This window comes from Campylobacter sp. LH-2024 (assembly GCF_048270605.1).
GTDB classification, from domain to species: domain Bacteria; phylum Campylobacterota; class Campylobacteria; order Campylobacterales; family Campylobacteraceae; genus Campylobacter_D; species Campylobacter_D molothri.
On record NZ_CP168139.1, the window covers coordinates 863,586 to 978,928 of the forward strand.

101 protein-coding genes, 3 tRNA genes, 1 other RNA gene and 1 pseudogene (2 of these 106 cut by a window edge) are annotated in these 115,343 nt (G+C 27.8%); 70 read left to right on the plus strand and 36 right to left on the minus strand.

The annotated features are described in order from the left end of the window. Both ccsA and ACD570_RS04455 read left to right on the plus strand, forming a co-directional pair. A protein-coding gene (gene ccsA, locus ACD570_RS04450) for a cytochrome c biogenesis protein (RefSeq protein WP_200283239.1) crosses the window boundary here: on the plus strand, positions 1 to 1,145 show its final stretch. It extends 2,095 nt beyond the left edge of the window; 1,145 of the gene's 3,240 nt are visible here — the last part of the coding sequence; the start codon falls outside the window, past its left edge; its stop codon occupies positions 1,143 to 1,145. Then, the gene (locus tag ACD570_RS04455) at positions 1,145 to 1,612 is read left to right on the plus strand and encodes a hypothetical protein (RefSeq protein WP_200283242.1); all 468 of its coding nucleotides are present in this window, start codon (positions 1,145 to 1,147) and stop codon (positions 1,610 to 1,612) included. Before ccsA ends, ACD570_RS04455 begins: the two co-directional genes overlap by 1 nt. Positions 1,613 to 2,455: 843 nt before the next feature. On the opposite strand, the gene ACD570_RS04460 is transcribed toward ACD570_RS04455, so the two are convergent. The 3 genes from ACD570_RS04460 to tgt all read right to left on the minus strand — a co-directional run bounded on the left by ACD570_RS04460 (position 2,456) and on the right by tgt (position 4,472). Further along, positions 2,456 to 2,532 (minus strand) — tRNA-Arg (locus ACD570_RS04460). Between the two features lie 43 nt (positions 2,533 to 2,575). Next, positions 2,576 to 3,352, minus strand: a complete 777-nt coding sequence (locus ACD570_RS04465) for a CorA family divalent cation transporter (RefSeq protein ID WP_417904160.1) — start codon at positions 3,350 to 3,352, stop codon at positions 2,576 to 2,578. Further along, positions 3,342 to 4,472 (minus strand): tRNA guanosine(34) transglycosylase Tgt, encoded by a 1,131-nt coding sequence (tgt, locus tag ACD570_RS04470; RefSeq protein WP_200283475.1) that lies wholly within the window; start codon positions 4,470 to 4,472, stop codon positions 3,342 to 3,344. The genes ACD570_RS04465 and tgt overlap by 11 nt, the downstream gene beginning before the upstream one ends. Before the next feature lie 33 nt (positions 4,473 to 4,505). Between tgt and ACD570_RS04475 the strand changes: the two genes are divergently transcribed. The 14 genes from ACD570_RS04475 (at position 4,506) to ACD570_RS04540 (ending at position 24,681) form a co-directional block, all read left to right on the plus strand. Continuing rightward, positions 4,506 to 5,894, plus strand: coding sequence for a COG3400 family protein (locus ACD570_RS04475; RefSeq protein WP_200283478.1), 1,389 nt, complete (start codon positions 4,506 to 4,508; stop codon positions 5,892 to 5,894). An 83-nt stretch (positions 5,895 to 5,977) separates the two neighbouring features. Next, a complete protein-coding gene (aroB, locus tag ACD570_RS04480; RefSeq protein ID WP_337196515.1) occupies positions 5,978 to 7,033 on the plus strand; it encodes a 3-dehydroquinate synthase in 1,056 nt (351 codons plus the stop codon). Continuing rightward, complete coding sequence (locus ACD570_RS04485) at positions 7,030 to 8,580, plus strand: mechanosensitive ion channel domain-containing protein (protein ID WP_417904161.1); 1,551 nt, start codon at positions 7,030 to 7,032, stop codon at positions 8,578 to 8,580. Before aroB ends, ACD570_RS04485 begins: the two co-directional genes overlap by 4 nt. A 3-nt stretch (positions 8,581 to 8,583) precedes the next feature. Next, positions 8,584 to 9,837, plus strand: coding sequence for a tRNA (N(6)-L-threonylcarbamoyladenosine(37)-C(2))-methylthiotransferase MtaB (mtaB, locus tag ACD570_RS04490; protein WP_417904162.1), 1,254 nt, complete (start codon positions 8,584 to 8,586; stop codon positions 9,835 to 9,837). Between the two features lie 3 nt (positions 9,838 to 9,840). Then, on the plus strand, positions 9,841 to 11,445 hold the full coding sequence (locus ACD570_RS04495) for an AAA family ATPase (RefSeq protein WP_200283490.1): 1,605 nt from the start codon (positions 9,841 to 9,843) through the stop codon (positions 11,443 to 11,445). Positions 11,446 to 11,668: 223 nt separating this feature from the next. Beyond that, positions 11,669 to 12,463 (plus strand): HrcA family transcriptional regulator, encoded by a 795-nt coding sequence (locus tag ACD570_RS04500; protein WP_337209880.1) that lies wholly within the window; start codon positions 11,669 to 11,671, stop codon positions 12,461 to 12,463. After that, a complete protein-coding gene (grpE, locus tag ACD570_RS04505) occupies positions 12,460 to 12,987 on the plus strand; it encodes a nucleotide exchange factor GrpE (RefSeq protein ID WP_200283495.1) in 528 nt (175 codons plus the stop codon). Before ACD570_RS04500 ends, grpE begins: the two co-directional genes overlap by 4 nt. 22 nt (positions 12,988 to 13,009) lie before the next feature. Further along, entirely contained in the window at positions 13,010 to 14,878 is a 1,869-nt protein-coding gene (gene dnaK / locus ACD570_RS04510; RefSeq protein WP_200283514.1) for a molecular chaperone DnaK, read from the plus strand. Positions 14,879 to 14,995: 117 nt separating this feature from the next. Next, positions 14,996 to 16,912, plus strand: a complete 1,917-nt coding sequence (locus tag ACD570_RS04515) for an N-6 DNA methylase (protein ID WP_417904163.1) — start codon at positions 14,996 to 14,998, stop codon at positions 16,910 to 16,912. Next, the gene (locus tag ACD570_RS04520; RefSeq protein WP_337210839.1) at positions 16,909 to 18,180 is read left to right on the plus strand and encodes a restriction endonuclease subunit S; all 1,272 of its coding nucleotides are present in this window, start codon (positions 16,909 to 16,911) and stop codon (positions 18,178 to 18,180) included. The genes ACD570_RS04515 and ACD570_RS04520 overlap by 4 nt, the downstream gene beginning before the upstream one ends. 2 nt (positions 18,181 to 18,182) lie before the next feature. After that, on the plus strand, positions 18,183 to 20,387 hold the full coding sequence (locus tag ACD570_RS04525; protein ID WP_417904164.1) for an AAA family ATPase: 2,205 nt from the start codon (positions 18,183 to 18,185) through the stop codon (positions 20,385 to 20,387). Next, positions 20,384 to 23,317, plus strand: coding sequence for a type I restriction endonuclease subunit R (locus ACD570_RS04530; protein WP_417904165.1), 2,934 nt, complete (start codon positions 20,384 to 20,386; stop codon positions 23,315 to 23,317). The genes ACD570_RS04525 and ACD570_RS04530 overlap by 4 nt, the downstream gene beginning before the upstream one ends. Continuing rightward, entirely contained in the window at positions 23,307 to 24,317 is a 1,011-nt protein-coding gene (locus ACD570_RS04535) for an MBL fold metallo-hydrolase (RefSeq protein ID WP_374269430.1), read from the plus strand. Before ACD570_RS04530 ends, ACD570_RS04535 begins: the two co-directional genes overlap by 11 nt. A 10-nt stretch (positions 24,318 to 24,327) precedes the next feature. Beyond that, complete coding sequence (locus tag ACD570_RS04540; protein ID WP_200281705.1) at positions 24,328 to 24,681, plus strand: cupin domain-containing protein; 354 nt, start codon at positions 24,328 to 24,330, stop codon at positions 24,679 to 24,681. A gap of 34 nt (positions 24,682 to 24,715) precedes the next feature. On the opposite strand, the gene ACD570_RS04545 is transcribed toward ACD570_RS04540, so the two are convergent. The 12 genes from ACD570_RS04545 to ACD570_RS04600 all read right to left on the minus strand — a co-directional run bounded on the left by ACD570_RS04545 (position 24,716) and on the right by ACD570_RS04600 (position 37,892). Next, positions 24,716 to 25,885 carry a pyridoxal phosphate-dependent aminotransferase gene (locus tag ACD570_RS04545; protein ID WP_200281703.1) on the minus strand — a complete coding sequence of 390 codons (1,170 nt, stop codon included), beginning with the start codon at positions 25,883 to 25,885 and terminating at the stop codon, positions 24,716 to 24,718. A gap of 133 nt (positions 25,886 to 26,018) precedes the next feature. Then, entirely contained in the window at positions 26,019 to 27,863 is a 1,845-nt protein-coding gene (gene speA, locus ACD570_RS04550; RefSeq protein WP_200281699.1) for a biosynthetic arginine decarboxylase, read from the minus strand. Then, positions 27,860 to 29,086, minus strand: a complete 1,227-nt coding sequence (hisS, locus tag ACD570_RS04555) for a histidine--tRNA ligase (RefSeq protein ID WP_200281696.1) — start codon at positions 29,084 to 29,086, stop codon at positions 27,860 to 27,862. The genes speA and hisS overlap by 4 nt, the downstream gene beginning before the upstream one ends. Continuing rightward, a complete protein-coding gene (gene tmk / locus ACD570_RS04560) occupies positions 29,079 to 29,660 on the minus strand; it encodes a dTMP kinase (protein ID WP_200281693.1) in 582 nt (193 codons plus the stop codon). Before tmk ends, hisS begins: the two co-directional genes overlap by 8 nt. Beyond that, on the minus strand, positions 29,651 to 30,127 hold the full coding sequence (coaD, locus tag ACD570_RS04565) for a pantetheine-phosphate adenylyltransferase (protein WP_337199700.1): 477 nt from the start codon (positions 30,125 to 30,127) through the stop codon (positions 29,651 to 29,653). The genes tmk and coaD overlap by 10 nt, the downstream gene beginning before the upstream one ends. Positions 30,128 to 30,200: 73 nt before the next feature. Continuing rightward, positions 30,201 to 30,758, minus strand: coding sequence for a UbiX family flavin prenyltransferase (locus ACD570_RS04570; RefSeq protein WP_337204750.1), 558 nt, complete (start codon positions 30,756 to 30,758; stop codon positions 30,201 to 30,203). Continuing rightward, positions 30,755 to 31,417 (minus strand): flagellar basal body P-ring formation chaperone FlgA, encoded by a 663-nt coding sequence (flgA, locus tag ACD570_RS04575; protein ID WP_200281682.1) that lies wholly within the window; start codon positions 31,415 to 31,417, stop codon positions 30,755 to 30,757. Before flgA ends, ACD570_RS04570 begins: the two co-directional genes overlap by 4 nt. A gap of 10 nt (positions 31,418 to 31,427) precedes the next feature. Then, positions 31,428 to 32,201 carry a MetQ/NlpA family ABC transporter substrate-binding protein gene (locus ACD570_RS04580; protein WP_417904166.1) on the minus strand — a complete coding sequence of 258 codons (774 nt, stop codon included), beginning with the start codon at positions 32,199 to 32,201 and terminating at the stop codon, positions 31,428 to 31,430. Between the two features lie 60 nt (positions 32,202 to 32,261). After that, complete coding sequence (locus ACD570_RS04585) at positions 32,262 to 33,188, minus strand: methionine ABC transporter permease (protein WP_417904440.1); 927 nt, start codon at positions 33,186 to 33,188, stop codon at positions 32,262 to 32,264. Next, the gene (locus ACD570_RS04590; RefSeq protein WP_417904167.1) at positions 33,185 to 34,195 is read right to left on the minus strand and encodes a methionine ABC transporter ATP-binding protein; all 1,011 of its coding nucleotides are present in this window, start codon (positions 34,193 to 34,195) and stop codon (positions 33,185 to 33,187) included. The genes ACD570_RS04585 and ACD570_RS04590 overlap by 4 nt, the downstream gene beginning before the upstream one ends. Before the next feature lie 2 nt (positions 34,196 to 34,197). Continuing rightward, a complete protein-coding gene (locus ACD570_RS04595; RefSeq protein WP_374262392.1) occupies positions 34,198 to 36,813 on the minus strand; it encodes a valine--tRNA ligase in 2,616 nt (871 codons plus the stop codon). Positions 36,814 to 36,851: 38 nt separating this feature from the next. After that, positions 36,852 to 37,892: a hypothetical protein gene (locus tag ACD570_RS04600; protein WP_374262340.1), complete on the minus strand. Its 1,041-nt coding sequence runs from the start codon at positions 37,890 to 37,892 to the stop codon at positions 36,852 to 36,854. Between the two features lie 129 nt (positions 37,893 to 38,021). Between ACD570_RS04600 and ACD570_RS04605 the strand changes: the two genes are divergently transcribed. The 12 genes from ACD570_RS04605 (at position 38,022) to ACD570_RS04660 (ending at position 49,122) form a co-directional block, all read left to right on the plus strand. Then, positions 38,022 to 40,046, plus strand: coding sequence for an ATP-dependent helicase (locus ACD570_RS04605; protein ID WP_337196524.1), 2,025 nt, complete (start codon positions 38,022 to 38,024; stop codon positions 40,044 to 40,046). Between the two features lie 87 nt (positions 40,047 to 40,133). Then, positions 40,134 to 40,658, plus strand: a complete 525-nt coding sequence (tpx, locus tag ACD570_RS04610; protein ID WP_239820693.1) for a thiol peroxidase — start codon at positions 40,134 to 40,136, stop codon at positions 40,656 to 40,658. Between the two features lie 257 nt (positions 40,659 to 40,915). Beyond that, on the plus strand, positions 40,916 to 43,690 hold the full coding sequence (gene napA, locus ACD570_RS04615; RefSeq protein WP_337198279.1) for a periplasmic nitrate reductase subunit alpha: 2,775 nt from the start codon (positions 40,916 to 40,918) through the stop codon (positions 43,688 to 43,690). An 18-nt stretch (positions 43,691 to 43,708) separates the two neighbouring features. Beyond that, positions 43,709 to 44,452: a ferredoxin-type protein NapG gene (napG, locus tag ACD570_RS04620; RefSeq protein ID WP_417904168.1), complete on the plus strand. Its 744-nt coding sequence runs from the start codon at positions 43,709 to 43,711 to the stop codon at positions 44,450 to 44,452. After that, positions 44,449 to 45,231, plus strand: a complete 783-nt coding sequence (gene napH, locus ACD570_RS04625) for a quinol dehydrogenase ferredoxin subunit NapH (RefSeq protein WP_239820690.1) — start codon at positions 44,449 to 44,451, stop codon at positions 45,229 to 45,231. Before napG ends, napH begins: the two co-directional genes overlap by 4 nt. After that, positions 45,228 to 45,752 carry a nitrate reductase cytochrome c-type subunit gene (locus tag ACD570_RS04630; protein WP_200281644.1) on the plus strand — a complete coding sequence of 175 codons (525 nt, stop codon included), beginning with the start codon at positions 45,228 to 45,230 and terminating at the stop codon, positions 45,750 to 45,752. Before napH ends, ACD570_RS04630 begins: the two co-directional genes overlap by 4 nt. 428 nt (positions 45,753 to 46,180) lie before the next feature. Next, positions 46,181 to 46,516, plus strand: a complete 336-nt coding sequence (locus ACD570_RS04635) for a chaperone NapD (protein ID WP_200281641.1) — start codon at positions 46,181 to 46,183, stop codon at positions 46,514 to 46,516. A gap of 11 nt (positions 46,517 to 46,527) precedes the next feature. After that, on the plus strand, positions 46,528 to 46,713 hold the full coding sequence (locus ACD570_RS04640) for a hypothetical protein (protein ID WP_200281638.1): 186 nt from the start codon (positions 46,528 to 46,530) through the stop codon (positions 46,711 to 46,713). Position 46,714: 1 nt separating this feature from the next. After that, the gene (locus ACD570_RS04645) at positions 46,715 to 47,293 is read left to right on the plus strand and encodes a LysE family translocator (RefSeq protein ID WP_275583349.1); all 579 of its coding nucleotides are present in this window, start codon (positions 46,715 to 46,717) and stop codon (positions 47,291 to 47,293) included. A 56-nt stretch (positions 47,294 to 47,349) separates the two neighbouring features. Then, on the plus strand, positions 47,350 to 47,595 hold the full coding sequence (locus tag ACD570_RS04650; RefSeq protein WP_337196526.1) for a hypothetical protein: 246 nt from the start codon (positions 47,350 to 47,352) through the stop codon (positions 47,593 to 47,595). Next, positions 47,592 to 48,035 (plus strand): effector protein CiaD, encoded by a 444-nt coding sequence (gene ciaD, locus ACD570_RS04655; RefSeq protein ID WP_337202570.1) that lies wholly within the window; start codon positions 47,592 to 47,594, stop codon positions 48,033 to 48,035. Before ACD570_RS04650 ends, ciaD begins: the two co-directional genes overlap by 4 nt. Beyond that, positions 48,004 to 49,122, plus strand: coding sequence for a CCA tRNA nucleotidyltransferase (locus ACD570_RS04660; RefSeq protein WP_200281626.1), 1,119 nt, complete (start codon positions 48,004 to 48,006; stop codon positions 49,120 to 49,122). Before ciaD ends, ACD570_RS04660 begins: the two co-directional genes overlap by 32 nt. A gap of 30 nt (positions 49,123 to 49,152) precedes the next feature. Here the strand turns inward: ACD570_RS04660 and ACD570_RS04665 are convergent, their stop codons facing one another. Next, positions 49,153 to 52,662 carry an acyl-[ACP]--phospholipid O-acyltransferase gene (locus ACD570_RS04665; protein ID WP_417904169.1) on the minus strand — a complete coding sequence of 1,170 codons (3,510 nt, stop codon included), beginning with the start codon at positions 52,660 to 52,662 and terminating at the stop codon, positions 49,153 to 49,155. A gap of 238 nt (positions 52,663 to 52,900) precedes the next feature. After that, positions 52,901 to 53,227: RNase P RNA component class A (rnpB, locus tag ACD570_RS04670), an RNA gene on the minus strand. A 95-nt stretch (positions 53,228 to 53,322) separates the two neighbouring features. On the opposite strand from rnpB, the gene efp reads away from it, so the two are divergent. The 5 genes from efp to ACD570_RS04695 all read left to right on the plus strand — a co-directional run bounded on the left by efp (position 53,323) and on the right by ACD570_RS04695 (position 60,374). Beyond that, the gene (efp, locus tag ACD570_RS04675; RefSeq protein WP_239820685.1) at positions 53,323 to 53,892 is read left to right on the plus strand and encodes an elongation factor P; all 570 of its coding nucleotides are present in this window, start codon (positions 53,323 to 53,325) and stop codon (positions 53,890 to 53,892) included. Positions 53,893 to 54,518: 626 nt separating this feature from the next. Beyond that, on the plus strand, positions 54,519 to 55,454 hold the full coding sequence (locus ACD570_RS04680) for an NAD(P)-binding domain-containing protein (RefSeq protein ID WP_239820684.1): 936 nt from the start codon (positions 54,519 to 54,521) through the stop codon (positions 55,452 to 55,454). A 188-nt stretch (positions 55,455 to 55,642) separates the two neighbouring features. After that, entirely contained in the window at positions 55,643 to 56,968 is a 1,326-nt protein-coding gene (locus ACD570_RS04685; RefSeq protein ID WP_417904170.1) for an MATE family efflux transporter, read from the plus strand. Positions 56,969 to 57,081: 113 nt separating this feature from the next. Continuing rightward, positions 57,082 to 58,398: a replicative DNA helicase gene (locus ACD570_RS04690; protein ID WP_417904441.1), complete on the plus strand. Its 1,317-nt coding sequence runs from the start codon at positions 57,082 to 57,084 to the stop codon at positions 58,396 to 58,398. 314 nt (positions 58,399 to 58,712) lie between these two features. Next, positions 58,713 to 60,374 carry a P-loop NTPase fold protein gene (locus tag ACD570_RS04695; protein ID WP_417904171.1) on the plus strand — a complete coding sequence of 554 codons (1,662 nt, stop codon included), beginning with the start codon at positions 58,713 to 58,715 and terminating at the stop codon, positions 60,372 to 60,374. Positions 60,375 to 60,576: 202 nt separating this feature from the next. Here ACD570_RS04695 and ACD570_RS04700 read toward each other — a convergent pair. Then, positions 60,577 to 60,663 (minus strand) — tRNA-Leu (locus ACD570_RS04700). 174 nt (positions 60,664 to 60,837) lie between these two features. Between ACD570_RS04700 and flgL the strand changes: the two genes are divergently transcribed. Both flgL and ACD570_RS04710 read left to right on the plus strand, forming a co-directional pair. After that, positions 60,838 to 63,093 carry a flagellar hook-associated protein FlgL gene (flgL, locus tag ACD570_RS04705; RefSeq protein ID WP_417904172.1) on the plus strand — a complete coding sequence of 752 codons (2,256 nt, stop codon included), beginning with the start codon at positions 60,838 to 60,840 and terminating at the stop codon, positions 63,091 to 63,093. 108 nt (positions 63,094 to 63,201) lie between these two features. Then, the gene (locus tag ACD570_RS04710) at positions 63,202 to 66,171 is read left to right on the plus strand and encodes a DNA translocase FtsK (RefSeq protein WP_417904173.1); all 2,970 of its coding nucleotides are present in this window, start codon (positions 63,202 to 63,204) and stop codon (positions 66,169 to 66,171) included. A gap of 30 nt (positions 66,172 to 66,201) precedes the next feature. Here ACD570_RS04710 and rpsO read toward each other — a convergent pair whose 3' ends face one another. Continuing rightward, positions 66,202 to 66,474: a 30S ribosomal protein S15 gene (gene rpsO, locus ACD570_RS04715; RefSeq protein ID WP_200281601.1), complete on the minus strand. Its 273-nt coding sequence runs from the start codon at positions 66,472 to 66,474 to the stop codon at positions 66,202 to 66,204. A 151-nt stretch (positions 66,475 to 66,625) separates the two neighbouring features. On the opposite strand from rpsO, the pseudogene ACD570_RS04720 reads away from it, so the two are divergent. From ACD570_RS04720 to ACD570_RS04740, 5 genes and pseudogenes are all read left to right on the plus strand, one after another. Then, positions 66,626 to 67,041: pseudogene (locus tag ACD570_RS04720) on the plus strand (Rrf2 family transcriptional regulator). Beyond that, entirely contained in the window at positions 67,025 to 69,199 is a 2,175-nt protein-coding gene (flhA, locus tag ACD570_RS04725; protein WP_417904174.1) for a flagellar biosynthesis protein FlhA, read from the plus strand. The pseudogene ACD570_RS04720 and the gene flhA overlap by 17 nt, the downstream one beginning before the upstream one ends. Before the next feature lie 8 nt (positions 69,200 to 69,207). Continuing rightward, on the plus strand, positions 69,208 to 70,266 hold the full coding sequence (locus tag ACD570_RS04730; protein WP_337214266.1) for a DHH family phosphoesterase: 1,059 nt from the start codon (positions 69,208 to 69,210) through the stop codon (positions 70,264 to 70,266). Beyond that, positions 70,241 to 70,477 carry a hypothetical protein gene (locus ACD570_RS04735; RefSeq protein ID WP_337207110.1) on the plus strand — a complete coding sequence of 79 codons (237 nt, stop codon included), beginning with the start codon at positions 70,241 to 70,243 and terminating at the stop codon, positions 70,475 to 70,477. The genes ACD570_RS04730 and ACD570_RS04735 overlap by 26 nt, the downstream gene beginning before the upstream one ends. Further along, positions 70,474 to 71,106, plus strand: coding sequence for a hypothetical protein (locus ACD570_RS04740; RefSeq protein WP_337199682.1), 633 nt, complete (start codon positions 70,474 to 70,476; stop codon positions 71,104 to 71,106). The genes ACD570_RS04735 and ACD570_RS04740 overlap by 4 nt, the downstream gene beginning before the upstream one ends. On the opposite strand, the gene ACD570_RS04745 is transcribed toward ACD570_RS04740, so the two are convergent. Continuing rightward, positions 71,094 to 71,234, minus strand: a complete 141-nt coding sequence (locus ACD570_RS04745; protein ID WP_200283618.1) for a hypothetical protein — start codon at positions 71,232 to 71,234, stop codon at positions 71,094 to 71,096. The genes ACD570_RS04740 and ACD570_RS04745 overlap by 13 nt on opposite strands. A gap of 171 nt (positions 71,235 to 71,405) precedes the next feature. Here ACD570_RS04745 and ACD570_RS04750 point away from each other — a divergent pair, with 171 nt between their 5' ends. The 8 genes from ACD570_RS04750 to ACD570_RS04785 all read left to right on the plus strand — a co-directional run bounded on the left by ACD570_RS04750 (position 71,406) and on the right by ACD570_RS04785 (position 79,449). Further along, positions 71,406 to 72,395, plus strand: coding sequence for a c-type cytochrome (locus tag ACD570_RS04750; protein ID WP_417904175.1), 990 nt, complete (start codon positions 71,406 to 71,408; stop codon positions 72,393 to 72,395). A 592-nt stretch (positions 72,396 to 72,987) separates the two neighbouring features. Further along, a complete protein-coding gene (locus tag ACD570_RS04755) occupies positions 72,988 to 74,052 on the plus strand; it encodes a tyrosine-type recombinase/integrase (RefSeq protein ID WP_337210826.1) in 1,065 nt (354 codons plus the stop codon). Next, positions 74,042 to 75,817: a bifunctional chorismate-binding protein/class IV aminotransferase gene (locus tag ACD570_RS04760; protein ID WP_417904176.1), complete on the plus strand. Its 1,776-nt coding sequence runs from the start codon at positions 74,042 to 74,044 to the stop codon at positions 75,815 to 75,817. Before ACD570_RS04755 ends, ACD570_RS04760 begins: the two co-directional genes overlap by 11 nt. Then, a complete protein-coding gene (locus tag ACD570_RS04765) occupies positions 75,814 to 76,383 on the plus strand; it encodes an anthranilate synthase component II (protein WP_200283611.1) in 570 nt (189 codons plus the stop codon). The genes ACD570_RS04760 and ACD570_RS04765 overlap by 4 nt, the downstream gene beginning before the upstream one ends. Positions 76,384 to 76,450: 67 nt before the next feature. Beyond that, positions 76,451 to 76,849, plus strand: a complete 399-nt coding sequence (gene fspA, locus ACD570_RS04770) for a flagellum-secreted nonflagellar protein FspA (protein WP_337198291.1) — start codon at positions 76,451 to 76,453, stop codon at positions 76,847 to 76,849. A gap of 60 nt (positions 76,850 to 76,909) precedes the next feature. Further along, positions 76,910 to 78,166: a UDP-N-acetylglucosamine 1-carboxyvinyltransferase gene (gene murA / locus ACD570_RS04775; protein WP_337207114.1), complete on the plus strand. Its 1,257-nt coding sequence runs from the start codon at positions 76,910 to 76,912 to the stop codon at positions 78,164 to 78,166. Further along, positions 78,163 to 79,329: a molybdopterin molybdotransferase MoeA gene (locus ACD570_RS04780; RefSeq protein WP_337207116.1), complete on the plus strand. Its 1,167-nt coding sequence runs from the start codon at positions 78,163 to 78,165 to the stop codon at positions 79,327 to 79,329. The genes murA and ACD570_RS04780 overlap by 4 nt, the downstream gene beginning before the upstream one ends. A 45-nt stretch (positions 79,330 to 79,374) precedes the next feature. Next, a tRNA-Gly gene (locus ACD570_RS04785) sits at positions 79,375 to 79,449 on the plus strand. Positions 79,450 to 80,010: 561 nt separating this feature from the next. On the opposite strand, the gene lepB is transcribed toward ACD570_RS04785, so the two are convergent. Both lepB and folD read right to left on the minus strand, forming a co-directional pair. Continuing rightward, positions 80,011 to 80,862, minus strand: a complete 852-nt coding sequence (gene lepB, locus ACD570_RS04790) for a signal peptidase I (RefSeq protein ID WP_337202010.1) — start codon at positions 80,860 to 80,862, stop codon at positions 80,011 to 80,013. An 8-nt stretch (positions 80,863 to 80,870) separates the two neighbouring features. After that, positions 80,871 to 81,719 (minus strand): bifunctional methylenetetrahydrofolate dehydrogenase/methenyltetrahydrofolate cyclohydrolase FolD, encoded by an 849-nt coding sequence (gene folD, locus ACD570_RS04795; protein ID WP_417904177.1) that lies wholly within the window; start codon positions 81,717 to 81,719, stop codon positions 80,871 to 80,873. An 80-nt stretch (positions 81,720 to 81,799) separates the two neighbouring features. Here folD and ACD570_RS04800 point away from each other — a divergent pair, with 80 nt between their 5' ends. From ACD570_RS04800 to ACD570_RS04830, 7 genes are read left to right on the plus strand one after another with little or no spacing between them, the layout of a single operon-like run. Continuing rightward, positions 81,800 to 82,186 (plus strand): c-type cytochrome, encoded by a 387-nt coding sequence (locus tag ACD570_RS04800; protein ID WP_337198294.1) that lies wholly within the window; start codon positions 81,800 to 81,802, stop codon positions 82,184 to 82,186. Continuing rightward, positions 82,176 to 83,450, plus strand: a complete 1,275-nt coding sequence (hemL, locus tag ACD570_RS04805; protein ID WP_337202581.1) for a glutamate-1-semialdehyde 2,1-aminomutase — start codon at positions 82,176 to 82,178, stop codon at positions 83,448 to 83,450. Before ACD570_RS04800 ends, hemL begins: the two co-directional genes overlap by 11 nt. Further along, positions 83,447 to 83,728 (plus strand): AtpZ/AtpI family protein, encoded by a 282-nt coding sequence (locus ACD570_RS04810; RefSeq protein WP_337202582.1) that lies wholly within the window; start codon positions 83,447 to 83,449, stop codon positions 83,726 to 83,728. Before hemL ends, ACD570_RS04810 begins: the two co-directional genes overlap by 4 nt. Then, positions 83,728 to 84,225: a hypothetical protein gene (locus ACD570_RS04815; protein ID WP_417904178.1), complete on the plus strand. Its 498-nt coding sequence runs from the start codon at positions 83,728 to 83,730 to the stop codon at positions 84,223 to 84,225. Before ACD570_RS04810 ends, ACD570_RS04815 begins: the two co-directional genes overlap by 1 nt. Next, complete coding sequence (locus ACD570_RS04820) at positions 84,203 to 85,390, plus strand: MFS transporter (RefSeq protein ID WP_417904179.1); 1,188 nt, start codon at positions 84,203 to 84,205, stop codon at positions 85,388 to 85,390. The genes ACD570_RS04815 and ACD570_RS04820 overlap by 23 nt, the downstream gene beginning before the upstream one ends. Further along, positions 85,383 to 87,431 (plus strand): flagellar hook-length control protein FliK, encoded by a 2,049-nt coding sequence (locus tag ACD570_RS04825; protein WP_417904180.1) that lies wholly within the window; start codon positions 85,383 to 85,385, stop codon positions 87,429 to 87,431. Before ACD570_RS04820 ends, ACD570_RS04825 begins: the two co-directional genes overlap by 8 nt. Continuing rightward, positions 87,428 to 87,709 (plus strand): FlhB-like flagellar biosynthesis protein, encoded by a 282-nt coding sequence (locus ACD570_RS04830; RefSeq protein ID WP_200282211.1) that lies wholly within the window; start codon positions 87,428 to 87,430, stop codon positions 87,707 to 87,709. Before ACD570_RS04825 ends, ACD570_RS04830 begins: the two co-directional genes overlap by 4 nt. Here the strand turns inward: ACD570_RS04830 and ACD570_RS04835 are convergent. Both ACD570_RS04835 and ACD570_RS04840 read right to left on the minus strand, forming a co-directional pair. Beyond that, positions 87,706 to 88,506 carry a phosphatidylserine decarboxylase gene (locus ACD570_RS04835; RefSeq protein WP_200282209.1) on the minus strand — a complete coding sequence of 267 codons (801 nt, stop codon included), beginning with the start codon at positions 88,504 to 88,506 and terminating at the stop codon, positions 87,706 to 87,708. The genes ACD570_RS04830 and ACD570_RS04835 overlap by 4 nt on opposite strands. Further along, positions 88,506 to 89,630 carry a metallophosphoesterase gene (locus ACD570_RS04840; protein WP_417904181.1) on the minus strand — a complete coding sequence of 375 codons (1,125 nt, stop codon included), beginning with the start codon at positions 89,628 to 89,630 and terminating at the stop codon, positions 88,506 to 88,508. Before ACD570_RS04840 ends, ACD570_RS04835 begins: the two co-directional genes overlap by 1 nt. Positions 89,631 to 89,722: 92 nt before the next feature. On the opposite strand from ACD570_RS04840, the gene gltX reads away from it, so the two are divergent. The 3 genes from gltX to ACD570_RS04855 are packed head-to-tail and all read left to right on the plus strand — an operon-like array spanning position 89,723 to position 92,928. Further along, the gene (gene gltX, locus ACD570_RS04845) at positions 89,723 to 91,018 is read left to right on the plus strand and encodes a glutamate--tRNA ligase (protein ID WP_239820664.1); all 1,296 of its coding nucleotides are present in this window, start codon (positions 89,723 to 89,725) and stop codon (positions 91,016 to 91,018) included. A gap of 3 nt (positions 91,019 to 91,021) precedes the next feature. Further along, a complete protein-coding gene (locus tag ACD570_RS04850; RefSeq protein WP_239820663.1) occupies positions 91,022 to 91,303 on the plus strand; it encodes a YggT family protein in 282 nt (93 codons plus the stop codon). Continuing rightward, a complete protein-coding gene (locus tag ACD570_RS04855) occupies positions 91,300 to 92,928 on the plus strand; it encodes a lytic transglycosylase domain-containing protein (protein ID WP_200282199.1) in 1,629 nt (542 codons plus the stop codon). Before ACD570_RS04850 ends, ACD570_RS04855 begins: the two co-directional genes overlap by 4 nt. Here ACD570_RS04855 and ACD570_RS04860 read toward each other — a convergent pair. Beyond that, a complete protein-coding gene (locus ACD570_RS04860) occupies positions 92,825 to 93,310 on the minus strand; it encodes a hypothetical protein (RefSeq protein WP_417904182.1) in 486 nt (161 codons plus the stop codon). The two genes, ACD570_RS04855 and ACD570_RS04860, sit on opposite strands and share 104 nt — an antisense overlap. Before the next feature lie 104 nt (positions 93,311 to 93,414). Here ACD570_RS04860 and mobB point away from each other — a divergent pair, with 104 nt between their 5' ends. From mobB to ACD570_RS04885, 5 genes are read left to right on the plus strand one after another with little or no spacing between them, the layout of a single operon-like run. Further along, positions 93,415 to 93,894: a molybdopterin-guanine dinucleotide biosynthesis protein B gene (mobB, locus tag ACD570_RS04865; protein ID WP_200282193.1), complete on the plus strand. Its 480-nt coding sequence runs from the start codon at positions 93,415 to 93,417 to the stop codon at positions 93,892 to 93,894. Positions 93,895 to 93,906: 12 nt separating this feature from the next. Continuing rightward, positions 93,907 to 94,749 (plus strand): class 1 fructose-bisphosphatase, encoded by an 843-nt coding sequence (locus tag ACD570_RS04870; protein ID WP_337205349.1) that lies wholly within the window; start codon positions 93,907 to 93,909, stop codon positions 94,747 to 94,749. Then, on the plus strand, positions 94,742 to 94,939 hold the full coding sequence (locus ACD570_RS04875) for a hypothetical protein (protein ID WP_200282187.1): 198 nt from the start codon (positions 94,742 to 94,744) through the stop codon (positions 94,937 to 94,939). The genes ACD570_RS04870 and ACD570_RS04875 overlap by 8 nt, the downstream gene beginning before the upstream one ends. A 20-nt stretch (positions 94,940 to 94,959) precedes the next feature. Next, positions 94,960 to 96,828 carry a methionine--tRNA ligase gene (gene metG / locus ACD570_RS04880; protein WP_417904183.1) on the plus strand — a complete coding sequence of 623 codons (1,869 nt, stop codon included), beginning with the start codon at positions 94,960 to 94,962 and terminating at the stop codon, positions 96,826 to 96,828. Further along, positions 96,828 to 97,769: a hypothetical protein gene (locus ACD570_RS04885; protein WP_200282181.1), complete on the plus strand. Its 942-nt coding sequence runs from the start codon at positions 96,828 to 96,830 to the stop codon at positions 97,767 to 97,769. Before metG ends, ACD570_RS04885 begins: the two co-directional genes overlap by 1 nt. Here ACD570_RS04885 and ACD570_RS04890 read toward each other — a convergent pair. Continuing rightward, positions 97,766 to 98,218, minus strand: a complete 453-nt coding sequence (locus ACD570_RS04890) for a methylated-DNA--[protein]-cysteine S-methyltransferase (RefSeq protein ID WP_417903976.1) — start codon at positions 98,216 to 98,218, stop codon at positions 97,766 to 97,768. The genes ACD570_RS04885 and ACD570_RS04890 overlap by 4 nt on opposite strands. Before the next feature lie 102 nt (positions 98,219 to 98,320). Here ACD570_RS04890 and ACD570_RS04895 point away from each other — a divergent pair, with 102 nt between their 5' ends. The 5 genes from ACD570_RS04895 to ACD570_RS04915 are packed head-to-tail and all read left to right on the plus strand — an operon-like array spanning position 98,321 to position 103,505. Next, a complete protein-coding gene (locus tag ACD570_RS04895; protein WP_417904184.1) occupies positions 98,321 to 99,562 on the plus strand; it encodes an ankyrin repeat domain-containing protein in 1,242 nt (413 codons plus the stop codon). Then, positions 99,559 to 100,308: an SDR family NAD(P)-dependent oxidoreductase gene (locus ACD570_RS04900; RefSeq protein ID WP_239820659.1), complete on the plus strand. Its 750-nt coding sequence runs from the start codon at positions 99,559 to 99,561 to the stop codon at positions 100,306 to 100,308. Before ACD570_RS04895 ends, ACD570_RS04900 begins: the two co-directional genes overlap by 4 nt. Continuing rightward, positions 100,305 to 102,026, plus strand: coding sequence for a Na+/H+ antiporter NhaC family protein (locus ACD570_RS04905; RefSeq protein WP_337198304.1), 1,722 nt, complete (start codon positions 100,305 to 100,307; stop codon positions 102,024 to 102,026). The genes ACD570_RS04900 and ACD570_RS04905 overlap by 4 nt, the downstream gene beginning before the upstream one ends. Further along, positions 102,023 to 103,096, plus strand: coding sequence for a tRNA (uridine(54)-C5)-methyltransferase TrmA (gene trmA, locus ACD570_RS04910; RefSeq protein WP_200282172.1), 1,074 nt, complete (start codon positions 102,023 to 102,025; stop codon positions 103,094 to 103,096). The genes ACD570_RS04905 and trmA overlap by 4 nt, the downstream gene beginning before the upstream one ends. A gap of 10 nt (positions 103,097 to 103,106) precedes the next feature. Continuing rightward, positions 103,107 to 103,505, plus strand: coding sequence for a CoA-binding protein (locus tag ACD570_RS04915; RefSeq protein ID WP_200282170.1), 399 nt, complete (start codon positions 103,107 to 103,109; stop codon positions 103,503 to 103,505). 159 nt (positions 103,506 to 103,664) lie between these two features. On the opposite strand, the gene ACD570_RS04920 is transcribed toward ACD570_RS04915, so the two are convergent. Continuing rightward, positions 103,665 to 106,346, minus strand: a complete 2,682-nt coding sequence (locus ACD570_RS04920) for a hypothetical protein (protein ID WP_417904185.1) — start codon at positions 106,344 to 106,346, stop codon at positions 103,665 to 103,667. A 229-nt stretch (positions 106,347 to 106,575) separates the two neighbouring features. Here ACD570_RS04920 and ACD570_RS04925 point away from each other — a divergent pair, with 229 nt between their 5' ends. Continuing rightward, positions 106,576 to 106,764: a hypothetical protein gene (locus tag ACD570_RS04925; protein ID WP_417904186.1), complete on the plus strand. Its 189-nt coding sequence runs from the start codon at positions 106,576 to 106,578 to the stop codon at positions 106,762 to 106,764. A gap of 281 nt (positions 106,765 to 107,045) precedes the next feature. On the opposite strand, the gene truA is transcribed toward ACD570_RS04925, so the two are convergent. The 7 genes from truA to glmU all read right to left on the minus strand — a co-directional run bounded on the left by truA (position 107,046) and on the right by glmU (position 113,297). After that, positions 107,046 to 107,768 carry a tRNA pseudouridine(38-40) synthase TruA gene (truA, locus tag ACD570_RS04930; RefSeq protein WP_417904187.1) on the minus strand — a complete coding sequence of 241 codons (723 nt, stop codon included), beginning with the start codon at positions 107,766 to 107,768 and terminating at the stop codon, positions 107,046 to 107,048. Further along, positions 107,768 to 108,793 carry an LptF/LptG family permease gene (locus ACD570_RS04935; RefSeq protein WP_200282163.1) on the minus strand — a complete coding sequence of 342 codons (1,026 nt, stop codon included), beginning with the start codon at positions 108,791 to 108,793 and terminating at the stop codon, positions 107,768 to 107,770. The genes truA and ACD570_RS04935 overlap by 1 nt, the downstream gene beginning before the upstream one ends. After that, positions 108,790 to 109,506, minus strand: a complete 717-nt coding sequence (locus tag ACD570_RS04940) for a prepilin peptidase (RefSeq protein ID WP_417904442.1) — start codon at positions 109,504 to 109,506, stop codon at positions 108,790 to 108,792. The genes ACD570_RS04935 and ACD570_RS04940 overlap by 4 nt, the downstream gene beginning before the upstream one ends. A 70-nt stretch (positions 109,507 to 109,576) precedes the next feature. Then, positions 109,577 to 110,245: a polyprenyl diphosphate synthase gene (uppS, locus tag ACD570_RS04945; protein ID WP_200282157.1), complete on the minus strand. Its 669-nt coding sequence runs from the start codon at positions 110,243 to 110,245 to the stop codon at positions 109,577 to 109,579. Between the two features lie 3 nt (positions 110,246 to 110,248). After that, positions 110,249 to 110,860 (minus strand): hypothetical protein, encoded by a 612-nt coding sequence (locus ACD570_RS04950; protein WP_200282155.1) that lies wholly within the window; start codon positions 110,858 to 110,860, stop codon positions 110,249 to 110,251. Beyond that, entirely contained in the window at positions 110,857 to 112,011 is a 1,155-nt protein-coding gene (coaBC, locus tag ACD570_RS04955) for a bifunctional phosphopantothenoylcysteine decarboxylase/phosphopantothenate--cysteine ligase CoaBC (RefSeq protein ID WP_337211143.1), read from the minus strand. Before coaBC ends, ACD570_RS04950 begins: the two co-directional genes overlap by 4 nt. Next, entirely contained in the window at positions 112,008 to 113,297 is a 1,290-nt protein-coding gene (glmU, locus tag ACD570_RS04960; protein ID WP_337206474.1) for a bifunctional UDP-N-acetylglucosamine diphosphorylase/glucosamine-1-phosphate N-acetyltransferase GlmU, read from the minus strand. Before glmU ends, coaBC begins: the two co-directional genes overlap by 4 nt. Before the next feature lie 157 nt (positions 113,298 to 113,454). Here glmU and fliP point away from each other — a divergent pair, with 157 nt between their 5' ends. Next, positions 113,455 to 114,201 (plus strand): flagellar type III secretion system pore protein FliP, encoded by a 747-nt coding sequence (gene fliP, locus ACD570_RS04965; protein ID WP_417904188.1) that lies wholly within the window; start codon positions 113,455 to 113,457, stop codon positions 114,199 to 114,201. A gap of 35 nt (positions 114,202 to 114,236) precedes the next feature. Here the strand turns inward: fliP and ACD570_RS04970 are convergent, their stop codons facing one another. Both ACD570_RS04970 and kdsB read right to left on the minus strand, forming a co-directional pair. Next, entirely contained in the window at positions 114,237 to 115,007 is a 771-nt protein-coding gene (locus tag ACD570_RS04970; RefSeq protein WP_239820652.1) for a transporter substrate-binding domain-containing protein, read from the minus strand. A 63-nt stretch (positions 115,008 to 115,070) separates the two neighbouring features. Then, positions 115,071 to 115,343, minus strand: partial view of a 3-deoxy-manno-octulosonate cytidylyltransferase gene (kdsB, locus tag ACD570_RS04975; protein WP_337206475.1) — the final stretch only. Its footprint extends 459 nt past the window's final position; 273 of the gene's 732 nt are visible here — the last part of the coding sequence; the start codon falls outside the window, past its right edge — the gene reads right to left on this strand; it ends in the stop codon at positions 115,071 to 115,073.

Genomic DNA, 115,343 nt, shown 5'->3' on the forward strand with positions numbered 1-115,343 from the left:
CTGCAATCACAACTTTAAAAGGGGAAGAAGGAGAGATTGTTTTAGCTTTAGTGAGAAATTACTTTGGAGCTGTTGATCAAGCTTTTAAAAACAATGATTGGACTAAGGCAGATAAAGCTTTGGAATTGATTAAAGAATATCAAAGCAAAGTTGGATATAGAGTTATGCCAAGTGAAAATAAAATCAAGACTGAAATTTTTTCAAATAAGATTAAAATTTTCTCAAAATTAATTCCTGTTTATCTGATCGCAGGAATTTTACTTTTGGTAATTGTTTTTGCTAAAATGATTACTCCAAATTTAAAAATAACAAAGATATTTAAAATTGTTTATACTTTAAATATTTTAGCCTTTGTTATTCATACCATAGGATTAATCCTTCGCGCATATTTATCTGAACATGCACCTTGGAGCGATGCTTATGAGAGTATGATTTATATTGCATGGGCTTTATCGTTATCTGGGATATTTTTCTCTAAAAAAAGTCCTATAGCCTTATCTCTTACTTCAATTTTATCGGGCATAGTATTAATGGTGGCTTACTTAAATGAGATAAATCCTCAAATTACAAATCTTAGACCTGTTCTTAATTCTTATTGGCTAAGTATACATGTATCTGTCATAACTGCTAGTTATGGATTTTTAGGTTTATGTGCTTTATTGGGTATTTTCGTTTTATTATTAATGTGCTTTCTTAAAAAAGATGGAAAATATAATCCTAATATTCTAAGAAATATTACAGAAGCTACTAGAATCAATGAAATGGCTATGATTTTAGGACTTTGTTTGCTTACAGCTGGAAATTTTTTAGGTGCAATTTGGGCAAATGAAAGCTGGGGAAGATATTGGAGTTGGGATTCTAAAGAAACTTGGGCTCTAATAACTATTTTAGTTTATGCTGCAATTTTACATCTTAGAATGATTCCTAAGTATTGTAATCAATTTATCTTTGCCTTATGGAGTATGTTTGCTTACTGGGTTGTCGCTATGACTTATTTTGGTGTGAATCATTTTTTAACCGGTATGCACTCTTATGCAGCTGGAGAAGCAGTTCAAATTCCTAATTATGTTTATTGGATTTTTATTGCTATGCTTGTTTTAGCGTATTTTTCAAGAAGAAAACGTCATTTTGTAGGTAGGCTTTAATGAATTATATTTTTATGGTAATTTTTTGCGTCGCTTTAGCACTCTTTTTATTTTTAAGCTTGATTGCTTATCTTATTACGAGTGGCAGTAGTAAAAAAATATCTAAAAAAGATAAAAATATTCCTACTGCTAAGCCAAAAAAAGCTAAAAAAGTATTTGATACTAATTTAGACAATATGATTGCAGCAGCAGCTGATCCGAATTTAAGCGATTCTGATTTACAGGAGTTAGTTAAAATATATGTTGCTACACATAAATTAGGTTCTAAAACCTCTAAAGAATTAGATGAAGCTACAAAGAAAAAATTAGAATTTGTGGCATCTCTGGCTTCAAATATAAATGCAAGTCCTCAAACTGTAAGTTTTTTAAATAAAGAACTTAAGAAAATTTCTGCCTCTTATAAAAAAGAAATTGATGCTTATGAGCAGATGGGACTAGCAAAGAGAAAAATTAAAGAAGAACAATAGGTAAAAATTTTTAAAATAAAATAGCTTGATTTTATGTAGATATTTTATAATTAATATTTACATAAACAATGCTTAAAAGATAAAGTTATAAATTTAAGCCATTTGTTTTTAATTAGTCTTTATAAGGTAAATATTAAAAATTTTTATAATAACTTGTGAGATATTTTAAATCGATATTTGGTTGCTAAATGATTTATAAGCCTTTTTGTGTAAAAAATTTACTAAAGATATTACCATTTTTAAGATATCTCACAATAAGTTCCAGCTGTTATCTCATCAAAATCTAAAAAAGGCATATTTATTTTAAGTAGTAAAATCTTTAAATTTTTTGTATTTTTGTATATGTTAAAATTAAAAATTTAAATTATTGTAAAATATTAAAAATTATATATTATGTTTTTTATTGTAACTATTTTAATATAAAGATTTAGCTAATCAACAATCGAGAATTAATAATAATGCTTATAAAAAAGTATTTAAGGTTATAAAATACTCAGTAATTTTCATGCTATCAAAGATGATATTTAAGCAATTAATTTGCATATTATATAAAATCAATAAATTTAATACTTTTCTTTTTAGATAGAATTGTCTGAAAAAATAAAGCTAAGATAAAAGGCGTTAAGCCTTTTAAAACTTATAAAATACAAATGATAAATGCAGCCTATAAGCAACTAAAATATAATCTCCTAGCACTGTTATAATTGAACCTTAATTTTAAATTTATATATTTTATAAAAATACATAAACTAAAATGATTTTATTTTTTATAGTGATTTTAAAAGATGAAAAGCTTAATTTTTAGCATTTTGATAAATTTAAATAAATATTTTTGAAGTTTAATGGTGCGCTCAAGAGGATTCGAACCTCTGGCCTTTTGAACCGCAATCAAATGCTCTATCCAGCTGAGCTATGAGCGCATTTTTAAAGACGCTATTATATAATATTTTTCTTAAAAATAGGTTATTTGTTTGGTTTTTTAGTAATTTTGTCATCAAATTCCAATTCTTTTTTTCTTTTCTTATAATAAACAATAAGCCCAAATGCTAAAATCAAACACATAAGTGTAAAAATATACCAAGTAGCATTTTTATCGCCACTTAAAAATAATCCATTTGTATTCATCCCAAAAAATCCTACGATTAAATTTAGAGGTAAAAATATCGCAGAAAGCACGCTTAAAAAATATAAACTTTGATTGATTCTCTCATTTTTAATTGCATTGATAAATAAGTGCAATTCGTTAAGTCTTGTTAGAATTTCTTTACTATTTTTTAAGGCTATATTGATACCAAAAAGCAAAGGCCTTAAGGCTTTTTTGTGCGGACTTGATTCGGCTAGTAAATTTAAAGCTTCATTAATTAGTGAAAGACTTTTTAAATTTTTATTGATTTTTTGCTTTAAAATAAAACTTTTTTTAAAAAAATTTTTAATCAAATTGCCCTTTAAAAGGATATTTTCTTTATGCTCTATAATATTTTCAAAATGCGTATTTATAGCTTTATATTCATCTAAATTAGCACGGATAATATTCAAAAAATCATTAAGATTAAAAATTTTAAATTCTGTATTTTCTAATTTAAATATATACTCATCCTCAAAACCAAAAACATGAACCTTTTCTTTATCTGTTTTAGTATTTAAAGAAGATAAAATTAAAATTTTTTGTCCTAAAAAATCCATATACAAGGTGTTAGAATTTTTGCTTAAAAATTTAGCCAAATTATCATCATATTGCATTGTTTAGCCTCTTAGAATAAAAATCTTTTCTAAATTTATTAAATTCATTTTTTTGAATAGCTTCTCTCATTTGTTTTACTAAATCAAGATAATAATGCAAATTATGCAAGCTTGCTAAGCGAAAAAAAGTTAATTCCTTAGCTTTAAAAAGATGATTTAAATAAGCACGTGAGAAATTGCGGCAAGTATAGCATTGACAAGTTTTATCTATGGGTTCATGATCATTAATAAATTCTGCTTTTTTGATATTAAATTTGCCAAAACTAGTAAAAAATGTTCCATTTCTAGCATTTCTTGTTGGCATAACGCAATCAAACATATCTACTCCACGTGCAACATTTTCTACCAGATCCTCAGGGGTGCCAACGCCCATTAAATATCTTGGTCTGTTTTCATCTAAAAAAGGATTTAAATTTTCTACAGTTTCATACATAAGAACATTTTCTTCTCCAACACTAAGCCCACCTATAGCTAGTCCGTCAAATTCCATTTCATTTAAAGATAAAGCACAACGTTTTCTTTCTTCATAGTCAGTTCCACCTTGGATAATTCCAAAAATATTTTGGTTTAAACCTATATTTTGTTTTTGCATTTTTTTATGATACTCTATAGCTTCTTTTGCCCATAAAATAGTTCTATCAACAGAAATTTTAATTCTTTCTTTGGTTGCAGGTAGGGCAACTAAATCATCTAAAATCATCATAATATCTGATTTAAAGGTATATTGGATATCTAAAACGCTTTTAGGTGTAAAAAGATGTTTGCTTCCATCGATATGACTTTTAAATTCTATACCTTCATTAAAATGTTTTGAATTTTTACTTAAAGAAAAAGCTTGAAAACCGCCACTATCTGTTAAAAAACTTCTATCAAATTGAGTAAAACCATGCAAACCATTAAAATTTCTAATTACCCCCAAACCAGGACGCAAATACATATGATAAGTATTAGCAAGAATAATTTTTGCATCCAATTCTTTTTTAAGATCGTTAGCATCAAGACTCTTAACCGCCCCTACTGTTCCAACAGGCATAAAAATAGGGGTTTGAAAAGTACTATGTGCTGTAGTTATTTCACAAACTCTAGCCATACCATCTTTATACTTTAATTTAAATTCCATTTGATATAATTCCTTTTTTTGGAGATAAATATAATGAATCGTATTTTAATTATAATTGATGGAATTTTAGCAAAGCATTTCTTAGAAAGGCTTTGTTTTGAAAAAGGTTTGGGATATTTTTTTACAATTGTTTGCCAAGAAGAACTTAATATTAAAAGTGATTATTTAGAGTTATATCGCTTTGATCCTACTAGTACAGCACGTCTTGAAACGATTATGAGTAAAGAATTTAAACAAGCTTTTATTTATATGCAAGATGAATTTGAGGCAAAAAAAACCTATGAAGCTTTACGTTTATTAGATATTAATTTAGAAATTGAAATTATGGATTTTTGGGGCTTAAGTATTAGCGATTCCCATGCAAATTTAGTTGATGCAAGAATGACTTTAAGCCGCAGATTGATGAATTTTTTTCCAGACATTGCTCTTACTGCTCAGCATATAGGACTTGGAGAGGGAGAAATAATGGAGGTTAAAATTCCTTCAGGATCTATTTTTGCCTATAGGCATATTAGATCTATTCAGCAAAAAAGATGGCGTATAGTATTAATTTATAGAAATTCAAAAATCTATTTTGTAAAGCCTAGTTTTGTTTTAGAGCCTAATGATAGTATTTTAATTGTAGGAGATCCAGTTGTTCTTCAAAGTATTTTTCATAATATTAGGGATAAAGCAGGACAATTTCCTATACCTTTTGGAAGCAATATTTTCACTCTCATTGATATGAAAAATATGAGTGAAAAAGCTCAAGAAAATTTGATCAATACAACTTTATATCTTGAAGAAAAAAGTAATGCAAAGAAAAGTTTTATAAGAGTAATAAATCCTAAAATCGGTCCTATATTTTATAGATTAAAAGAGTTATTTTACGAAAGAGAAGGAATATTTTTTGATTATTTTAATACAGATTTTACTCATTTAAATTCTTTTTTGCAAAATAATGATATAGGGATGCTTATTACAGATTATAAACATTTTCAAAAAGAGAAAAAGAGATTTTTTGATTTAAAAATTCCTATACTGAAAATAGGAAAATGCAGTTTTGAAAATTTAAAAGAATCAGTAATTTTAAGTGCTAATGAAAGTGAACTTGAAAATAATGCAAATGTAATTACTGATTTTAGCAAACAGCTTGATTTTAATTTAACGCTTTATTATTATAATCCTAATTCTCAAAATATTAGCAATATGAAAGAATATTTTAGCAGTTTGTCTAAGCTTTATGATAAAAATATTCAAATTATTAATAAAAGAGACAATAATCCTCTTTTAAATTTGCAATACCGCAATGATTTATTGCAATTTGTAAGCTTTGAAAAAGAGCTTTTAGGTGGAAATTTTAGCAAAAGTTTAAGTACAAATTTAAATAGACATTATGCTAAGATGAAGGAAAATTACCAACTTTTTATACCGGTTGAATAAAGCAACTTTAAGCAAAATAAGAGAATAATTAGTCCTAATTTGATAAAATAAATTTATAAAGAATAAAACAAAAAAGTGAAAAAATGCAAATAAAAGTTAATTTAAAAGAAAATGCGTATAAAGTTTATATTGATGAGTTAGAAAATTTAGAATTTGATACTAAAGTTTTTATACTTTCAAATCCTAAAATTTCAGGACTTCATCTAAAAAAATTGTTAAATAAAATTAAAGCTAAAGAAATTTTTATTGCTACAATAAAAGATGGAGAAGAGTATAAAAATTTAAATACTGTAGAAGAAATTTTAAATCAAATGTTTAATTCTAAGCTCGATAGAAAAAGCATTCTAATAAGTTTTGGTGGCGGAGTAATTAGTGATATAGGAGGATTTGTATCAAGTATTTATAAAAGAGGTATTGATTTTATTAATATCCCAACGACGCTTTTAGCTTGTATTGATGCTGCTGTTGGTGGAAAAACTGGAATCAATAATTCTTTTGGAAAAAATCTTATAGGAACTTTTTATCAGCCAAAAGCTGTGTATTGTGAGAGTGAATTTTTAAAAACTTTAGGCGAAAAAGAATTATCTGCTGGTATAGCAGAATTTATTAAGATGGCAGTTATATTTGATAAAAATTTACTCGATTTTATAGAAAGTATAGATGAAAAATCTTTTTTAAATGCAAGATGTGAAAATGAAATTTTTTCTAAAATCATTGCTAAAAGCATAGAACTTAAAGCTAAAGTGGTAGAACAAGATGAAAAAGAAAATCATCTTAGGATGCTTTTAAATTATGGTCATACCTTTGCCCATGTGATAGAAAATTTAACTCAATATAGTGTATATTTACATGGTGAAGCTGTTGCTATGGGTATGAATATGGCAAATCGTTTAGCTTTAAATTTAGAACTTTTAAGCGAAAAAGAATGCCATAGAATCGAAAGAATTTTAAAAAAATTTAATCTACCGACACATTATAAAATCGATAATATCAATGCTTTTTATGAAGCTTTTTTTATGGATAAAAAAAATTCCAATCAAAAATTAAATTTCATTCTTCCTCACTCTTTAGGCAAGGGTTTGATTAAAGATAATATTGATTTAAAAATTATCATTAAAACTTTAAAAGAATTTTCATGAAAAAAATTATTATTTTGGCTTTATTTTTTATCACAGCCTTTGCGGATGCTAATCGCACTATTTCTAAGAGCATCCAAGAAAAAATTGATACTTTAAATACGATTATTAATGCAAGTATTTGGAATATAAGATATGAAAATTTTATGAAATATCAAAATATTAACGATGAAATTCTTGTCTTAAATTTGGATCTTAAAAAAACTACAGATATTCTTACACAAGAAGAGATAAAACGCAAAATCAATAATCTAAAAGAACAGCTTAATTTGTTAAAAGAATATAAAGATTTAAATTTTGCTCAAATTCTTAGTGCTCCAAATCATGTTGAAATTTTACCAAAGCTTACCAATCCTTTAGCTATAATTGGAGCTTTTTCTCATATTAAAAAAATAAGAGGAGAAAAAGAAGAATATCTATCTAAGTTCAATGAATTTAAAAATTTAGTTGATAGGATTAAAGAAAAGAATTTAGAACTTAAAGAATTGGTTGATTTTGATCCAAATCCTAAAAATATACAAGCTTTAAAACAATCTGATCAAAAATTAAAAGAATTTAAACAAATTTTAAATTTTATCAGTACTTCTTATTCTGTATATGAAAAAAAAATTGATGAAGAAATTTCAAGAGTTAGTTCTGAAATTAAACTTCAAACATTAAAAGCATTTAATATTCTTATTTTTATTGTTTTTGTTATTGCTGTTTCGTTTTTGCTTAAATATATTGCTAAAAAATACATCAAAGATAATGAAAGATATTATACAGCAACCAAAATTATTAATTTTATTAATATCAATATTATTTTGCTTATTGTACTTTTTGCTTACATAGAAAATATAAGCTATCTCGTAACGATATTAGGTTTTGCTTCTGCAGGTTTGGCAATTGCTATGAAAGATATGTTTATGTCTATGCTTGGATGGTGTGTAATCGTTTTTGGAGGTAGTTTTAGAGTAGGAGATCGTATTAAAGTTTTTCAAAATGATACTACTTATGTGGGTGATATCATAGATATTTCTTTTTTAAGAATCACTCTTTATGAAGAACTTACATTAGAAACTTACATGAAAAATCGTCGCAGTGGTCGTATTATCTTTATACCAAATAATTACGTTTTTACAAATTTATTGGCTAATTATACTCATCATGGCATGAAAACTATTCTTGATGGTATTGATATTAATATCAGTTTTGATAGCAATATTGAAAAAGCACAAGAAATAGTGGAAAAAATCGTAACTCATCACTCAAAAAAATACACAGAACTTGCAAGAAAAAACATGCATCGTTTGCAAGATGAATATAGTATTAAAAATCCTAAGGTAGATCCTAGGTTTTTTGTATTTTTTGAACATTGGGGGATGAGAATTTCTGCTTGGTATATGACGAGTTCTTATGCAGCCTTAGTGCTTAGAAGTACAATTAGTAAAGAAATTATTAAAGAATTTAAAAAACATAGAGATATAAAAATCGCTTATCCAGCACAAAATTTGTATTTAGATAAAATGGATTTAAATCATAAAATTAAAAATTTTCCCATAAAGGAATAAAGATTGAAAGAAAAAGTTTTTTTTAAAACCTTTGGCTGTAGAACAAATATTTATGATACAGAGCTTTTGAAACGCTATGTGAAAGATTTTGAAATTACCAATAATGAAAAAGAAGCACAAATTGTAGTTGTAAATTCCTGTACGGTTACAAATGGAGCTGATAGCGGAATAAAATCATATATTAATACCATGAAAAAACAGGGGATTAAAGTTATACTTACAGGATGCGGGGCTGTAAGTAAAGGAAAAGAGCTTTTAGAACAAAAGCAAATTTTTGGCGTACTAGGAGCGTCAAATAAAGATAAAATCAATAAATTTTTAAGTGCAAAAACAAGTTTTTATGAGCTCGGAAATTTAAATTTTATAGATAAAGATATAGTTTGTGAGTATGAAAATCACACTAAAGCTTTTGTTAAAATTCAAGAAGGATGTGATTTTGCATGTTCATATTGTATTATTCCTAGTGTAAGAGGTAAATCAAGAAGCGTAGAAGAAAAAGATCTTTTAAAACAAGTAGAAATTCTTGCACAAAATGGTTATTCTGAGATTGTTTTAACAGGGACTAATATAGGATCTTATGGTATAAAAAATGGTACAACCTTGGGAAAACTTTTACAAAAAATAGGAAAAATTTCAGGTATAAAGCGTATAAGACTTGGTAGCTTAGAGCCTGCACAAATTGATGAAAGTTTTTTAGAAATTTTAAATGAAGCTTGGATTGAAAAACATTTGCATATTGCTTTACAACATACCAGTGAAAAAATGCTACGTATTATGAGAAGGCGTTCGCATACTGATAATGATTTAAAACTTTTTGACCATATAGCAAGTAAGGGTTTTGCTTTAGGGACTGATTTTATCGTAGGACATCCTGGGGAAAGCGAATATATATGGAGTGAAGCTTTAAATCATTTTAAAAATTTTCCACTCACTCATATACACGCTTTTATTTTTAGTCCTAGAAATAATACTCACTCAGCTACCATGAAAGAAGATCTTGTGAGTGGGGATGTGGCCAAAGAAAGATTAAATCTTTTAAAAGATATTGTAGAAAAAAATAATTATGAATTTAGAAAGAAAAATAAAGCTCCACTTGAAATTTTAGTTGAAACTCAAAAAGATGGTCTTTTTGAGGGCTATGACCAATTTTTTAATAAAATAAAAATAAAAAGCGATCGTGATATAGCTAAAGAATGGTTATTAATAGACCGATATGAAATACAAGAAAAATATAATTTTTCAAATTTACAAGGCTAAGAAATGAAAAATAAAAAAATCATACTAATATCTTTTTTGATTTTATGTGTTCTTTTTGGAATTTTATATATTAAAAATGAACCAAAATATATTGATGAAAGTCTTTATCAAAGTCTTTTAAGTCAAAATTTAATCCAAAAAGCCATTATAAATAGTGAAGAAGTTTTGTTAAAAACCAAAGAAGGAAATTATGCAGTTATTAAAGATGGAATAGATCTAAAAACCCTTTTAACTAAAGTTCCAGTTGAGATAAAAAAAGATAATACTTTATGGATAATAAGTATTTTTATTATTTTAATTATTTTATTTTTTCTAATCTTTTCTTTTTTGAAAAAAAAAGAAATTGCCAAATATCCAATTTCTACAAATAAAGCATCCAATTTAAGTCAAAATACTCAATTAGAGAGTTCTAATATCAAGCCCGTAATTTCAAATATAACCTTTAAAGATGTTGCAGGCGTTGATGAAGTAAAAATGGAATTAAGCGAATTGGTAGATTTTTTGCAAAATTCTAAAAAATATAAAGAATTTGGCGTAAAAATGCCTAAAGGAGTTTTGATGGTTGGACCACCAGGAGTAGGAAAAACTCTCATAGCTAAAGCTGTTGCAGGAGAAGCTGGGGTTCCGTTTTTTTATCAAAGTGGCTCTAGTTTTGTAGAAATTTATGTCGGGATGGGTGCTAAAAGAGTTAGAGAGCTTTTTTCTAAAGCTAAGATGATGGCGCCAAGTATTATTTTTATTGATGAAATTGATGCAGTAGGAAAAGCAAGAGGCGAAATGTCAAATGTTGAAAGGGATAGCACTTTAAATCAGCTTTTAACTCAAATGGATGGTTTTGAAGACAATAATGGCGTTATCGTTATAGCAGCTACAAATAAAATAGAGCTTATGGATCCAGCTTTATTGCGTTCAGGACGTTTTGATAGAAGAATTTTTTTATCCTTGCCTGATTTTAGAGATAGACTTAGAATTTTAAAAATTTATATGAAAGATAAAAATAACAATGTTGATTTAAATAAAATTGCTAAAGCAAGCGTTGGTTTTAGCGGAGCAGGGCTTGAAACTTTAGTTAATGAAGCGGCAATTAATGCCTTACGAAGAAATAGCACTTTGGTTGAAGAAAATGATTTTTATGCTGTGCTTAATAAAGTGCTTATAGGTAAAAAGAAAATTTTAACTTTTAATGACGAAGAAAAGAAAATTCAAGCTACTTATCAAGCTGCTAAAGCTTTAAGTGCGTATTATTTTGATATAGGATTTGAAAAATTTACTCTTATTGAAGATCGCTTTAAAGAATATGAAAAAAATATTAGATCAAAATCTGAACTTATTAATCGTATCAAAGTTTATCTAGCTGGTTCTAGAGCTATGAATTTAATCTACAATGAAAGCTACACAAACTCACAAAATGACTTTTTAAAAATCAAAGAATTACTAGAATATATGGTTAATTTTGATATGATAGAACAGGCTAATTTGGATGAATATAAAAAAGAAGTGGATGAATTCTTAAGTCCTATGAAAGAAAAAATTTTAAAACTATCAGAACTTTTACTTGATCAAGAAAAAATAGAATACAAAGATATCAAACTTTTTATGCAAATTTAATCCTCATAAATTTATAACACATTGAATTTTTTATATTTTCAATGTGTCTTTATATAAGTTAATAAAATATATTGTATAATATTAACTCATAAAACTTTAGTTATATAGACTAAATTAAATTAAGTAAATTTTTTTATATATATACTTGACAAAATAACACTCAAAGTTGTATAATAACCTTAGCAATTAAAAAAGAGAGTGCTAATTTTAAAGGAAGGAAGTTATGAAAAATCACGATAAAAAAGATTTAATTTTAGATTCTATTATCGAAACTTATTTATTAGATAATGTTCCTATAGGTTCTAGCGAACTTAATTTAAATTTATGCATTCCAGCATCAACTATACGCGTTTATTTGAAAAGATTGAGTGATGAAGGATTGATCACTCAACTTCATATAAGTAGCGGTAGAATTCCAACTGTTTTAACAATGCAAAATTATTGGCAAAATTATTGGAAAGAAAAACAAAATGAAAATCTTATTAAGATTACTAATGAGGTTTTTTTAAAAGAATTAAGCAAAGAATTTGAAATTTATTGCTTGGTCTATGGAGGTAGAAATTTAACCTTAAAAGAAATTTTTAATCTCAATGCTAAATTTATAATTTTGGATTTTGAAGATGAGGAGCTTGTATTAAAATACACCAAAGAAGCTTGGGAATTTTTAAAAACCTTAATCGGTTTTGATCTTTTTAGCATAGAAAATATAGCTTTAAGAGTTTCTTTTATGGAGCTTGTAGATAAAATAACTTGTTTAAGACAAAATTTGATTTATTATAGAAGCAATGAGGAAAGAGCTTATCAAATTTATCAAAACGATGAATTTGTTAAGCTCTTAGATTGCGGTGTGCATCATTATTTCAAAGATAGCTTAGAATTTGAACCTTTGTTTAAAGAAGGATTTATGGGGCTTAAAGTAGATGGGCAATTTTTGGGCGAAGATGTAAATATTATCTTAGCAGGTAGTGTTTATACTGATTATAAAAAAATATTAAAACAAATAAAGGAGGCAGCGTGAGCGAACAAAAGCAAGAAGTCGAAAATGAAAATTCACAAGAATGCGAAAATTTGCAAGAAGAAAATACATGCAATGAAGAAAATGAACAAGATAAATTGCAAAAAGAATTCGATGAATTAAAAGATAGATATATGCGTGCAAACGCTGAATTTGAAAATATCAAAAAAAGAATGGAAAAAGAAAAAGTTACCGCAATGCTTTATGCTAATGAAGGCTTTGCGAAAGATTTGCTTGATGTTTTAGATGCTTTAGAGGCGGCTTTAAATGTTGAAGCAAAAGATGAAATCAGTTTAAAAATCAAAGAAGGAGTGCAAAATACTTTAGATTTGTTTGTTAAAAAACTTGAAAAAAATGGTATTAAAACCATAGAAGAATTAAAAGACTTTGATCCAAATTTACACGAAGCAATGTTTCATGTAGATAGTGCGGATCATGAAAGCGGAAGTATCGTGCAAGTTTTACAAAAAGGATATAAAATTAACGATCGCGTGATACGTCCGACAAAAGTAAGTGTAGCAAAATAAATTATAATCGAAAGGATAAAAAATGAGTAAAGTTATAGGTATAGATTTAGGAACAACTAATTCTTGTGTTTCTGTTTATGAACGCGGAGAAAATAAAGTAATTCCAAATAAAGAAGGTAAAAACACAACTCCTTCAGTAGTGGCTTTTACTGACAAGGGTGAAATTTTAGTTGGAGATAGTGCAAAGCGTCAAGCTGTAACCAATCCTGAAAAAACTATATATTCTATTAAAAGAATTATGGGTTTGATGATCAACGAAGAAGCAGCTAAAGAAGCTAAAAGCAGACTTCCTTATCACATCACTGAAAGAAATGGAGCTTGTGCAATTGAAATTGCAGGAAAAATTTATACTCCACAAGAAATTTCAGCAAAGGTTTTGATGAAGTTAAAAGAAGATGCTGAAGCTTTCTTGGGCGAAACTGTAGTGGATGCAGTTATCACTGTTCCTGCTTATTTTAATGATGCGCAAAGAAAGGCAACCAAAGAAGCTGGAACCATCGCAGGGCTTAACGTTTTAAGGATTATCAATGAACCAACAGCCGCAGCTTTAGCATATGGACTTGATAAAAAAGATAGCGAAAAAATCGTTGTTTATGATTTGGGTGGTGGTACATTTGATGTTACCGTACTTGAAACAGGCGATAATGTAGTCGAAGTTTTATCAACTGGTGGTAATGCTTTCTTAGGTGGAGATGATTTTGATAATAAATTAATCGATTTTCTTGCAAGTGAATTTAAAAATGAAACAGGAATCGATCTGAAAAATGATGTAATGGCTTTACAACGTTTAAAAGAAGCAGCTGAAAATGCTAAAAAAGAACTTAGCTCAGCTAATGAAACTAACATTAACTTGCCATTTATTACAGCCGATGCAAGTGGTCCAAAACACTTAACAAAAACTATCACTAGAGCCAAATTTGAAAGCATGATAGAAAGTTTAGTAGCTGAAACTATTGCTAAAATTAATGAAGTAGTTGATGATGCGGGACTTAAAAAAGATGAAATTAAAGAAATCGTTATGGTAGGGGGATCTACTCGCGTTCCTTTAGTCCAAGAAGAAGTTAAAAAAGCTTTTGGAAAAGATCTTAACAAATCTGTAAACCCTGATGAAGTTGTGGCTATTGGTGCAGCTATCCAAGGTGCAGTTATAAAAGGTGATGTTAAAGACGTGCTTTTACTTGATGTAACTCCACTTTCTTTAGGTATTGAAACTTTAGGTGGTGTGATGACTAAGATCATAGAAAAAGGCACAACCATCCCAACCAAAAAAGAGCAAGTTTTCTCAACTGCAGAAGATAATCAAAGTGCCGTAACTATCAATGTTTTACAAGGTGAAAGAGAATTCAGCCGTGACAATAAATCTTTAGGAAATTTCAATCTTGAAGGAATTCCGCCAGCACCACGCGGTATGCCACAAATTGAAGTAACTTTTGATATCGATGCAAATGGTATTTTAACCGTTTCTGCTAAAGATAAAGCAACAGGTAAAGCACAAGAGATTAAAATCACAGGTTCAAGCGGTCTAAGTGAAGAAGAAATCGAAAAAATGGTAAAAGATGCAGAACTTCACAAAGAAGAAGATAAAAAACGTAAAGAAGCTGTAGATGCAAGAAATGCAGCAGATAGCTTAGCGCATCAAGTTGAAAAATCTTTAAATGAGCTTGGAGAAAAAGTTCCAGAAGATGAAAAAGCAAATATACAAAAAGCTTTAGATGATCTAAGAGAGACTTTAAAAAATGAAAATTCAAGCAAAGAAGAAATCGAAAGCAAAATGAAAGCTTTAAGCGAAGTTTCTCACAAATTAGCTGAAAATATGTATAAAAAAGATGATGCACAAGCTAACGATAAAAAGAAAAAAGACGATGATGTTATCGATGCTGAAGTAGAATAATCTTCTTTATATCTTCACGCCAAGCTATTTTTTAGCTTGGCCTTTAAAATTCAAATATTTTTTAAATGACTTTTAGCAAAATTTTCCTATAATTCTTTTTATTTTTAAGGGAATTTTATGGATACAGCTCGTTTTCAACCAATCATAAATTTCATATGGGGAGTAGCAGACGATCTGCTTCGCGATGTTTATGTTAAGGGAAAATATCGCGATATTATCTTGCCTATGACTGTTTTAAGAAGAGTGGATGTGATTTTAGAGCCTACAAAAGATAAGATTTTAGATCTTTACGAGCAATTTAAAGATAAAATAGATAGTTTTGATTTTTTAGGTATGAGCACAGGCAATGGCTTAGGCTTTTATAATTATTCTAAATTTACCTTGCAAACTCTTTTAAATGATCCTAAAAATATAAGAGTAAATTTTGAAAATTACCTTGATGGCTTTAGTGAAAATATCAAAGATATCATTTCCAAATTTGAATTTAAAAATCAGCTAGATAGATTAGAAAATGCCAATATTCTTTTTGGTGTTATAGAAAGATTTTGCTCGCCTAAGATAAATTTATCCATAGCACCTATACTAGATAGCAAAGGCAATGTTATACAAGAAGGCTTAAGTAACCTTGGTATGGGATATGTTTTTGAAGAACTCATTCGTAAATTTAACGAAGAAAACAACGAAGAAGCAGGGGAGCACTTTACCCCAAGAGAAATTATAGATCTTATGACACATCTTGTATTTTTACCCGTAAAAGAACAAATCAACAAACCAGATAAGATTTTTCTCATCTATGACAATGCCTGCGGAAGTGGTGGGATGCTAACCGAATCAAAAGAATTCATCACAGATCCTCAAGGCCTCATACAATCTAAAGCAAAAATTTATCTCTATGGACAAGAGATCAACCCAGAAACTTACGCCATATGTAAAGCCGATATGCTGATAAAAGGCGAAGATCCTAACAATATCAAATACGGCTCAACCTTAAGCGATGATCAGCACAAAGAGACAAAATTTGATTTTATGCTGACCAATCCACCTTATGGAAAATCTTGGGAAAACGATCAAAAAATTCTAAGGGTTGAAAAGAAAGGCTCAAATTCAACTTGCGATGATCCTAGATTTAGCGTAGGTATCACAAGTAAAAGTGATGGACAAATGATGTTTTTGCTAAATATGCTTAGCAAAATGAAATTTGATACTTCTATGGGTTCACGTATCGCTAGTGTGCATAATGGTAGCTCGCTTTTTAATTCTGATAGCGGTATGGTGGCCATTAGAAAACATATCATTGAAAATGATTATCTAGAGGCTATAATCGCACTACCTACAAATATGTTTTACAATACAGGAATTCCGACTTTTATTTGGATCCTTGCCAATAAAAAACCAAAACACAAAAGAGGTAAAATTCAGCTTATCAACGCAACAAGCCAAAAGTATTATTCTAAGATGAAAAAATCTTTGGGTTCAAAACAAAATGAGATGACAAAAGAACACTTAGAAAAAATCACTAAATTATTTTTGGAAAACATCAGCAATGAAGACAGCAAAATTTTAGATAATATCGAATTTGGTTATACTAAAATCACTATAGAAAAGCCAAAAAGTATCGAAAATTTAGAGCTTGATGAAAGATTTGCAAAACTTAAAGATAAAGACAAAATTTTAGAAAAATTAAAAGAATTGGAAAAAAATCCTAAAGAATTTGAAAGTAAAGAAGAATTTATAAAATTTCTAGGCGTAAAACTCAAAAAAAGTGAAGAAAATTGTCTTATAGATAACGATAAAACCAACAATACAGAAAAAATTCCACTCAAGCAAGATATACGCGAGTATTATGAAAATGAAGTAAAACCTTATGTAAAAAATTCTTGGATCGCTTGGGAAAGTGCAAGCGTAGGGTATGAAATACTTTTTAACAAATATTTTTACACCTACACACCGCCAAGAAGTTTGGACGAGATAGACAATGAACTAAGAGCCTTAGAAAAAGAAGTTCAGGAACTTTTAGGCGAGATCATGCAATGAAAAATTTAAAAAATAGCGGCATAGAATGGCTTGGCGAAATTCCAGAACATTGGGAGATAGTGCCAACTCGTTATTGTTTTGATGAATACAATACCAGATGTAATCAGAATGAATATCCTTTATTGTCGGTAACCATATCAAATGGAGTTATATATCAAAATGACATAGTAAACAAAAAAGATATTTCTAATGATGATAAGTCCAATTATAAGATAGTTCCTGTAGGTGCTATTACTTATAATAAAATGAGAATGTGGCAAGGGGCTGTTGGTGTAAATATGCTTGAAAAAGGAATAGTAAGTCCCGCTTATTGTGTCGCTGTCTCAAATGAACTTATAATAGCTAAATTTAGTTTTTATTTATTTAGATCAAAAAGAATGATTTATAATTTTGGAAAAAATTCCTATGGACTTTGTTTAGATATGAATAATTTGAGATATGAAGATTTTCAAAATATCAAAATTCCACTTCCACCATTAAAAGAGCAAGAGCAAATCGCAAATTTCTTGGATGAAAAATGCGAAAAAATCCAAAATTTTATAGAGAAAAAAGAAAAACTCCTCTCGCTTTTGCAAGAACAAAAACAAGCCTTGATAAATGAAACCATCACCAAAGGGCTTGATAAAAATGTAAAATTAAAAAATAGCGGCATAGAATGGCTTGGCGAAATTCCAGAACATTGGGAAGTGGTAAAAATTAACAAAATGGTAAATTTTATAAATGGATATGCTTTTGAAAATTTTGATTTTGATTCAACTTTTGAAATTCCTGTTATTCGTATCGGAGATATACAAAAAGAAAAAGTTGTATATGATAATTGTTTAAAAACAAAAGAAAAAGAAAATTTGAAGCAATTTTTAATTAAGGATAATGATATTTTAATTGCTTTAAGTGGAGCAACCACAGGAAAAATCGCATTTTGCAATACTTGTGACAAAGCTTATATCAATCAAAGGGTTGCTATTATTAGGGGAAATTTAAGACTTGTAAAATATTATTTTTTAACTAGAGGATTTTCATTGCTTATTGACCTTGCTTGCAATGGATCAGCACAACCAAATATTTCAACTAAAGAAATAGGAGAATTTAAAATTCCTATCCCACCATTAAAAGAGCAAGAGCAAATCGCAAATTTCTTAGATGAAAAATGCGAAAAAATCGATTCTCTTATAACAAAAATCAAAAAGCAAATCGAACTCATAAAAGAATACAAAACCACACTCATAAACGAAGCCGTCTGCGGCAGAATGGATTTAAATAAAGGGTAAAGATGATCACCAAAATTTCAATGAAAAATGTAGCGAGTTATAAAGATGAAACAACACTAGAAACAAATAAACGTATTAATTTGATTTATGGTTTAAATGGAACAGGAAAAACACAAATTTCTAAATTTTTAGCAAATCAAAAAGATGAAAAATTTAAAGATTGTAAGGTAGAAGGCTTAAATAATAAAAAAATTTTAGTCTATAATCAAGATTTTATTAATGAAAATTTTTATAATACAGACAAACAACAAGGAATTTTTACATTATCTAAAGAAAATACAAGTGTAAAACAAGAAATTGAAAATTTACAAAAAGAATTAGAAGGATTGCGGTCTAAACTTGAAGAAAATGAAAAAAAATTAAAAGATAGAAAAGATAAAATAGAAGAAATAAAGGAAGATTTTAAAAATAGTATTTGGGAGATTAAGGAAAAATATCGCGATAGTTTTCGGGATTTCTTTATCGGAAAGATTCGTAAAAAAGAAGATTTTCTTGATTTTATTAATTCTAAAGCAAAGCAAATTTTATCTCTTAATAAAACAAATCAAAATATAAATTTAGAAGAATTAAAGAAACAATATAACATTCTTACTGATGTGACACAAGTTAAATTAGAAAATATCAATGAAATTTCAAATACAGAATTTCAGAATATAGAAAATAACTCGATATTTAATGAAGTTATAATAGGTAATCAAGATAGTATTATTGCAAATTTAATCAATCAACTAGGAAATGGAGATTGGGTAAAAGAAGGTTTTGATAAATATATTCCGCAAGATTCTAAAATTTGTCCATTTTGTCAAAATGAAACAATTGATCAAAATTTTAGAAGTCTTTTGGAAGGTTATTTTGATGAAACATATGAAAATAAAATAAAAGAAATTAAAGAATTAAGTAGCAAGTATGAAGATTTATTTTCAAAAATACCAAATATAGAAGATTTTTATAGAGAGAATATTTTAGATGATAAAGACTTAGAATTTAAAAAAATATACGCTGAAGTAGCTTTAAAGCTTGAGAAAAATATTGAAAAAATTCAAGAAAAGATAAAAGAACCTAGTAAAAAAATAGAATTAGAAAAAACTGATGAATATTTTCAAAATTTAAATAATTATATTAAGCAAATAGGACAAAAAATCATAGAATTTAATAGCAAGTTGGATAATTGTAAAAATGAGAAAGAGAAATTAGAAAAACAATTTTGGGAATTTGTGATTTTTGAAAAAAGAGAAATTATTGAAAAATATAATAAAGATGAGAATGATGAAGAATCAAAAATACAAGCTTTAAATAAAGACAATAAAAGCATTAAAAATGATATACAAGATAAAGAAAATATTATAAAAGATAAACAAAAAAAAGTGATTAATATCCAAGAAGCAGTTAATAAAATAAATAACCATTTAAGACACTTGGGAATTTTAAATTTTTACATTAAAGTTCAAGATGGTGAAAAGCAAGAGTATGTTATCGTAAGAGAAGGGGAAAATAAACCTAGCTTTAAAACTTTAAGTGAAGGCGAAAAAACTTTAATTTCATTTTTGTATTTTTTAGAACTCTGTCAAGGTAAAAAAGATAAAAATGAAACAAATTCAGATAAAATTATCGTGATTGATGATCCTATTTCTAGCCTTTCTTTTAATTATGTTTATAATATAGCTCAACTTATTAAAGAAATATTTTTACGCAATAAAGATGGTAGTTATAAACAAATTTTTATTTTAACACACCATTTGTATTTTTTTAAGGAATTAATAGGATTTAGAGAAGATTATAAAAAAGATATTTATACTTTTAGAATTAGAAGAAATGAGAATTACATATCTCATATCGATATAATGAAAGAAGATGAAATTTTAAATGACTATCAAGCTTATTGGCAAATTTTAAAAGATTATAAAGAAGGTAAAATTCATGCTATATTAATTCCTAATGCTATGAGAAATATTTTAGAATATTTTCTAGGTTTTATTCAAAAAGATACAATTGATATAATAAAAAAAATAGAGAATGAAGATAAAGAAAAGAAATTTGAAGCTTTTTGTCGGTATATCAATAGAGAATCCCATTCTTTTATGGGTAATATGTCAGATGTAAAAGAAATCAATATCGATATATTTTTTGAAGCATTTAAAAAAGTATTTGAATATTTGGGACATCTTGAACATTATGACATAATGATGACTAAAGGAAACCAGCAATGACTAATTACCAAGAAAAAGATTTTGAAGAATTTATAGAATCATACCTGATAAACCAAAATGGCTATATAAAAAGAAGCTCTCAAGATTATGATAAAAATTTAAGTCTTGATATAGAGCTTTTTGAAAAATTTTTACAAGCTACGCAAAATAAAGCATTAGAAGAGCTTAAAAAGCGTTTAGGCGAAGACTATAAAAAAGAAATTTATAAGCGTGTTTCTTCACAAATTCAAAATCAAGGCATGCTTAAAGCTTTGCAAACTTATGTAGAGATCAAAGGGGTAAAAATCTATCTAGCCTTTTCAAAGCCAAATACCGATGCAAATGAGCAAAGTTTGTATAATTATACACAAAATATTTTTTCGGTTGTTCGTCAGTTGTATTATAGCACTTATAATAAAAACTCACTCGATATGGTGATATTTTTAAACGGCCTACCCATCATCACCTTAGAACTTAAAAATTACCTTACCGGACAAAATGTATATGATGCTATAAATCAATACAAAGAAGATAGGGATCCAAAAGAGCCTATATTTAGTCATTCTATCATACATTTTGCTCTAGATAGTGATCTTTGTTATATGAGCACTAAGCTACAAAAAAATGCTACGAAATTTTTACCTTTCAATCGTGGATTAAATAACTCAAGCGGTAAAATAGGGCTACCAAGCGGAGCTGGTAATCCGCCAAGTGAAGGGATGAAAACGGCATATTTATGGGAAGAGATCTTTAAAAAAGATACTTTAATGGATTTGTTTTTTAATTTTGCGCAAATTTTAAAAGATAAAGATGCAATAATATTTCCTCGATATCATCAATTTGATCTTGTTAAAAAACTGCTTAAAGATCTTAAAGAAAATGGAGTAGGAAAACGCTACTTGATCCAACACAGCGCAGGAAGTGGAAAGAGTAATTCTATAGCTTGGCTTGCACACAATCTTGTAAGCTTACATAGAATGCAAAATGAGAAATTAAAAAATGTTTTTGATACTACCATAGTAGTAACTGATAGAAAGATTCTTGATAGACAAATTCAAGACACGATCAAAACTTTTGAAAACAAACAAGGCGTAGTAGAGGCGATAACACAAGGAAGCAAACAGCTTAAAAATGCTTTAGAAGAGGGTAAAAAGATCATCATCACTACTATTCAAAAATTTCCATATATCTTAGATGAAGTCAAAGAATTTAAAGACAAAAATTTTGCCATTATCATCGATGAAGCACATTCTAGCCAAGGTGGAAAAAATACAGAAAAAATGTCAGAGGTTATTAGAAGTAAAAGTGCTGAAGAAAATGAGAATTTAGAAGATGAGATTATCGAGCTTATCAAAAGTAAAAAATTTCAACCTAACGCATCATATTTTGCATTTACAGCGACACCAAAATCAACAACCTTAGAAATGTTTGGAAATGCTTGTATGGTTGATGGCATTAAACAATTTATCCCTTTTCATCTTTATCCTATGAAACAAGCTATAGAAGAGAAGTTTATACTTGATGTGCTTAAAGGATACACCACTTATAAAAGTTACTATAAAATCGTATCAAATACAAATGAAAATCCAAAATACGATAAAAAACGAGCCAATGCAAAATTAAAAGCCTATGTGCAAGGCAATATCGAAGCCATAGAAGAAAAGTCAAAAATCATGATCGAGCATTTCTTTCAAAATAGCTTTAAAAAGATCGCAGCAAAAGCAAAAGCTATGGTTGTTACCAGCTCAAGAGAAAATGCTGTGAAGTATTATTTGACTTTTAAAAGGTATTTAAGCCAATATTATCCTAAATTTAAAGCCATAGTAGCTTTTTCTGGGGATTTAAATTTTGGAGGTGAAACTTATAGCGAAAGTTCTTTAAATGGTTTTTCAGAATCTATCTTAAAAGAAGAATTTAAAAAAGATGAGTATCGTTTTTTAATCGTTGCACAAAAGTATCAAACCGGATTTGATGAACCGCTTTTGCATACAATGTATGTTGATAAAGCCTTAAGTGGAATCAGTGCCGTTCAAACCTTATCAAGGCTTAATAGAATTTGCCAAAATAAATTTGATACTTTCGTTTTAGATTTTGTCAATACTCATGAAGATATAGAAAAATCTTTTAGTGTTTTTTATGAACAAACTTATTTATTTAAAGATATAGATAGTGAGGATAAAATTTATGATCTTAAAGTAGAGCTCAATAGCTATGAAATTTATACTCAGATAGAAATTGACGATTTTGCTAGTGCTATTTTAAGAAAAGAAAGAGAAAATATCATCCATGCTAAATTAGATCAAATGATAATGCGTTTTAATGCAAAAGATGAAGAAGTAAAAATAGATTTTTACAATAAAGCAAAAAAATACATCAATGCATATTCTTTTCTTGCGCAAATTTTGCCTTATGAAGATAGTGAATTAGAAAAACTTAATATCTTACTTAAAAAACTTATTTCTAAGATCATCTTACCAAAAGCACAAGCTATGGGTGAAATTTTAGATAATATAAGCTTAGAAGCTTATCGCATAGAGCTTGAAGCAACCAAAGATATCATTTTAAAAGGCAATGGAGAACTAAAGCCTAACATGCTTAATACTTCCAATAAACCTCAAAGTCAATTAGAAGAACTTCTTAATATTATAAAAGAATTCAATACCAAGCAAGGCGGTATAAATTTTGAAGAAGAAAATGAAAGAGCAGAAATTCTTTATAATATTAAAAATAAAATTGTAAAAAATGAAGAAGATCGCAATTCTTTAAAATCCGCAGATATCCAAAATGCTCATATTAGATTTAAAGAAATTTTTAATGAACAATTTCAAAAGGTCTTGTTTTTAAATTCGGTTTTTTTCAATGAATTTAACAATAATTCCAATTTTAAAGATAAGATTATAAATAAAATGTTTAATATGATCCGCGAAGAAATCAAAGAACATGTATTATAAATTTGATCTTTGCGATGGAAAGAAAAGGCTAAAAGCTAAAAGAGTGCAAGGCAAATACGAAATATTTCTAAATGAAAATAACAAAAGTCATGCGGGATTTAAGGTTTCTTTTAAAGAAATTTTGAAGTATTATTTTCTTTACCCTAAAAATGCCATTGCTCCTTTTAAACTTCCTTTTTATAAACCCAATTTAAGCGATTTTAATTCACCTCATATTACTTGGTTAGGGCATTCTTCGATTTTTGTAAGTTATAAAGAGTATAAAATTTTAATTGATCCTATTTTTAACACTCACGCTTCACCTTTTTCTTTTATAAACCGTGCTTTTAAAAATGCTCCTGTTTATAGTGCGGATGATTTTAGTGAAATTTTTGCAGTGATTATAACGCATTCTCATTTTGATCATTTGGATGCAAAAAGCATAAAGTCCTTAAAAGATAAAGCGAAATTTTTTATCACACCTTTAAAAGTAGGAAATTATCTTAAAAGCTATGGAGTGAGTGAAAAAAAGATCATAGAGCTTGATTGGTGGGAAGGCATTGCATTTAATGATTTAAATATCATCGCAACACCTTCACAACATAGCTCTAGTCGTGGAGATGGTAAAAATAAAACCCTTTGGGCTTCTTTTGTGATGGAATTTAAAAGCGTAAGTAAAAAAGTATTTTTTAGTGGCGATGGTGGATATTTTACACATTTTAAAAGAATTGGAGAATATTTTAAAGAATTTGATCTTGTTTGTCTTGAAAGCGGACAATTTAATAAAGCTTGGCCTTTTTCGCATTCTTTTCCAGATCAAATTTTACAAGAAGCAAAAGATCTAAATGCAAAAGCTTTAATGCCTATACATTGGGGAAGATTTTTAGCAGGAACTCATGCTTGGAATGAGGTTGTAGAATTTCTTTATAAAAATCTTGATATAGCTTTTATAACACCAAAAATGGGAGAAAGTTATAAAATAGGTGATGAGTTTAAGCAGGATTTTTGGTGGAGACAATAAAGGAGAATTTATGAAAATAACTCAATGGAATAAGGCAAATTTTAGTCCAAAAGAGGTTAAAATAAATGTTTTAATCGATGATGAAAGAGGCAAAGAAATACAAATCTTACTTGCTAAAGATAGTATCATGAGAGAGCATAAAGCTCCATTTGACATTCATGTTCAAGTTTTAAGCGGTAAAATTTGGTTTGAAGTGCAAAATCAAAGAATAGAGCTAAATACTTTAGATATGATAAGCTTAAAAGCTGATATTTCACATTCTTTAGGTGGATTGGAAGATTCTATAGTAAGACTTAGTTTAAGCAAGTCAGATAATATCCAAAGAATAAATACTATCCTTAAAAAACCTAAAGTTCAAATTTAACAAAAATTTATTTTGTTAAATTTGCAATATTTATTTAATGATAATTTTTTACGAATTTCGCAATTCTTTCTAAACCTTTTTTAATCAAATCTTCACTTGTAGCATAAGAAATTCTAAAATATCCATCCATGCCAAAACCAACCCCTGGAACAACAGCTACTTTTTCTTCCTCGAGTAGTTTTTTGCAAAATTTCATAGAATCTTTTTCAATTTTTTGTATATTGATAAAAAGATAAAACGCACCTTCAGGTTTGTAAAAACTAATATTTGGAATTTTTTCTAAGATATCTAAAGCTATATTACGACGCTTTTCAAAAGCTTGACGCATAGTTTCTATATCTTGATCGCATTCTCCATTAAGTGCAGGAATGGCGGCGTATTGTGTGATGGAACAGATATTAGAAGTACTTTGCCCTTGCAATCTTTTAACAGCTGAATTTAAGGCCTTATTTTTGCTAGCCATATAACCAAATCTCCAACCAGGCATAGCACCGCATTTACTAAGCCCATTAATCGTTACTGTACGTTTTAAAGTATCTTCATTTAAGCTTGCAAATGCTATAAATTCGGTATTATCATAACGAAGTTTTTCATACATTTCATCGCTTAAAACTACTATATTTGTATTTTTTAAAACTTCAGCAATCTCTAAAAGCTCTTTTTTACTATAAATTGAACCTATGGGATTTGATGGAGAATTGAGTAATAAAACCTTTGTTTTTGGAGTGATAGCCTTTTGAAGTTGCTCAGCAGTAATTTTAAAGCCGTTTTTTTCCAAACCTTCTATAAATACAGGCTTTCCCTCTGCAAATTTAACCATTTCAGGATAGCTAACCCAATAAGGGGCAGGGATGATAACTTCATCATCTTTTTCAACTAAACATTCTATGCACTGAAAAAGAGAATGTTTAGCGCCAACATTGACTATAATTTCGCTAGTTTCATAATCTAGCTTATTATCTCTTTTTAATTTAGTTTGAACAGCTTTTAAAACTTCGCTAATTCCAGGAACTGCAGTATATTTACCACAGCCTTTTTCAATAGCAGCAATGGCAGCATTTTTTATAGCTCTAGGGGTGTCAAAATCAGGCTCCCCAGCTGAAAAACTGATAATATCTTCTCCTTTAGCTTTTAACTCATTTGCAAGAGAGGCGATAGCTAGAGTGATTGATTCTTCTAAAACTTGAGATCTTTTAGTTAGCATGCTTTTCCTTTTTTTAATTTTTATTTTATTCTACCTAAAAAATACATGGTTTAAGACAAGAAGATAAAAAAATAAATAAAAAAAATAAAAAGCGTGAAAAATGGTAATAAATTAAAAAAAGAAAATTAAATTTTTAATTTTCTTTTCCATCGATACTTTTTAAATAGCCATTATCATTTAAAAACAAATAAAGCTCCCCTAGGATATGTTTTTTTTGTTTTTCGCTGACTAATTTTGAATTACTAATTCTTTCATTGAGTATATCCATAATTTCATGGATATCATAATCAAGATCTTCAAGCGTATCGAGTATGGATTGGGCTTCTATAATCCCTTTAATTTCATAGCCTTTTTCATCAATGCTAATAATCGCTTCAGTAGGATGGGTAAAAAGATTGTGTTTCATTCCAAGCACTTCTTGATAAGCTCCTACAAGAAAAAAGCCTAGGAAATAATTTTCTTTTTCTACATCAATATCATGTAAAAACAAAGGCTTATCTTTAGAATATGAAATTTCTCCATCACTATCACAAGTAATATCCCAAATACTTGCACTTCTTGTTGGTTCTTTATCTAAATGATCAAGAGGCATGATAGGAAAATTTTGCTCTAATCCCCAAAAATCAGGCAAACTTTGAAAAAGCGAAAAATTAACTAAATATCTTTCTTGTACTTCATCTTGTATGGCAAGTAAATCGGTAGGATTTTGCTTATCTCCTAAAAGTAAAATAGCCTTTTTAATGATCAAATGTGTTAAAATTTCAGCATTGGATCTATCTTGCAAATCCACATACCCTAAGTCAAAAAGTGTTAAAATGCTCTCTAAATGATCGATACTATCGTGCAAATATTCCAAAGCACTTGAAGGTTTTATGCTTTTAAAAAGATCATATAATTCATCAATAAGCTTTGGATTTTTTTCTTTAAGTAAAAGTTTATCTTCGGAATACTCTTGAGAGAAAAGTTCTAAAACAGGAGCGATTAAAACAGCGTGATTTGCTGCGATAAAACGACCACTTTCTATAAATATATCAGGTTCTAAATCGCTTTTTTGTTCTGCAATATTTTTAAGGATAAATACTACATCATTTGCGTATTCTCTAAGCGTATAGTTTCTGCTATTTTCATTTTTAAATTGAGAATACTCTACAGCTAAACCGCCTCCAAGATTGATTGACTTTAAGTTTTTAGCTCCCATTTTTCTAAGTTCAGTATAGATATTTCCAACTTCATTTAAAGCTTTTTTTAAAGGATGAATTTCGGTAATTTGAGAACCTAAGTGAAAATGTATCATAGTAAATTGATCTAATAATTTATTTTTCTTAAGTAAATTAACAGCTTCTATAAGCTCGGTAGAAGTAAGTCCAAATTTAGAATTTATACCCCCGCTTTTTGCCCATATCCCAACACCAGCAGAATGCAAACGCACTCTTAAGCCTATATTTGGTTTAGGTTTAAAGCGTTCTTTGGCTATATCAATAATCGCTTCAAGCTCATTAAGCCCCTCTATAGTTAAGGTGATATTATGTCCCATTTCTGCTGCAATAAAACCTATATTGATAAGTTCTCTATCTTTAAATCCATTTACAGTTATTGGGGCATCTTCATTGTTAAAAGCCATAGCCAAGAGAAGTTCGGCTTTACTACCAGCTTCTAGACCATAATTGTATTTTTTACCAAGTTTGACAAGATTTTTAACAAAACCAGGATATTGATTGACTTTTAGAGGATAAACAGCATTAAATTTGCCCTTGTAATTAAATTCTTTACGAGCCTTATTAAAACTTCCATAAATATTTTCAATTTGTTTTTGAATTAAATGTGGAAATCTTAAAAGCAAAGGTCCTTTATAGCCATCATTTCTTAAATCTTTTACGATATCAATAATAGCGGGTTTTTTTTCATGATTGATACAAACTTTACCATTTTTAATAATAAAATTTTCATTTCCCCAAATATGAATCCCATAATCCATCATAAAAACTGCTCCAAATCTGAAATTTTAATAGTTTTTTCATCTTTATTTTCTAAATTTTTATAAAACAAGCTTTCATTTTTAAATTCATTTTCTCCCATACAAAGAAAATTTTTAGCCCCAGCTTTATCGGCATTTTCTAAATGTTTTGCAAGTTTTTTTGCCTCATAGCTTAAAAGAACTTTATATTTTTTTCTAAGCCTAGTTGCTATTTTAAAAATTTTTGAAATATAAACTTCATCCAAGGAACAAAGATAAATTCCTTCTCTTTGTAGTTTTTCATCCTTTTGCTCCAATATAGCCATAATTCTTTCTACGCCCATGGCAAAACCTATACCAAAACCGCTTTTTCCTCCTAGGTATTCTATGAGCCTATCATATCTTCCACCGCCAGCTATAGCTGATTGTGCGCCAATTTCATCGCTGATAAATTCAAAAGCTGTTTTAGAATAATAATCCAAGCCTCTAACAAGTTTAGAATCTAATGTAAAATCGATTTCATTTTCTTTTAAAATATTTTGCAAGAGAGTAAAATCATCTAAGCAACATTGGCATAAATTTTGTTCCAAAAGTGGAGCTTGACTAAGTAAATTTTGACATTGTGGATTTTTACAATCTAAAACGCGTATAGGGTTTAAAGTCTTGCGTCTTTTGCAATCTTCGCAAAATCCCTCTTGATTATCAAGATAATTAATAAGTTTTTCTCTATAAGGCGGCAAACATTTTGAACAGCCTAAGGAATTAATAATAAGTTTAAATTTAATATCAAGGCGTGAAAAAATTTCAGCCAACATTAAAATAATACTTGCATCTTCATAAACACTACTTATACCAAAGCTTTCTACGCCAAATTGATGGAATTCTCTCAAACGTCCTTTTTGAGGTCTTTCATATCGAAACATAGATCCATGATAAAACCAACGCTTAATACTTACATTTTTATCAAATTTTTTCTCAATATATGCACGAACAGCCCCAGCAGTTCCTTCAGGACGCATGCAAACTTCATTACCTCCCTTATCAACAAATTCATACATTTCTTTGCCTACTATATCAGAGCTTTCACCCACACTTCTTTTAAAAAGAATACTTTGTTCTAAATGAGGTGTATTGATAAATTCAAAGCCATAATTATGTGCAACATCTTCACAAACTTCAATAATTTTTTTATAATATTTAGCGCTTTGATCAGTTAAATCCTTCATTCCTTTAAGGGCATTAATCATTTAAAAATTCCTTTATTTTGATATGTAATTCTTCTATTGTTTGATTTGCATTAAGTTTTAAAATTTCTATTTGAATTTTGTTTTGCAAAAATAATAAAATATTTTCCAATTTATTTTGAACATTTAAAAAATATTCTATTCCGCGTTGTTCTATAATATCAAGATTTTTTTCTCCAAGACGTTGCTTGATCAAATTTGCATCTGCTTTTAAAAATATAATTTTTTGTGGAAAAAAATGATCAAGCGCAAAAGAATTAAGAGAAAAAAGCAATTCATCATCAAAATCAACTGCATATGCCATACCCGATATAAAACTTCTATCGCTGATAATAAGTTTATTTTTGTTTGGATATATAATTTCTTCATAATGTTGCGCACGATCAGCTAAAAAAAGTAAAATTTCAGCTCTTTTTTTAAGATTTAAATTTTGATGAAGCAAAATATCTCTTAAAGATTTTCCTAAGTTTGTTCCACCAGGTTCTAAAGTAAAAATAGCTTCTTTATAGATTTTTTTTAATAATGAAATTTGCGTACTTTTACCAACACAATCAATTCCTTCAAATGCTACATACAAGTTTTATCCTTTAAAAATGGTAAAATTTCTTTTGGAACCAAAGAACTTACATCGCCTCCGTGTGTAACTATAGAACGAACTATAGAGCTAGAAATAAAAGCATGTTTTAAGCTTGGCATTAAATAAATAGTTTCTATTTCATCCCAAAGGGCATGATTTGCATATCCAATTTGTAATTCATATTCAAAATCACTCACAGCCCTAAGCCCACGTATGACGGTATTTATTTTAAATTCTTTAGCTAAATCTACTAACAAATTATCAAAAGTGATGATTTTTACATTTGAAATACCTTTTGTAGCAAGCTCTACTAATTTTTTACGTTTTTCTAAATTATAATAAGGTTTTTTATGATCGCTTTTTGCAATAGCTATAATGATTTTATCAAATATCTTAAGAGCACGTCTTACTACATCTAAATGGCCATTGGTAATAGGATCAAAAGTTCCAGGATATAAACAGGTCATTACAACTCCAAAAATTCAAAATATAATGAAAATAGCCTTAAAAAACAGTAAAAATATTTTTAATATTTTTAGATTATTCCCATCTTTGATATAAAGTATGAGAAATTTCGAGCAAATCAAGCCATTTTCCAATAATAAAATTTTCCATTTCTTTTAAATTTTTAGCCTTTGAATAGCTTGCGATAATCGGAGGAGCTATAATAACACCCATTTGACTTAATTTTGCCATATGTTCTAGATTGATGGTGGAAAAAGGCATTTCCCTTACACCTAAAATGATTTTTTTTCTTTCTTTAAGAGCTACGGCAACACAGCGGGTTAAAAGTGTATCTGCTAAACCTGCATTAATTTTAGCTAGAGTAGAAATAGAGCAGGGCGCAATAATCGTTTTATCTATACCAAAAGAACCGCTAGCAACACCAGCGCTTAAATCAGAATCCAATAAAAAATGTGTATTTTTAAATTTTTCATCACATATTTTTTTTAAATCTTCTTTGGTTTCAGCATAAAAACTTAATTTTGCTCCTTGGCTAATTATGCAGTAAAGCTCACATTTTTTCTCTAAATTTTCTAATAAGCTTAATCCTAATGAAACGCTACTTGATCCTGAAATTCCTAGCAAAATTTTCATTGTATAATCATCCTATTTTTTCCTACGACTATACCTTGCATTACTTTACCTTCTTTATTTTTTGCACGAATTCTATCTCCTATATTAGCGCTTTGTAAGGCTGTTAGTTCTATTGAAACATCTATATTTCCATCTCTTAATATTCCTATTATAGGATCATTTCTGCGGATTAATGCGAGAGTTTTAAACATATTTTCTTTTAAAATAGTATTTTTATTGATATTATTTTTAGCAATAAGATTATTTGTATCTTCAATATCTAAGGCATTTGGAGGTACTTTATCAAAGTCAAGTGAAACACTTCTATAATCAAGTGGGCTTAGTTTTTGACCTCTTTTAATAGCTCTTTCACTTTTTAAAACTTGCAAATTACCTTGGACAAAATAGCGGAAAAATAAATTTTTTTGCATATTTTGAGGGGTATTAAATTCCGCTCTTAAAAAGCCTTGAGATTGTTCAAAGCGTCCATTAGCTATCCTTAAAAATTGATATTGGTTAAAATCTTTAGGCAAAGAAGTGCTTCTTAAATCAATTTGAGTGATGATGATTTTTGGAAAATTATTAGTAATTTCTTTAGCAAGAGCGAGTTTGATTTCTTCTAAATTCGCTCCCTTGCTTAAACTTATAAAAATTATAAATATAAAAAACAGATTTTTCATTATAATTTCATTAAAATGCAGGTAAAACAGATCCGTGGTATTTATTTAAAATAAATTGTTTTACCTTATCACTTTGTAAAGCTTTCACTAAAGCTTTTATTTTAGGATCATTTTCGTGTCCAGCTTTAACAACTAAAATATTTGCATAAGGACTGTTTTTATCTTCCATAAATATACTGTCTTTAATAGGGTTTAAATTAGCAGATAAAGCGTAGTTAGAATTAATAACAGCGAAATCTACATCTGATAAAGATCTTGGTAATTGTGCTGCTTTGAGCTCAATAAATCTTATTTTTTTTGGATTTTCTATAATATCAAGAGGAGTTTTTAAACCATTGTTTTTAAATTTCAAAAAACATTTTTGCGCAATGATATCTAAAGCTCTACTTTCATTTGTAGGATCATTAGGTATAGCAATGCTCGCCCCTTCTTTTATATCATCTAAACTTTTATATTTTTTAGAATAAACAGCCATAGGTTCAAGGTGAATACTAGCTACTTTAACAAGATTTGTATTTTTATTTTTATTAAATTCTTTCAAATAAGGTGTATGTTGGAAAAAATTCGCATCAACCTCACCACTATCTACAGCTAAATTAGGTAAAACATAGTCTGTAAATTCTTTAATAACAAGCTTATAACCTTCTTTTTCAAGATCAGGTTTAATTTGCTCTAAGATTTCAGCTTGAGGTACCGGAGTAGCGGCAACACTGATAGTTTCTAAAGCATTTAAATTTAAAAATAAACCCAACAAACTTAATATCGATAAAATTCTAATTTTCATTATTTTCCCTTTTTTTGATAAATGATTTATTTTTATATCTAATTTTTATTCATACTTTGCTTAAAAGTTATGAAATAATTTTTTATTTTTAATAAATATAAAAATAAATAGTGCAACCAAAAAAAAGCAGATTATAATTTGAAAAATGCAATTTTTTTCATTATTTAGACTTGATATAATGCTTATAGCAAATAAAATAATTAAACAAAAAATAATATTTAAGGTTTTATTATTTTTTGACCAAGAATAAAAAAGATTGCCTAAAATTTGTATAATTTGAACTAATATAAGTAAAATAACAACAGTTTGGATCATTATTTCTTTATTAAAACGCTCATATCCATAACGAATAGCAATATCGCCAAGTCCTCCACCTCCAACTGTTCCAGCTAAAGCTGAAAAACCTATAGTAAAGATTAGAATTAGGGTTAAACCATTGATAATATTAGGCAAAGATTCTACAAAAATAACTTTAAAAATAATTTGTATATTGCTTGCTCCATAGCTTTTAGCAGCCTCTATAATCCCTCTATCAACTTCTTTAAAGGCACTTTCTAAAGTTTTAGCTAAATAAGGAGCTATGCCAATAGCTAGAGGTACTATAGCTGCATCGGTTCCTATACTAGTTCCAACGATTATTTTTGAAAGTGGTAATAAAATAACAATAAGTATTAAAAAAGGAAAAGCTCTTAAAATATTAATAATAAAATCTAAAATCGTATAAGCAAATTTATTTTGTTTTATACCATTTTTATCCCAAATTGCAAGTAATATTGCAGGTATAATAGCTAAAATAAAACCAAAGAATACAGACATTAAGCTCATATAAATGGTTTCATTTAAGGCTGGTTTTAAGATAAGATCATAGTTTTGTTCAAAGGTTAAAATAGAGTCTGTTACAACTTCTTTTATATCTTTCCAAGAAATTTCAGAGATAAATTGAGATATTCTATTAAAAAAAGCACTTAAGAAATTTTCTTCATTCATGATGCAAACTCCCATAATACTCCATTTTTTTCTATATAGCTAAGCACTTTATCTCTATCCTTATGATCAACATTAATTACTAAATTTCCTAAAGCTTTGCCGTTTAATTTTTCTATTTTTCCCCAGACTATATTAAAATCTATATCTAAAGTTCTAGCCATGTGCGTGATGACTGTATTTTCTACCACTTCTTTAGGAAAATATAATTTTATATTTAATCCATGTGCAGGTAAAAAGTCACTTTCGCCTAAAAATTCCCTCATTTTTTGATTAGGCTTTAAAAAAAGTTCATCAATAGCTCCGCTTCCTATAATCTTTCCTTGTTCTAATAAAAGAGCTTTTTGAGCTATATCTTTTACCACATCCATTTCATGAGTTACTAAAACAACCGTAATTCCAAATTCGGTATTAATTTTGCTGATAAGTTCTAAGATATTTTTAGTAGTATTAGGATCTAGAGCTGAAGTTGCTTCATCGCTAAGTAAAATTTTTGGGTTTAAAGTTAAAGCTCTAGCAATAGCTACTCTTTGTTTTTGCCCCCCGCTTAATTCTTTTGGATAGGAGTTAAATTTATGATTAAGTCCTACAATTTCAAGTAAAGAATGCACTTTTTCATTGATTTCTTTTTCGCTCATGTATTCTTTATTGAAAATTTTAGAATAAATTTTGCATTGAGAAAAATGCGTTCTAAGTGGCATGGCAACATTTTCAAATATGTTTTTTCTTTCCATGAGGGCAAAATTTTGAAATATCATTCCTATATCTTTTCTGAGTATTCTAAGTTTTTTAGGATATTTTTGTTTTAATTCTTTAATTTCCTCATCTAAAACTTTTAAGCTTCCTTTTTGATAATCCTCAAGTCCATTGATACATCTTAAAAGGGTTGATTTTCCAGCACCGCTATGCCCAACAATAGCATAAATTTCACCTTTATTAATTTCTAGAGAAACATCATCAATAACAAGTTCTTTTCCATAATATTTTTTTAAATTTTTTATTTTTATCAAAATCAACCTCTTAAATTAGTAAGTTCAGTGGATATTTTTTCAAGTTGTGTTTTTAAATTTAATAAAGAATTTTTGTTTTGTTCAATTACTTCTTTGGGTGCATTGGCTATAAATTTTTCATTACAAAGCATTGAATTTATCTTAGCGCTTTCTTTTTCAAGTTTATTTTTTTGATTTTCAAGTCTTGATATAATCCCGCTAAGATCTACATTATCAAGAGTGATAAAAATTTCTAAATTATCACTTACATCGCAAATTGCTTTACTTAATTTTTCATTTGTAAATTCTATATTTTCACATTTAGCTAAAGTTTTTATAAATATAATAGATGAATTTAATTCTTTTTCAAAAATAGGATTATTAAGCTTAATGTAGGCTTTTTCTATTTTAGAATTTCCTAAATCAATGAGACTTTTAGCCCTTCGTATGCTTACAATACTTTCGATCAATAAAGAAAAGGTACTTTCTATATCATTTTCATTTTGCAAAGTGATTTTAGGATATTGACTGATCATAATTGATGGATGGGTTTTTAAGTTTGTATTACTAAGCTCGTGATATAAAAATTCACTGATAAAAGGCATAAAAGGATTTAAAAGTTTTAATGCTTCTTTAAAAATACTTCCAAGTTCTTTTACGCTTGATTTTTCAGCCTTGCTAAGCTCTATACCCCAATCACAAAAATCATCCCAAAAAAATTTATAAATTGTATTTGCAGCATCATTAAAACGATAATTATCTAAATTTTCTCTAACATTTTTAACGCAGTTTTGAAATTTTGAAAAAATATATTTAGCGAGTTTTGTTTTTAAGATAATATGCTCTAAATCTTCAAATTTGCTTTCATTTAAAAGCAAATAATTTGCAGCATTTACAATTTTATTGGTAAAGTTTCTAACTTGTAAAAGTTTATCATTGCTAAGTTTAATATCTCTTCCTTGTATAGCAAGTAAAGCTAAAGTAAAGCGTAAAATATCTGCACTATATTCTTTAATACTTTCATTAGGATCGATTACATTTCCAAGACTTTTGCTCATTTTTCTGCCTTGCTCATCTTTAACAAGGGCATGTAAATAAATATCTTTAAAAGGTAAAGCTTTTAAGGCATTTGTACTTTGAAACATCATTCTTGCGACCCAAAAAAATAAAATATCAAAGCCGGTTATCAATAAAGAATTAGGATAAAATTCTTTTAAATCTTTTTCAAACCAAATTTGATCTTTTCCCCAATTTCCATTCCCCCAGCCTAAAGTACTCATAGCCCAAAGTCCAGAAGAAAACCAAGTATCTAAAACATCTTCATCTTGTTTGAAATTTTTACTCTGGCATTTTGGGCAAAACTCAGGAGTATTTTCACTTGCCCATTCATTTGAACATTCGCAATAATATACAGGAATTTGATGCCCCCACCAAAGTTGTCTAGAAATGCACCAATCTTTTAAATCTTTCATCCAAGCATTAAAGCTATTAATCCAATGATTTGGATAAAATTTGCTTTCACCTAATGCAACTTTTTCTATACTTTCTTTAGCAATTTCTTTTTTAACAAACCATTGTTTTGAGATATAAGGTTCAACGATATTATTGCAACGATAACAATAACCTACTTGATTATTATATTCTTCTATTTTTTCTATAAATCCTAATTCTTCAAGTTTAGCAACGATTTTTTCTCTTGCTTCTAAACGCTCTAAGCCTTGAAATTCTAAACAATGCTCGTTTAAAATACCTTTTTCATCAAAAACAGTTATAAAATCTAATTGATGTCTTAAACCAACTTCATAATCATTTATATCATGCGATGGTGTAACCTTAACCACCCCTGTTCCAAATTCTTTATCAACATGAGTATCAGCTATAATCTTGATAGTTTTGTTAGTGAGCGGTAAAACCACTTCTTTTCCTATAAGTTTATTATAACGCTCATCTTCTGGATGGATCATAACAGCCGTATCGCCAAAAAAAGTTTCTGGTCGAGTAGTTGCCACTACTAAGTATTTATCACTATCTTTTAAAAAATATTTAATATGATAGAGTTTTCCTTTGTTTTCTTTATATTCAACCTCAATATCGCTTAAAGCCCCATCATGGGTGCACCAGTTAATCATATAATTTCCGCGAACAATAAGTTTTTTATTATAAAGTTCAACAAAGGCTTTTTTAACGGCATTTGCTAAACCTTCATCCATGGTAAAACGTAAGCGACTCCAAGCTGGAGTTATGCCCAATGTTCTCATTTGATCTAAAATTTTACCACCGCTTTGTTCTTTCCACTCCCAAACTTTTTCTATAAATTTTTCTCTACCTAATTCTTCTTTTTTAATACCTTGTGCAAGAAGTTGTTTTTCGACTACATTTTGAGTAGCAATACCTGCATGATCAAGTCCTGGTTGATAAAGGACTTTGTAGCCATCCATTCTTTTATAACGAGTCATTATATCTTGTAAAGTGAAAGTTAAAGCATGTCCAATATGAAGCACTCCTGTTACATTTGGAGGAGGCATCATAATGCAAAAATTTTTATTTTTTTCTTGTATGGATTTATTTCCATCTATTTCAAAGTATCCACGTTCTTCGCAAATTTTATAGTATTCTTCTTCAACTTCTTTATTATATATCATATTAAATATAAACCTTTACTTTTTAGTCATAAAAATTATTTAGATGAAATTTCTACCATTTCACAGAATGGGAAGAAGTATTGTGCGAATTTAGCTCCTGTTTTTAAACTTTTTATGTGTTTGGAAAATTCGCTTCCTTTTCCTTCTTTCTTAATCTGAATGCTAATTTTTTTGATTTTTTCTTCACGTGCTATATGGCTATCGATTTCTTGTGGATTATTCATATATGGTTTAATTCTATCTACACTTATATATTTATAAGCTTTTCTCATATCTGAAAATATAATATCTTTATTATAAACAGTTAGTTTCATTTCACCTTTTGGAAGCATTTTTACAAAAATAGCTAGATTATAATCTTTAGCACTTGTTTGTATAGGATCTAATATTTCTTTTAATAAATTGATTCTATAGTCACTCAAAAATTTTCCATCTAAAATATATACTTGCATACCTTCAGTGCTTAATTGTGGTTCTAAGCGACTATCTTTTCCTATAGTTAAATATTCTTGTGCAACACTAAGATTATGTTTTTTAGCATTTTTACCTGTTTTATTTTTCAATGCTTTTTCTTGTTCTAGGATTTTTCTTTGTCTTTCTATTTCTCTATTTAAAGCTTCTATTTTTGCTTTTTTTTCTTTTTCTGTAATTTCTTTTTTATTTTCAACTTTTTCAACTTTTTTTTCTGTTGTTTTATTCAGTTCTGTTTCATTTACTACACTTGCATTTTGCTCTTTAATTTTATTAGAATTTGTTTGAATTTCTTTACTTATATTTTGCTCTTGTTGATTGTTTAAGACTGCGGTATTTTCAACTTTATTTTCTTTCTTTTGATTATTTGTATAATCTTGATAAGATGGGGTATTGTAAGAATTATTTGAATAATTATTATTTGAGCGGGTAGAATAAGTATTTTGTTCATATGTATTTGTTTGAGTGTTTGTTTCATAATTATTTATTGGAGCATAAGAATAATTTGATTTTGGATATTCAAAAAGATAATAATACGTTCCCCCTAGTATTAAAATTACAGCTATTAAAATTCCAGCAATAACAGAAAAAACTTTAAAATTCATTTTTAATTTCCTTTTTATTTTTGTTTTAAAAATATTGTTTTATTTTACTATAATCAAATATAAAGAATATTTAAATTTTTGTATTTTTAAGCATTTTTTTTTATAATTTTAACTTTTTTAAGGAGTATGATGCCACTTTCTAGATTAAATGAAGAGCAATATCAAGCCGCAACTGCTGATTTTGGACATAATTTAATAATTGCAAGCGCAGGTACAGGAAAAACTTCTACTATTGTTGCAAGAATATCTTATCTTTTAAGCAAGGGTGTTGATCCACAAAAAATAATGCTTTTGACTTTTACCAATAAAGCTAGTAAAGAAATGATCAGTCGTTTAAATGTTTTTTTTGACAAAAATATTACAAATAAAATTCTTGCAGGAACTTTCCATAGTACAGCTTATACTTTATTAAAAAATGCAAACAAAGATATTATTTTAAAACAAGCTAGTGAATTAAAAACTTTACTAAGAAGTGTTTATGAAAAAAGAACTTTTAGACATTTAAGCGATATAAAACCTTATCAAGCAAGTTATTTATATGATATATATTCTTTATTTCAAAACAAAGCACATGATCAAGATTTTTTTACTTGGTTTTGTAAAAATTATGAAGAGCAAAATATATATGCTGAAATTTATGAAGATATTTTCAAAGAATACGAAAATGAAAAAAAGCGTTTTAACTATGTTGATTTTAATGATTTGCTTTTAAATTTAAAAGAACTTTTGAAAGAAAATAAATACGAATTTGATGAAATATTGGTGGATGAATATCAAGATACAAATACTTTACAAAGCTCTTTGATTGAATCTTTTAAAAGCAAGAGTTTGTTTTGTGTGGGTGATTATGATCAAAGTATTTATGCTTTTAATGGAGCAGATATTAATATTATTGGGAGCTTCAAGGAGCGTTTTGAGGATGCAAAAATATTTTCTTTAAATAAAAATTATCGCTCTTCAAGAAGTATTTTAGCTTTGGCAAATAAAGTCATTTTAAATAATGAAAGACTTTATCCTAAGGAGTTAGTTGTTACTAGAAAAGATGACTTTAAAGCACCAACTTTATTAACTTTTGAGGAATTATTTGACCAATATAAAAATATTGCAAAAATGATATTTACAAGTGGAGTTAATTTAGAAGAAATTGCTGTTATTTTTAGAAATAATTCAAGTGCTGATGGGATTGAGGTGGCCTTAAGAGAGCAAGGGATTGCAAGTAGTAGAAAAGGTAGCGGTAGTTTTTTTGAAAGTTTAGAAGTTAAAGCCTTTAATTCGATTTTAGCCTTGGTTATTAATCCAAAAGATATTATGGCTTTTATTCATTTAATTCAATATACCAAAGGAGTTGGAGGGGTATTAGCAAAAGAAATTTTTGATGCACTTTTGAAATTAGGACATGGGAGCTTAATTAAGGGTTTTTTAGATCCTGATAAAAGTGTTAGTTTAAAAAATCATCAAAAGAGAAATTATCAACTTGGTCTATTTGGAGATTTAGATGAATTATTGGATGAAAAACGTTTTAATTTACTAAGTGAATTTAATACTCATCCTGTTTTAAAAATTTCAAAAATTAATGATTTATGTGCTAAAAATTTAGAAAAAATTTACTTTTTCTTAAAAGAAGCTATAGAGATGAAGCATTCTTTGGCTTTAGTAAAGTTAATTTGTCAAAATTCATTTTATAGAGAAATTTGCGAAGAACTTGCTATTAAAAGAGCAACAAATAAGGCAGGACAAGTTGATTTAACACGAAAAACCGAAAATTTAGAAAAAATAGAAGGCAAACTAAACGTTTTAAGAGAGCTTGCTAAAAATTATAGTGATATTTATAAATACTATAATTTTTTAACCCTAGGTGCTAGCGAAATGGGCAGTGAAAAAGGAGTTAGTTTATTGAGTGTTCATGCAAGCAAAGGCCTAGAATTTGATCTTGTTTTTGTAATAGATCTTGCGCAAGGTCGTTTTCCTAATCAAAAACTTATGGGAATGGGGGGAAGCTTAGAGGAAGAAAGAAGACTTTTCTACGTAGCAGTAACTAGAGCAAAGAATATACTTTATTTAAGTTATGCAAAATATGATAAAAATAAAAAAACTTCTTTCGCTCCTTCATGTTTTTTAATAGAAGCTGGACTTTGCAAAGCGGAGAAACTTTGATTTTTAAAAAAATATTAGTATTTATAAGATATAATTACTCTTAAAACATAATTTTAATGTTTTAAATTATAAAAAAAGGAGAATATTATGAGTTCAGTTAATTTTAAAGGCAGTCCAGTAAAACTTAAAGGAAATGCTTTAGAAGTTGGAGATCAAGCGCCAAAATTAAATTTAAAAGCAAAAGATTTAAGTTTAGTTGAAATTGGTGCAGCTGGAAAAACTCAAATTATTTTAAGTGTACCAAGTCTTGATACTCCAGTATGTGCTACAGAAGCTAGAGATTTTAATAAAAAAGTAGCAAGTTATAATGGAGCAGAAGTTATTATAGTAAGTATGGATTTACCTTTTGCTATGGGAAGATTTTGCAGCACAGAAGGTATAGAAAATTTAACCGTAGCTAGCGATTTTGTTTCTAAAGAATTTGGTCAAAAATATGGAGTTTTAATTGAAGATACTGCATTAGAAGGTCTTTTAGCACGTGCTGTATTTGTGATTAAAGATGGAAAAATAGTTTATAAAGAATTAGTTAATGAAATTACAGAAATGCCTGATATTTCTAAACTTGATGCTTTTTTTAATAGCTGTGGTTGTGGTGGTTGCGGCTGCCATTAAGCTAAGTATTTTGGTCACAAGCTTTTTGTGACCTATCATAATAACAAATCTTTTAAAAATATATTCTTTTTTAATAAACATAGCTATTTAGGATTTTTTTATTATTTTATATTATTTTTATTTAATATAAATTTACCTTAAAAATACATAATATAGATGTTTAAAATTATTACTTTTATTTAAAAAGATAAAACAAAATTTACATTTAATTGTTATAATTTAATCGACTTTTTATTTTTTTAAAAGGAGAATAGTATATGAATAGAAGGGATTTTATTAAAAATACCGCTATTGCAAGTGCTGCTAGTGTAGCAGGATTAAGTGTGCCAACTTCTATGCTTGCTAAGCAAGAAGAAAGTTGGAAGTGGGATAAAGCCGTTTGTAGATTTTGTGGAACAGGCTGTGGAATTATGATAGCCAGAAAAGACGGCAAAATAGTTGCTACAAAAGGAGATCCTGAGGCTCCGGTTAATCGTGGTCTTAATTGCATTAAGGGATATTTTAATGCTAAGATTATGTATGGAGAAGATCGTCTTGTTATGCCTTTATTGCGTGTTAATGATAAAGGTGAATTTGATAAAAAAGGTAAATTTCAACAAGTTTCTTGGAAAAGGGCTTTTGATGAAATGGAAAAACAATTTAAAAAAGCTTACAATGAATTAGGCGTAAGTGGTGTAGGTATTTTTGGTAGTGGTCAATATACTATTCAGGAAGGCTATGCAGCCTTAAAACTTGCAAAAGCTGGTTTTAGAACTAATAATATCGATCCAAATGCAAGACATTGTATGGCTTCAGCAGTTGTAGGTTTTATGCAAACTTTTGGTATTGATGAGCCATCAGGATGTTATGATGATATAGAGCTTACAGATACTATTGTTACTTGGGGTGCTAATATGGCGGAAATGCATCCTATTTTATGGTCTAGAGTAAGTGATAGAAAATTAAGTAATCTTGATAAAGTTAAAGTTGTAAATTTAAGTACTTATTCTAATAGAACTTCAAATATTGCTGATATTGAAATTATTTTTAAACCAAATACTGATTTAGCAATATGGAATTATATTGCAAGAGAAATAGTTTATAATTATCCAGAAGCTATGGATAAAGAATTTATCAATAAACATTGTGTTTTTGCAACAGGCTATACAGATATTGGTTATGGTATGAGAAACAACCCAAATCATCCTAAATTTAAAGCGAGTGAAAAAGATACAGTTGAAAAAGAAAATGTGATTACTTTAGATGATGAAGAAGCAACTTCTTTAGCATATCTTGGAGTAAAAAAAGGTGATCAATTCCATATGAAACACCGAAATGTAGCAGATAAAAATTGGGAAATCTCTTTTGAGGAATTCAAAAAAGGTTTAGCTCCTTATACGCTTGAATACACAGCAAAAGTTGCCAAAGGTGATGATAATGAATCTTTGGAGGATTTTAAGAAAAAACTTGAACAATTAGCAAAATTGTATATAGAAAAAAATCGTAAAGTAGTAAGTTTTTGGACTATGGGATTTAATCAACATACTCGCGGTTCTTGGGTTAATGAACAAGCTTATATGGTGCATTTATTACTTGGAAAACAAGCAAAACCAGGTTCTGGAGCTTTCTCTTTAACAGGGCAACCAAGTGCTTGTGGGACAGCAAGAGAGGTAGGAACTTTTTCACATCGTTTACCTGCTGATATGGTGGTAGCAAATCCAAAACATAGGGAAATTTCAGAAAAAATATGGAAAGTCCCAGCAAAAACAATCAATCCAAAGCCAGGATCTCCTTTTGTTGGTATTATGAGAGATTTAGAGGATGGTAAAATTAAATTTATCTGGGTTCAAGTAAATAACCCATGGCAAAATACTGCTAATGCAAATCACTGGATTAAAGCGGCTAGAGATATGGATAATTTCATCGTTGTAAGCGATTGCTATCCAGGAATTTCAGCAAAAGTAGCCGATCTCATTTTACCAAGTGCTATGATTTATGAAAAATGGGGTGCTTATGGAAATGCTGAAAGAAGAACTCAGCATTGGAGACAACAAGTTCTACCAGTAGGTGCTGCTATGAGTGATACTTGGCAAATTTTTGAATTTGCAAAAAGATTTAAACTTAAGGAAGTTTGGAAAGAGCAAAAGGTTGATGATAAGCTTACTTTACCAAGTGTCTTAGAAGAAGCAAAAGCTATGGGATATGATGAAGATAATACTTTATTTGATGTATTATTTGCTAATAAAGAAGCAAGAAGTTTTAAAACCAATGATCCAATTGCTAAAGGTTTTGATAATACTGATGCTAATGGAGATGAAAGAAAAATCGAAGGTAGCGATGGAGAAGAATTTAAAGGTTATGGATTTTTTGTTCAAAAATATCTTTGGGAAGAATATAGAAAGTTTGGTCTAGGTCATGGACATGATTTGGCTGAATTTGATACTTACCATAAAGTAAGAGGTTTAAGATGGCCAGTTATTAATGGTAAAGAAACTCAATGGAGATTTAATACAAAATTTGATTATTACGCTAAGAAAGCTTCTCCAAATTCCGATTTTGCTTTCTATGGCGAATTTGATAAAATGCTAACAAATGGTGATTTGAAAGCTCCAAGCGAAGAAAAACCGCACAGTATTAAAAATAAGGCAAAAATTTTCTTTAGACCATTTATGAAAGCTCCAGAAAGACCAGATAAAGAATATCCATTTTGGTTAGCAACTGGTAGGGTTTTAGAGCATTGGCATAGTGGTACAATGACTATGCGTGTTCCAGAGCTTTATAGAGCTGTTCCTGAAGCACTTTGTTATATGAGCGAAAAAGATGGAGAAAGACTAGGTTTAAAACAAGATGATTTAGTTTGGATAGAATCACGTCGTGGCAAAGTCAAAGCAAGGGTTGATATGAGAGGAAGAAATAAACCACCAGTAGGTCTTGTATATGTTCCTTGGTTTGATGAAAATGTGTATATTAATAAAGTTACTTTGGATGCTACCTGTCCGCTTTCAAAACAAACTGATTATAAAAAATGTGCAGTAAAAATTTATAAGGCTTAATTTAAAGGTTAGCAAAAAATGAAGAAACGAAGAGAATTTTTTAGCTTTATTTTTAAAGGGGCTTGTCTTTGTACAGCAGGAGGATTTTTAGCTAGTATAAAATTAAAAGCTAAGGATGATTATTATTTGCTTCCTCCTGGAGCCGAAGATAAGGAAAGATTTTTGAGTAAATGTATCCGTTGTGGGCTTTGTGTTAAAGCTTGTCCTTGGGATACTTTAAAACTTGCTGATCTATTAGATAAGCCAAAAACTGGTACACCTTTTTTTAAAGCTAGAGAAATTCCTTGTCATCTTTGCGAGGATATTCCTTGTATAAAAGAATGTCCAACAGATGCTTTAGATAAAAAACATTTAGATCAAGGGATACAATCTTTAAAAATGGGAGTTGCTGTTGTGGATTCTTCAGCATGTATTGCCTTTTGGGGTTTGCAATGCGACGCTTGTCAAAGAGCTTGTCCTTTGATCGATAAAGCCTTAAAATTAGAATATAGAAGAAATGAAAGAACAGCAAAACACGCTTTTTTAATTCCTGTTGTTGATAATGATATTTGCGTAGGTTGTGGAATTTGCGAAAAGGTTTGTATTACTCAAACACCTTCGATTCGGATTTTACCTCGTGAATTTATTTTAGGAAAAGATTCGAATCATTATGTAAAGGGTTGGGATAAAAATGATGAAAAACGCTTAGACAATATTAACCCTTCTAAACATTTTAACTCTAAAAAAGCACAAGATTATCTTAATGAGGGAGATAATTTATGAAATATTTGATTGCTAGACGTGTGATTCAAATAGGAATTTTGTCTCTTTTTAGTTTTAAAGCAACAGATTTTATTTTAAAAGGGGATTTAAGTTCTTCTAGATTTTTTAGTGTTATACCTTTAAGCGATCCTTTTGCAGTTTTACAAATTTTTTTAGCAAGTTTAAGTATTGATTTAACTGCTCTTTTTGGTGCCATAATTATTGCAATTCTTTATGGAATTTTTTTAGGTAGAGCTTTTTGCTCTTGGGTGTGTCCTATAAATTTGATTACAGATTTTGCTGCTTTTATTCGTTCTAAATTTGGATTTAAAAATAGTAAATTTTTAATTTTAAATAAAAAATTTCGCTATTATGTTTTATTTTTAGTTTTAATTCTTTCTTTTGTATTATCTCTACCTGTATTTGAAAGTTTTTCTTATATAGGAATTGTGCATAGGGGAATTATTTTTGGTACCACTTCTTGGATATTTATCGCTTTTGTAATTTTTTGCATAGATGCTTTTTTAAGCTCTAGAGCAATTTGTTCTCATATTTGCCCTTTAGGGGCTTTTTATGCCTTAATATCTCGCTTTGCTTTGATAAAAATTCAGCATAAAAGTCAAAATTGTACTAAATGTTATCATTGTATTGAAATTTGTCCAGAAAAACAAGTTTTATGGATGATTGGTAAAAAGAATGCAAGGGTAACTTCAGGAGAATGTATTAGATGCGGTAGATGTATAGAAGTTTGTAATGATAATGCTTTAAATTTTAATATTTTTGATTTAAGGAAAAATTGATGAAAAAGAAAATTATTTTACTTTCAGCTACAGCAACTCTTTTTTTAGTTGCATGTGGGGTTAATAATGGGTTAAGTTCTGAACAAATTGGGCTTAGAAAAGCAAGTTTGGAAAATGAAAATAAAGTTTCTTTAGTGGAGGCAAATTATACGAATTTACAACCTGGAGAATCAACTCGTTTTGAAAGATCTTATGAAAATGCTCCACCTCTTATTCCTCATTCAATTGCGGATATGCTTCCTATTACAAAGGATAATAATACTTGTTTAAGTTGTCATGATAAATCTATTGCTAAAGATGTAGGCGCAACTCCACTTCCAGCAAGTCATTATTATGATTTTAGACGTAATAAAAGTACTAAAGATAGTATCAGCGATGCGCGTTTTAATTGTACTCAGTGTCATGTGCCACAAAGCGATGCTAAACCTTTAGTAGGAAATAGTTTTAAACCTGAATTTCAAAATGAACAATTAAAAAAACACTCTAATCTTATTGATGTGATCAATGTGGGTGTAAAATAATAAATAAAAAATTCTTTTTTATTTTTGAATTTTTATGCTTTGTTAAATGAAATGAATTTTAAAAATTCATAAACAAAGCTTAAGATTTAGATGATTGCAAAGATAAAAATGCAATATGATATTAAAGATAAAAGCTTAAAAGAACTTTTATCTTTAATAAAAATAAAATTATTGTAACAATCTATAATAACAAATAAACTGTGTAAAAGCATTTTTAATTAATGAAAGATTTTCTATGTTGAAATAAAATTGCGATGATAGAAACTTAAAAAATTAAGTTTTCATAGAATAACATAAGCATATAAAATAAAAAAAAGAAGAGTGTTTTTTATTTAAAAATAATAGTCTATAGTAACTATAGGTTATTTTTACCATTAGGATTTAATTATTATGAATTTTGGTGATACGATAAATATTTAGGAGTATTAATGAATAATCTTTCTAGTGTTTTGATTATGGCAAAAGAAGAATATGTAGATGATTTAAAAAAGGCTATTGCTAAAATTCCTTTTTGCACGGTAGAGCTTTGTGAAAAGGAAAAGATTATAGTTGTTATTGAGAGTGAAAAATTGGAAGATGAATTAAATTCTTATAAAATGTTAGAGCAATTGCCGAATATAGTTAGTATTAATATGGTTTTTTCTTATCAGGATCTAGATGAAGATATGCAAAAAGCTATAGATAGTGGCGCAATAGAAACAATAGAAAAAAATGAAAAAGCTGAAAATATAAAATATTATGGTAGTATTTTTAATAAAATTTAAAAAGGCTAAAAATGATATTTTTAATTCCTTTGTTGATCATCGTAGGCGTTATTTTTGGAATAGATCATTTATATTTTAGTAATGAAAATAATAAAATTGAGTCTAAAAAGGAGGTTAAGCAAGAGATAAATTCTAGTTTGATAGATGAAAGAAGTAAATATATAGAAAAGCTTTTTAACTCTAAATCAAAACAATAAAATGGACTACTTATTATTTATCTTTACTTTTGCAAGCGTTTCTTTACTTCCGGGTTTATGTATGAATCTTGCTTTCTCTTTAAGTCTTTCTTTAGGTTATAAAAATGTTTTATGGATGATGTTTGGAGAATTATTTGGCTTGGCAATCATTGTCATTTGCTGTGCTTTTGGTTCAAATTTTATTTTTCAGCATCCTAATTTATTTAAAATTTTTAAAATATTTGGAGCTTTATATCTTTTTTGGATAGCTTTTAACTTGATTAAATCTCATGCTAAAATTTATGAGATAAAAATCACTAAAAAAGCTAAAATTTCTTTGGTTTTTCAAGGTTTTATTACTTCGATTACAAATCCAAAAACTTGGATTTTTATTTTATCAATCTTGCCTTCATTTTTAAGATTTCATACTAGTGTATTATTTTTAACCAGTATGATTTTATTGATTGAATTTTGTTCGTTAAATTTGTATGCTTTAGGTGGAAGTTTTTTTAAAATTTTTATGAACAAACATTTAAGTAAATTAAATAAAATAAGTGCTCTATGTATTATTATTTTAGCAATTGGTATTATGCTTGATTAAAGGCTAGGTTAAATTGCTTTTTGCTAAAATAAATAAAAAATTACTAGGAAAGATTAATGAAAAATACTATCACTGAAGCATCTATTTATGAAGCACAAGGACTTAAAGAAGAAGCTTTAGAAATTTATAAAAATATTTTAAAAAAAGATCCTAGTAATCAAAATGCTATCGATGCTATTCGCAGACTTAGCGGTTTTAGATCTAAGCATAAAGATTTAAATACTCAAATGCTTGATTTTTTTATTAATATGAAAAGTGATACTGAAATAAATGAATTTAAAAGATGGCTGGTAAAAATATGAATTTAGAAGATTTAGCAAAAAAAACAATCAGTGAAGTTAGTTCTATTATGGAAGAGCAAAGAAGACAAAGTGAAATTTTAAAACAACAAGAAGATATTATAAAAAGTAATGACAAAAATGATGAACCGATTATAGAAGAGACTTCTAAAGATTTTCAAGATGAAATGACTGCAGTAAAAAAGCAAGAAATTGAAATTACGACGCAAAATACTGAAGAAAGCGAAAATTTGTCATATATCCTAGAAGAAAAATCTCATTTTGTCCCAGAGTCACAAAGCTTTAATGAAGAAATATTTTTTAGTAATCTTAGAGAGAGAATTTTGGTTCTTTTTGAGGGTTTAAATAGCGTGAAAAAAGAAGATTTGGAATCAAGGCTTAATCTTACAACCAATTTTTTAGAGTTTTTACTTGCAAATATCGAAGATAGACTTAAAAAATAATTTAGATTTAACTTTTATTGCAAATTTCTTAAAACCTTATACCCAAAGAGCTTATTTAGTAGGCGGTAGTGTTAGGGATATGCTTTTGGGTTTAGAAATTTTCGATTATGATATCGAAATTTATGATATAAATACAAAACAATTTGATTTTATTATGCAAAAACTAGGCGCAAAAGGTTTTGGTAAAAGTTTTTTTGTTTATAAATTTAAAAACTTTGATTTAGCGCTTGCTAGAGTAGAAAATAAAATATCTTATGGTCATAGAGGTTTTGAAGTTAAAATTTGCAATGATGAAAAACTAGGCGCGAGAAGGCGAGATTTTACCATCAATGCTTTGATGATTAATATTTTTAGCGGAGAATTTTTAGATTTTTATAATGGCTTACAAGATTTAAAAAATGGTATTTTAAGACATATTGATGAAAAAAGTTTTCAAGAAGATAGTTTAAGAATTTTAAGAGCTATTGTTTTTGCTTCAAGATTTAATTTTAAAATAGCTAGTGAAACTTTAAATGTAATGCAAAAGATGAATATTAAAGATCTTAGTAAAGATAGAATCAATGCAGAACTTTATAAATTTTTTAAAAGTTTTCAACTCAAAGTTGGATATAAATATTTGCAAAAGCTTCATTTAGAGAAAGAGATTTTCGGTTTTGAAAGTGATTTTAAAAGCTTAGAATTTCAAAATTTACTTGAAGAAAGTAGAAAATTTATAAAAGATGAAGCTTTGTTTTTATATCTATATCTAAATTTTTTTAAACTTAATAAAGAAACATTTTTTAAAAAAACTAAATTAAAAAAAGAATATTTAAAGAAAGTAAATCAATCTTTTTATCTAGATGAAATTGATGATTTTGAATTAGCAAAGATTGCTTTTGATATGCCTTTAAAAGAATGGCTTGGGCTTTGGAATGAAAAAAGGGTAGGCCAAGCTAAAAAACTTAAGCTTTATGAGGATAAATTTAAGAGCAAAATTTTAACACAAGATCTTATAAATAGCGGATTTAATGGAAAAAAATTAGGCAGAAAAATTCAAGAATTAAAAGAAGATAAACTGAGAGAATATATAAAAAATATTAAAAAATAAAGAAAATGATAAAAATATTACCATTTTCTTTTAAATTAGACTTTTCGCTAATTCTTTAGCTCCTTTTAAATCCACTTTTCCAGAACCTAAAAGAGGAATTTTTTCTACTTTAAAATAGCGATTTGGTTTTAAAATAGCGGGCATATTAGAGTTTTTAATTGCTTCGCAAATTCCTTCAAAAAATTCATCATTACATTCAATAAGTAAAATAATTTGCTCTCCTTTTTTTTCATCCTCTAAAGCCACAGCGCAGAATTTAACTACATCAGTATTGATAAATTTGGCTATTTCTTCTTCTAACGTTCCAAGAGAAATCATTTCGCCACCAATTTTTGCAAAACGAGAGTAGCGATCAACAATATATAAGAAACCTTCTTCATCAAGATGCCCTTTATCACCTGTATTATACCATCTAATACCATCAATTTCTTTAATCACTTCATCTGTTTTTTCTTTGTTGTTTAAATATCCTACCATAACTTGATGACCACCTATGAGTATTAATCCATCTTCATTTGTTTTAAGATTTTCATAAGTGTTTGGATCAACGATTCTAATTGCGGTTCCTGGTAAAGGCATGCCCACGCTTCCTTCTTTGTTTGCGCGGTGTATAATCCAATAATTCGCATCAAAGCGATTTGGTAGATTTACGCTTGCTACAGGAGTGGTTTCAGTAGCTCCATATCCTTCAAAAATAGTCTTTTTAAATTTCATCTCAAAAGCATTTCTAACTTCATTTTTGAGTTTTTCAGCTCCTGAAACTACAATTCTTAAACTTTCAAACATTAAAGCATCTAATTTTTTATTTCTTGCATAAATTCCTAAAAATGTAGATGTTCCACACATTATAGTTACATTGTTTTTAGCTATGGCTTTGGCTACACCTAAAGCATCAGTTGGATCTGCAAAAGTGATGCTTTTAATCCCTTCAAGTAGTGGTAAAAAAGTAGTAACTGTTAATCCAAAAGCATGAAAAGGTGGTAAAGATGAGAGCATAACATCACTATTTTTTGTGCATAAAACATCAGAAATCTGGGCAATATTGCTTAAAATATTTCTATTGTTAAGCATTATGCCTTTTGGTGCACCTTCGCTGCCGCTACTAAAAAGTATAGCTGCTATGGCAAGATTGTTTTTAGAAGGAGTAAATATAACTTTTAAAATACAAGATGGTAAAATACTTACCATTAACATTGTTCTTATAATTTTAGCCTTTTGTTTTTTAAAATTATCTATAATATCTTCGATATAAATTAAATGAATATTTTTATCAAATTCTAATTTTAAGCCTTTGCTTTCTAATTTTTCTAAGAATTTTTTTGAAGTATAAATTTGAGAAATTTGTGCATTTTCTATAGCAGCTTTTAAAGCTTTTTCTCCAGCTGTAAAATTAAGATTGACAACAACTTTTTGAGCAATCAGTACTGAAAGGTTAAGCAAAGAACTTGCAAAGGATGCTGGAAGTAAAATACCTACACATTCTTCTTTAGGAGCATAACTTCCTCTTTGAGTATGGATATTTAATTTTTGAGTATTTTCTTTAATAAAAGCACTTAAAATCAAACTAAGACTAAGCATTTTTCTATAAGTAATTGCACCTGCTATAGTATCTATTATAGCTATATTATTAAGATTTCTTTTAGCATTATCAATCCATGCTCTAGCAATAGTATGCATAGCCTCACATTGAGATTTCCAAGCCATAAAAGAAAGCTCAAAAACTTTAGCCTTAACTTCATCTTTTTTAGAATGCAATGGCATCGCTTTGCCAAAAGCTATAGCTATATTTCTTTTGCTTAAGGTTTTATTTCTGATGGAAAATTCTTCGTCACTTCTAGAAAAAGAACTTCCCCAAAGTCCTCTAATATAAAAAGGCAGGATAATTCCATCATTTTCTTCTAAATTGGAACAAACATGTTCAAATCCAGCTTTAAATTCATTTAATTGTCCATGTCTAGATAACACACCTTCTGGAAATAAACAAACAAGATTGCCATTTTTGATATATTCTGCAATAAGCTCTAAGCTAGCTTTACTTCCTCCGCTTGAAACAGGAATTACGCCAAATTTATCTAAAAAGAATTTAATATACCACTTAGAATAAATACTTCTTTCCATTACAAAATAAATTTTTCTTGGTATAGCCATTTGAACAATGGCCCAATCTATAAAAGAAATATGATTGCCTAAAAGCAATGCTCCGCCTTTTTCTGGGATATTTTCAAATCCTTCTACAAGCAAACGATATCTTCCTAAGAATGCGATATTTAAAAGAATTCTTATTAGAGAAAATGGAAGCTTGTATATAACATAAAATGCACTCAATAATGCTATAAATATAATAAAATAAAAAAGATAAACAACATCAAGTTTTAAATTTGCAAACAAGGTAGCCAAAATAAGAAAAGCTAACATAGTTATATTTTGTATAAAATTGTTTCCAGCTAAAATTTTTCCAAGTTCATTTTCTTTAGCGTGAAATTGAATGAGCGAATTTAAAGGTATGATAAACATTGCTCCACAAAAACCAAATAAAAAGAATAAAAAACTATAGGTGATCAAACTTGTAAAATACGGGATACATAAAGTGATAATAAAAACTCCTATCGCTCCTAAAGGAATCAGTCCTAATTCTATATAATTTTTAGAAAATTTACCTGCCATTAAAGACCCTAAAATCACACCTATGCCAGAAAAACCTAAAGAAATTTGCACAAAAAAAGTATTATTAATTAAAAGTTCATTTTTACTAAAAACAGGGAAGGTTACAAGATAAAGTTGAGAAATAGCCCAAAATATAGAAATTCCAACGATACATAGCCAAATAATTTTATTTTTAAAAATAAGCTTTAAATTTTTAATTAGTAATTGAGCACTAAAGTATTCTTTTTTGTTGAATTTTAATTCTTTATTTTCAGTTTTTAATTCTGGCAAGCGACAAGTTAAATAAAATTCTAGCAGTGAAAAAAATATAAGCACAAATCCCAAAGGAGCTACTTGTTCTAAAACTTCTGAAGGATTAGTGCTATTTGTATGATATAGATTTTCAAAACTAAGCGAAAATACAGCCATTCCGGCTAAAATTGCAACTATGCTAACAGCATTAACCGCACCATTTCCCATAGCAAGAAAATCTTTTCCTACTAGCTCTTTTATGAAGCCATATTTACTAGGAGAGTAAAGCGCCGCTTGAATTCCTAAAATAAAAGTAAAAACAAAGGCTGTCCAAAAGGCTCCATTATAATAACAAGCACAAATGATAATAGCTAAAATCACATTAAAGCCGGCCGAAATTTTCATAATCCAGTTTTTAGGATATTTATCTGCTAAAAATCCTGAAGGAGAAAGCATTAAAATAAAAGGTAGTAGTATAAGCGCATTGACGATGGCTGTTAATAAAAGTTGAGTGTCTTCTTCATAAATTTTATAGATAGTGTTTTGAATTATAATTTTGTGTCCTAAATCAATAAAAGCATTAATAAAAGCTACAAATAAAAAAGGTAAAATACCATTAATTTTTAAAAAAGATTTTTTTTGCATTTTAATCCTTAAATTATTTTTTATATATTTTAACATAGTTTTTTTTAACGCCATGGGGAATTAATTTTATAAATTATGTTGATATAAGTCTTTAAAAGTTTTATTAAAGAATTAAACAATATATATAGGGTTTTATGCTAAATTTTATATTATCTTGAAATATTTTAAAGAAAGCTACTAAAGATTAAATAAATCTATTTTTACTAAGAAGATAGAAATTAACCTATATTGTATTTATGAGTGAAGCATAGCGATAAGCCGAGTTCTGTCTAGAATGCTCATTTATCTAGTTTTGTTTTTGCAAACAAAATCAAGCGAAGGGTTAAAATAAAGACTAAAACCATCCCTTCTTGCTGCACATTGGGTTTACATAGCCGAAATTGTTGCCAAAATCGCTGGTGAGCTCTTACCTCACCGTTTCACCTTTTCCATAAAAAATTTATGGTAGTTTTCTTTCTGTTGCACTATCCCTTAGGTTTCCCTAGCCATCTGTTAGATGGAATGTTTGTCTTTTGCAGCTCGGACTTTCCTCTTCTTGAATAGAAGCGAGCATTTGCTATGCTTTGCGTTTAAATTTTAACGCAAAAATACTTAAATTTAATTGCGATATCAAATATTTTTTGCTAAAATTATGCTTTATTTTAATATAAAAGGAATGTTATGGCATCTTACTCGATGGGTGATTTAAAAAAGGGATTAAAAATAGAAATTGATGGAATTCCTTTTAAAATAGTAGAATATCAACATGTAAAACCAGGAAAAGGTCCTGCTTTTGTTCGTATTAAAATTAAATCTTTTATTGATGGAAAAGTTCTTGAAAAAACTTTTCATGCTGGGGATAAATGTGAAGCTCCAAATTTAGAAGATAAAACTATGCAATATCTTTATGATGATGGGGAAAATTGTCAATTTATGGATACAGAAACTTACGAGCAAGTAGCTATAAGTGATGAGGATGTAGGCGAAGCTAAAAAATGGATGCTTGATGGTATGATGGTGGATGTTCTTTTTCATAATGGTAAAGCTATCGGAGTGGAAGTTCCTCAGGTTGTTGAACTTAAAATCATAGAAACTGCTCCTAACTTTAAAGGAGATACTCAAGGATCAAATAAAAAACCTGCTACACTTGAAACAGGAGCTGTGGTGCAAATTCCTTTTCATGTTTTAGAAGGCGAAGTAATTCGTGTGGATACAGTTCGTGGAGAATATATAGAAAAAGCAAATAAATAATGAACTTAATTAAGGTGTCAATGACACCTTAAAACCTAAAATTTAACTTTCCTTTTATTTTCTTGATTTTATATTCAAGAAAATATAAATTGTTTATTGCTTCTTTTTATTTTTTAATTGTTAGGTTTAATGGTAAAAATCAAATCTTTTGTTTAAAAATTTTTGATAATAAATATTGTTATGCAGCCATTTAATTGATTTAAAATATCAAGGTTTTTAAAAATTAAAAGTTTAAATTTTTAGACAAAATGATATTAATGATATAAAAAAGATAATCTTATTGTTTAACTGTATTAATTTCGGTTAAAACTTAAAAAATTGAAATAATTATATTTAAAAGTTAGCGGTCTAAGAAATCAAAAACCATATGTCTTAAAGTTGCTTTTAATGTTTAAATTTTTATTATAAAGAATTAAAAGATAATTTTAATAAGGGATATAAGTTATGCGAAATTTATCGATTTAAAAAAACTAAAATAATATTAATTAAAATACTTTATTTGTGAAAATTTTCAACAAAAAGATGAAATATTTTTATATAATGATGATTTTTATTGTATTTTTATTCTTTTATTTAAGAAAAATTGATACATTAATATCAAAAAAATAAAAATTAAAAGGTAAAAGATGAAAAAAATAGATTTAATTGTTATTGGTGCTGGGCCAACAGGTATAGCATGCGCAGTTGAAGCAAAATTAAAAAATAAAGAAGTTTTAATTTTGGAAAAAACAAATAATATTTGCCAAACTTTAATGCAATTTTACAAAGAAGGAAAAAGAGTAGATAAAGTTTATAAAGGATGTGAAGGCGTAAATTATGGTAATATTCCTTTTGAAGATGGTACAAAAGAAAGTACTATAGAATTATTTGAAAATATTTTAAAACAATACAATATAGAAGTCGCATTTGGTTCAGAAGTTGAAAGTGTAAAAAATGAAAACAATCTTTTTTTGGTAAGTACAGCCAAAGAAACTTATGAATGTAAAAATATCATTGTAGCGATTGGTAGAATGGGCAAACCAAATAAACCTGATTATAAACTCCCTATGACTTTAACCAAGATTATTAATTTTAATGCAAATTCAGTTTTAGGGAATGAAAAAATTCTTGTTGTAGGCGGAGGAAATTCTGCTGCTGAATATGCCATAGATTTAGCAAAAGCAAACGATGTAAGTCTTTGCTATCGTAAGAAAGAATTTACAAGATTAAATGATATCAATCTTAAGGATATAATTGAAGCTGGAAATAATGGAAAGGTAAATTTAAAGCTTGGTGTCGATATTGATTCTGTTGAAGATGAAAATGGTAAAGCAAAAGTTAATTTCAATAACTCAACAAGTGAAACTTACGATAGAATAATTTATGCTATCGGTGGTTCAACTCCAGTAGATTTTTTACAAAAATGTGGTATTAAGGTAGATGATAAAGGTGTCCCTTTAATGGATGAAAATAAAGAAAGCAATGTTAAAGGAATATTTGTAGCAGGAGATATTGCAACAAAAAATGGAGCAAGTATTATTACAGGACTCAACGATGCTGCAAAAATTCTTTCTATTTTATAAAAATTTAGCTCTTAAGGGCTAAATTTTTTTTAAGGAAATTTTTTAGAAATTACTATGCAAAATAAAATCAAAATCAATAAACTTACGACTAAAATTTTTTATTTAAATTCTTACATATTGGGAGTTTTGGCGTTTTATTAGTATTCTTAAGGATTATTTTTTATTAAAATATTTTTTAAGGATAAATAATGTCAAATATTTTTAGTAGTTTAAACCCTTTAAAACTTTTTATAAAATGTGCCTTGCCTAATATGATTAGTATGGCTTTTATTTCACTTTATTATATTATTGATGGAATTTTTGTAGGTAGATATTTAGGTGGCGATGCTTTGGCAGCTTTGGCTTTAATCATGCCTTTTATTATGATGTCTTTTGCATTATCTGATACTATTGCAATAGGATCTTCGGTGCAAATTTCAATGAAATTAGGACTTGGTAAGAAAAAATTAGCTGGAAAAATTTTTAGCTCTAGCTTGATAATTATTTTTTTATTTTCTTGCTTGGTCGGTATTTTAGAATATATTTTAGCGCCAATTTTGATCGATTTTTTAAATGTTAGTCTAGAGATTAAAACTATGGCAAAAGAGTGTATGATAGTTTTTGCTTTATTTGCACCTCTTACTATGCTTTCTTTTGCTTTGGATAATTATTTAAGAATTTGTGGCAAAACCACTTATAGTATGATTATTAATATTATCATTGCTTTGAGTAATATTTTATTTGATTATTTTTTTATAGTTATTTTAGACTGGGGATTATTTTCAGCTGCTCTTGCAACTTGTTTAGGTTTGACTCTGGGCGGAATTTTTGGAATTTTTCCTTTTTTGTTTCAAAATTTAGAGCTTAGATTTTCTTTTCCTTATATCAATTTTAAAATTTTTAAAAATATTCTTTACAATGGTAGTAGTGAATTTTTTAACAATGTTTCAGGATCTCTTTATGGTGTTTTTGCAAATTTTGTTTTGCTTAAAATAGCAGATGTTAAGGCTGTGGCTGGATTTTCTATTATAGTTTATATTGATACTTTTATTATGATGCTTATTATCGCTATGGTAGATGCTATGCAGCCAGCCTTAAGCTATAATTACGCCAAAAAAGACTTTTACCGTATTAAATCTTTTTTAAAAATTATGTTTTTCTCTGGATTTATTTTTTCAATTTTTGTTTTATTTTTTATTTATATATCAGGTGAAAATTTAATAGAATTTTTTATGAAAGATCATGATCAAAATTTTTTAAATTTTGTTTATTTAGCCTTGACTCTTTTTTCTTTAAATTATATTTTTGCTTGGTTTAATGTATTGAGCAATTCTTTTTTAACAGCTTTTAACAAACCTAGTTTTTCTTTGATTTTAAGCTTGAGTCAAAATTTATTTGTTCCTTTATTTTTCCTTTTTCTTTTATCTTATTCTATGGGTTTAAAAGGGGTTTGGCTTACTCCTTTATTTGCGGAATTTTGCGTGGTGATTTTGGCTGTTGTTTTATTGAAAAAAAGTTTCAATATATCAAAATAAATTCGGTTTTTAAGCTCTTTTTGCTAGAATTTTAAAAAAGAATTTTATAAGGAAAAAAATTGCAAGAATATTTTGATTTGGATCTAGAGCGTGCGATTTTAAGCAGTTGTATTATGAGTGAAGACGCTTATTCAAGCATAGCAGGAGATATTGAACCTAAAGATTTCAGCCTTAAAGCCCATCAAGATATTTTTAAGGCTATCATCTCTTGTGCAAATTCTGGAGAACCTATATCTATAAGTTTTTTAAAAAAACATAAAAAATTAGATGAGCAAATTTTAAATGAAGTCATTGCTACGCCTTCAATGATTGATTTAGCCGCTTATGTTAATGAACTTCGCGAAAAATCGATCAAGAGGCAGCTTTTAAGTTTTGCACATCTTCTGCCAACTCGCATCAATGAAAATCGCGCCGTAAGTGAAATTTCAGACGAGATAAGCAAAGAAATTTTTAATTTAACCAATCGCATCAATACAAACGATATTAAGGGCATAGAACTCGTTTTAGAAGAGCTTATAGAGGAATTTAAAAAGCAAAAAACTCTTGAAAATAAAACCGTTATAGGTTTAGATACTGGTTTTGAAGATCTAAATCACATGACTAAAGGTTTTAAAGATGGTGAACTTATCATCATTGCTGCACGTCCTGGTATGGGAAAAACAACCCTATGTTTAAATTTTATCGATCAAGTTTTAAAGCAAGATCAAGGCGTGGTTATGTTTTCTTTGGAGATGCCTGCAACTCAAATCATGCAAAGACTTTTATCAGCAAAAACTTCAATTCCTTTGCAAAAAATTCTTACCGCCGATCTTAATGATGATGAGTGGGAAAGAATAGGGGATGCTTGCAATTTGTATTCTAAAAAAAAGCTTTTTATATATGATAGTGGCTATGCTACGATAACAGATGTTAGGGCTATTTTAAGACGTCTAAAAGCACAAGAGGAGAGCATAAAACTTTGCGTGATTGATTATATCGGACTTATGATGAGTAATTCAAATTTTAACGATAGACATTTACAGGTAAGTGAAATTTCAAGAGGGCTTAAGCTTTTAGCTAGAGAATTAAATATGCCTATCATTGCACTTTCTCAATTAAATCGTTCTTTAGAGCAACGTGCCAATAAGCGTCCGATGATGAGTGATTTACGCGAGAGTGGAGCGATAGAACAAGATGCGGATACAATTTTATTTGTATATAGAGATGAAGTTTATCGAGAACAAGAAGAAAAAGAGAGAGAAAATAAAGCTAAAGCAGAAGGTAAAGAATATAAAAGCACTTTTATACGCAACCCTATGCAGGAAAATGCTGAAATTTTAATCAGTAAAAATAGAAATGGCCCAGTTGGAACCATTGAAGTTTTATTTTTAAAAGAAAAATCATGTTTTGTGGATAAACCTAAATTTGAAAGTACGGAATTTCAAGGATAGCTTTAAATTTATAGCTTTTTTAAAGCTTAAATTATAGATAAATGAACTGTATAAATAAGCTACTATAAGTAAAAAGAGATGAAATAGGTAAAAAAGAATTTTAAAAGTATCTCTGAAAATTCTAATTATTTTTATAGTATTTATTTTTTTATGACAAAAGGCAATTTTGTTTATATAATATCAACTAGAAAAGTGATTTTAAAAGATAAAACCATATAAAGAGTAATTAAAAAATTAATTTAAATATTTATAATGATTATGTGAACATAAAAACTAGATATTTATAATTAAACAACCAAGAAATAGGATTTAAGATGAATTGCAAAAACAAAGAAGAATTGTCTTATAAAGAACAGATTAAAATTTTTCTAGAAGATAAAAATAAATATAGCTTGTTTATAAAAGGGAAATGGGGAGTAGGTAAGACTTACCTCTGGAAAGAAATTGAATATGAGATTTCTAATACGAAAAAGGATTTTGAATTAAATAAAATAAAATTAAATTTTTTCAGTCATTTGAAGTATTTGTATGAATTTATTATCTTAATTGTTAAATTTTTAATTAAATACTTTAGTTATTGTGAATTTATAAAACAAGATAAATCTTTAAGAGTTGTTTATATATCCTTATTTGGAAAAGAACACTATAGAGAAATCTTAGAGGAGATAACTCTTAATTCATATAAATATAATAAATTGGTTTATTTTTTAAGAAATTTAACTTTTTGGAAAATTTCTATTGGTTCTTTATTTCAATTTTTTATAAAACAAGATTTTAAAAATATAATTGTATGCTTTGATGATTTAGAACGAAAATCAGATAAACTGAATATCAAAGATTTATTAGGTTTGATTAATAATCTAAAAGAAGGAAAATGTAAAGTTATTTTAATAGGTGATGATAGCAAGCTTAATAATAAAGAAATTTTTGATAATTATAAAGAAAAATGTATAGATTTAGAAATTACCATAGATTCTAGACTTGAAGTTGTGCTACAAATAGTAAAAGAGAAATGTCCTCAAATAAATACTAAATTGCTTCCATGTGCTTTATTAAATGGTATTAAAAATCTAAGACAATTAAATAAGATTTTAAGTGCTTTTAATTATTTTCACGAAGAATTACATTTTAAAGAAAAACTAGTAGAAAATCCTGATTGTAAAGATTTTCTTGTTTATGTGTTTGAAGTAATCGTTGAAAAAATAGATAATGTTTGCACTATTAGTAGTGAATTACTTGAATTTAAACATTTATTTATCAAAATTATTGAAGAAATAATCAAAGATTACTTTAACAATGCAACCTATTTAATATCAAATAGAATGAGAGAAGTTTTTAATAGTGAGCTTGATAATTATCAATTGTATATATATCGTACTAATTTTATTCAAATTTTGTCAAATCTTATACAAACAAATGTATTTAATGAAAATGATAAAGAAAAAATTAATGAAATTTTACAATATATTGCTGATAAAAATAAAATTGATGATTTTATTGACCTAAGTAAAATAGGTATTGTTGATTTTTTCGCGCTTACTTATATTTTTGATTTGCATAACAATCAAGTAGTTATGGAAATTAAGAAAAAATATATAAGAAAATTTTACGGTAATTTTTCTCATATAGGGTTATTGTTGAAAATGGAACAAAATAAAAATGATGATTTATTAGAAGAATTTAATAAAATGGTGGAACATTTTGATAATCATTCAAATGAATATTTTCAAAATGAATATAAAACTCCAACTCAAGAAATAATGGATGGTGTAAAAAATTATTATAATTTTTATAATGTAGCAAAAAGTATAAATGCTACCAAAGATAAAACATTGTATAAGAATTTAAAAAACAATAAAATAACTTCATATTATTTAGATTATTTATTTTTAAATAAAACAAACCGAGAAAAATTTTCAAATCTATATGATGAATACAAGAATGATAATAAATCTTCAATAAAGGTGAATTGCTAGGCATTGTATTAAATTCTCTTTATGCTTTTATGAATGAATAGTTCAATACTTTTAAAAAGTTTTTTTATTATTAAATCTATTGATTGGTAATATTAATAATGAAGCATAAATAAAAAATATATTAATTACACATAATTTTTCAATTGTCAAAAAGCATTAAATTTTATCGAAGTTTTATTGAGAATAGATTGATTTTAAGAGATGGTGCCCGAGGTCGGACTCGAACCGACACAAGGTTGCCCTTACCAGATTTTGAGTCTGGCGCGTCTACCAGTTTCACCACTCGGGCTTGACTAAAATCATAATTATATTTTTTTTAGCTAAAAAACAATTTAAAATAAAGGTTTTAATGAAAAAATATTTTAAAAATATACAAAATTTCATTTTTTGGAACACTTATTGCTTATAAAGTTGTAGCAATATTGAGAAAAGATTCTAGTTTATTAATTTTTTAAGGAAAAAAATGAGAATTACAAATAAGTTAAATTTTACCAATTCTGTTAGCACTTCAATGGGTGGGCAAAGTGCCCTATATAAGATCTCTCAACAACTTGCTTCAGGATTAAAAATTCAAAATTCTTACGAAGATGCAAGCACCTATATAGACAATACTCGTTTAGAATATGAATTAAAAACACTAGAGCAGGTTAAACAGGCAACGAGTTCTGCTAAAGAATTAACCGAAAATAGCATGAAAGCTTTGCAAGATATGGTTAAGCTTTTAGAAGATTTTAAAGTTAAAGTTACTCAAGCGGCTAGTGATAGTAATTCTCAAACCTCAAGAGAAGCCATAGCAAAGGAATTACAACGCATTAAAGAAAGTATCTTGCAGCTTGCAAATACTAGCGTCAATGGTCAATATCTTTTCGCTGGGTCTCAAGTTGCAAATAAACCTTTTGATTCTAATGGTAATTATTATGGAGATAAAAATAATATCAATGTAGTAACCGGTTCAGGAACTGAAAGTCCTTATAATATCCCTGGATGGGATCTCTTTTTTAAAGCCGATGGAGATTATAAAAAGCAAATTACTACTAATATTAGCTTTAAGGATAATCGCTACACTGAAGCGGACAAAGATAAACAAGGATATTTAAATGGGGATTCTGCTTGGAAACAGCTTATCGGGCAAAATTATGTAAAAGATGGAAAATTAGATCCAGATAAAGATTTTGAAGATAAAGATCAAAAACTCGACTTTCCACCTTCAACACTTTATGTTCAAGGAACTAAGCCAGATGGCACAAGCTTTAAAAGTGCAGTTTTGGTAAAACCAGATGATAAAATAGAAGATGTATTAGAGCAAATCGGCGCACTTTATGGCAACACTGATAACAATAAAGTTGTAGAAGTAAGCATAAATAATAGCGGTCAAATTCAAATTACAGATTTAAAACAAGGCAATAATAAATTAGACTTTCATGCCGTAGCTTATACTCCACAAATGGATACAACTGAAGATTTTAAAGGTATGCTAAAATTTGCCAAAGAAAATGATCTTAAAATGGAAGATATTACCAACGAAGTTATGAAAGCTGCGATACAAAATGGTGATATTACTAATCCAAAAACTCCAGTTGAAATAACTCTAAAAGATAAAGATGGACAAGAGAAAAAATTTACCTTTAGTCTAGCTCAAACTGATTTTATCAAAAGCAATATGACTGATTCAGATGGTAATAAAGCTAATGGTGCAGATTATGATAATGTTTATTTTGAAAAAGATGGAAATACTGTTTATGGTAATGTTTCTCAAGTGATTAAAGGAAGTAATGCTTATGCAACAGATTCAACCAAGCTTAGCGAAGTCATGGCAGGAGATAGTTTAAATGGTACCACCTTAAATTTAAAAGTAAATTCTAAGGGTGGAAATACTTATGATGTGACTATAGATTTAGGAAATTCAACTGTAAGTTTTAAAGATCCTAATGATCCTCAGCAAACTATAAGTTTTCCTATCATGCATACTGATCCCACAACAGGAAATAGTGGGGTAGTAACTCCGTCAAATGAAATAACTTATGGGCAAATTAATAATATCATCGGTATGTTTGCTTCTGATAAAGTGCCTACTCAAACTATCAATCAAACAAATAACAAAATTGATGCTGTAGGTTATGATAATATCCAGCAGCTTATAAAAGACTCTCAAGCAACAGTCGATGTTAGCATGGATTATAAAGGACGTATTAGCGTTACAGATAAACTTTCTTCAGGAACCAATATAGGAATTTCTTTGAGCGATTCTCAAAGTGGTCATTTTCCTCAACCTCCTTATAGTGCAACTGCAAGTGTCGAAAATGGTCCAAATTTTAGTTTTAGTGCTAATAATGCTTTAACTATAGATGAGCCAAATGTCGATCTTATAAAAGATCTTGATACTATGATCGATGCAGTTTTAAGTGGAAACATGAGAGCAGATGGAAATTCAGCTGATCCAAGAAATACGGGAATGCAAGGTGCTTTAGAAAGGCTTGATCATTTGGCTGATCATGTAAGCAAACTCAATACAACTATGGGAGCTTATCATAATATCATAGATGGAGTAAATACCCGAGTGAGTTTTTTAAGTGTAAATGTGCAAAGTATCAAATCAAATGTAATTGATGTTGATTATGGTGAAGCTATGATGAATTTAATGCAAACTCAACTTGCATATCAAGCTTCGCTTAAAGCAAGTACTACTATATCTCAACTTAGTTTATTAAACTATATGTAAAATTATGCTATAATGGCTTCTTTAAAAATATTTTTTTAAGGAAAAAACATCAAAAAAGAAGCCATTTTTACTATTTCTACTTTTGGTATTTTTTATTTATGTCTTTGTATGCTAACTCCTAGTATGGGAAGTTGGATTTATAAAATAAATTTATTTTTATTTGGAGAATTTGGATATTATTATCCCTTTTTCTTATTTATTTTAAATTATTTTTATTATAAAAGAAATTATAAAATAGAAAATTTTTCACGCCAGGAGCTTTTTGGCATAGGTTTTGCTCTTTTTTCAACACTACTACTTTTTTCAGTACTTTATAGGGGTTATGGTTATATTTTAGAATTTATCTATACTATTTTTTCTACTCTTTTAGGACATATAGGAAGCGGTATTTTTGCACTTTTGCTTTTTGTTTTTTCTTTGATTTTATTGTTTCCAAAATTTGCAAAAGAACTTTTGAAGATAGAATTAAATTTTGCGATTTTGCTTAAATTGGAGCAAGCTTTAAAAACGTTTTTAATGAGAATTTTTGGAGGAGAAACCGATAAAGACGATATAGGAAAATCAGAACCAAAAGCTCCAATTGTAGAAGTTAAGCAAAAACATTTAGCTCAACCTTTAAGTGAAATTGAGGAATTAGTAAAAATTAATAATATTAATGCAAGTAAAAATTCTATTACAACAGCGAAGGAAAATTTTGAAAAATTGAAAAATCAAATTTTAGATGAAAAGGTAGAGATTGATAAAGAAAGTTTAGAAGAGGCGAAGAGTTTTGTTTATGAAAATTCACAACAGGTTAGAAATTTTGTGCAAAAAGCTAGTAGAAGTAGTATAAGTCTTGATGAAGAATTTAATTTTATTTTAAAAGAAGAGGTAGATATGATCCCAGAACGTTTTTTAAAACCTAAAAAACTTGAAGAAATCAAGCAAATAGATACCACAGGTAGAAATTTAGATGAACCAAGCTATAAAAGAAAAAATATAGAAATTTCGTTACCAAAACAAGAAATAAAACCAAAAATTTTCACTAAAGAATTAGAACAAAGAGAAGATTTGATACAAAAAGCAAAACTAGAGCAAGAATACAAAGCTTATCAAAATGAAATTCTTGAAAATAAAGTAAAAGCAGAAATTCAAGAATTACAAAAAGATGATAAAATAGGATTAGATTTAAATAATATTATAGAAGGTAATAAATATAATTTTGAAGAAACAATTCAAAATTTTACAAAACAAGAAGAACCTATAGAATCTAATTTCCAAGAAATTCACGAAAATCCTATAATAGAAGAAGAAACAATAAAAGCCAATCAAACATCTATACAATACCATACAAATTTTGAAGAGCCTGAAATTTTAGATTTTAACGAAGAGAATTTTAAACCTAAAGAAATAGAAAGTATGAATGAAAATACTGATGATTTTATGCCTGTAGTTGAAGAATTGGATCGTCCTTATATTGATCCAATTCCTGTTATCAAACTTCAAGAAGATGAAAAAGAGGAAAGTCAAAAAACTTTTGAAAAAATTAGCGAGCAAAATAACAATGAAATTAAAGAAGAGATTATAAGCGAAAACAAAGAAGAGGAAATTATTAAACAAAGAGCTATTTTAGCAAAAGAAATTGAACTCAATAAAGCGCTTTTAAAAGAAATAGAACAAGGAGAGATGGAGAAGCCAAAAGATTTTAAATTGCCTCCACTTGACTTTTTATCTAATTTTTCACAGCATAAATATGATGTTAATGAGCTTGAAATTGATAAAAAAATTTACAATTTGCTTGAAAAATTACGTCGTTTTAAAATAGGCGGAGATGTAACTAAAACCTATGTTGGCCCTGTGGTGACTACCTTTGAATTTCGTCCAAGTGCAGATGTAAAAGTAAGTAGAATTTTAAATTTGCAAGATGACTTAACTATGGCTTTAATGGCAAAATCTATACGTATCCAAGCTCCAATACCTGGAAAGGATGTAGTAGGTATTGAAGTTCCAAATGAAGAAATACAAACGATTTATTTACGTGAAATTTTAGAAAGTGAAGTATTTAAAAACTCTAAAAGCCCCTTAACTATCGCCCTAGGAAAAGATATCGTAGGTAATGCTTTTGTGACCGATCTTAAAAAATTACCTCATTTATTGATAGCTGGAACTACTGGAAGCGGAAAAAGCGTAGGAATTAATTCTATGCTTTTAAGCCTTTTATATCGCAATTCTCCAAAAACTTTGCGTTTAATGATGATCGATCCAAAAATGCTTGAATTTAGTATTTATAACGATATCCCACATCTTTTAACTCCTGTCATTACAGATCCTAAAAAAGCAGTCAATGCTCTTTCTAATATGGTTGCAGAAATGGAAAGACGTTATAGATTGATGGCAGATGCAAAAACCAAAAATATAGAAAATTATAATGAAAAAATGAAAGAAATAGGAAATGAAGAACTACCTTTTATTGTTGTCATTATTGATGAATTAGCTGATTTAATGATGACAGCAGGCAAGGATGTAGAATTTTATATAGGACGTCTTGCGCAGATGGCAAGAGCAAGTGGAATTCATTTAATTGTTGCTACCCAACGTCCTTCTGTAGATGTTGTAACTGGACTGATAAAAGCAAATTTACCGAGTAGAATTTCTTACAAAGTAGGGCAAAAAATAGATTCTAAAGTTATTTTAGATGCCATGGGTGCTGAAAGTTTGCTTGGAAGAGGGGATTGCTTGTTTACACCTCCTGGAACAAGTTCTATTGTAAGATTACATGCTCCATTTGCAAGCGAATTTGAAATAGAAAAAATTGTTGATTTTTTAAAGGATCAGCAAGAAGTTTGCTATGATGAAAATTTTTTACAAGATTCCAAAAATTCATCTTTAATTAATGATAATTTTTCAGATGATGGAGAAGTAGATGAGCTTTATGAAGATGCAAAAAGAATTATTTTAGAAGATCAAAAAACAAGCATTTCTTATATACAAAGAAGATTAAATATAGGTTATAATAGATCAGCAAATATAATAGAAAAATTAACAAAAGAAGGTTTTTTAAGCGAACCTGATTCTAAAGGAAAGAGACAAATTTTATGATATCCTTAAAATAAAGGATATCATAAAAAATTATTTATCTCTAAGATTTAATTCGTTGATTAATTTAGAGTAAGAATTGTAATCTTTTCTTTTAAGATAGCTCAAAAGTCTTTTTCTTTGTCCAACTAGTTTTAAAAGTCCTAATCTTGAAGAAAAATCTTTTTTGTAGATTTTTAAATGTTCTGTAAGCTCTGCAATTCTTGCGCTTAAAAGAGCTACTTGAACTTCTGTTGAACCAGTGTCACCCGGTTTTCTAGCGAATTTCGCAACAATTTCTGCTTTTTTAGCCGAATCTAAAGCCATATTGACCTCCTGATTGGTATATTTTAAAACTGTGATTTTATCAAATAAAAACCAAAAATAAACTGAAATAACTTTAATTTAAATTTTTTAAGCCTTTTTCTAAGAAAATTTTATTATAATTAAAAACTATATATTCTCAAAGGAGAAATTTGTGCTATTTACTAAAGCAAGCGAGTATGCTTTACTTTCTTTAATTTATATTGCTCAAAAAGAAAAACCTCAAGATGTAGATTTTCTATCGAATGAGCTTAATATTCCAAAAAGTTTTTTGGCTAAAATTTTACAAACTTTAGCTAGAGATAATTTGCTAAATTCTTTCAAGGGTACAAAAGGAGGTTTTACTTTAGCAAAAGAACCCAAAGAATATAATATTAAAGAAATTATAAATAGCGTAGAGAAAAAAGAAATCAGTGTTTTTGAATGTAGTGGAGGAGTGTGCCCTGATAATAAAGAAAAAAAATGCACCCTTATGCCTTTACTTATAGAATTGCAAGATAGAATAGATGGATTTTTAAGCTCTATAACCTTAGCGGATATTATAAAAAAATAAATGGCAAAAAAAAATAAAATATTTGACCTTGTCTTTCCTTTTTTAGGACCATTAATCGGGCCAATTTTAAAGGCTAAAAGTCTTACTATAGTTGGTTTTATAGTTTGTATTTTAGCTATTATTATTGTTCCTTTACCAAGTCCTATTTTAGACTTTTTTTTGGCTTTAAGCATTGCTTTATCGGTTTTAATTATCCTTATTTCTATTTATATTCCAAAACCAACAGATTTAACTACTTTTCCAACTTTAATTTTAATCATAACACTTTTTAGACTTTCTTTAAATATTGCTACAACTCGTATGATTTTAAGCGAAGGTCAAAATGGACCTGAAGTTGTAAGTGAAATTATTGCTTCTTTTGGTGAATTTGTGGTTGGTGGAAATATGGTTATAGGAGTAATCGTATTTTGTATTCTTGTTTTAATCAATTTTATGGTTGTAACTAAAGGAAGTACCAGAGTTTCTGAAGTACAAGCGAGATTTACACTTGATGCGATGCCAGGTAAGCAAATGGCTATTGATGCGGATTTAAATGCTGGTCTTATTGATGAACAAACAGCACGTGCAAGACGTCAAGAAATTATCGCTGAAGCAAATTTTTACGGAGCAATGGACGGTTCAAGTAAATTTATTAAAGGTGATGCAGTTGCTGGTATTATTATTACAATTATTAATATTATTGGTGGTTTTTTAATCGGTTCTTTTCAGCATGATATGCCATTATCTACTGCTGCTTCAACTTATACCATACTTACTATAGGAGATGGTCTTGTATCGCAAATTCCTGGCCTTATAACTTCTACGGCTACGGCTATTATTATTACTCGTGCAAGCAAAGATGAGGATAATTTTGCAGAGGGAACTTTAAATCAGCTTTTAAGTGAATATAGGACTTTATTAATTGTAGGTTTTGTTTTATTTATTTTTGCCTTAGTACCAGGTCTACCTCACTTATCTTTAGGCTTTATGTCTTTGGTATTCTTAGGTTTAGGATTTTTAACTAAGCAAGTAAAAGAAGGTAAAATTGAAATTATGGCAGCTAAAAAAACTAAACCAAGTGCGGCAGCTGGTAGCGGAGCAACTGCACCAAGTGCGGCAGCCCCTGCTAAGAAAAGCGAAGAAGAAATTTTAAAAGAAGAGGAACATAAAATTAATGATATTCTTAAAGTTGAAATTTTAGAGCTTGAGCTTGGATATGGACTCATAAAATTAGCTGAAAGTGAATTAACTGAAAGAATTAGATCTATGAGAAGAAGTATTGCAGAAAGCTTAGGGTTTTTAATGCCAAAAATAAGAATTCGTGATAACTTAAGACTTAAACCTAATGAGTATAGTTTTAAATTAAAAGGGGTTTCTATAGCGAGTGCTGAAATTTATCCAGACAAATATTTGGCTATGGATAGTGGATTTATCACTGAAGAAATTGAGGGTATAGCAACCAAAGAACCTGCTTTTAACTCTGATGCACTTTGGATTGATGCAAATTTAAAAGATGAGGCAACTCTTAATGGATATATAGTGATAGATCCTGCAAGTGTAATTTCAACCCATATGAGCGAGCTTATCAAATCTCATGCAAGTGAACTTTTAACACGCCAAGAAGTGCAAAATCTTTTAGATAAAGTTAAGAATGATTATCCGATTATAGTTGAAGGTGCTTTAAGTGTAGCGCCTGTAAGTCTTATTCAAAAGATTTTAAAAGATTTACTCAAATATCACATACCAATTAAAGATATGCTTACTATTTTAGAATCAGTTAGCGATATTGCTGAAGTAAGCAAAAGTTTTGATATGATCATAGAGCATGTAAGAGCGTCATTAGCAAGAATGATTACAAATATGTATTTAGATGATAAAGGAAATTTAGATATTTTTATTTTAGATTCTGCTAGTTCTGCAGTTTTAATGGAAAATGTTCAATTTAGAGACGGAAGTTATCATTTACCTTTGAGTGTAGCACAAACTGGTGTTTTGGTTGATACTTTAAGAGCTGAAGTAGCTGCAGTTTCCAATGGTCGTATTAAACCTTTTATACTTTGTGTTGAACCGCAACTTAGAAAATTTATTGCTGATATTTGTTATAACTTTAATATTAACATTGTTGTGCTAAGCTTTGCTGAAATTGCTGAAAATACTAATTTTAATACAGAAAGTATTATAAAGATAGAACTTTAAGGAAAATAATGAAAATTTATCATCTTTCACATACAGATCTTGATGGCTATGCTTGCCAATTTATTACTCATTTTTATTTTAAAAATGTAAAATTTTATAATTCAAACTACGGAAAAGAAATTAATGATAATTTTAATGCTATTTTAAGCGATATCGAAAAAGATGAAAATTTTGAAAAAGCAATTATTTTGATTACAGATTTAAATTTAAGTCTTTCTCAGTGTGAAGAATTTGGCAAAATATGTCAAGAAAAAAAAATTAAAATTTTTTTGCTTGATCATCACCAAAGTGGAGAAGAATGCGCAAAAAAATATTCTTGGTATTTATTAGATTCAAAAAGATCGGCCACTAAAATCACTTATGATTTTTTCTCTAAAATTTGCCATACAAATTTAGAACTTTCTCGTTTTGTTAATGTTGTGAATGCTGTTGATATTTGGCTAAATACTGATAGAAATTTTGAACTTGGTAAAGTTTTTTTGGGTTTAGTTGCTAACGCTAAAGAAATCAATCGAGTGATGTTTAAAGAAATACAAGTTTATTATATTTTTTTTCTTTTTGAAAGAGCTATTAAATTTATAGGAAAAGAAAATTCTCATATTTTACTTGAAAATGCTATTCACTTTATTAAAAAAGATTTTTTTATGAAAAATTATGATGATACGCTTGCTAATTTAATTTCTAGTTTTGTTGTTGAAAAGCTAGGAGAATTAAAAGATAAATTTACTATAGAATACGAAGAGCACAAGGGAATTTTAACCATTAATATAGGAAATACTTCCATCATTGGAAATGATTTTTTAATCAAAAATCCAGATTATGATTTTTTTATAGATGTTAGTTCAAGAAAAACATTAAGTTTTAGAGCAAATGGTAAGATTGATGTTAGTTTAATGGCTAAAAAATTAGTTAATGGAGGAGGGCATAAAAATGCAAGCGGTGGTTTATTTTCAGCCTATAAAGATAGTCCAAATTATTCTTATATCAAAGCTCAAATTCTTGATCTTATCAAAAGCAAAGAATTAACAAAGGAAAATAAAGATGTCCAGACAAAAGAACTTAAATGAAGAATTAGAGGATTTACAATACGAATTAAGCATTGTTTTAGAAGCCATGCTTTTATATGCTGGTGTTAAAAGAGAAAAATTAGAATTAGCTATTGAGGCGTATATAGATAATATAGATTCAATATTAAAAGATTCTAAAAAAGAAGGCGTTGAGGAAATTTTAGAAGTTGTAGAATTTTTAAAAAATAATCATAAGGACTTATTTGTATGAAAAAAATAGCTTCAATATTTTTAAGCTTATATTCTTTAAGTTATGCCAATATTTATGAAGATTTAAGTGATTTTGCTTATAAAAAAAAATCCGATAAAAATTTTAAAATTGAAAATGTAAAAATAGTGCATTTTTCTAAAAATAATAAAGAATGTTTGGAGCTTTTAATAAAATCTAATCAAGTGCAAATTTTAAAAACTTATAATTCTTGTAAAAATTTAGAAAAAGATTCAAATTTTAATGATTTTTTAAATCGTGATTTTCTAAATTTATATAAAAACAATGGACAAACAATCTCTGAAATGATTCAAGATTTAAAACGTGCTATGCAAGATATTATGATTTATTATAAATTGCATTATAATTTTAGTCAAAATATAAATGATATGAGTAAAAATAAGAATTTAAGTATTTTAAATATAGATCCAAAAGAGGGCGGAACTTTACTTTATAAAGTTAATAACCAAGCATGTGTTGGGATAGAACTTTTAAGACATAATTCTAAAATGGCTATGAAGGTCTATGGTATAGAAAATTTAGATAAAAAATGCAAATTCTTTACAGAATCTCCAGATTTTAAAGATATTTCCTATACAGCAAAAGATTTTAATTGGTATTATTTAGAATAAAAAAATAATTTAATTTTTAAAAAGACTTTTTTGAAAAAATTGATTTTATTGGAAAAATCATTTTGTCCTAAATTTTGAAAAACACAAGTGTCTAAATCTCTTTTTTCTTGGATACTTAAATTTTTCATTGTAAATCTTAACCTTATATAAAATATTGCAAATAGGTATTTTATTTTAAATTACTTTAGTTTTTCATTAAAAATTTAGCGATTAATCCTTTTTTTAATTTTCATTGACTTTTATTAACCAAAGTTATATAATTAATTACGATTTAATTTTCTAAAAAGGAGAAAAAGCTTATGAAAAAGAAAATTTCTGTAGCTTTGACACTATTGTTATTTGGAAGTTGTGCATTTGCACTTGATCAAAAATTAGAAAAAACTAAAAGTGCTACAGGTATTAATTTACCTAAAGCCAAATGGGTTTTACCTGAAGCATTAAATGAAGATGGTACAATCGATGAAAGTAAAATGCCAAAAGATTCTAAATATGCTCAAATGGTAATTTTTGGTAATAAAATTCTTAATGAAACTAGCAAATATACTGGACCTCAAGCAAAAGATCCAAAGAAAAGATTTGCTGGAAATAATTTATCTTGTTCTAGCTGTCATGCAGCAGCTGGGAGTGTTCCAAATCAAGCAGGTTTTGTAGGGATTTGGGGAAGATTTCCACAATATAATGCAAGAGCGGATAAAGTTATTACTTTAGCTGATAGGATTAATGGTTGCTATGAAAGATCTATGAATGGCAAACGTATGCCAGAAAATTCTCCAGAAATGAAAGCAATGCTTACTTATATGCAATGGTTATCTCAAGGTGTTCCAGTAGGAGCTAAAATCGAAGGACAAAGTCTTAAAAAAATAGATTATCTTACAAGAGCGGCAGATCCAAAAAAAGGTAAAAAAATTTACATGGATAAATGTGCAGTTTGTCACCAAGAAAATGGTCAAGGTTTAAAAAATGAAGATACCAAAGGAGCTTATTATATCTATCCACCATTATGGGGAAAAGATAGCTATAATACAGGAGCTGGAATGTATCGTTTGATTAAAGCAGCTTCTTACATTAAGGAAAATATGCCTCAAGGAGATCCTAATTTAACTCTTGAAGAATCTTATGATGTAGCTGCTTATATGAATTCTCAAACTCGTCCTATAAAACCACATAGAGATCAAGATTTTCCAGATAGAAAAGTAAAACCTTTAGATATGGATGTTGGACCTTACGATGATAGCTTTTCTACAACACAACATCGCTATGGACCTTACAAACCAATGTTAAAAAAATAAAAATTTTATCAGGCAATAAAATTATCTTGCCTGATAAATCTTATTTTAAATTCTTAATTTTATAAAAATTTTTATTTCAAATTTTCTTTTACTGTTTTAAATAACTTTAAAAATTAAAATAGGGTAAAAAATAATAAAATCATCATTTAAAAAATAACTTTCTTAAAACAAAAATTCTCAAATAAATTTTTATATTTTTTCTTCGATTATAAAAAAAATAATTTTCAAAAATCAAAATAGAGTATTGAAAGTAAAAAATAATAAAGCTAAAATTTAGTTTTCAAAATACAGATAAAAATTAATAAATTTTTATGATAAATTTTATGGATAAGTTAAAAAATTACAAAAGGTAAAGTATTTAAAACATGAATTCTTTATGCTTTAAAGCATAAAGAATCACTTTATTTCTATAAAAATAAAAAAGTTTGAAAATTATAGTTTTCAATACAAAATTAGAATTTAATATGTATTTTTACCTTTTATCATACTTTTTTAAGTATTTCAATCTTTTTAATTTTTTAACTCATAAAAAGCTTTTTTTTACTAAGTTGATACTAAAATACTCTTTCTAAAATAAGATTGGGAAATAAAAATGAAATATCCTTTAGATTGTGAAGAAAATTTTGAAAAATCTTTTTTATTTTGGTTAGCTAAATATGTGAAATTTAAACTTAATTCTCTTTCAAATAAAGAGTTAAAAAATCCAGAAGTTTTAGCAAAAATTAATTTCTCGCTTACCAAAGGTGTTGCAAATATAGAAGAATTAGATGCTTTGGCTAAAAAAGCAAGAAATATAGGCTTAAGTGGAGTTAATACTTATTTTAATCCTTTAAAAAAACTTTTTGAATATTTAAAATTTTATAAACTTCACTCCTTAAAACAAATAGATGAAGAGTTAATTGTTGAAATTCTAGCTAGTATCACAGGATCTTTATCTGATGCAAGCAAAAAAAATCACCGAATTGCCGTGATTAATTTTTTTGATTTTTTAGATAAACAAAATGAAGAAGATAATAAATCTCATATTTTTGATATTAATCTTAAAAATTGGGCGGGAATTACTGGTTCTAAAGGTGTAAAACTTCCTGAATTTATGAGCGAAGAAGAAGTTAAAAAATTTCTTGATGCAATAGAAAATGCTGATTTTAAAAATAACACCATACGCAATCAACTTATTATAAAAATTATCATTTTTACAGGAATTCGTGTCAGCGAAGCTATTAATATAAAAATGGGCGATATTAGCGAGGAAAATGATCTTTATCTTATAAGAATAAGATCAAAAGGCAATAAATATCGTATTGTTATGATTAAAAAAGAACTTATAGAACATTTACTTAAAAATATCCAAATTAATTATATGAGCAAAGATACCTTGCTTTTTGTTAATAAAAAAGGTACTCCCCTAACCCAATCTTATATTAGTCGCATTGTTGAGCAACTTCTATTTCGTGCAGGAATTCGCAAACAAAAAAATGGAGCACACATGTTACGTCATACCTTTGCTACCTTACTTTATAAAAAGCAAAAAGATTTAGTTTTGGTACAAGAAGCTTTAGGCCATGCCAGTTTAAACACTTCAAGAATTTATACTCATTTTGATAATGATAAATTAAAACTTGCTGCACAAGTAGCAAAGGAAATCAGTGAACGCTGAAAATTTTGCAGTTTTTGGAAAATATTTATATTATGATTTAAAATACATTTTAAGAGCTTATAATCAAAAACAAAGTAAAAAATATTTTAATTTTGTGGAAAAATATAAAGAAAAATTTTATTTTATAGTTCTTGCTGATTATGAATTTTATAAATACTTATATAATGCAGATTTTAAAAGCAAAGAAGCTTATTTGGTATTTTTTGCCTATAAGAAAAGGAAGAAATTCTCTTCTTTGGTTATTGATGAGAATAGATTTTTACCCTCTTTTTGTGATGAATTAAATTTTCAAAACTATAAAGAAAATTTCTTAAAAGTTAAAGAGGCAATTGCTAAGGGTCAAAGTTATCAAGTTAACCTTACTCAAAATTTTCATTTTAATACCTTGCTTGATAGTTATTATTTATTTAATCTTTTATTAAAAAAACAAAATACACAATTTAAGGCTTATATTAAAGATAAAAACCGAGAGATTTTATCTTTTTCTCCAGAATTATTTTTCAAAACTAAAAATAATACAATTATTACAAAACCTATGAAAGGAACAATAAAACGGGATAAAGATCCAAAAAAAGATAAAGAAAATAAATTTTTCTTAAAAAATGATATTAAAAATTTAAGTGAAAATGTAATGATTGCAGATCTTTTAAGAAATGATCTTTCCAAGCTTATTAAAAAACAAAGTATGAAAGTAAAACTTTTTAAGATAGAAAGTTACCCTACTTTACATCAAATGACTTCTATAATCAAAGGTTTGTTAAAAAAAAATATAAATTATTATAAAATTTTTAAAGCTCTTTTTCCTTGTGGATCCATCACCGGCGCTCCTAAACTTGAAACCATAAAACTTATCGAAAAACTTGAAAAAAGAAAACGCGGAATTTATTGTGGCTCTATAGGACTTATACATAAAAATAAAAGTAAATTTAGTGTTACAATACGCACTTTGGAAAAAAGAGAGAATTATCAATATAGTGTGGGCGGTGGATTGGTTTGGGATTCTGATTTAAATAATGAATTTGACGAATTAAAATTAAAATCTGAATTTTTAATGCCTAAAGATTTTTTTCTTTTTGAAACCATGTATTATAAAAATGGTAAAATTTTATTTTTCAAGCAACATTTGCAAAGAATTTTAAATTCAGCTATAAAGTTTGGTTTTAATACGCAAATTTTACTTAAGGAATTTGATAAAATATTGCAAGAAAAAGCTAATATAAATGAATTTTTAAACCTAAATATTCATAAATTAAATAAAAAGCTTTTTTCAAAGGAGCATAATTTATTTTATACTAGTCACTTTAAATCTAAACATAAGCAAGCCATTATAAAACTTATTTTAGAAAAAAATGGAAACTATCATATTTCTTATAGTCATATAAAAAATAATATAAATAATACCCTACTTTTAAGCAAGGAAAAATTAAACTCAAAAAGCGATTTTTTATACCATAAAAGCTCTATAAGAACTTTATATATAAATAAAGAAGAATTATGGAAAAATGATTCATGTTATGATATAGCGTTTTTTAATGAAAAAAATGAACTTTGTGAAGGAACAAGAAGCAATATACTTATAAATAAAAATGGAAAATTTTATACACCCGCTTTAAATAGTGGCTTATTAAATGGAATTTATCGTTCTTTTTTAGTGCAATTGGGTTATGTGCAAGAAAAAAATATTTATAAAAAAGATTTAATAGAAGCAGATGAAATTTATTGTATTAATTCTGTTAGAGGCTTAAAAAAGGTTATTTTAGAATGAAAAAAATTTTATTTATAGATAATTATGATTCTTTTAGTTATACCATTATTTTTTATTTAAAAGAATTAGGATATCAATGTAAAGTTATAAAAAACGACGAATTTAAAAAAGTAAAAAATTTAGATAAATTTGATTTTACACATTTAATTATCTCTCCAGGTCCTAACTCCCCTAAAGAATCAAAATTAAGCCTTAAAGCTATTAAATATTTTAAAAAAAGTAAAAAAATTTTAGGAATTTGCTTGGGGCATCAATGTATTGCTAAAGCTTTTAAGGGAGAGGTAAAAAAAATGAATAACCCTATCCATGGTAAAACTTCAACTCTTATTTTTAAAAAAGACCCACTTTTTAAAGGTGTAAAAAAAAATATTAAAATTTGCCAATATCATTCCTTGCATATAAGCAAAATGCCTAAAAAATGTAAAATTTTAGCCAAAAATTCTCAAGATATTATCATGGCAATTAAACATAAAAAATATAGTATTTATGGCATACAATTTCATCCTGAGGCTATTTTAAGTCAACAGGGTAAAAAAATACTACGTAATTTTATGAAAATTTGTTAGTTAATAGGTGTAAATAATAATAAAAAAGAGACGATATAAAAAATATATGAAGTTAAGGAGAAATAATATGAAAATTGATAATACTCTAAAAGAATTAAGTCAATATACTAAAATAAATACAGATAATACACAAAAAGAAAAAGAAACAAAAGATGCGCAAAAGCTAGATTCAGCTGTTGAAGTTACTATTAGCAAAGAGGCAAAAGAAAAATCTAGTAAGCAATTACAATCTAAAAATAATCAAAATTCCAATGAATCAAATTCTCAAGATGATAATACAGATAAGCTTGCAGAATTGATGCAAAAGTTAGCAGAAATACAAGCAAAAATAGCAGAACTTACTGGAAAAATGGCTAATGCTGATAAAAATCAACTTGCAAGTTTGCAAAGTCAAGTTGCAACATTGATTGGTCAATCTGCAACTATTCAGGCACAAATTCAAGAGATTCAAAATCAACAAAAATAAATAATTTTTCCAAAAGTTTAAGAATGCTATAATAAAGCATTTTATTTTTTAAGGAAAAATATGACTTTTTTGGAAATTAAAGGTGTTGATTCTTTAGAAGGTGAAGTTCAAATTAGCGGCGCTAAAAATGCCGCCCTACCCTTAATCGCTTCTACTATACTTGCTAAAAATGAAGTAAAGATATCCAATGTCCCAAATGTAGCTGATATTAAAACTTTAATATCTCTACTTGAAAATTTAGGCGCAAATACCTATTTTCAAGATAATACAGCAATTATAAATACAACCACTCTTAATCAAACTATCGCTAAATATGATATTGTGCGTAAAATGCGAGCTTCTATACTCACACTAGGCCCCCTACTTTCACGTTTTGGACATTGTGAAGTTTCATTACCTGGAGGTTGCGCTATAGGTCAAAGACCGATCGATTTGCATTTAAGTGCTTTAGAGAAAATGGGTGCAAATATAGAAATTAAACAAGGCTATGTAATTGCAAATGGAAAACTTAAAGGCACTGAAATTCTTTTTGATAAGATCACTGTCACAGGTAGTGAAAATATTATTATGGCTGCAGCTTTAGCTAAGGGAAAAACTAAAATTTTAAATGTGGCCAAAGAGCCAGAAGTTGTACAGCTTTGCGAAGTATTAGCTAATACAGGATTGGATATTAAAGGCATAGAAAGCAATGAGCTTGAAATTTATGGTACAGATGGAGAGCTTTTAAATTTCAAAGAATTTAGCGTAATTCCAGATAGAATTGAAGCAGGAACTTATCTTTGTGCAGGAGCTATAACAAATTCTCAAATTAGCCTTAAAAAAGTCAATGCAGAACACTTAGGGGCTGTTTTAGCAAAACTCCACCAAATGGGTTTTAAAACTCAAATAGAAAATGATAACATTATCTTATTTCCGGCTAAAAAAATAGAACCTATAGAAATTTTAACTAGTGAATATCCAGGATTTCCAACAGACATGCAAGCACAATTTATGGCTTTGGCTTTAAAAGCAAAAGGAACAAGTATTATTGATGAAAGACTTTTCGAAAATCGTTTTATGCACGTAAGTGAGCTTTTAAGGATGGGTGCAGATATAAAACTTAATGGACATATTGCAACCATAGTTGGCGGCAAAGAACTTAATGCAGCTGATGTTATGGCTACAGATTTACGTGCTTCTTCAGCACTCATACTTGCTGCTCTTGCTGCTAAAGGTACAAGCAAAGTGCATCGAATTTATCACTTGGATCGAGGTTATGAAAATTTAGAAGAAAAATTTAAAGCCTTGGGGGCTAAAATTACAAGGCTTGAAGAATGAAAAATCTTTTTGAAACTTTAAAAGATATAGAAAAAGAAGTCATACCTTTAGAAGAAATTGAAATTATTAGCTTGGAAAATGCAACAAATCGTATTTTAGCAAAAGATCTTTATGCGCAGAAAAATTTACCTAGTTTTGATAATGCAGCATTAGATGGATATGCCTTTAATTATATGGATTTAAAAGAAGCTTTAAGTATAAAAGGTGTTATTTTTGCAGGTGATAGCAAAACTTATGAAATAGATAAAAATGAATGTTATAAAATTATGACTGGGGCAAAAATGCCAAAAAATGCTGATACAATTTTGATGGTTGAGGATGAATATTTAGAAAACAATAAACTTATTATTAAAAAAAATCCTAAGCAATTTAATGCAAGACGTCTAAAAGGCGAAGAATTAAAACAAGGTGAATTTTTATTAAAAAAAGGCACAAAGCTAAATTCAAGACATATTGCACTACTTGCTTCTCAAGGAATTTATAAAATCGAAGTTGTGAGAAAAATTCGCATTGGTATTTTTTCAAGTGGCAATGAACTTAAAGAACCTTGGCAAACTTGTGATGAAGAAAATATCTATAATGTTAATGCCTTGTCTTTGATGAGTATGTTAAATTATTGCGAAATTCAGTATCTTGGAATTATAAAAGATGATTTTAATATAATTAAAAATACTCTTTTAAAAACAAATTTTGATCTTTTGATTACTTCTGGTGGTGCGAGCATGGGTGAAGCTGATTTTTTAGAAAAAGCCTTTGATGAATTAAATTATAAGGCTATTTTTAAAGGTGTAAAAGCACGGCCTGCGCGCCCTAGCAAACTTTACAAAAAAGATAAACAATTAGCTTTAGTTTTACCAGGAAATCCTATGGCTGCTTATCTTTCTTGCTTTATTTTTGCTAAAAAAATTATTAATTTGCTTAATAACACTTTTGAAAAATCTTTTAAAATCAGTGCTAAAATGGGTGTTGATTTAAAGATTAAAAAAGGAAGAAATAATTTTATTTTGGGAAATTTAGAAAATGAATTTTTCATACCCTTTAATAATAATCAATTTGGATCAGGCATGATATTACCTTTAATTAATAGTGAATTTTTACTTATAAGTGAAGAGAAAATAGAAAAATACCATAAAGGAGATCATATAGAACTTTTAAAGCTTTAATCCTTGACAAAGAATAAAAAATTTATTACAATTTTGCCTTTACTTGCGGGAATAGCTCAGGGGTAGAGCATAACCTTGCCAAGGTTAGGGTCGCGAGTTCGAATCTCGTTTCCCGCTCCACTTAATCTTTCTTTCTTGAAATTAATAAAATTTTTTCCATATCTTAATTTTAAACAATTAAAAGAAATTATGATTTTTAAATAAAATTAGCAATATTGCTAAAAACAATATTGCTAAAAAACCAAACTTTAATTTAGAATGATTAATTTAAAGCTAAAAGAGTGAAAGATGAAGTCAAGGAAACCAATTTAGCTTTAAACTTACTCTTTGAAAGATGTTCATATCTTTAAACATTATATATTATTTAAAGATAATTGAAATTATACTAAAAAATAACTAAAATTATAAAATTAATTTTTTTTATAATTTAGATAAATAAAATTTATGTAAATTATTTTTTGCTTATAATTTTTCTCTTATATTAATTAGTTTAGTTTTAACAAAGATTTTCTTTAACTTTTTTCACAAATAAATATTTTTACTTTCATTTTTTAAAAAAAATGAAAATTTGATTAATTGTATTCGAATAATAAGTATGATTTATTGGTTTTTATAAGCTTTAAATTTAATTATAAAGTATTGAGAGATATTGAAAATTTCTTAAGAAATTTTCAATGGTTTTTAACCTAAAGTGTCATTTTCGTCATAATCATGAATATAAGCATCATTATTTTCTAAAGTATCAACATTTCTTCCTATTCTTTCCCATCTAACAATGCCTTTATTATCATCCCAAGAAAAATACACAAACCAAGGTTTTCCTACTATAAATTTATAAGGAACACTTCCCCAAAAACGACTATCATAAGAATAATCTCTATTATCTCCCATCATAAAATATTCATCCTTAGGGACTTCAAAAATATAAGCATTTCCTCCGCTAAAACCTACTTGTTCTCCAAGTTCTTTAAAATAGGTTGGAGACATAGCAAAATCATTTATAGCAAAATGTGCTAATATATCACTTTCTATATCTTTTTTTAAATCATAATGAATCCCTTTTTCTTTATAAGGCTCTTTAACATAAATCTTTCCACCAAGCTTAACAAGGTCTTTAGGATAATGAGAGCGCATAAATTCATCGCCTTCATGCATTCTTACATAAAGAGTTTTATTTGCATAAACTATTTTATCTCCCCCTACCCCAACACAACGTTTAACAAAATGCTGCTTTGCATCCCTAGGATACCTAAAAACCACTATATCCCCTCTTTTTGGCCCTGACCCAGCGATTAAATGACCATTTTTATTAAAATCTGGTAAAACAGGAATTTCAAGCCAAGGAATATGTGGGGTTGGGATACCATAACTGAATTTTTTAACAAATAAAAAATCATGTATTAATAAGGTATTTTTCATAGAACCACTAGGAATTACAAAAGCTTGCATAAAGAAAAACATAACCAAAAGAACAATAATAACTGTCCCAGTCCAAGATTGACAAAATCTATAAAGTTTTTTAAAAAAAATCATGAATTTTCCTATTTTAGTCTATTTTTAGCCGATCTTACGGTATTTTCTAAAAGCATAGCAATAGTCATTGGCCCAACTCCTCCAGGAACTGGAGTAATAAAACTTGCTTTTTTTGAAACATTTTCAAAATCAACATCACCTACTATTTTACCATTTTCAAGACGATTGATACCAACATCTATAACAATCACTCCTTCTTTAACCATATCAGAACGCAATAAATTCACACATCCAGCTGCCACTACAATTAAATCGGCTCTTTGAGTGTATAATTTTAAATCTTTTGTTTTAATATGACAAATACTCACTGTTGCACCAGCATTTAAAAACATCGTAGCCATAGGGCGTCCAACTATATTTGATTCTCCTATAATAACAACATCTAAGCCTTCTAAAGTGATTTCATAAGATTTTAAAAGTCTCATAACACCAAGCGGGGTGCAAGGTAAAAATCCACTTTCTAAACCTAAATTTAAATACCCCACATTAATAGGATGAAAGCCATCTACATCTTTACTACTTATAATGCTTTCTAAAATTAAATTTTTATTAATATGACTTGGTAAAGGTAGTTGCACTAAAATTCCATGCACACTATCATCGTAATTTAAAGTATTAATAAGTGCTAAAAGTTCATTTTGGGTTGTATTTTCATCAAGATGATATACCAAAGACTTAATCTCACATGCTTCGCAAGCTTTAGCTTTGGAATTAACATAAGTTTGGCTTGCAGGATTGTTTCCAACCAAAATCACAGCAAGACAAGTCTGCATGCCCTGTTCTTTAAGTATTTGATTTTTTTCTTTAAGTTCTTCTTTGATTTTTAAACTTAAGGCTTTACCATCAAGTAAAATCATTACTTTCCTTTTATAAAATTTTATTACTTTTTTAAAGTAAAAATTGTATCATATTAAAATTTCATTAGCAAGGTTAAATTTTGAAAATCCTTATAACGTTTTTATTTACAACCCTTATTCTTTTTGGTTCTGATTTTATAACTCCAAGAGAATACGCTAAAATGCTTTATGAAAATCCTAGAGGAATTAGTTGTAAAAAATGCCATGGAAATGATGGAAGTGAGCAAATTTTAGGATATTATCTAAAAAAGGGAATTAAAACACCTTATAAAATTCCAAGTATTCAAAACCTTAGTTTTGAAAAGTTTAAAAACTCACTCAATCAAACTAAAAATGCCAAATCTATTATGCCAAATTATTCATTGACCAATGAAGAAATTGTAAGTTTATATAATTATATTAACCAATTTAACAAAAATAAAAAACAGCAATCTACAAATACCAAAGGAGTAAAAAATGACAAATAAAAAAGCTTTTGAACAAGCATGCAAAATAATAGCAGGTGGTGTAAATTCACCGGTTAGAGCTTTTAGTAATGTAGAAAGTGAACCCAGATTTATTGATCATGGTAAAGGTGCTTATATTGTTGATATTGAAGGAAATTCTTATATTGATTATGTACAAAGCTGGGGACCTTTACTTTTTGGACATTGCGATAAAGATATTCAAAAAGCTTGTCAAAATGCTCTTAAAAAAGGTTCAAGTTTTGGAGCCCCTACTTTATTAGAAACAGAACTTGCAAATTTAGTTTTATCAGATTTTCCACATTTAGATAAAATTCGTTTTGTAAATAGTGGAACAGAAGCGACGATGAGCGCAATTCGTCTTGCGCGTGGTTTTACAAAAAAAGATAAAATATTAAAATTTGAAGGGTGTTATCACGGACATTCTGATTCCTTACTTGTCAGCGCTGGAAGTGGTGCTGCTACTTTTAATACTCCAAGTTCTTTAGGAGTATTAAATGAAATTGCAAAATTTACTCTAGTTGCAAAATACAATGATATTCAAAGTGTAAAAGAACTTTTTGCACAGCATCAAGATATTGCTTGTGTTATTATAGAACCTATAGCTGGAAATATGGGTTTGGTTCCAGCTAAACAAGAATTTTTAGAAGATTTAGTACAAATTTGTAAAGCCAACGAAACTTTACTTATTTTTGATGAAGTTATGAGTGGTTATAGAGCCTCATATCTTGGCTCTTATGGAATTAATCATATTAAGGCTGATATTGTTACTTTTGGAAAAGTTATTGGAGGTGGATTGCCAGCGGCAGCTTTTGCAGCTAGAACTGAAATTATGGATATTTTAAGTCCTCTAGGTGGAGTCTATCAGGCTGGAACTCTAAGCGGGAATCCTTTAGCTATGGCAGCAGGAATTGCTAGTATTTCTAAAGCAAAAAAGAAAAAAGATCTGTATGAAAAATTAGCTAAGTTATCTAAACGACTAACTCAAGGTATGAAAAAAATAGCTCTTGAAAGAGGAATTCCTTTACAAACTTGCTATGTAGGTTCTATGTTTGGCTACTTTTTTACAGAAAAAACAGTTGAAAATTATCAAGATGCCTTAAAATCAGATCTTAAACTTTTTTCAAAATTTCATCAAAAAATGCTTAAAAATGGAATTTATCTTGCTCCTTCGCAATTTGAAACTGGTTTTATTTGCTCTAAAATGAATAATAAAATAATTGATACTACTTTAGAAGCAATAAAAGAAAGTTTTAAACAACTATGACAAGAAAAAAAATTATTCATAAAACTATAGAAGCTGCAGACGGTTTAAGTCTTGGAATTTCTATAGTTGTTGCTATTTTCATTGGCATTGGTATTGGGTTTTTACTTCAAAAATTTACCCCTTATCCTTGGTTATTTTGGCTAGGGGTTTTCTGGGGAATTTCTGGTGCAATACTTAATGTTTATAAAGCTTACAAAAAACAAGTAAAAAATTATGAAGAATTTGCAAAACGCGATGAACTAGTAAAAGAAATTATCCAAAAAGAGAAAAATAAGTAATGCAATATAAAAAAACATTTGCTATGGTTATATTTTTAATTCATATTATATTTTTTTTATCCTTTTTGTTTTTAATTCCTTTTAAGCTGAATATATTTTTTAGCTTTGAAATAGCATTTTTTAGTATCGTATTGGTTGTTATGACTTCTTATCTTAGTTATAAAAAAATGATCTATTCTCAAGCAAAAAAATATCAAATAAATCAAAATTTGTTTCTATTCTCTCTTAAAAAGATTAAAAATCTACCTAAAAATATAAAATTTACAATCCCAAAAGACGATTTAGAATTCAGTACAAAAAATAAAATATATTTTTTTGCGACATTTTTTAATTTATTAAAAATTTTTGCTTATGTGATTTTAGTTGCGGGTTTTTTGTTTTTAAACAGACAAGGAATGCTTCATATCATTAGCTATTTGTGTGGAATTTCAAGCCTGCTTATTTGCGTTTTTATTTTTATGATATATATAAGATATGAGTCCAAAAAAAATTATTAAATCAATGACGGCACTTTTTGCCAGCATGGCTTTTTTATTTGCTGGCAACGCTTTAATTGTTACTTCAATCGGCGTCGTTCTTAAAGAAAGAGGAGAAGGCCCTTTGGTTGTGGGGATTATTAGCTCTTGTTTTTTTATTGGAGGGCTTATTGGAACAATAAGTGCACATAAAATTATTTCAAAAATAGGTCATATAAGATCTTTTGGCTTATTTGGTGCTATTTTTGGAATTTCAGCTATGTTACATACTATTAGCAATAATCTTATTTTTTGGGCTATTTTAAGATTTTTAATAGGTGTTTGTTATTATGGTTTTTTAATGGTAATAGAATCTTGGTTAAATGAAAAAAGTAAAAATGCTATTCGCTCAAGAATTTTAGGGTTTTATGAAATAGTATTTTATCTTTCTTTTGGAATAGGAACTTTAATTATTGCTCTTAATTTAAGCAGACATAATGTCTTTATTTTAAGTGCTGCTTTGATTTTATTTTCTTCTTTGCCACTAAATCTAATCAAAATAAAAGAACCTATTTTACCAGCCTCAAGCCCTATTTCTATACCGAAAATTTTTGATATCGCACCTTTGGCTATCATAACCAGTTTTATAGCCGGAATTCTTATAAATGGTTTTTTTTCAATGGCTCCTTTATTTATACTTTTGCAAAAATTTAACAATCAAGCTGTATCTTATTTTACTTTTTGTGGAATTTTAGGTGGTTTTTTTGCCCAAACTATTATGGGAACTATCTCGGACAAATTAGGTAGAAAATTTGCTATTATTACTTGTTCAAGTATAGGTTTTTTTACCATGCTTGTATTTATTTTTTTTAAACCTTGCTTATATATTCAATATTGTTTATCTTTTTTATTGGGTATGGGAATTTTTTGTCTTTATGCTTTAGCATTGGCTAGGGCTAATGATGTATTGGTGATTAAAAACAAAGGTGTAGAATTAGGACGTGGTGTTCTTTTTTGCTATTCTTTGGGATCTTTATTTGGGCCTTTGATTTTAGGTTTTTTAATGCAATATTTTAATACAAAAGGTTTTATTTGGTTTTATATTTCTTTACTTGGATTTTTAATACTCTTTACCATAAATAGACCTCATATTCTAAGTAAAAAATTCAATAAAAAACCTGGAAATATGGTGATGTTAGATGATTAATACTCAACTTACAAGTCAAATTGCTAATGCTCAAAAAAATGATATTAAATTAGATAATGCTCCAGTAAAAGATAAAGCAAATTCTAAAGAAAGTCCTAAAGAAGCGCTTTCAAATGCCCTAAAACAAAATTTAGGTCTAAGTAAAGATGCTAGCAATGAAGAAATAATCTCTAAGCTTATCCAAAATGAAACTAGTACAAAACTCAAAGAACTTGTCAATAAACTTTTAGAACAAATCAATTCTCAAAAAAATCCTGATTCGCCTATGCTTAAGCAAAGTAAAAATTTAAACTTAGCTCCTAACTTTGCTAATGAATTAAAAATATTAAGTACTGAACTTGCAAAAGATGATGTTTTTTCTCAAGTTTTAGATAAGCTAAATCAAATTTTAAAACCAGCAAGCGAAATTAAAAATAACAATTTGGCTCCATTATTTAAAAATTCAGGTGTATTTTTTGAAGCAAAATTAAAAGATGCTTTAAATGAAGAAAGCCTACCTAAAAGTTTTTATTCTCTCTTAAGTACAATTAAGGGTCTAAGCAATGAAAAACTTAGCGTCCAAATTGCTCAATTAGCTGCTGCGAATTTAAACCCAAAAGAGACTCTTAAAGAGCTTAAAAATATATTACAAACCAATAAGAAAGAAAATGCACAAATTTTAGATCAAAGCTCTTTTAAAACGCTTTTAAAGCTAGGATCTAAAATAGAAAATTTTAAAAATTATATCACCAAAAATCCTAGCATGGCTCAAAATAAAATTAATGATATTGCTTACAAAATTTCAAAAGAAATTAAAGCTTTAAAAAATGATTTTTTCAAAGCTTTAAATAAACCAGAAAATATCATGATTCAGGATACAAATATATTAAAAAATGCTGCTAAAGCATTTGAAAAACTTGAAAATACTTTAAAAAATATTTTAGAAAAATCAAATTTAAAAATGCCTAATGATGAAAGCGATATTTTAAAAAACCTTATTTCAAATAAAAAAGATATTCAAAATGAAAATTCTCATGAAGTAAAAAAACATAAAGAACAAACACAAGATGATGAACTAAAACATAAAACACAAGAACATAACCAAGAAAAACATTTAAACGATCAAAAAGCAAATAAAGATGAAAAAAAAGAAATGGAAAATTTTCAAGACCATAAAAATGATAACAATAAAAATAATTTTAACCAAGAAAATACAAAAAATCCTCTTAGAGAAAATGCTAAATTTTTTGAAACAAAAAATGAAAATAACATGCAAAAAATACCTCTAAACAATACACAAAATCAAGAAATTTTTAATAAGCAAAATAATATCAAAAATTTAGCCTTTATCGTAGAAAATTTAGATCTAGAACAAGTGCAAAATCTGAGCAAAGATCTTAGCAATCTTTCAAGAAGACTTAATGAAAGTTTAAGAGAATTAGAACCTCATATCCAACACACAAAAATAAATCAAGCTGAAATAAAAAATTTAGAACGAAAACTTGATTTATCTATGAAGGATTTAGCTCAAATTAAGCCAAAAACAGATCAAGATATAGCAGAATCTTTACATCATGATATCAAATCCACTCTTTTGCAAATTTCAAATTTGGCTAAAAATGAAGGTAATGAAGCTGTTTATAATCAGACCAATAGACTTTTAGCTCAAATTGAAATCAATCAACTAATTTCTCTAGCAAATGATTCTATTAATACCTATTTACCTTTTTCTTGGGAAGATCTTAATGACTCTAAAATTATGTTTAGAAGAGGTAAAAAAGATAAATTTTTTGCTCAAATAAAACTTGAATTTGCTAAGCTTGGAGATTTAGAAATTTTAATTTCTTTAAACCATGAAAAATACATAGACATAAATATTATGGCTGAAAATAAAGAATTTAGAAAAACAATTTATGAAAATGCCCATGAGCTTAAAAAGAATATCAATAAAGCAGGACTTTTAAGCGCTAATTTTTTTGTAGGTGATATCATAAGAAGCAAATTTGATAATAGGGATATTAAAAATTTAGACCTTGAAATGGGGATGGATAAAACAGTATGAGCAAAATTAAAAAATCCATTAAAAAAGCTGTCGCTCTAGGCTACCAAAAAGAAAAGCATTCTGCACCAAAAGTTCTTGCAAGTGGCAAAGGAGAAAGTGCTGCTAAAATTATCTCTTTAGCCAAAGAACATGGAGTGCCTATAAAAGAAGATGAGGATCTGATCGAAATTTTAAGCAAACTTGATCTTGGAGATGAAATCCCACCTAACATGTATAAAGCAGTAGCTGAAGTTTTTGCTTTTATTTATCAAATGGCAAATAAAACTCATAAAAATTAATCAGAAATACTCTCTCCGAATTTAATTTTCTGCCCTATTTCTAATTTTTTATTCCATATACCTTTTTGAGCAATCAATACTATAGTAGAACCTAGTTCAAAGTATCCAAGTTCTTCTGCTTTTTTTAATTTTAAATTCTCATATTCTTTGGTAAAACTATAAGACAATTTAGCATTTGTTCTAATACTGTCATCAAAATTAAAACGCATTTTTCCAACATTTTGCGCACCTATAAAAACAAGCCAAAAAATACCTTTTTCATTTTGACATTTTAAACTTACTCTTTCATTTTTTGTGTAGAGATTGCCAATGGATTTTAAATGTTTTTCATTGACACTATAAAGTAGTCCTCTTGTGTAGGTTGCGCTTAAAATTTGCATATCACAAGGACTATGATAACGATGATAATCTCTTGGCGAGAGATAAATATTGATATAATCTAATCCTTTTTTCAACTCATGAGATTTGAAATTATCTTTTAAAAGCTCCACGACACTATAAGTATGCCCTTTAATTGAAAAGGCAAAATGCTCTTCATCAGCTAAAAAAGTACTCCCGCATTGTAAAATTTTTCCATCACTAGGACTGATAAAACCTTTTTCTATGGTGCGAGGAATTTTTATAGTTCTTGTAAAGAGTTCATTTAAACTTTTATATTCGCAAACATGATCAAATTCGCTCATATCAATTTTAAAATAACTTACATAAAGTTGGTTGATTTTTTTTTGAATTAATTTTGGAAATTTAAATTTAGCTATAAGACCAAAAAGTTTAGAACTTTCTCTTGAAAAATTCATTACAAATCTCCTTTAAGATTTAAAATAACAATTTCACTTGGAGCAAAAACTCTAAGGCTTGGACCCCAAAAACCTGCTCCACTGCTAACATATAATTTTGTTTTTTCACTTAAACTATAAAGCCCATAAACAAAACCTTGTTGAAGTTTAACCAAAAACATAAACGGAAAAATTTGTCCTCCGTGAGTATGTCCGCTTAAAATCAAATCAAAATCACTTAAATCATAAAGCAAAGCTGTTTTTGGCTGATGAGTTAATAAAATACTTGGCTTTGATGTATTTAAATCTACTTTTATCCTTTCTAAATTAGGAGCATATAAACCTTTGTCAATTCCAGCCAAATCAGTCATTCCAGCAATATTAATAAAACCTAGATCTTTATTTTGATTGAGTAAAATTTTCATTTTTGTATGAGTTTTAAGCAAATCTAGGACTTGATTAATTCCATGATAATATTCATGATTTCCTACGGTATAAAAAGTCCCATAGGTTGATTTAAAATCATTTAATTTTGAAATATAAGGCTTCAAATCCCTAGGACTTGCATCAATTAAATCACCGATAATAAAAACCATATCCGGTTTTTGAAAATTAACTTTATTAATCACTTGTTCTAAAAATTTTTCATGTAAATTTTTACCCAAATGCATATCGGTTAAAATAGCAATTTTTAGATCTTTTTTTAAGCCATTAATTTTCAAATTTAATGTATTGATTTCAGGAATTTTTAGAGCATTATGAATGCTTATATAAATTAAAAATACAGAAATTAAAATAATAATAATTTCAAAAATTAAACGAATAAAGATATTAATCTTTTTATAAGCTTTTCCCGAAAGAATTAAAAAAAGTCTAAAAAAATCAAGTATCAAAGTAATAAAAAAAAGACAATAGCTTGGAGCATAACTCATCGATAAAATTTCATACCATAACTCACTTAGATAATCATCTCTTCTTAGGATTAAAAAAACAATTTGAGCTAAAAAAAGCACAAAAAAGATTAATGCGAAAAATTTTTTAAAATACTTAAAAAGTAAGAATTTATTAATCAAACGCTTGTAAATATATAAATTAACTAAGCCAAATATAACTAAAATAATAAAAGATAAAAATAAATACATCATAAAAGTAATTATATCAAGTAAATATTAAATATCTGTATAAAATTATTTGTTATAATTTTGTTTTTTGAGAATCCAAAATACAAGGTTTTACAATGTATCGTTTTGCCCCATCTCCAACAGGAGATATGCACATAGGAAATTTACGCGTAGCTTTATTTAATTACATCTGCGCTAAACAAAAAAATACTTATTTTGTCTTACGTATAGAAGATACTGATAAAGCAAGAAATATAGAAGGCAAAGAAGAAGAAATAAAACAAATCCTAAGCCTTTTTGGAATTTCTTGGCAAGAATATTACATACAAAGTGAGAATTTGAAATTTCATCGCCAAATGGCTTTAAAGCTTGTCAGCGAAAAAAAAGCTTTTGCTTGCTTTTGTACAGAAAAAGAATTAGAAGAAAAAAAAGAATTAGCAAAACAACAAGGAAAACCTTATCGATACGATGGAACTTGTGAAAAATTAGCAGATATTGATATTTTAGAATGTGAAAAACCTTTTGTTATTCGCCTTAAAAAACCCAATAAAACGATAGAATTTTTAGATCTCATCAAAGGTAAGCTTAGTTTTGAGCCTGATAATATTGATTCTTTTGTTATTATGAGAACTGACAAAACCCCTACTTACAATTTTGCTTGTGCTGTCGATGATATGCTTGAAAATATTACTTGCATTATACGTGGGGAAGATCATGTTTCAAATACACCTAAACAAGAACATATTCGCCAAAGCTTAGGCTATGATCAAAAAATAAGCTATGCGCATTTGCCTATCATTCTTAATGAACAAGGTGTTAAAATGAGCAAAAGAGAGGCACATTCTTCTGTAAAATGGTTGCTAGAACAAGGAATATTGCCAAGTGCAATTGCTAATTATCTTCTTATCTTAGGGAATAAAACTCCTTGTGAAATTTTTACTATAAATGAAGCTATTTCTTGGTTTGATATCAATAAAATCTCAAAATCTCCTGCTAAATTTGATCTAAAGAAACTTTTACAGATTAATCGGGAGCATATAAAATTGCTAGAAAATTCCAAGCTTAATGAAATTTTAAATTCTACAAGAGATTTAGCTGATTTAGCAAAATTTTATACTCAAGAAGCAAGCACAATTAAAGAATTAAAAGAAAAAATTCATGCTATTTTTAGTCCTAAAGATTATCTTGAATTTGAGAAAGAATGTAAAATTTTAAAAGAAATTCTAAATGGCATAGAACTTTTTGAAAAGTATGATGATTTCAAAGGTTATCTTTTACAAAAAAGCGGCTTAAAAGGTAAAAATTTCTTTATGCCTTTAAGGATTATTCTAACAGGAAATATACATGGGCCAGAACTTAGCGATCTTTATCCGCATATAAAAAATTTTATACATGAATTAGCGAGGATATAAATTATGATTATGGATTCTTTTATTTATGCTATCTTTCAAATTTTACACATTGTTATTAATATTTATACTTGGATTATTATTATTACTGCACTTTTAAGCTGGGTTAATCCAGATCCATATAATCCTATTGTTCAAATTTTATATAAGCTTAGCTATCCTGCTTATGCTTTAGTAAGAAAAATTCCAACACGTATAGGAAATATTGATTTAGCACCCTTAATTATACTTTTGGCTTTACAATTTTTCAGCTTTTTTCTTGATGGTATCTTAAGGAGTCTTTTGTGAAAAAAATATGCTTATTGTTTTTAAGTTTTATATATCTTAATGCGTTAGAATACGATTTAAAAACTTTAAAAAAACAAGATAATTCTTTAGCTAAAGATTATTATATTTATAGACTTTTAGAAAAAAAGACTTTGGGTAAAGAAGAAATTGAAAATTTAAAATCTCATATTTTTCGTTATACTGGCAAAATAAAAACAGAATTTGAGAAAATTATTCCTATTAAACCCTATATTAATCCAAAATATATACAATGTTATACTTATACAAACAATACTATTTTAGATGCGAATTTAAGTTGTCAAAGCGTACGTTTAAATTCTATTTCTTTTATTGAGAGTTTAAGTAATAAAGATCGAGATATATTGGCAAAAAAATTTGATTCTAAAAGACCTGATTTTTCAAATTTACTTCTTGCTTTTAATTCTAACAAGCCTATGAAATATATGGAAGAAAAAGACGATGTAAATGGTTTTTATAAGCTTTATAAATACTTAAAAACCGATGATGGAGATTTTGACATAAATGCAAGTTTTGTAAATAAAATCTCTAATTACAATGATTTTGATAATTTTGCTCAAACCATTATTATTCAAAAGCAATATCCAAAATTTAGATATTCTCTTTTGCAAATAAATCCAAAAAATACCAAAGAATATACAGCATTTTATTTAGGTATTAATGCCTTAACTTACAATAAAGATCATATAGCTTATGAATTTTTTAAACAAGCTGCACAAACTTTTAAAAGTAGAAGCGGTAGAGATAATGCTATTTTTTGGATGTGGTTAATCAAAAAGGATGAAAAAGATTTACAAATGCTTGCTCAAAGCAATTCTTTAAATATCTATAGCCTTTATGCTAAAGAATTAACCCACACCGCTTTTCCTAAAATCGAAACAATTAATGTTAATAAGAAAAAAAATGATTTTAATATGCAAGATCCGTTTGCATGGCAAAAGCTTAATAAAACCATACTTGAAGCTAACGCAACACAATTAGATGTATTAGCTAAAAAATTCGATACTGAAGAAACTTTACCTATCTATGCTTATATTTTAGAGAGAAAATCTAAATTTAAAAAGCATTATTTTATCACACCTTATTATCAGTACATTAAAGATTATGATATTCCTAGACAAGCTTTAATTTTAGCTATCGCTAGACAAGAAAGTAGATTTATTCCTACAGCTATTTCGGTCTCTTATGCATTAGGTTTAATGCAATTTATGCCTTTTTTAGCTAATCATATCGGAGAAAAAGAATTAAAAATTCCAAATTTTGATCAAGATTTTATGTTTAAGCCTGAAATAGCTTTTTATTTTGGAAACCATCATTTAGATTATTTAGAAAAAAGATTAAAATCCCCTTTATTTATAGCTTATGCTTATAACGGTGGTATAGGATTTGTAACAAGATTGTTAGCTAAAGATGATATGTTTAAAAATGGAAAATATGAACCTTTTTTATCTATGGAATTAGTTCCTTATCAAGAAAGCCGAATTTATGGAAAAAAAGTATTGGCTAATTATATTGTGTATCGACATCTTCTGAACGATAGTATAAAGATTTCGGATATTTTTGAAAATTTAATTCAAAACAAGGCAAATGATTTAAACAAATCTTAGCCTTAACAAAATTTTCTGCTTTTTCACTGGGAAGGGTTGCCTCTAAATATTTTGTGTAATTATTTTGTAATAAATATTTCAAAAAAGATGGATCTAGTTCTTTAATATCGGCTTTTTTATTATTTAAAAAAATCTCTAAACTATCTATGTTAAAAGAATCAGGGGTAAGCGTAAAAGCAAAAATATCATTATCGCTAGAATAATCCAAAACAGGATTTAAATAAGACATTGTAACAATAGCATTAAGATTATTTTGCGATATTTTATATTTTTGCGAAAACATAAGAGTTTGGGTTTTTAAATTTGTATCTACAATAATAGGATCTTTTATAGAACATGCACTAAAAAATAAAATACCAGATAATAAAAAAGAAATTCTCATACGCTAACCTAAAAAAAATATTTTTTATAATTCTAGCCTTTTAACTCTATTTTTTGGTTTAAAATATTATAATTTAGTTTTAATTTTTAGGAAAACAAAAAATTATGGAAAAATTAATTATGGCCTTTAGTGGCCCATCAAATTCTGGAAAAACAACTCTTATTACAAAAATTTCGAATGAATTTATAAATCAAGGATTGAAAGTTCTTATCATTAAGCATGATCCCGCAGATAAAGCTCAGTTTGATTTTAATGGAAAAGATAGTTTTAAATTTTTTCAAACCGGTGCAGAAGTAATGGTTTTAAGTCCTACAAGGACGACTTTTTTTTCTCATCAACAAAGAGATATTTTAAAAGCCTTACAATTATCACAAGACTTTGATATATGTTTAGTTGAAGGTTTAAAAAATTTAGATCTACCGCGTATTAGTGTTTTTTGCCAAGAAATTGATGAGAGTTATTTTCCATTTTCTAAAGCTATTGCAAGTTATAATAAAATTTCTCACGCGAATTTAATTTGGCTTGATTTAAACAATATTAAAGAAATTTGTAGATATATATTAAACAATGCAAAAAAAATCTAAAAAGGAGAGTTAATGGAAGAATTAATTTCTTATATTCAAAAAGCTATTTTAGAAATTTCAGATTCTTTGAAATTTCCAGATACAAGTTATAGCCAAAACCACAATTCTACAGGCGATACTCAACTTAAATTTGATATATTAAGTGATGAGATTATTACAAAAACCTTAAGTCAATGCCCTACCCTTAAAGCCATTATCAGTGAAGAAAAAAATGAAATTTTAAAAATTAATGATAATGCAAAATATATTGTAGCTTATGATCCGCTTGATGGTTCTAGCCTTATGGATGTTAATTTTGCCATAGGGTCTATTTTTGGTATTTATGAAGAAAAAGCTAGTGCTAAAAATTTAAAAGCAGCGGTTTATAGCATGTATGGAGCTAGATTAGAAATGGTTATTTGTGAAGATACTCCTAAATTATATCGTCTCAATAAAAATAATGAATTTATTTTTATTAAAGAATTAAAAATGGAAGAAAAAGGGGAAATTAACGCTACAGGCGGAACACAGAAATTTTGGGACGAAAAACACACTCGATTTATCAAATTCTTATTTGATGAAAACTATCGTTTAAGATACTCTGGAGCTATGGTAAGTGATATCAACCAAATTCTACTCAAAGGAGGTGGAATTTTTAGTTATCCAGCGACAAAAGATTCTCCTAAAGGAAAATTAAGAGCTTTTTTTGAAGTTTTCCCTTTGGCGTTTATCGTGGAAAAGGCGGGTGGAAAAACTACAAATGGAAGTAATCAATCTTTACTTGATCTCGAATTTGAAGCTATACATGCAACAACTCCTTGTTTTTTTGGTTCCAAATACGAAATTGAAAAACTTCTGGAAATTTATAATGGCTGAAACTAGAGACAAATTTGAACAAGAAATGGATAATAAAAAAGAAATTTTATTATCCTGTCAAAATTCAAAAAACTTAAATTCTTGCTATAATTGCGAAGAAATTTTTACTTGCCAAACACGCAAAGACTATGTTGATGCTGTTTATAATAGCATGTCTAAGGGCAAGACCGAAGGCGGATTTGATTTTTAAATTTTTTAAGGAAATTAAACATGCGTTATATTACAACTCCAATTTATTATGTAAATGATGTGCCTCATTTAGGACACGCTTATACCACTATTATTGCTGATACTATGGCTAGATTTTATCGCCTGCAAGGTCATGAAACAAAATTTTTAACAGGGACTGATGAACACGGACAAAAAATAGAGCAAGCAGCAAAAGAAAGAAATTCAACACCTAAAGAATATACAGATAAAATCAGTGCTGAATTTAAAAAGCTATGGAATGAATTAGAAATTAATTATGATATTTATGCTAGAACTACAGATCAAACACATATTGAATTTGTACAAGCTATGTTTTTAAAAATGTGGCAAAAAGGTGATATATATAAAGATCAATACGAAGGACATTACTGCATTTCCTGTGAAAGTTTTTTTACTAAAAGTCAATTAATCAATGAAACTTGCTGTCCAGATTGTGGAAAAAATACTACACTTTTAAAAGAAGAAAGTTATTTTTTCAAGCTTTCAAAATATCAAGATCAAATTCTAAAATGGTATGAAGAAAAAGATCCTATTCTTCCTAAAAATAAAAAAAACGAACTTATAAATTTTATACAAAATGGACTCAAAGATCTTTCTATTACGCGAACAAGTTTTGATTGGGGTATTAAACTTCCAAAAGAAATTAATGATGAAAAGCATATAATTTATGTTTGGCTTGATGCGCTTTTTATTTATGTTAGTTCTTTAAAAGCTCAAAATGAAAAATTTTGGCCTGCGCATATTCATCTAGTTGGTAAAGATATCTTGCGTTTTCATGCAATTTATTGGCCAGCTTTTTTGATGAGCGTAGATCTACCCTTACCTAAATTTATAGGCGCTCACGGCTGGTGGACTAAAGAAGGCGAAAAAATGAGTAAATCTAAAGGCAATGTTATTAAGCCTAAAGAAATTGTAGATACTTATGGCATAGAAGCTTTTAGATATTTCTTGCTTAGAGAGGTTCCCTTTGGAAACGATGGTGATTTTAGTGAAAGTATGCTTATCAATCGTATCAATGCAGAATTAAGTAATGAATTTGGCAATTTACTCAATCGTATTATAGGAATGAGTCAAAAATATAACAATGGGATGATTACTCAAAATAAGATTTTAGATTTTTATAAAAATGAACTCGATGAAGCAATGCAATATCTAAAACTTGCTATAGATTATTTAGAAAATTTACAATGCAATCGCTATTTAGAAGAGATTTTTAAGGCCTTAAGTGTAGCAAATTTAGCTATTAGCAAATACGAACCTTGGAATTTAATCAAAGAAAATAAACTCGATGAAGCAAACGCGCTTATTGGGCTTTGTGCAAATATTTTAGCTAAAACTAGTATTTTATTAAGCCCTGCTTTGCCAAATTCTTGTAAAAAAATTTCTCAAGCTTTAAATTTTGAAATTTCGACTATTAATTATGAAAAGTTGATTATTAATAATGAATTATTTAACTTTAAAGCTACAGTTTGTGACGTTTTATTTCCAAAAATTGAAATTAAACAACCAGAAGTAAAACAAGAAATTAAAAAAGAGGAAAAAGCAAAAATAAAAATCGAAGATTTTTCTAAAATAGAAATCAAAGTTGCGACGGTTTTAGAGTGTCAAAATATAGAAGGTAGTGAAAAACTTTTAAAATTTCAACTTGAGCTTGAAAATAAAGAAATTCGCCAAGTAGTCTCTGGCATAGCCAAATACTATAAAGCTTGTGATTTAGTAGGAAAACAAGTTTGCGTTGTAACCAATCTTAAAAAAGCAAAAATTTTTGGACATGAAAGTAATGGTATGATATTAAGTGCAAAATATAATGAAAAGCTTGTACTTATTACTCCTGAACAGTTGATTCACAATGGAGCATTAATAGGTTGATGAATATAAGTAACTTAAGTGAGCTTATCCATGCTAATATACTTAATGAAGGAAGTATTTTAAGTGTAGCTGGATTTGCTTTAAATCTCAATGAATTAAAAAGCGAATTTGCCTTTTTTAGTAATGATGAAAAAGAAATTCTTCAGGCAATTGAAAAAGGTGCTTTTGCAATTATATCCGAATATGAATTTTTTATTAAAGATAAAGAAATTTATTATCTTAAGGTTGAAAATTTAGAAATTTCCTTAATGAAGCTTTTGCGCTTTTTATGTGAAGAAAAAGAATGTAAATTTTTATCGCTAAAATCTTATGAATTAAGTCTTTGCAAAGCATTTTCTCTAAATGTTTTAAAAGGAAATATTTTTATAGATTTTGATGTCCTTATCAAAGCAAAAAAAGGAGAAATTTTTTGCTTTAATGATGAAAATTATTTACTTAAAATTTGTGCCAATACTGAAATTTTAAAAGAAGTTAATTTTACCCTCCTTTCTAGATCGAGTTTCTTTTTTACTACTTTAGTTTGCGATAATTTGTATTTTAAAAATTTAAATTTGCCTTTTGTATATGCACAAATATTTGCAAAAATCATAACTTATTTAAAAGAAAAAAATATTAAAATCAACTTTGATTTTAATAAAATAGATGATTTTAAAATTTATTTTATTGATGAAAAATTTGAAATTTGTGAATTTGGTACAAGTGTAAAAGCTTTTATAGTTGTCAATAATCAAAATACCTTTGATTACTGGAATGAAAATTTCAAGCATGCTAAGGGTTTTAAAACAGCGGTAAAAAATTCCTTATTTTGTGATTTTTCATACAGCAAACTTTCAGATCTTAAAAATTTAAAAGATTTTAAGTATTGTCTTATTTTGGAAAATCACGAAGATTTTGAACAAGAATTTGAAAGCAAATCCAATCAACTTCCAAGCTTATTTTAAATTTTTATACCTTCATTTTGAAGTAAAAATTTCTTAATGCTAACTCCACCATTATATCCGCCAATACTATTTTTTGCAACTACACGATGACAAGGGATAAAAATGGGAATATTATTTTTAGAATTGGCATTTCCAACAGCTCTAAAAGCTTTAGGGTGATTGATATTTTGTGCAAGATCTTTATAGGTAATTGTTTGCCCATAGGGAATTTGCATCAAAGCTTTATAAACTTTTACCTCAAAGCTACTTCCTTGAATTTTTAAAGGAGTTTTAAAAATTTTTAATTTTTTAGAAAAATAATTTTTTAATTCCCAAGAAGCAAATTTTAACAATTCGCATGAATTTTCCTCAAAATATTCTCCAAAACAAAAATCAACTTCGGTTAAAAATTCGCCATCACTTTTTAACAATAAAGAACATATAGGTAATTTATAAAAAACTTGAAACATAGTAAATTATACTAAAATCTTTATAATATCTAAATGATTAATTTAAATTTAAAGCTTATTTGAGTTAAAATATCAAATCAATTTCCAAAAAAAGGAAAAAAATTGAAAGTATTTTTTATTTTGTTTTGCGGACTAATAAATTTAGTGGCGCAAGATATTATAGACTGTGATTATATAAAAAAAAATAGAACACAAATTTTTGAACAAAATAGTAATTTTACACATCTTGAAATAGCTTCAAAATGCCCTGATTCTTTAAAAAATCAAATTTTTACTCAAAAACTTTATAAAATAGCTAATGAAATTCGTGGAGAAAATAGTGCTTGTAATGGTATAGAATATTTACCTAAACTTCAAAAATTCGATTTTTTGCTTTTAAAAATAGCGCTTGATCCCAAATCTTATCAAAAAAATTTAGACACTCCAGAAAACTTAGAGAAAAAATATGATATTTTAAAATCTTATTTTAGATATTGGGCCTATCAAAGTATAGGTAATTTTAGACTTTATAGAGATTTTTGGCAAGAATATAATCAAGCTATTAATCCTTTGGAAAAATACTTTCAAGATAATTTTAATTTTGATCAAGGAAGTAACACTTATTATGCAACTAATGCTTTAAATGAATTTTTAAATTGGGCTGTAGGCGAAACAAAGATTTATAAAGATATCAGTCCTTTGGCTAAGGTAGTTTCAAATAAAAATAATTCTATAGAATATATACAAGATTTTCTTTTTAAAAATAATCTTAGCAAAGATGAGCTTACTATTGGTTTGCAAGCTGCACTTTTAAATCAAAGAAAGCAACCCATACTTGATCTTTTAATTCACTATGGTGCTAGAATTGATGAAGGCTATGAAGATGCTTTGTTTTATGCGTTAGAAAATTATGATAATACTAAATTTTTATTAGATATAGGTGCTGATGTAAATAGTAGCAACGCTTTTGGAAAAACTCCTTTATTTTATGCTATTGAATTTAACCGAAAAGATATTATTTCCTTGCTTTTACAATATGGAGCCGATGTTAATAAAAAATACATTAACAATAATGAAAAATTAGCCTTAAGCGCTAATAACTATGATAACACCCCTTATTTTATAACCTTTTGTGCTTTAGAACATACTTCAAAAAATGTTTTAATGCATGCTGCTGCTTATGGGGATGTTGAGATATTAAAAATGCTTATCTCAAAAGGCGCTAAAATTCATGATATAGATGATTTAGGTTTCAATGCGCTTGATTTTGCTATAGCTGCAGGAAAACAAGAAAATGCAAATTATCTTAAAAGTCTTGGATTAAAAGCAAATGAAAATTTATTTTACGGAGGAAGTTTGGAATGAAAACAGCTTTAATCACTGGAACCAGTTCTGGATTTGGCGAAGCTTGCGTCAAAGCTTTAATCAAAGAGGGATTTAAAGTTATAGCTATAGCTAGACGCGAAGAAAGACTTAAACTTTTAAAACAAACATTTCAAGAAAAAATATATACCATAGCTTTAGATATACGCGAAAAAGAAAAGGTTTTTTCACAAATACAAAATTTACCTAAAGAATTTCAAGAAATTGATATTTTAATTAACAATGCAGGACTTGCCTTAGGACAAGATGAATTTGATAGTTTAAATTTAGAAGATATCGAAACCATGGTTGATACAAACATTAAAGGTTTTTTGTATATTGCTAGAGCTGTAATTCCTATACTTAGAAAGCAAAAAAATGCTTATATTTTTAATCTAGGCTCCGTTGCAGCTACTAATCCTTATTTTGGAGGCAATGTGTATTGCGGAACCAAAGCTTTTGTTGGACAATTTTCCAAAGCTTTAAGAAATGATTTACGCGGAAGTAATATTAAAGTTACTAATATTGCCCCTGGTTTATGCAAAACAGAATTTAGTGAGGTAAGATTTAAAGGTGATAAAGAAAAGGCTGATGAAGTTTATAAAGATACAAAATTTATTAGTGCTGAAGATATTGCAAAAGTTATTTTATCTATTATCAATCTTCCAGAGCATATTAATATCAATGAAATAGAACTCATGCCAATCACTCAAACTTGGAATGGCTTTTACATAGAGAAGAGTCAATGAAAATATTTTTATTTGTTTGTTTGCCACTATTTTGCTTAGCTTCTTCTGAAGCCAATGCTAATTTATTTGGAATTTTTACTTTAATACCTCCTTTTATTGCTATTGCTTTAGCTTTTATCACTAAAGATGTGATTTTGTCTCTTTTTATGGGTGTTTTAAGCGGAACTTTTCTTTTAAGTCTTTCCACTCATATCTTAAAAGAACATTCCCTTTCACTGCTCAATTTTTATAATACGGCCGTAGAATCATTTTCTAAAATCATTGCTTTTATTTTAAATTCTGCTTCAGATCCTGCCAATGCAGGTATTATTTTACAAATTCTTTGCATAGGTGGACTTGTGGCACTTGTAACCAAAATGGGTGGTGCAAAAGCTATGGCTTTAAAATTTGCAAAAAGAGCAAAATCTGCTGTAAGTGCTCAAGTTAATACTTGGTTTTTAGGACTTTTAATATTTTTTGATGATTATGCTAATTTATTAATAGTTGGACCTATCATGCGTCCTTTGGCAGATAAATTTAAAATTTCGCGTGAAAAATTTGCTTTTATTATCGATTCTACGGCTGCACCTGTAGCTGGTATTGCTATTATTTCAACTTGGATAGGTGTAGAAATTTCTCTTATTAAAACTGCTTATAAAGATATTGGTTACGAAAATATCAACGCCTTTGGTATTTTTTTAGAAACCATTCCTTATCGTTTTTATAATATTTTTATGCTCTTTTTTGTTTTAATGACAGCAATTATGAAAAGAGAATTTGGTCCTATGTATCAAGCACAAATGCGCGCTATAACTACTGGAAAAATCGCTCCTATCGTAAAATCTAAAACTCTAGATACAGCAGAATTGGAAGATCAATTTTTAGCTCCCAAGGATGAAATAAAAATTTGCGTTTTTAATGCTATTATTCCTATTTTAACTCTTATGATTCTTGCTTTACTTGGTTTTTATTTTAATGGCTTTAATGCTTTATCAGGAGAAGAGTTAGAAAAGGCCAATGCTTATCCTCTTTCTTTTGAAACCCTAAGAATGGTTTTTGGAAAGGCTGACTCTTCTGTCGTTCTTTTTCAAGCGGCTTTATTTTCAAGTATTGTAGCAATATTTATTGGGGTTTATCGCAAAATTTTTAATATTAAAGAAGCTATTGAAACATGGATTTATGGATGGAAAACAATGATTTTTACCATCATATTACTTTTACTTGCTTGGTCACTTTCAAGCATTGTAAAAGAGCTTGGAACTTCACTTTTTATTACAAGTTTATTAGCAGATAAAATGCCTGATTATATTTTACCTGCGACTATTTTTGCTTTTGCTTCAGGCATTTCTTTTGCTATAGGCACAAGTTATGGAACTATGGGAATTTTAATGCCTCTAGCTGTTCCATTGGCCTATAAAATTGCACAACTTAGCGGAATGGATGCTAATGCTATGCATCATTATATAGTGATTAATATTAGTTGTGTTTTAACAGGAGCTATTTTTGGAAACCATTGTTCTCCAATTGCTGATAATGTTATCTTATCTTCAATGAGCGCAAAATGTGATCACATGGAGCATGTAAAAACTCAAATTCCTTATGCTTTATTTATTTGTGCTATTTCTTTATTGACAGGATATATTCCAGTATCTTTAGGTGTTAGTATTTGGATTGTTTTACCTTGCAATTTAATTCTTATTGCTTTATTGCTTAAGATAATAGGAAAAAAATTACCATGAGTCTTAAAGAATTTGGCAATATAATCGATTTTCAAGAAAAAATTTCTTTCATAAAAGATTTTTTTCTTGAATTTTATAATGGAGAAATTGATTTTTTTAATTCTCCAATAAAACATTTTAGGACTAGAGCCGAATTTTCTTTTTATCATGATAATCATAAAATTTATTATGCAATGTTTGATCCAAAAACCAAGAAAAAGATTATCATAGATAATATTGATTTTCCAGATAAAAAAATTTGTGATTTTATGCCCATTTTACTTGAAAAAATTGAAACTAATATCAATTTAAAAGAAAAACTTTTTGGAGTGGAATTTTTAGCAACAAAGCATGAATTAAGCACCACTCTACTCTATCATAAAAATATAGAAACCATTAATCAAGATCTAGCTAATTTAAGCTCTAAATTAAACTGTAACTTAATTGCAAGAAGTAAAAATAAAAAATTAGTTTTTAATCATGAAAATTTAAAACAAAGTCTTTTGATAGGAGATAAAGAAATTTTTTATGAATTTAATAATGATTGTTTTATTCAGCCTAATACTTTTATCAATGAAAAAATGATTTCTTGGGTCAAAGAAAGTCTTGCTTTTGAGGTTAAAAAAGATCTACTTGAGCTTTATTGTGGTTATGGTAATTTTACCCTTGCCTTGGCTGATGATTTTTCTAAAATTTTAGCAACTGAAATTTCAAAAAACAATATCCATTTTGCTCTTAAAAATTGTGAATTAAATGATGTTAAAAATATTTATTTTGTTCGTCTTTCTAGCGAAGAATTAAGCCAAGCTTTAAAGAAAGAGAGAGATTTTTTTCGCTTAAGGCAATTTAATTTAGATGATTTTCATTTTTCTCATGTTTTAGTTGATCCTCCTCGTGCAGGATTAGATAAAAGCGTGATAGATTTGATAAAGCAATATGATAATATTATTTATATCTCATGTAATCCCATAAGCCTTAAAGAAAATTTAAAGGTATTAAATCAAACACATAAAATAACAAAAATGGCTATTTTTGATCAATTTGCCAATACTCCACATTTAGAGTGTGCAACACTACTTACTAAATCATAAAGAAAAAAATATGGATGAAAATATTAAAAAAATAATTCATCAAACAAAAAATATCGCCGTAGTTGGATTAAGTGTTGATAAAAATAAAGCATCTTTTATCGTAGCTCAATATTTACAAAAAAATGGTTATAAAATTTATCCCATTTATCCTAAATTTGAAGAAGTTTTAGGCGAGAAAATATACAGAAATTTAGAAGATATCAATGAAACAATAGATCTTGTTTTGATGTTTAGAAAAGGAAGTTTTGCTGCTAATTTATTACCAATCCTTATAAAAAAAAGAATTAAAAATTTTTGGCTTCAACTTGGTATTTTTAATGATGAAGTACAAAAAAAATGTCAAGAATTAGGGATTAACTTTGTTCAAGATAAATGTATTATGCGAGAACTACCGCTTTATAAAAATTGATACAATAATCAAAAATTAAAAAATAAAATCAAGTAAGATAAAAATAAGCAAATAATAAATATAAAACCACCGATTAAAAATCAATGGTTTTATCTTAAAATGATTATTTAGCATTAGTTCATAATTTGTTTTTAATTTTAAGAATTCTCATAATAATTTTTACCATATGTAGTTAAATTGTGCAAATCCTGTATGCGTATCACCTTTAGAATCAAACATTCCATTATAGTTTAAACTAAAATAAAAAACATTGTTTAAAGGGACAATCATAGATGTAGTTACATATCTTTGCACTCTTGGTAAATAAAACTCATCTTTTACTTTTACTTGGCCAAATCTAGCCTTAGCTTTTACTTGTGGATTGATATTAAACTTAGCTCCTAAAGTCATAGAGGTTTTTAGATTTGGCAACCAGTCTCTAAACCATGTAAAACTTGTTCTTGTAGATAAAAGATTTAAATAGTTTGCATAGGTTCTTTCTCCGCCCATAACCGTAGCTTGACCTTTGGTATTTATCATAGAAAAAGCTTCAGTATAGCCTCCTTCATAAACTAAACCTGCTTCTGGAGAGAATATATTATCCCCATGGTTAAAATTCATTCCTAAATCTCCACTCATACCATAAGCATAAGAATTTGGACTTGCCTCAGCTTCACTTTTACCAATTTTTTTACTTAATTTATTTTTGATAAAAGCTGTTTTACCTTGAGCTTTTAAATAAACTTCTTGCCCTTTGCTTGTTGTAAATAGGGTATTAAAGTATTTTAAACCTGTATAATAAGATCTATTATTTATATCAAAATAAGTCGAACTCATTTTAGTATCCTCATAGCCCACATATACACCATATATACCACTATCTTTTAGGGTAGAATAACCTATAATAGTTCCTCTAGTATGCCCTTTACTCTCTTCATTTAAAGAAAGTTCAACATTTTGCGATGAAGTATAAGGAAGGATAAATAAAGAATGCTCTTTATTATAACCGTAGCTTCCATTATTAAAATCATTTTTTATATAATCACTTGCATTTGCATATAAATTACCTTTTTCTTGCATAGCAATACTTGCATTAGGTTTAGCAAATGCAAAATGTTGCATAGAATTACCCATAACACTATCTATAAAAGAAGCTCTTCTTGAAGTGGTATTAATCAAAGATCTAAAAGTAGCTCCTGCTATGGAAGCATTAAGATTAAAATCAGTTGATAATTTTCCAGTAATAGGATCAAAACCTAAAGAAATTTCTCCACTTCCATTTATTCCTATATTACCTACTTGACCTGGTTTAACCCCAGAAACAATATTATCAATATTTCCCACTTGTCCCAAATCAAGTCCACCTTGATCTATAGTTACATTATCTATGATTACATTATCTGTGCCACTTCCACCTACTACAATACCTTCTAATTTACCATCATCTCCCGTAGAAACAACCCAATCTTCTACTACTATATTACCACTACCGTTATTGGTTATATTATTTCCATTTTCATTTTTACCAATACTTCCTTGATTATTTATATGTATAGTTCCATTACCACTATTTACAATTCCGCCGCCTATAGTAGCACCTTCACCATTAGAAATTTCTAGTTTATTATCGCTATTATTGATAATAGAACCTGAAATTCCTATATCGGAAGTAGAAGTATTGACTATAGAATCAAGTTTACTACCTTTACCTACTGTAATAGAACCAGAGATAGATCCATTACCTTGATTGACTATACCACCCTCGACATTAGCTCCATTTTCTATTTTAATATCACTACCTATAGAAGCATTATCTGTATTTATTATATTACCTTCAAGTTTAGTATTTTCTCCGCTAATAGTAATACCGCCTATTATACTTCCAGAACCAGAGTTAGATATAGCTTGACCCGATGAAGAGGTTACGGTTGCTCCATTCTCCACTTTAATAGAGCCACTTATTGTTCCACTTACATTGGATACACCAGCACCACTTCCACCTTCCACTCTAGAGCCTTCGCCAGATAAAATCATTTCTCCACTTAAAGAAGCTCCTTGACCCAATTTTATACCATTATCTAGACCTTTTATAATACCACCATTTTTAAGTTCTATCTTTTTAGTTTTTGAATATTTTTCTAAAAAAATTCCATCTTTGTTGCTATAAATTCCGCTTACTGTGGTATCTTTTTCTTTGTTTTTGCCATCTATATATAAATCACCTAGGGTTTGCCATTGACCTACAATTATCCCTGCTTTTTCTCCATAAACCACACCTCCTTCTTTTATAGTAAGTGTTCCAAAACTACCATAAGATACAGCTATACCATAAGAGTTAGATTGTATAGTTCCTGTATTTATTATATTATCTATAGTTCCACCTGATTCCAATTTAATACCAGCACCTGTTAATTCTTTACCACTGCTAACTATAGTTCCACTATTAATCAAAGTTTTTATAGTTCCACCTTGAGATCTTATGCCATTTCCACCACTTATAGTTCCACTATTTGTAAAAGTTTCTATATTGGCATCTGAACTTATCCATATGCCATTGCTATATTGACCTTTTCCAGTTGAGTTTATCAGACCTTTGTTTTCAAAAGTATTTATATGTGAATTTATAACTATACCCGCTTCATTTCCTTGTATAGTTCCTGAAGAATCATTGGTAAAATTTTGTATAGTTCCGCCTTTTAACTCTATAGCTTTATTTGCTTGTATCATCCCACTATTTTTAAAAGTTTCCATATGGACATTTCCTTCAAAAAGAATTCCATTACCATTATCTGCTTTTATAGTTCCGCTATTATTAAAATTATCTATAGTAAGAGTTCCTTGATTGCTTCCCCAAATTCCCATATAAATTTGTCCATTAATGTAACCTTCATTTTCAAAAGTATTAACAGTAATTGTTCCTGTAAAATTCTTTTGACTATTTTCTACACTTACCTTACCATTTATAATTCCTTCATTTTTTAGATTTGTAATAGTCAGAGTTTCACTATCCTTTGCATGAGCATAAATAGCTTTATTATTTCCATTAGATAGGGTTCCACCACTTGATATAGTTAAGGAATTAGAACTGCCATTGCCAGTTATAGTGATTTGTCCGGTTTTACTATCAGAAATAGTTGCACAATTACTGCCATTGCAGCCTGGACCAGTTATAGAAGCTTCAGCACAGGTGCTTAAAACAGAAACTGTTGCTAAAGAAAATAAGAATTTTTTAGAAAAGGATGGATTGGATTTTTCTAGATCCCCCCCCCCTATTGAATAAAGTTTGATTTTTCATCATTTCTCCTTGAAAATTATTTCTAAAAATATTTAAGAAATAATTTATATTATTATTAAATCAATATATTGATTTTGAAAAAGTTAAAGCTAGTATTATTATAGGGTTGATTTGATAGCTTTAACTTTTTTTAGAGTGTTATTTTTAAAAATAATTTATATTATTATTAAAAATAATTGCAATTATAATAAAATATAATTGAAATTATTAAATTAAAATTTTTTATTATTTTAGATAAATAAATTTTATTATTTTTTACAAAAAAGTTAATAGGTGATTTTACTAAGATAAAGCCCATTAGGAGGAGCTAGAAAATGATTATACTTTTTTATAGTTTTTAGTTGCTCTATAAGTTGCTCTTTGGTCATTTTTCCTTCTAAAACCTTTAAAACACTTGCTACTATCAAACGAATTTGTCCTCTTAAAAAACCATTGGCTCTAAAATGAAAAATAGTCATATTTTTATAAGAATAAGCATGAGATTTAAATACCTTTCTAACTGTGCTTTTAACATCACTTCCGCTTTTGCAAAAATATTTAAAATCATGTTCTCCAAAAAAATATTTCAAAATTTCATTAGCCTTGTTAATGTCTATTTTTGGATAAAAATGAACATATCGCGATACAAAAGGATTAAAATTTCCATGATAAAAAATATAGCGATATTCCCTACTCTTAACATCAAATCTTACTTCAAAATCAGAGGGCATAAATTTTAAATGCTTAATATGTATATAAGGATGTGAAAATTTATTGAGTTGATTTTTAAGATAGATAAGATCTTTAAAATGATCCCCACATTTAACACAAGCGACCATAAAACTAGCATGAACCCCTTTATCTGTTCTTGATGCCATTAGAATTTTAGAAAAAATTCCAAGATGAGCTAAAGCCTTTTGCAAGGCATCTTGGACACTTTTTCCATGCGGTTGGGTTGCTGAACCTAAAAAAGCTGAACCATCATAAGAAAAAATCAATTTTAATTTCATCAATAACGACTTAAAATCATTTTTTTAAAACAAATCATCGAAGCGATAAAACTAACTATAAAAATGGTAAAACATGCTAATAAAGGTGGTTTATAAAACAAACTCAAAAGTCCAAAATAAACCACGATAACACCAAACATTCCTACATAAATAAAACCTTTTTCATAGCGATAAGTTACGATACCAAATGACAGTGCAAAAAGCGTACTTGCCAATGGAAAAAGTGCTATAGTGGTGTAAATCACAAATTCTTTGGCACGTTTTGTGTTGGAATTGATATCTAGCCAGTATTCATAAAATTTTTTAATTTTAAAATTATCATTATTAAATTTAGTATTTAGAGTAAGATTTTCAAATTCTCCCGTAAAAAGCATTTTAGATTCTTCAAAATTATACATTTTTCCATTAGAAAGCTTAAAAGCAAAACCTGTACTTTCTTTTTGCACAGTAGCTTCTTTAGCAACGATAAGTTGCTCTTTATCGCTTTGTATTCTTTTTGGATGATACATAACGATATTTTCATATTTATCGCCATCTTGTTTTTCTATAAAAATCATCCAATCTAAAAATTTTTGCCCAAATTCTCCTGTTTTGTAATTAAATTTTACCTGTGTTTTTTTATAATCAATAAAATTATCTTGAAGTTCTAATACCAAAGGTATCATTACTAAAGATGTAAATAACATTAAAGCGCTAACTAAAGCAGAAATTTTCAAAAATAATGAAGCCAAGGCCTTTGGAGAAAATCCTAAAGTAAAAAGAACTATGCTTTCATTTTCTCTAGAAAGTCTAAATAAAGTCAAAGTTAGTGCTATAAAAAAAGATATAGGTAAAGTAAAAATCAAAATTCTAGGCAACATAAAACTATAGAGTTCAAGTAAATCTAAGAAACTGATTTCTATACTTGAAGTCAATTTAGCCAATTGGATAAAAAATACCATAGAAACAATGCTAAAAAGTACAAAAAAAATGGAAAGATTGGTACTTAAAAATTGATTTAAAATATATCTTGAAACAAGTTTCATGCTAATCCCTGATTAAAAATTAAAAAAATTACATAGCCAATAAAAGCAATATTTATAAAAGGTAAAAATGCCAATTCTCTTGTTTTGTAAAAAATAAAAAATGGTAAAGTCAATAAAGCTCCACAAAAAAGTATTATAAAACTTTCCTTAAAGCCAAAAATTCCAGCTATACTAGCGCACACAATAATATCAGCATCTCCTAAATTTTCTTGTATATTTTTTGATCTAAAATTCTTAATATAGCCTGTAAAATTTTTAAGTAAAAATAAAAAACCTGCAAAAGAAAAAGCTTGTATCAAAAAGCCGCTTTTAAAATCTTCAAAGATAAAAAAATAAAAAAATTCATTGATATTTAGCTTAAAAATTAAGGCCAAAAAAAACAAAACCCAAAGCAATATTTGCGGAACTGCTTTAAATTTTATATCTATATAAGAAAGCATCCAAAAAATAAATAAATATAACGAAAAAACCAGAAATTCTAATAAATTTTTACTAAAAAAATAAGCAATAAGAACAAAAACCATACCTAAAATTTCAGCTAAAAATATACCAATGGGAATTTTTTCTTTACAAAATCTACATCTAGCTTTTAAAAATATATATGATAAAAAAGGTATAAGATCTATAATACTAAGTTTTTTATGGCAGGAAAAACAATAAGATCTTGCACTTAAAAGAGGTTTATTTTCACAAAAACGATTTAAAAAACACATACAAAATGAACCTAAACTAAAGCCTAAAATGATTAAAAAAATATATTTTAGAATTTCTTCAATTAAAATTTCACCTTCCAAATGTTCTCTCTCTTTTTCTGTATTCTTTGATAATTTTTTTAAATTCTCTTTTTGTAAGACTAGGAAATAAAGTCTCACTAAAATAAATTTCAGCATAAGCGCATTGCCAAAGTAAAAAATTTGAAAGTCTTTTTGCATTTCCTACGCGAAGCATTAAATCAACATCTAAAGGCAAATCTAAATTATCGCTGATATTTTTTTCATTGATTTCTAAACCTTTTTCTATAACTCGACGTGTAGCACGAACGATTTCATCTTTAGCACCGTAACTAATGGCCAAATTAACGCACAATTTATCACAATGCTTAGTTGCTTCTTCCACTAAAGCAATTTTATCTCTTAAGACTTGATCAAGTCTTGTTAAATCACCAATAGCTCTTAAACGGACATTATTTTTTTCAAATTTTTCTAAGGCTTCATTTAAACAACGATCTAAAAGTTCAAAAATAAATTCAATTTCATCTTTAGGTCTATTCCAATTTTCAGTACTAAAAGCAAATAAACTTAAATTAGAAACTCCTTCCTCGACACAGGCTTCCATAAGTTTTTGCATAGTCTTTACCCCTTGAGAATAACCCAACTTTGCCAAAAAACCTTTAGCTTTTGCCCAGCGTCTATTGCCATCCATAACTATGGCAAGATGTTTTAAATCATTCAATTTTCACCCCTTAAAATCAAATAGTTTCTTAAATACAAATAAAGGCGTAATTTTATTATCTTGTATAACATTAAATTTTAAGTGTTCATTTAAAAATTTTTGCACTTTAAAAAAAGGAGTAAAAATTGAAACTCCATGGCTATCGATGAGTATTTTTAAAGCACCAAAAACACTGAAATAAAGATAAATTTCTAAAAATTTAGTTTTTTTCTTCATCTGAAACAAACAAGCTTTGTTTTCAAAAATAAAAGGAATATGATAAATATTTTCAAAACTTGCAAAAAGCATTTCTTTTAAAATTTGATACTTTTCCCTATTTTTGCATTCTATAAGATTTGAAATAATATATTCTTTATAATTAATCTTGTTTTCTAAAATCGCTACTATCAAAGGCAAACCTTCCTCAAAAGGTGTAAAAACTGGTCTCTTTGATAAATGTTTAAATTGTATTGCCCCGCTTTTTTCTTTATAAATTTCAGCTAAATATTCTGCACCTATTTCCAAATCAATCATGCTTTTAGTTTGAATTCTTTTATGATTTAATAATAAAGTATAATGACCATATCCAGTTTTTCCTAAAACCTTCATTTGGATAGGCAAGGTAGCATTAATCATAATTTTTCACACCAATTGATTAAATCAAAAGCCAAATCTTTTTTATCCTTAAAATCACTTTTTATACAAGCATCTTTACTTATAAAATGAATTTCGTTTTTATCACTTCCAAAAGTATTTTTTTTATTTAAAATATTTAAGCATACCAAATTTAAGTTTTTCTCTACTAAAGATTTTTTAGCATTTTCTATTGCATTTTTAGTATCAAATTCCATTTTAAAACCTATTTTTTTGCCTTTAAAATTGACATTTTTTAACAAATCTTCGTTAAGTTTTAAATGAAGATCAAAGCCATTTGAAAATTGATTTTTTTTAATTTTTCCTTTTTGAAATTCTGGGATAAAATCACTTACTGCAGCTGCCATAATCAAAAAGTCACTTTTACAAAATCGCTCTAATAATATTTTTAAATCTTTTGAACTTTCAAATTTATAAATTTCATAAGAAGTTTTAAAATCTACAGAACTTAAAAATATAACTTTAGCGCCCAAAAAATAAAAAGCATCAGCGATTGATTTTGCCATTTTTCCACTCGAAAAATTACTTATACAACGCACATCATCTATTTTTTCTTTTGTGCCCCCACCACTAACAACTACACTTTTGTTAAGCCAAAAATTCTTTTTAAAAAGCTCTCTTTTTGTAATATTAAATATATCTTCAACTTCTGCTAAAGCTCCGATTCCTTCATCTTTACAAGCTAAAACTTTAGAAATAGGTGGAATAATTAAAGCTTTATTTTTTTGAAGTAATTTTAAAGAATTTTGAGTGCTAAAGTGATTATACATATTTGTATTAGCCGCTGGAGCAATTATTAAAGGTTTATTAGAAGCTATTAAAGTTTGAATAAAAAGATTATCTGCTATGCCTAAGGCTAGTTTATTAATCGAATTTATACTTGCAGGAGCAAAAAGAACAAGATCGCAATCTTTACTAAAATCTATATGATTTTTTTTATTCTCCCAGCTTTCATTTTCTTCGGATAAAATTTCATCCGCTAAAGCTTCAAAACTTAATTTGTTTGCAAATTTCAAAACTCCTTGACTAAGCAAAACTTTAACTTTAATATTTTCTTTTTTAAATAAAGAAATAAGCTCATAAGCTTTATAAAAAGCTATACTACCACTAACTGCTAAAAGTATGGTTTTCATTTTTTAAATTTTTTATAAAAATAATCTTTAACTACTTTTCTATTAGCTCTATTAATAAATAAAGAACCGCTAGAAACATTGCAATCAACGGAACTTCCAGCCGCAATAATAACATCATTTTCTATATTTACAGGAGCAATAAATTGCGTATCCGAACCTACAAAAACATTTTTACCAATAATAGTTTTATGCTTTTTAATCCCATCATAATTACAAGTAATAGTCCCACAACCTATGTTTGTACCACTATCAATTTCACAATCGCCTAAATAACTCAAATGCCCTGCTTTTACGGTATTTAATTTTGCATTTTTACATTCTACAAAATTTCCTATATGAGTATTTTTTATTTCGCAATTTGGACGCAAATGAGCTAAAGGTCCTATATCGCTATTTTCAATAATAGAATTTTCTATCACGCTAGAACTTTTAATGATGGAATTAATAATCTTGCTTTTTCCCTCAATCCTTACATTTTCATAAACTTCACATTCTCCTATAAATTCAACATCCAAACCTATAAAAGTACTATGAGGTAAATGAAAAATTACTCCTTGCTTCATCCAATATTTTTTGATTTTTTCTTGTATTAAATTTTCAGCTATGCTTAATTCGAATTTATCATTAATGCCCATAAATTCATTTTCATTTACATAATTAGCTTTAATAATCTTTCCTTTATTTTTAGCCAAGGCAATTATATCAGTTAGATAGTATTCTTTGGCTGCATTATTATTATTAATTAAAGGTAAAATTTCAAATAAAAGATCAGTTTTAATCGCATAAACTCCAGCATTGCAAATATCAATCATTCTCTCTTTTTCACTAGCATCTTTAAATTCGATAATCTTTTCAACTCTATCATTTTCTATTAATACACGCCCATAAGTTTTTGGATCTTTTGTATGAAATACAGCTAAAGTTAAATCGGCATCATTTTGCAATAATTGCTTTAAACTTTCACTTTGAACTAAAGGCATATCTCCACAAAGAATTAAAACTTTTTCTTTATCTGATTTAAAATTTTTTAAAGCACCTGCGGTCCCTGGGTAATTTTTTAAATCCTGTTCTAAAATTTTTGTTTTTGGAAAAGAAGAAAGAATTTCTTTTTCAACAAGTTCTTTTTGATACGATAAAACTACGCTTACATCATCACTTAATTCATAGGCTTTTTCTAAAATATGTAAAATCATACTTTTTTGACAAAGTTCTTGCAAGACTTTTGGTTTTTGTGATTTCATTCGGGTGCCAAGACCTGCTGCTAAAATTAAAATTGAATTTTTCATAATCTTTAAAGCCTTTATTTCATGATAAAATTTTTACTTTATTTTAACATTTTAAAGTTAAGTTTTGGATATTTTAAATAAAAGTTTTAAACTCTTTTTTAGTCATCAAAAGTTAAAATAAAGCCTATTTTTTAAATCAAAAACCAAGGTTAGCATTTTGAAAAAAATATTTTTTTTATTAATAGCAAGTGCCTTTTTTAGCACTCTTTTTGCAGCACCTGAAGCAACTATACCTACAGTCAATTTAAGCCTTAGTGCTCCAAATACCCCAAATCAACTTGTTACAACCTTAAACATAGTTATAGTATTGACAATTTTAGTGCTTGCTCCAAGCATAGTTTTTGTTATGACTTCTTTTTTACGCTTGATTGTTGTTTTTTCTTTTTTGCGTCAAGCTATGGGAACTCAAAGTATGCCGCCAAATACTATATTGGTAACTCTTGCTTTAATTTTAACTTTTTTTATTATGGAACCTGTAGCTACAAAGTCTTATAATCAAGGAATTAAGCCTTATTTGGCAGAAAAAATTGGTTATAAAGAAGCCTTTAATAAGAGTATTAAACCTTTTAAAGATTTTATGTTAAAAAATACTCGCGAAAAAGATTTAGCTTTATTTTACCGCATACGTCACTTACCTAATCCTAAAACCATTGATGATGTTTCTTTAACTGTTTTAGTACCTGCATTTATGATTTCAGAATTAAAAACAGCATTTGAAATAGGCTTTTTAATTTACTTGCCTTTTTTGGTTATTGATATGGTTGTAAGTTCTGTTTTAATGGCTATGGGTATGATGATGCTTCCACCTGTAATGATTTCCTTACCTTTTAAACTTTTAATCTTTGTTCTTGTTGATGGTTGGAATTTATTAATCCAAAGATTGGTAGAAAGTTTTGTTACATGATTTTAAGAAAAGACTAAAAAGTCTCTTCTTAAATTTTAAAAGAAAAATTGCAAATGGTTCTTTTTAAAAGTATCTTTAACATCTTTTAGATATTTTTCTCCAAGCGAATCAAAAAATCCATCTTTTTTACTTTTGCTTATAAAATCATCCAATTCTTTTTTAAGTTCTACATCGCCTTTTCTTATAGCTATACCCCAAAATTCTGGATTTTTTTGAAAAGGTGCTAGAATGGCTCTTGTGGTATCTTGATGTTTTTGCCAAGTTCTATAAATTGTAAGTTGATCATAAAAAAATCCATCCGCTTTACCCTGTATAATTTCTAAAATAGCTGCACTTTCTTTATCAAAAAGATGTATTGTTGCATTTTTGAGATTTTTATTTGCATATAAATGCCCAGTGGATCCGCGTTTTAAAGCTAAAATTTCTCCCTTCTTATTTAAATCATTTATACTTTTAATTTTTGAATTAATAGGAGTTAAAATAGCTAAATTAGCTTGTGCATAAGGGATAGTAAAATCCACAACTTTTTTGCGTTCATCAGTAATAGTCATAGAAGACATAATAAGATCTATTTTTCCAGTTTTAAGAGCAGGTATCAAACCATCCCAAGCTATATTTTTAACTACAAGTTTATAGCCGTGTTCTTTGGCAAACTGTTCTAAAAAATCTACACTGATTCCACTTGCTTTTCCATTTTTATCACTCATTTCAAAAGGTGGATAACCAAGCTCCATACCCACTACTAAATCTTTTGCCATTAAATGCAAAGCAAAAAATATCGTTAAAAAATAAAAAATTTTTTTCATTAATTCTCCTTAAGTTAAAATTAAAAATATGTAATCAAAATACATAAAATTTTACTTATTTATTTAAGTAAAATTTTGCAAATTTTTATAAAATTTCAAAGCCTTTTCATAATCTTCTTGAGTATCAATACCTATGCTTTGAGTACTTATTTCAAGCATTTTGATTTTCTTTCCATTCTCAATTGCTCTTAATTGCTCTAATTTTTCGGCTTTTTCAAGCATTGAATTTTCTAAAGCACAAAACTCTTTTAAAGCTTTTACGCTGTAAGCATAAATTCCCAAATGTCCTTTAAAATTGCCTTGATAATCCTCTCTTTCATAAGGAATTTTTGATCT

Coding starts and splice junctions, on each gene's coding strand:
- ciaD (WP_337202570.1), top strand. CDS start 47,592: ATGAATTTAGAAGATTTAGCAAAAAAAACAATCAGTGAAGTTAGTTCT.
- ACD570_RS04885 (WP_200282181.1), top strand. CDS start 96,828: ATGAATATAAGTAACTTAAGTGAGCTTATCCATGCTAATATACTTAAT.
- metG (WP_417904183.1), top strand. CDS start 94,960: ATGCGTTATATTACAACTCCAATTTATTATGTAAATGATGTGCCTCAT.
- coaBC (WP_337211143.1), bottom strand. CDS start 112,011: ATGAAAACCATACTTTTAGCAGTTAGTGGTAGTATAGCTTTTTATAAA.
- hisS (WP_200281696.1), bottom strand. CDS start 29,086: ATGATTAATGCCCTTAAAGGAATGAAGGATTTAACTGATCAAAGCGCT.
- efp (WP_239820685.1), top strand. CDS start 53,323: ATGGCATCTTACTCGATGGGTGATTTAAAAAAGGGATTAAAAATAGAA.
- napH (WP_239820690.1), top strand. CDS start 44,449: ATGAAATATTTGATTGCTAGACGTGTGATTCAAATAGGAATTTTGTCT.
- fspA (WP_337198291.1), top strand. CDS start 76,451: ATGAAAATTGATAATACTCTAAAAGAATTAAGTCAATATACTAAAATA.
- ACD570_RS04875 (WP_200282187.1), top strand. CDS start 94,742: ATGGCTGAAACTAGAGACAAATTTGAACAAGAAATGGATAATAAAAAA.
- flhA (WP_417904174.1), top strand. CDS start 67,025: ATGGCAAAAAAAAATAAAATATTTGACCTTGTCTTTCCTTTTTTAGGA.
- ACD570_RS04935 (WP_200282163.1), bottom strand. CDS start 108,793: ATGAAACTTGTTTCAAGATATATTTTAAATCAATTTTTAAGTACCAAT.
- ACD570_RS04525 (WP_417904164.1), top strand. CDS start 18,183: ATGATCACCAAAATTTCAATGAAAAATGTAGCGAGTTATAAAGATGAA.
- ACD570_RS04780 (WP_337207116.1), top strand. CDS start 78,163: ATGAAAAATCTTTTTGAAACTTTAAAAGATATAGAAAAAGAAGTCATA.
- ACD570_RS04915 (WP_200282170.1), top strand. CDS start 103,107: ATGGATGAAAATATTAAAAAAATAATTCATCAAACAAAAAATATCGCC.
- ACD570_RS04495 (WP_200283490.1), top strand. CDS start 9,841: ATGAAAAATAAAAAAATCATACTAATATCTTTTTTGATTTTATGTGTT.
- ACD570_RS04520 (WP_337210839.1), top strand. CDS start 16,909: ATGAAAAATTTAAAAAATAGCGGCATAGAATGGCTTGGCGAAATTCCA.
- tpx (WP_239820693.1), top strand. CDS start 40,134: ATGAGTTCAGTTAATTTTAAAGGCAGTCCAGTAAAACTTAAAGGAAAT.
- ACD570_RS04735 (WP_337207110.1), top strand. CDS start 70,241: ATGTCCAGACAAAAGAACTTAAATGAAGAATTAGAGGATTTACAATAC.
- ACD570_RS04840 (WP_417904181.1), bottom strand. CDS start 89,630: ATGATGTATTTATTTTTATCTTTTATTATTTTAGTTATATTTGGCTTA.
- ACD570_RS04515 (WP_417904163.1), top strand. CDS start 14,996: ATGGATACAGCTCGTTTTCAACCAATCATAAATTTCATATGGGGAGTA.
- ACD570_RS04830 (WP_200282211.1), top strand. CDS start 87,428: ATGAGCAAAATTAAAAAATCCATTAAAAAAGCTGTCGCTCTAGGCTAC.
- ACD570_RS04810 (WP_337202582.1), top strand. CDS start 83,447: ATGACAAGAAAAAAAATTATTCATAAAACTATAGAAGCTGCAGACGGT.
- ACD570_RS04905 (WP_337198304.1), top strand. CDS start 100,305: ATGAAAATATTTTTATTTGTTTGTTTGCCACTATTTTGCTTAGCTTCT.
- ACD570_RS04500 (WP_337209880.1), top strand. CDS start 11,669: ATGAAAAATCACGATAAAAAAGATTTAATTTTAGATTCTATTATCGAA.
- ACD570_RS04890 (WP_417903976.1), bottom strand. CDS start 98,218: ATGTTTCAAGTTTTTTATAAATTACCTATATGTTCTTTATTGTTAAAA.
- ACD570_RS04665 (WP_417904169.1), bottom strand. CDS start 52,662: ATGCAAAAAAAATCTTTTTTAAAAATTAATGGTATTTTACCTTTTTTA.
- ACD570_RS04740 (WP_337199682.1), top strand. CDS start 70,474: ATGAAAAAAATAGCTTCAATATTTTTAAGCTTATATTCTTTAAGTTAT.
- ACD570_RS04580 (WP_417904166.1), bottom strand. CDS start 32,201: ATGAAAATTAGAATTTTATCGATATTAAGTTTGTTGGGTTTATTTTTA.
- flgA (WP_200281682.1), bottom strand. CDS start 31,417: ATGAAAAATCTGTTTTTTATATTTATAATTTTTATAAGTTTAAGCAAG.
- ACD570_RS04535 (WP_374269430.1), top strand. CDS start 23,307: ATGTATTATAAATTTGATCTTTGCGATGGAAAGAAAAGGCTAAAAGCT.
- tgt (WP_200283475.1), bottom strand. CDS start 4,472: ATGGAATTTAAATTAAAGTATAAAGATGGTATGGCTAGAGTTTGTGAA.
- speA (WP_200281699.1), bottom strand. CDS start 27,863: ATGATGGATTATGGGATTCATATTTGGGGAAATGAAAATTTTATTATT.
- ACD570_RS04645 (WP_275583349.1), top strand. CDS start 46,715: ATGGACTACTTATTATTTATCTTTACTTTTGCAAGCGTTTCTTTACTT.
- ACD570_RS04745 (WP_200283618.1), bottom strand. CDS start 71,234: ATGAAAAATTTAAGTATCCAAGAAAAAAGAGATTTAGACACTTGTGTT.
- ACD570_RS04695 (WP_417904171.1), top strand. CDS start 58,713: ATGAATTGCAAAAACAAAGAAGAATTGTCTTATAAAGAACAGATTAAA.
- ACD570_RS04860 (WP_417904182.1), bottom strand. CDS start 93,310: ATGAGAATTTCTTTTTTATTATCTGGTATTTTATTTTTTAGTGCATGT.
- ACD570_RS04940 (WP_417904442.1), bottom strand. CDS start 109,506: ATGTGTTTTTTAAATCGTTTTTGTGAAAATAAACCTCTTTTAAGTGCA.
- ACD570_RS04820 (WP_417904179.1), top strand. CDS start 84,203: ATGAGTCCAAAAAAAATTATTAAATCAATGACGGCACTTTTTGCCAGC.
- ACD570_RS04710 (WP_417904173.1), top strand. CDS start 63,202: ATGCTAACTCCTAGTATGGGAAGTTGGATTTATAAAATAAATTTATTT.
- ACD570_RS04465 (WP_417904160.1), bottom strand. CDS start 3,352: ATGCAATATGATGATAATTTGGCTAAATTTTTAAGCAAAAATTCTAAC.
- ACD570_RS04605 (WP_337196524.1), top strand. CDS start 38,022: ATGCCACTTTCTAGATTAAATGAAGAGCAATATCAAGCCGCAACTGCT.
- murA (WP_337207114.1), top strand. CDS start 76,910: ATGACTTTTTTGGAAATTAAAGGTGTTGATTCTTTAGAAGGTGAAGTT.
- dnaK (WP_200283514.1), top strand. CDS start 13,010: ATGAGTAAAGTTATAGGTATAGATTTAGGAACAACTAATTCTTGTGTT.
- ACD570_RS04585 (WP_417904440.1), bottom strand. CDS start 33,188: ATGAATGAAGAAAATTTCTTAAGTGCTTTTTTTAATAGAATATCTCAA.
- glmU (WP_337206474.1), bottom strand. CDS start 113,297: ATGAAAAATTCAATTTTAATTTTAGCAGCAGGTCTTGGCACCCGAATG.
- hemL (WP_337202581.1), top strand. CDS start 82,176: ATGACAAATAAAAAAGCTTTTGAACAAGCATGCAAAATAATAGCAGGT.
- ACD570_RS04815 (WP_417904178.1), top strand. CDS start 83,728: ATGCAATATAAAAAAACATTTGCTATGGTTATATTTTTAATTCATATT.
- folD (WP_417904177.1), bottom strand. CDS start 81,719: ATGATTTTACTTGATGGTAAAGCCTTAAGTTTAAAAATCAAAGAAGAA.
- flgL (WP_417904172.1), top strand. CDS start 60,838: ATGAGAATTACAAATAAGTTAAATTTTACCAATTCTGTTAGCACTTCA.
- ACD570_RS04870 (WP_337205349.1), top strand. CDS start 93,907: ATGGAAGAATTAATTTCTTATATTCAAAAAGCTATTTTAGAAATTTCA.
- mobB (WP_200282193.1), top strand. CDS start 93,415: ATGGAAAAATTAATTATGGCCTTTAGTGGCCCATCAAATTCTGGAAAA.
- ACD570_RS04750 (WP_417904175.1), top strand. CDS start 71,406: ATGAAAAAGAAAATTTCTGTAGCTTTGACACTATTGTTATTTGGAAGT.
- ACD570_RS04600 (WP_374262340.1), bottom strand. CDS start 37,892: ATGAATTTTAAAGTTTTTTCTGTTATTGCTGGAATTTTAATAGCTGTA.
- gltX (WP_239820664.1), top strand. CDS start 89,723: ATGTATCGTTTTGCCCCATCTCCAACAGGAGATATGCACATAGGAAAT.
- ACD570_RS04570 (WP_337204750.1), bottom strand. CDS start 30,758: ATGAAAATTTTGCTAGGAATTTCAGGATCAAGTAGCGTTTCATTAGGA.
- ACD570_RS04635 (WP_200281641.1), top strand. CDS start 46,181: ATGAATAATCTTTCTAGTGTTTTGATTATGGCAAAAGAAGAATATGTA.
- ACD570_RS04825 (WP_417904180.1), top strand. CDS start 85,383: ATGATTAATACTCAACTTACAAGTCAAATTGCTAATGCTCAAAAAAAT.
- ACD570_RS04475 (WP_200283478.1), top strand. CDS start 4,506: ATGAATCGTATTTTAATTATAATTGATGGAATTTTAGCAAAGCATTTC.
- ACD570_RS04685 (WP_417904170.1), top strand. CDS start 55,643: ATGTCAAATATTTTTAGTAGTTTAAACCCTTTAAAACTTTTTATAAAA.
- ACD570_RS04680 (WP_239820684.1), top strand. CDS start 54,519: ATGAAAAAAATAGATTTAATTGTTATTGGTGCTGGGCCAACAGGTATA.
- napG (WP_417904168.1), top strand. CDS start 43,709: ATGAAGAAACGAAGAGAATTTTTTAGCTTTATTTTTAAAGGGGCTTGT.
- ACD570_RS04730 (WP_337214266.1), top strand. CDS start 69,208: ATGAAAATTTATCATCTTTCACATACAGATCTTGATGGCTATGCTTGC.
- ACD570_RS04950 (WP_200282155.1), bottom strand. CDS start 110,860: ATGATTAATGCTACCTTGCCTATCCAAATGAAGGTTTTAGGAAAAACT.
- rpsO (WP_200281601.1), bottom strand. CDS start 66,474: ATGGCTTTAGATTCGGCTAAAAAAGCAGAAATTGTTGCGAAATTCGCT.
- ACD570_RS04545 (WP_200281703.1), bottom strand. CDS start 25,885: ATGCTAACTAAAAGATCTCAAGTTTTAGAAGAATCAATCACTCTAGCT.
- ACD570_RS04835 (WP_200282209.1), bottom strand. CDS start 88,506: ATGAATTTTTCAAGAGAAAGTTCTAAACTTTTTGGTCTTATAGCTAAA.
- coaD (WP_337199700.1), bottom strand. CDS start 30,127: ATGACCTGTTTATATCCTGGAACTTTTGATCCTATTACCAATGGCCAT.
- ACD570_RS04765 (WP_200283611.1), top strand. CDS start 75,814: ATGAAAAAAATTTTATTTATAGATAATTATGATTCTTTTAGTTATACC.
- ACD570_RS04900 (WP_239820659.1), top strand. CDS start 99,559: ATGAAAACAGCTTTAATCACTGGAACCAGTTCTGGATTTGGCGAAGCT.
- ACD570_RS04455 (WP_200283242.1), top strand. CDS start 1,145: ATGAATTATATTTTTATGGTAATTTTTTGCGTCGCTTTAGCACTCTTT.
- aroB (WP_337196515.1), top strand. CDS start 5,978: ATGCAAATAAAAGTTAATTTAAAAGAAAATGCGTATAAAGTTTATATT.
- ACD570_RS04530 (WP_417904165.1), top strand. CDS start 20,384: ATGACTAATTACCAAGAAAAAGATTTTGAAGAATTTATAGAATCATAC.
- ACD570_RS04970 (WP_239820652.1), bottom strand. CDS start 115,007: ATGAAAAAAATTTTTTATTTTTTAACGATATTTTTTGCTTTGCATTTA.
- ACD570_RS04755 (WP_337210826.1), top strand. CDS start 72,988: ATGAAATATCCTTTAGATTGTGAAGAAAATTTTGAAAAATCTTTTTTA.
- ACD570_RS04690 (WP_417904441.1), top strand. CDS start 57,082: ATGAGTGAAGACGCTTATTCAAGCATAGCAGGAGATATTGAACCTAAA.
- lepB (WP_337202010.1), bottom strand. CDS start 80,862: ATGATTTTTTTTAAAAAACTTTATAGATTTTGTCAATCTTGGACTGGG.
- ACD570_RS04920 (WP_417904185.1), bottom strand. CDS start 106,346: ATGGGAATTTGGGGAAGCAATCAAGGAACTCTTACTATAGATAATTTT.
- ACD570_RS04850 (WP_239820663.1), top strand. CDS start 91,022: ATGATTATGGATTCTTTTATTTATGCTATCTTTCAAATTTTACACATT.
- truA (WP_417904187.1), bottom strand. CDS start 107,768: ATGAAATTAAAATTGATTTTTTCTTATGATGGTTCAGCTTTTTTAGGT.
- ACD570_RS04650 (WP_337196526.1), top strand. CDS start 47,350: ATGAAAAATACTATCACTGAAGCATCTATTTATGAAGCACAAGGACTT.
- ACD570_RS04640 (WP_200281638.1), top strand. CDS start 46,528: ATGATATTTTTAATTCCTTTGTTGATCATCGTAGGCGTTATTTTTGGA.
- trmA (WP_200282172.1), top strand. CDS start 102,023: ATGAGTCTTAAAGAATTTGGCAATATAATCGATTTTCAAGAAAAAATT.
- napA (WP_337198279.1), top strand. CDS start 40,916: ATGAATAGAAGGGATTTTATTAAAAATACCGCTATTGCAAGTGCTGCT.
- ACD570_RS04485 (WP_417904161.1), top strand. CDS start 7,030: ATGAAAAAAATTATTATTTTGGCTTTATTTTTTATCACAGCCTTTGCG.
- ACD570_RS04540 (WP_200281705.1), top strand. CDS start 24,328: ATGAAAATAACTCAATGGAATAAGGCAAATTTTAGTCCAAAAGAGGTT.